The sequence below is a fragment of the Paenibacillus sp. J31R122 genome (assembly GCF_056269185.1).
The window spans coordinates 1-115,343 of the sequence record NZ_JBWDNM010000005.1 but is presented as its reverse complement, the minus strand read 5'-3'; the positions used below and the strand labels follow the sequence as shown (position 1 = coordinate 115,343).

The window sequence follows — 115,343 nt, the reverse complement described above, 5'->3', positions numbered from 1 at the left end:
CTTATTTCCATGTATGATATCAACAATGTCCTTACCGCTCTGGATGACACCATTCATAATTTTACTATCTTCTCCAAAAGCATCCTCGATTGTCAAAATATCATTCTCATCAACCCAAACACCATGAATGACATAGATCGGATCTTTACCATCCTTCTCTTGCGCTTGATTAAAATCATATAAAGCATTATAAAATTGTGGGCGAAGCGTTGTGTAAACCCTGATGGTGTTGGCATTCATCTCAGATATGTAAGTGAACCATCTGTAATACTCATCATACGTAATCGCAAGCTCTCCAGGAAAAGCACCAGGTTTACCTGCGCCAATATTAACGCCTTTGATAAACATTTTTTCCCAGTCTTTACCATTGTGAACGTAAATTGAGTCTTGACTTGTCTTACTAATATAAGTAACACCGCTTTCCTCATGAAGAGGAGTAGCAATCTCCACACTATCACTTTTTAAAGGTAAAATTAAATAAATAACTATAAATATACTTACCATTAATACTATTAGTCCTACGCTAATTATTATTCTTTTTGTCATTTTCATAGCCTCCGCTCATTGTCATATTATAGTTATATCGAACTACATGTCAACAAAATTAGATAAACCAATCAAAAATGTAAAAAATAATATTAAAAACAATAAAATGGCGTGAAATATAATCAAATAAAAAGCACGTACCAATAAAGAATCGGTACGTGCTGACTGCATTACTATCTTGTTTTATAGCTTTGGATTGATTATTTCATATCCATCCAACTGTCATAATAATGAATAGCAATTCCGTTAAATGCTGAATCATCTTTGTAGTGATCATATACAAGATCCAACTGTCTATACATATAATCTGAACTCTCTTCATAAAAAGTTACAAATTTATATTCGTCAGTAAGACGTCCAGTCTCTATGATACGGCTCACCAAAACATCTATTGAGCGAAATCGAAGGCACCCTCTCGGATGCCTTCTCTACATAGTTGAATATGATGTTCCTGCATGTTATGAAGTAATATCGTCAAAATTTTGTAAAAGACGCTGCTCCAGCCCTTTTTCGTTTGCTTTTAATTCCTGCATGATCGGAATACTCATATCTGTATTTGGATTGTATTTAAGGCCCCAGTGCATAATGGAAAATACGACCGGAAACAGATCAAGTGCCTTTTGAGTTGGTCGGTACATCGTTTGCGCCCGGTTTGGATCGCCTTTGATTTTAACGAGCAGGCCTGTTTCGACGAGTGATTGGAGCCGTGCGCTCAAAATATTGGTTGAGATGTGCTCGCGTGAGGCAAGAAACTCGCGGTAATGCCGCTTGTTATGGATTAGGACGTCACGAAGGATGATTAAGCTCCATGGATCACCCCATATGTCGAGCGAATATACGATTGGACAAACGGTGGATTCTCGCTTTTTCATAAGCATGATTATACCCTCAGTGCCTGCATTCCGCAAGTATTCAGGGCATGGTTACATCATTCGTACTTGTATTTTGCAAGTACGTATTGTATACTCAGTGTGCCAGGAAAAAAATAGAAAAAGGAGATGACTTACATTAATCAAAATTACAGTACTTCTTTTACGGTAGACCACCCCCCCGAAGAAGTCTTTGCCGCTATCAATAACGTTCGCGGATGGTGGTCAGGAGATATTGTGGGCAAGACCGACGAACTCGGTGAATTTAGGTATCGATACCAAGACATTCACCGCTGTACTATCAGAATCACCGAACTTGTTCCAGGTAAGATGGTTAGCTGGCACATTGTTGACAACTACTTTAACTTCGAAAGAGACAAGAGCGAGTGGACGGGTACGGACATTGTCTTTGAAATCACTAGAAAGGAAGACAAAACGGAAATTCACTTTACACATGTAGGCCTCAGCCCCGCATTCGAATGCTATCAGATCTGCTCAGATTCATGGGGCACCTACATAAACAGCAGTCTGCGCAAGTTGATTGCCGAGGGGAAGGGGCAGCCTAACCCAAGCGCGTAAATGGTAACAAACCCGGCATGAACAGCATGGCATGACATAAGGAGGTCAATCTCAAACTGAAAGGAAGTTTATTAATGAGCGGTCATCATTTCAGCGTTGTGGAAGCAGGTCCTTATAACCATCTTTTGAGTATGTCGAAAGACCCCATCCCAGGTAAGTACTTTCTGAAGGACAGACTTGGACTAACCGGCATGGAAGTTTCACTGAACCAACTTCCGGAGGGAAGCTCTGTCCCGTTCTATCATACCCATCGCGAGAATGAGGAGCTATACCTTTTCATTGGCGGTCAAGGCCAGTTTCAGGTGGATAGACAGATTTTTGATGTAAAGGAAGGATCAGCTATTCGCGTTTCACCTGAAGGCGAACGCACGCTTCGCAATAACGGTACTGGCGATTTGCATTTCATCGTCATTCAAGCCCAAGCGAACAGTCTTCGTCAATGGGTGGAGACGGATGGCGTCATACTCGATAAACCAGTGGACTGGAAGGAATAGAAGTCCTCACCTGGTAGCCTTTAGCAAGACCAGCTGAACGAAAGGACAATGGCGTCATGATGCCCTTCTTTTCAAAGACACTCTCAGCATTGAATTCGAAGCTTGGTTTGCGGAGCAAGCAAACAGATAAGCCTCTATTCCGCCATTCAGAATAGAGGCTTATCTGTTTCACACTTAGTAGGATCGGTAAAGAGCGCCAGCCAAATGCGTTAAGGCCTGACCCCAGCATGGATGACACAGACCACAATGACTGGATTCCTCCACTTGCGCTTTTGCTTACTTTAATATTGTCCTTTAATTACAAAAAACGAGCCCCGAATTGTTCCAGCTAGTTTAGACTTCTGCCTAGCAAACTTAAACTTCCCTTCCAACTCCTTTGGTACCTCCATCCCCTCAGAAAGCTTAAAACCAACGGCCCGCTTCTTAGAGTCATCAACCGTATACATGACATTGATCCCAAGACCATCCTCATAAAAAACGTAGGTAAATTGGATATTTTCCACTTGAAAACGCGACGTTTCTAAAGGTTTGGCCGCAAACTCGATATCACGTTCTTCTTTCAAAATTCGGTTCACATAATCAAGGCTTTCCTGACTTTCGCTAGCTGGTACAACCGTAAATTCATGTTTGTATTTGTTCATAAAGTAACGGGCTTCATTAGCACGTAAACCAGCAAGCGCTTCTGCTACAGGTGAAGACTCTAAACCAACCGTAGATACATTTTTGAAATCAACGATATAGGACATTCTCATCACTCCAATGATCTCGTTTATTTCCTAACAACGGGAATCCATACTTCACCATAGACGAGGCCGTCTCGCTGCCCCATCTCAACCGTTGCATTGGGTCCGCCAACATAGGCAAAAATTTGGGCTTCTGGCAAGACTTGACCAAAGGCAATGCCGGTAAGCTTATTGCTCATCTCTTCGGCCGTATTCCCTTCGCCTTTAACGACGAGGTATTGCCCCTTCGGGAATTGAATAACTCTGTGTTCTTCCGGTATCGATGCTTCTGTCATGACACCAGCATAATACATCATCTTGTGATTTACAGCTTCGTTCACCGCAAAAATGTAGTCATTCGTGGCAAGGGTCTTTAAAGCGTCAAGCCTTCCATCCTGCTCCACTGCCCGCCAAAAGTTTTCCTTCTCCTTGTTCATACCGGCATAATCTGTGTAATCACTCTTCAGTTCCGTGCCAATACCTAGAACGATAAAGCTGTCTTTTTCCTCAAGGGTATACATTGCCATGATCAACACTCCTTTTTTTGAATGGATCAAATGATTTGTTTTTTCACTTGATACGTTTATAATAACTATAAATCATGTCAAAATATGATACTGTTTAGAGGGCCCCATGAAAAAAGTTGAACGGATTAACATCATCATGCGGTACATCAACAACCGCGCCCACTTCACCATTTCTGAAATCATGCGAGAATTCAACATCTCTCGTTCGACGGCGATTAGAGATGTCAGAGAAATTGAGGCGATGGGAATGCCGCTTGTCGCCGAAGTCGGGAGGGACGGGGGTTATTTTGTCATGAACAACTCTGTCCTACCCACTGTCCGCTTTACCGATAATGAGATTAAAGCTCTTTTTATTGCCTTTATGGCCACAAGAAATCAACAACTCCCCTATCTCAAGAGTCGCCAATCTTTAGCGGAAAAATTACTCGGTCTCATCTCGGAAAACCAGCAGGATGATCTTGTTCTGTTAAATCAAATTTTGCTGTTCGAAGGAACCAACCCCCACAATCCCGACCTGCTTGATCTGTCAGATCTGCCCCATCCTATGTTAGAACAACTCATCCAAATCCTTCTTATGGACAGCTATTTAGTGGTTTCCGTCGAAGAAGAAAGGGAAATAAAGTCTTATCCCATTTACCTAATGCATCTATATCGTGAAAAAAGCTCATGGCAAATTGAAGGCTTTGACTTAGAGGAGGAAAAGAGGCGGATAATTCCTGTCGACAATCTCACCGATGTCAAACCATACCCTGAGAAAAAAAGAATAAGCAAGAAGAAGATTGTCGAACAACTAAGCAAGCAGGAAGAAGCCATCAACCTAGTCCTCGAACTCGGTCCAAAGGCGATTGCCCAGTATAAAAAATACTATCCATTAAATATTTCCATTTCATACACGAATCCTTATCAAACTACAGCTGTTCTAAAAACATTCATCAATGTTCATCATGCGGAGGAATTGGCTGAAATAACAAATTGGCTGCTTTTCCTAGGTAGAGACATCAAGGTTAGGGAGGTACCGAAAGAGGTTTTGGAGGGTTTGCAGGAGAGAGTGGATGTTTTAGGGAACAGTTGAAAGCCAGAATAAAGCCTCTTATACTGCTGTCGGAAACAGGAGGTTGAGTGCAAAAATAGGTTGCCCTCACGATCCTAGCTGAGAGTAACAACTTTTCGCGCCTAGCCAGACTAGAGCGCTAACCTCATCCGAATGAGCGGTTATATAATATATAGCCGTTAATTTCGCCCTACTTATGATAAGGTTCAGCTTAACGGGTCTATCGGCGAAAAATGCTAAAGGAGCTGCCGCGGCGCATGATTTCCAGCCTTTTACCCGATCCATGGGCTATGATTCAAACTTACATAAAATGCACAGAAAGCCGTCGAAGTACTCGGCGGCTTGGAAGTAGGTAATTCAACTATCGTACCCGTTAGCGTAATAATCGATTCAATCAGTTACTCTTAAGAACCATCTTTGAAATGAAAATGTTCGTGATTAATCGCACCCATCCCCATCAAATCACCGCTCTTTTATGATAGTGCGCAAAGTAATTATTCAATGGCACTCGCATGCCTATATCCTTTAGCCGCTGCCGAAGATTAATGCCCTTCTGCTGTTTACGTTTAGATGAAAGGAACCCCTAGACCTTACAACCGACAGCGTCAGCCCTCTTTCTCTACAAAATGCCGCCCCACGGAGTAATATTCATCCTTATTCACGGCATCGTCCAGCCACTTCATCAGCTTCACCCCGTCCTGTTCGGCTTTGTAGAAATGATTTAATGGGGAGAGTGTATGTGGTGTCCTGCCCGTCTTCTCGTTAAGACCGTAATCAGTGATGTAATAATAGTAGCCTGGCAATACTTCAGTTAGCTCTCCGGCAGATTGCAGCATGCGGGTCGACCAGTGATACACATATTCGCCATCATCCGAAACGTCACCATTTAGATCCTTTTCAAAGTCGAACAGCAGCTCATCATAAAGCGTATTGGACTGCAAAAGTACCGCATTGTCCGGGAGCAGCTTGCGGTTCGCCGCGAATACGGACGAAATCAAATCGCCGTGGACTTCATAACCAAAGGTTGCTGTAAAGTTGGCCTTCCATTCGTTATCGATAATATCCGGCCATCGGTCGGCATTTAAGTAGGAGCCGTCCGAATATTGATAAATGCGGGCATCCGGGTAGCGTTCCGCAATCTCAGGCGCCCAGAAAGCAGCTCCGAATCCTCCGGCGCTTTCTCCCGCAATGAGGATCTTTTCCGGCGCAGCGAAATGGTTTGCAATCCATTCCAATGCTGCGCGCGTATTGGCTTGACCGTTGTAACGCATTGTAAACGGCTTGCCTTTGGCGTCCGTATATTCCTTGGATGTATTCCCGATATGCAGATCACCAGTAGAATAAGGGATATATACAATATTCCAATCCTTGAACGGATTGTCAGGGTTATTATTTTTCAACAGGCCGCCAAGCGTACTTACTTTAAAGAATGGAATGTTCGGAAAGTAATATTTGATCTCACCGTTCTTCATTACATTACTCAGACTGATCGGCTGCGCCGCAGTCACCGCATCCCAGGCCACACCGCCCCCAGAAAAATAAATGATCAATTTATCTTCAGCAGCTGCTCCCTTATTGGCAAGTAAATAGTATTCTGAACCGTCGGCAGAAATTACTTGTGCATCCTGGTCAAACTTGATTTTATTCCAGACATAGCGCTCCGCAGCAGCCCATTTATCCGGTTCAGCAGGCTTTTCAAGTATGAAGAAATAAACATAACCCACCAAAATACCCGAGATAAGTACAATTCCGCCTATCGCAGTCAGGAGAATCTTGTAGATTCTTTTCACTATTTTCTTTTTTGCCACACAAAGACCGTCCTTTCAACCATAAAGTAGTCCACAAGTTTTTCAAATAAAAACAGACGGTATTCACTGCTTTCCGAGTCACCTACAGAAACACAAAAAACACTTTTGCAAACGTCAATCAAGCAGTTACATGTCAAAAACGGACGCAAAGTCGAATACTTATAATACGGTTCAGCTTAACGGGTTTATCAGCGAATAATACTAAAGGAGCTGCCGCGGCATGCTCCTTCATTGATGTTCTTATGGATAATAGTTATTTAATCCTCATTCTGTAACAAGACGAAATTAGAACTTAACTGCAATGCTTCTGACCACTTGAGTTCTTCCTCTAACGCATAATTTCCATTCCCTCTACCCTTAACGATGTTATGATTGACTAGGAACGTAATCATATCCTGATCCTGCCCAACTTGGCCATATAGATATTGATACAGGTTATATATAAGCTGGAAGGCATCCTTTCTCACTAAAGGCTGATCAAGATTTAATGACATTGAGCTTGTCAGCAATGTATGGATATCTGTTACTCCAAATTGTTTTATGATCATATCGCTAAATTCGGTTACGGTAAGATTGTTCTCTAATTGCTTGGTTCTTTCTAGATCAATGACGCCTTGATTGTACATATTGATCGCCGTATCTCTATACCATTTATTCGCAATGGCTTTGAACTTATCTTTTTGTTCAGCTGGTTTCGGAGTCATCTTCAAAGCCTTGCCAATGTTAAGTCTGCCATGGCCATATAAAGCTTCATCCCCTAAATTTTCAGCAGAATTGAGCAAAATATTTCTGACTTCGTCATTCGATAACTCCGGATTTTTAGATAATATAAGAGCTGCAGCGCCGGACACGATTGGTGCAGCCATGGACGTGCCGGAAATGGTTTTATAAGTGCCATCAATTCCGAGCGACAGCACATCTTCCCCAGGAGCTACAATATCAGCACCTTTGTTGGAATCCTCCCACAATTCATCGTTTCCATTAATACCGCCGACAGCAATAACCTCTTTATATCTTGCGGGATAGTCCGGTTTATCCAACCCGAAGTTCGATGCTGAAGCCACAAGTACTACATTATGGTCGTAGGCATATTTGATCGCATCATATACGATTGGCGAATCCCCCTCCTGTTCAGGAGCAAAACCATTGGAACCAAAGCTCATCGAAATAACTCTAGCGCCATGGTCGACCGCATATCTGATCGCGTCAGCCGTTGACTGCTCTGTGCGATCTTTGCCAATAGAATCCCAAGCATTAATGGGCATTAACGTAATATTGGGCGCTATACCGATTACTCCGACACCATTGCCCGCTTTCGCTGCGATAATTCCAGACGTATGATTGCCGTGGTCAATCTTCACATTGCCAAACTCACTCACTTCTCTTACATCTTTCACCTTGAAAGAATTGCTCTTTATTTCGGGATTGTCCGTATCAATGCCTTGATCGATAACTGCTACAATGATTTCCCGCTCTCCCATCGTCTCTTTCCATGCCTCGAACGCATTGACTTGCGAAATATGGTACTGGAATTTTAACATAGGGTCGTTATAGCGGGAATCGTCCGCAGCAAAATGCTTCAGCCAGTGTTGATACCATTCTCCATTTTGCTTCAACACCTCATCGTGTTGCGAAATATAGTTGTAAACATCGTTCTCGGATACTTGAGACTCTTGTATAGGCGAAAGCTTTTTAATCTGCACTTCTTTGGATTCTTGCGGCAATTTGTACTGGTCCACGATCATTAAACTATATGGCTTATTGACGGTGCTTGGAGTCTGATCGCTATATATTTTGAGATAATAGTGTCCAGGATCCAAAGATACGTTCATTTGTTGTTTTTCGAAGTATGGATACTGATACAACACCTCAGACTTTTGTATAGGCTTCATGTCCTGATCATAAATTTCCAGACGCAGATTGCCGACTACCTCATCATCCAGCGACTGTAACGCAAAACTTATTTTTTGTGATTCTTGAAGGTTCAATGAATAAAAGTCCTTATCCGTAGGCAATTTATCGATATGACCTGTGATATTCGAATACCTCTGTACTGGAGTCGCTTGTTTGTAGCCGTTTCCGAGTTCATTTTCATAAATAAATTCAACACTTTTTCTAGGGCCCGACCCTTTTTCTGCTGCAAACATAGATATCGGTGCCATAAGACTTGCAGTTAATGAAGCAGTTAAAAAAAACGGTATAATCTTTTTCATAACAATCCTCCCTACTTATATATCGCATGTTTAGACTAAACTATTAATAAATAAATATAGTATAACATATACAATTTTTTAATAGGATCAGTGCGTATGATCCCCATCCTTGGTACGATGTGTTGCGGCTCGAATCATTAACGCAGCTACAAAAAGGATTACTGTCACAGTTGCAAGGGCAACAACAAATGACTTATCAAAAGCGGATTGTGCAGATTCAATAAGAGTCGATCCAACTGTTCCGGGAAGGTTTTCTGCGACCGTAAGAGCTTCATCAAGGCTGTCACGAACTACCGGCGAGACGGATAGTCCTTCAGGAAGAACTATTGAAGCTCTATAAACGAACGAAGTAAGACTACCCAGCAGCGTAATGCTTAGGGCACTACCGAGCTCGAACGAGACTTCCTCAATGGATGCAGCCATCCCTGCCTTTTCGACTGGGACATTAAGCATGATTGAATTTGAAGCGGTTGTCATTGCTCCGCCAAGACCTGCGCCCAGAATCATTAAGGATACGATCTGTAAGATTATATTTCCGTTATGGAAGAGCAGAAAAGCACCCATCCCGAAGCCTGAGACCAACAGACATATCCATTGTACTTTCATCTTGTCAACACGATGCAATACTAACCCGATGAGTACACCCGAGACGAAGGAAGCTATTGAAACACATACAATATACAAGCCTGCCTCTAGGGGGGAATACCCAAGAACTAGCTGGAGTCGCTGGGTCACGATGAATTCCATTCCAATAAGTGCGAAGCAAGATAGTAAAGCTGTCACCACTCCTGCAGTAAACTGTGAATCTTTAAATAAGCCAAAATCGATCAATGGATCGAGGCTTTTACGTTGATGTCGTATAAATAGGATAATAGCTACAACCCCTATTACGGCTGAAATCAAAGCGATTGTATATGAACCTTCACGTCTGCTGATCTCTTTAATTGCATATACAAGGCCAACGAGGCCAATCATAATCTGGACGGAACCAATAAAATCCCACTTTTTGTGAACATTCCCTTTACGATTTGGAATGAGTAAGACGGCCAAGATCAGTGCGAGAATAACTATAGGAATATTGATGAGGAAAACGGATCCCCACCAGAAATGTTCTAGTAATAAGCCGCCAACGAGTGGACCCATACCCGCTCCGACAGATGAGACGGATGCCCAAATACCAACAGCTAGTGAGCGCTCACGTTCATCCGAAAAGGTAGTACGAATGATCGAGAGTGTTGCAGGCATCATCATAGCTGCTCCAATAGCAAGCAGGGTCCGCGCGGCAATAAGTACGTACGGTACTGGCGCGTAGGCCGCAATCAGTGAAGCGATCCCGAAGATAACAAGACCGATAACGAAGAGTCTTTTATGGCCAAGACGATCACCTAGTGTACCTAGACCGGGCAATAGTCCGGCCATCACGAGTGGATAAATGTTAACTATCCAAAGTTTTTCTGAAGCTGAAGCAGCAAGATCATGCGTTAACTGTGGCAGAACCGTGTAAAGTACCGTCATGTCGATGACGATCAGAAACAGTGCGCTGGACACAATCGCCAGCACTATCCAGCGTTGAAGCTTGGACAGTTGTAATGTAGACATTTGTAAACCTCCATAGATGTGACTATCAATAGTATTTGTTTTGTCGTAGCGAATGATGCGCCTTGACAGGGTAGTGCTGTTCCGTTAAAGTATTCTGAACTATAGGGTAACCCGATAGTCAAGAGGAGCGAATTTAAATGTCTACGGATTACGATCAATACTTTACGACGAGTGAATTCGCCAAGGTATGCGGAGTAACGAAGCATACGTTGTTTCATTACGATGACATTGGTATATTAAAACCGGAGATCGTTAAAGAAAACGGTTATCGTTATTATTCTTTCAAGCAGTTTTATACCTTCGATATCATTGCAGTTCTGAAAGGGACTGGAACGTCGTTGAATGAGATAAAGGAATATATAAAGAATCAAAACACATCGCATTTTTTGACATTACTTGAGCAAAAGCAGCAGCAGTTGATTGAAGAGCAAAGAAAGTTAGAGCGAATGCAGAGGCTTTTACATGGAGCCGTTAATAATACTCACCGTGCGCTTCGTGTTAATTGTAGAGAGCCTTGGATTGAGGAATGTGAGGAAGAGTATTTCATTGCGGTTAGACTTTCGAAGGATGGTGGTGAAAAGGATCATGTCCGAAAAATATATGAGATCTTTGATTATTGCGATGAACATCTTATCGAATATGACCTTCCTATCGGTTCGATCATTTGCAAAAGCAAGATAGAGGAGGGTGTCTACGACCCCGATTATTATTACAACAAAATCAGCTATAAACATAAAGGTGAACTACTTCATACCAAGCCAAAGGGTAAATATGTAATCATGAACCATAAGGGATCTTACGAAAGTTTACCCGTTTCCTATGAGAAACTAAAGATGTATATTGACGCTAATAATCTGACCATTACGGGCAACGCATACGAATATGATTTGCTTAGTTATATAGCTGTTGGGGATCCAGATAAGTATGTCATTCAAATCGCGATCCAAATATAAAAGAACATTTTCACTACTGCATTAAAAAATTTCGCCCTGCTTGGGCTGTTTTGACAAAACGAATTGACAGGTATGTTATAGACCTAAAAAGAAAAGTGGTTGAACAGAAGTTTTCCCTGTTCAGCCACTTTTATCACTAGAATCACTTTTACTCCTAAGAGCTGCTCCCCCATCAAACATGAAGCTGCTCTTCCATCCGCTGACTGTAGTCCTGCATATCAATAACCTGCTTGGTCAACCGAGATTCTTCCGCAGCATAGTAATATCTATTCCTTAACAGAACCAAGCATAATTCCATGTATGAAGTATTTCTGCAAGAACGGATACACAAGCAGGATTGGTACCATTGAGACGACGATTTTGGCTGCATTAAGCGTTTTATTGGACATTTTGGCCAACATATCCAGCTTATTCGGATCGTTCGCTAGCTGGTCTACGTTCAATTGCACGACCAACTGCTGAATGTATGTCTGCAGAGGATACCGATCAGTGCTTCTCATGAAGATCATTCCGTCGAAGAAGGCATTCCAATGGCCAACGAAGCTGAATAGTGTAACGGTTGCGAGCGCAGGCAGAGATAGCGGTAGGAACACACGGAACAGCATGTACCAAGGCCCCGCCCCATCCATGTAACCGGCTTCGTTCAATTCTTTGGGAATACTTCGAAAGAAGTTCATCAGAAGAATGATGTTGAATACCGGAACGGCTCCCGGAAGCACGAGCGCCCAAATCGAATTGAACAAGCTAAGTTCCTTGATCATGATGTAGAGTGGGATGATGCCGCCACTAAACAGCATCGTAAAGACGAGAAGCCACATATATGCGTTTCGAAGGCGAAATTCCTTCAGTTCACGCGACAGAGGATAGGCCATCAGAATGGTTAATAGAAAATTTATTCCTCCACCAAGCAATACACGCTTTACTGATGTAAGGAAGGCACCAATAAATGCCGGCTCTTCTAGTATTTTTTTGTAAGAATACAAATTGAAATCGACCGGCCAAAATGTCACAAACCCTCCAGCAGCCGATGCTTTATCGCTGAATGAAATGGCGACGGTGTGCCATATGGGGGCCAACGTTGTCAATGAGATGACAATAAGTATAAATACAAGTGCGACTTCCCAAAGCCTTGTTCCCCAAGTAGAAGATTGTATCATATAATCACCCGTTGTCAGAATATTCTATAATTTGCGAACTTACTGGCAAGCCCATATGAGGCGATAATCAGAACGAAACCTATGACCGACTTCATCAATCCAACCGCCGTAGCGAGTCCGTATTGTGCCTGCAAAATACCCGTTCGGTACACGTACGTATCGATAATGTCTCCTGACTCGTACACTAGCGGATTGTACAAGTTTAAAATCTGATCGAAGTTGGCGTTCAGTATATTGCCGATGCTCAGTGTCGCCAACAGGATGATCGTCGGCGATATCGACGGCAGCGTAATAAAACGAAGCTGCTGCATTTTGGAAGCGCCGTCGATCGCAGCTGCTTCATACAATACAGGGCTGATGCCTGCGAGTGCCGCCAAATAGATGATTGCACTAAACCCAAACTCTTTCCAAACATCGCTTAAAATGACCACGAATGGAAACCAGCCGTTATCCGAAAGAAACATGATTGGTTCGAAACCGAACGCCGTAATCGCTCTATTTATTATTCCTTCGAGCATGAGTAGGTCAACAACAATACCAGCCAAGATGACCCAAGACAAAAAATGGGGCAAATAAACGACAGTTTGTATCCATCTTTTAAGCAACCGCTGGCGCAGTTCATTCAGCATCAATGCAAAAGTGAGCGGGACAACAAGATTGGCTACGATTTTGCAGCCAGCAAGGAAGATTGTGTTGAAAAATACTCGCTTGCTATCCGGCAACTCGAACAGATATTGAAAGTTTTCGAACCCTGCCCACGGCGAGCGAGTGATGCCAAGACCAATTTTAAAATCCTGAAATGCCATGAGAACGCCGAACATCGGGATGATACTGAAGATGACAAGCAGCACGACGCCGGGCAACAGCATGACATGATAATGCTTCTGAAATGATTTGTATTTCATGAAGTCCCCGCCTTCTATTAAATTGAAAATGGCGTTACAGTCGCGTCTGAGTGTAACGCCATTCGATTGTGTTATATGTTATTTTTGAAGCTCTGCTTCGATTTCCTTCGCAATTTCATCTCCGCCCTGCCCGTTCCAGTCCGTGACGAACTTGTCGAATGCGTCAAGAGGTAGATCGCCGAGCACGATTTTGTAAAACGTTTCCGTTTCAAGCTTTTGCAGGTTGGCCCAACGTTTTTCCATCGTCTTGGTCGTGGAGGTGAAAATCGGCGATACTTCGTTGATTGTTTTTCCCGTCAACGCCCCCGCACCGAACAAGTACGCATAAGGCGCTGACCAGTCGCCCGGGTTCGCCCCGTGGTTCTGCAGATCGCGCTGCCATCGTTCATAGTGGCCCAGCATCTCAGGCGAAAGTCCACTCGTGTCTTTGCTTTCTACCGCTTGTTTAAGAGAACTGTGTTTTCGAGAAACGGTATCCGAATAGTCTATCGCACTGTTCAGCGGGATCATTCCGACATACGTCTGATCGAGTTTCTTGTCTTCCTCACTAGGTGTCCGTAAGAAGCGCGTATTGAAATTCAAGTTGACGACAATTGCCTCCGGATGCTTGAATCCTTTCTTGACAACATTGAAACTGCTGCTGATGGGAATAACCGTTGCATTATAATTCCCTTGCGAATCAGTCAACATATATGGCATCCAAACCGCATTCGGATTCGTTTTTATCGCATCTCCCAGCGGGGACCAAGGAGACCACCACGGTCCAAAGAAAATACCGGCTCTGCCGCTTACAACAAGCTCGTCGGGGTTTTTGCGCAGTGCGAATTCCTTATCGATGAGCCCCGCCTCGTACCATTCGCGGATTTTGGCCAGCGCCTGCTTCGTTTCAGCAGTGGTAGAACCATAAACGACATTGCCGGAGCCGTCTTTATGCCATATAGCGGGATGAGCGCCGAAAGAGTTAAATATCCCTTTGAAATCATGGCCATAAGCATAGGTTCCATTAGAGAGCGCTGTGCCGTTGCCCGTTATTCCGATCGTATCGGCCTTGTTGTTTCCATCAGGATCTTTCTCAATAAACGCCTTCGCAATCGTCGCAAGATCGTCAACTGTCTTCGGCGGCTGTAAGCCAAGCTTATCCAACCAATCTTGACGTACCCAAGCGAGCGAATAAGCATCTGCTTTTGGCACGATATTAGGCAGAGCCATCAGCTTGCCGCCGATTGTCGCCTTCTCAAGCGCCTTGCCGTCAGTCGAATTGTAGTATTCTTTGAGTTGAGGGGAAGCGTATTGTTCATACGCACTCGACAAATCCTCAAGCTGATCGCCTTCCACCAATGAACGAAAAGTTTTTTCATCTACGATCAACGAGTCGGGGAGATCGTTACTGGCGATGGCCAGTTGGTATTTTTGTGAATAATCCTGGCCTGAAGCGTACCACAATATCTTGAATTTCACGTTCGTCTGCTCCTGCCAATACCGGGAGAACAAATTGTTCTCAACCGTGTCGCCACTTGGCAACTTCAAATCGGGACTGACCGAAGCGATGATGGACACCTCAGTCGTTTCAGGTAGCCGGAATGGATCGACGTTTTTATCCACGGTCTGCCCCTTATCCGCAGCTGTCGTTTCAGAAGGATTATTGCTGTCATTTGTTTGGCTCGTACTACAAGCCGGTATTATTAACGACAGTGCTAATACCCCCGCAAGAAAGATGCTTTTTTTCATACCTTACCCCTCGCTTTGTCGATATATTATGGTTGTTACACTTCTATATTATTTGAAATTGAAAGGGAGAAGGTCAGGGTTTGTATCCGCTTTCTTACACAATAGTCTTGAAAATAGATCTAACTACTTTCAAGATTAGATATAATTGTACCCGTAGAAGACGATTTGTGACTTCATACTGGATTCTTCATTTTTATTTAATTTTAGTATTCGATGTACTCTTTACCCCGTCATGTTCCAGTTTTTTGCGAAACTCGCTCGGCTGAATTCCTGTCGTCTCACGGAATACCTTGCAAAAATATTTTTCGTTCGGATATCCTGATTGGGCGGCGATCCAGGCGATAGATTTGTTTGTTTTCTTCAGCAATCCCTTTGCATGTTCAATTCTTAACTTTCGAACAAAGTCATTAAACGTACACCCTGCAATATCCTTAAAGCAACGGCTAAAATAACTACGACTCATGCCAACTTCCCGTGCGATATCAGGAAGGTGCAGCTCGAGTTGGAAATCACGCCGGATTTGAGCGATGGCCCGCCATACGCAGCTTTTCACTTCCTCAGAGTAAGGCAACTGCGGCGCCGATTGTCGCACAGCCACTCGTAGACTACGAACAGACTCTTCCCAATTTTCCGGGATCGATGCTAGCGATGCTATAAATTTCGAAAGCGCCTCGGGCTGCACGATCTGCCAATAATCCACAGCCGTTGAGAACATCCGGTGAAGTACATCTGCGCCAAGCCCAAGATTGTTTGTCTCTGTACATAGCCAATCAAACCGTCCCTCGTCAGTTATGCAATCAATCTCCGACCACATCGCAGTAAGCTTATCAAGCCCTTGTTTATCCGGTACCCGATTGCGTTCCTTCATCCGTATCGCAATCCGCTCAAGCATTTCACCCATCCGATCTTCTTCGAGTTCGACCTTGACGATATAGTCCAGCGCACCGAGACGAAGCGCCTCTTGAATCAACTCGAAATCTTGATGGAAGGTCAATACGACCATCGCCGTCTTCGGATAATACTCACTTACTTGCTTCATCAGTTCAATTCCTGACATAAGCGGCATCGCCAGATCGGTAATCAACAGATCGACCGGCTGCTCCTGAAGAAAGACAAGTGCTTTTTTCCCGGTATTCGCTTCTCCAGCTACCCGAAAGCCATACTTTTCCCAAGGCAACGCCCCGATGAATCCTTTACGCACCACGTGATCGTCGTCTACTACGAGCACATTATACATGTTCATTCTCCTTCCATCGATGTCAGAGGCAGACTCAACGTTACTATTGTTCCTTGCCCTCGTTCACTTACAATATCCAGCCCGGCTGTCACTCCAAAATGAAACTGCAGCATCCTGATCACATAATTCAGTCCGATGCCAAGCCCTGCCTTTGCTGGCTCGTCCCTCGTTAGCTGTGCGATCTCCTCTTGCGTCATACCGCTTCCACTGTCTTTTACTTGGATGATCAAGTGACCATCCTGCCCCTTCATCAAGACAACCTCAATCTTACCGCTATCGTCCTCTATCCCATGGTAGATCGCATTTTCGACAAGCGGTTGCAAAATAAACTTCGGAACCGATAGATCAAGCACCTCTTCATCGGCTCGAATACGGATGTCAAATTCGAACTGATATCGAATCCCTTGCAGCATCACATACTGTTTAAGTGCCTCCAGCTCATCTCTTATTGTTGCTTTGACACTTTTCGCAAGATTATAATGTAGCAGCTTGTTCAGAGACGATATAAGCCGGTCAATCTCAGTGTGCCCTTCGGTTCTCGCGATCCAGCGAACCGTATCGAGCGTATTGTACAGAAAATGCGGATTGATCTGGTTCAGCAGCTTTTCAATCTCAATTTCAGCACGTCGCTTCTCCTTCTGTCCGACTTCGTCGATCAACTCGCTGATCCGCTGCCTCATATGGTCGAATTCTCCATGTATCAGATCGAATTCGAGATTGTCCGCCCTTCTACGTGGAGCTTGCAGCTTGTTATTTTTCACATCTCGTATATCCTGGCTTAAATTGCGAAGAGGCCGGTACAACGTCCGCCAAATGACCCAAGCGAAAAACCATCCCGCAGCAAGGGAAAGAGCTGTAAAAATTGTGAACTCCTTGATCCAGCGGTTGACTTCGTATTTGTATTTATATTGTGGAATAACGCTGACGACCTTCCATCCCTGATTGCTTGCTTCCTCGAACACATAATAGTTATTGTACAGCTTGACGTTTGCATCGATCACGGGGAAAACGCTGCCCATCGGAAACACATTAGGTTCTTCACTGAATGTAACTTGGCCATGACTGTTGACGATAAGATGCGAGATACTCGAATTAGATATATCGTTGTTCAGAATGGAATCCGCCAGTTTGAAGTTCGTTTCGATATACAGATACACATCATCCCGCTCCGGCAGCTCAACCTTCCGCACTGCAGACAGCACCCTGGTGCCATCCCACTCGTTGAACGATTTATGCGGACCGTAATAAACAATTTTGTTTGCTTGTGTTAACATCTGCAGACCGTCCGTACGAAACTCTTTTTGAACACGATAATTTTCGAACATCGTCTGACCTGTCCCCTCGATGTAGTAAAAAGTTAGTCCCAGCGTCGGATTGGTAAAATTGATCAAACTAAGCTCCTTGACCAATTCATCGGAAAGTGATTTTTTCTGGTAAGCATCCGCTAATAAATACTGCTCTAAATTTTTGCCGACTCTGCCGTCAAATGCGAGCTGCTGCGATACGTGGTTCAGTTGAGACAACGCATTTTCAAGAGACAACCTGACCTGATGCAAATGCCCTCTAACTCCAGTTTCCGCTTTGTTGTTCAGGATCGATTGCATTGAAACATAAGATATACTTCCAATTAACACTAGTGGGGTAAGCGCTGTCATAATGAGGATAATTACCAAACGGTATTTCAAGGAATACGGCCATGCGAGCTGTTTGAGCTTACGAAGGCATTTTGTGCGCTTCACCGGTTCACCCCCCATGTTTTGTAAATATCTATTATATAGGCAGATCGTGGATTTTCATTTGTATTTGTTTTATAGATTGTGCTCCAGAATAATTATGTATCTCGAGTAGATAACAGAATGAATAATCATCCCATACTTTTACTGGTCAGTTTAACGCACTTTTATTATGGAGGCAATATACCAGATGGTTAAGTTTATGGGCTACTTATGATACGGTTCAACTTATCATCTATATAGAGAAATAAAAAGGTGAACTCTATAGCTAGAGGTCACCTTTTTATTTCGATTATCGCATACAGATCATCAAATTAGTCGTTCAGCTTATAGAACAATGTAAACACGATAACGGCTATCGTGATCACGATCAGCGGAATGCACGTCATCAGGAACACGATACCGTCCAGCGTATGTTGGGGTTGAACAACATTGGGCGCGAATCCGATGAAAGCGAGCGTCAACCCGACGATCAATACCTTCTGGTGGCAGCAATGATAGCGATCAGCGGCAATACAGCACCAACAGTCGTAAAATCACCCAGCACTCCGCCGATCGCTGGAATGATGGAAAGTTTGCGCCTTTCTTCTACATTGCGCGTTAAAGTCGGGAACACTGAACCCAAAGCCGTACCGAATATAGTACTGAATAAGCCCCACATCACGTACTCGATCGTTACGTAAACTAACAGCTTGGGTCCAGTAAATCCTGTGTTCGTGAACAATAGAACGGTGATCAGCGGCATCATTAGCGTGCCGACCAGTAACCAAGGTTTTATTTTTCCCCAGCGACAAGAGCAAGACCTCCATATGCTCAGTCAGAAGTCTGCCCGCCATCAATTAAACACTCTGCTGCCTGATCCTTGTTGTCATGTCGTTACTTCGATGTTTCCTCCGCGGTCTGTTTATACTCCTTCGTTACATACAATATTTTTGAGCTTTTCAGTAATTTAGACCCTTTTTTTACTCCTGAGAGTATATTAGCAGCGACTTGCGGGCCCGAAATGCCTGTCCAGTCGCGGCTATCTACATCCCATAGAATGACTCTGTAGCCAAGGTCCTTGCATTGTTTCATTACTTGCTTATTGATCTTACCGTAGGGGGGACGAAATAAGCGCGGCTTCTTTCCGATGATTTGATAAATGATATTTGAAGTATAAAAAAAGCAGCCTGTCATCGACAGAACTGCTTCTAGTTATTACAACTATTTCGACCGCCATATGCACACTAATACTCACTGTACTTCCCCATACATTGTTTTTCGCCGTCACATATAATCAACTGCCTTGAGAGTAACCCTTCCATTTACAACATCAATCATCAGATTAGATAGCAGCGTTCTGATCCGGGTTCGGGTTCTGGTCCGGATTCGGGCTCTGATCCGGGTTCGGGCTTTGGTCCGGATTCGGATTCTGGTCCGGGCTCGGTGTCGGTGTCGGTGTCGGTGTCGGTGTCGGTGTCGGCGTTGGTGTTGGTGTTGGTGTTGGTGTTGGTGTTGGTGTTGGTGTTGGTGTTGGTGTTGGTGTTGGTGTTGGTGTCGGCGTCGGTGTCGGTGTCGGCGGTGTAGTTGGCTCAGGTTTGGTGACTAGAGATTCGTCCGCTGTAACCGGGATCGGTTTATCCCCATCATTTTTCACCGAGTTGCCAAATAGTGTCGACAGGTGGTCGGTTATATCGATCAACGGCATCTTGTCCGGATCGAATGGTAAAGCGTTATGCAGTCTGATAATAATTGACTTCTTGTCCTCGGACAGCTCGAAGCTGTCTAGCTTCGGATCAAGCGGCACACCGTTGATTTTAATCTTAGACAGATCGATGGACTTTGGATCAATCATAGCCGTAAACTTCAGATGCAAAATGTCTCCTGTTTCAAAGTATGCTCCTGACGGATGCACAGGCTTGGTCTCTTCGACCTTTTTAGCGGATTGGAAGGATCCAAAAACTAGCTCATCTCTATCTGCTGGCCTATTTCCGCCGAACGTGCCTCCTGTTGCGCTACTTAGTAAATTATTCTTGAGTGCAAACGCTACGTATTCTTGAGCCCAATTGGAAACGGTCGGATCGCCAACAGCTGGGCCTGAGGCTGCCTTTGCTTCCTCAACCTTGCCTAATCCTTTAACTAGAATTGTGGCTATTTGCTCTTTGGTCACTTTGCCCGCTGGGTTATATGTACCATCACCATAGCCTTCCGCTATTCCTGCAGCCTTTAGCGCTTCGATATAAGGCAGCAAATCACCGATTCCGGCAAAATCGGACTTAACGTCTGTGAAGGATGATTTCTTGAGATCCTTGTCAACTTTTAGGCCAAAAATTAGCGCTGCTACCTTCGCGAATTGGGCGCGATTCATCTCTTCTTGCACTTGGAAACTGTTATCGGTTTCACCATCGAAGATTCCTGCTGAGATCAATGCATCGAGCTTGGCCTTCGTCGCTGCATCCAAATCATCCTTATGATTGCTGACAACGTCCGCTGGCTCCGCTAAAACCATGCTGCCGCCAACCGGTACGGCAGTAGTCAAACTAATAGCTAATGCGATAGTCCTAATAAGAGACTTTTTCTTCATGATCGTTACTCTACCTGCCTTCTTATTTTATTTTTTGGTAATTTAACACATTTGTTTACTATCATATCATTTATTTACTCTTACAATCTTAATGAATTCTTAATGACATTTCGTTTGTCCTAGATTATAACTAGCAACCATTACGCCGGGGAGCGGTGAGTCAGGCCGATCAGACAACAAAACGGGGTCAGCCCCTGGTAACTTAATGGGCTGGCCCCGTTTATAACTTCTTATTTGATCATCTGCTGCTCTTCATCAGTAATAAAGTATGCATGAATGTCGTAGTGCGGAACTTCGAAACCTTCGTGCCCCACCTTTTGGAACTCAACATCCATTTGCACGACAGCGGGAGAAGGGACCCCCTTCATACCAGCCACGTTGATATGGTTAACTCCTTTAATAAAATCCTCCTGAGCAATCATATATTCAAGGAACACTAGTTTTCCATCGATACGCCGTAGATCGGTCCAGTTGGGAGGTCTCCTGCTTGTGGATTCGACCAATGTTCGCCCATGGCAGGTACGCTCTCCGATATTTTGACCGTTCCTTCGGGAAGCACCAGCACATACACTTCCTGTTTACCGTCCCAGCTTACTTGCTGAGCGTGGACCGCATCGGCCAGATCCCTGACCCAAGCCGTCGGTTCATCTTGGTTCATGCGTATATCCGAAATCGTTTTTCCGTTAAAAACCACTTCTTTGTTCTCATCGCTCAAGGTATATGTACGATCGAACAACTCCGTGAAAGCTTGAACGGACACATACGTTTTACCACCTTTTATATGATTCGCTGTGGACTTCACTTCAACTCCATTCACCAATACAGTCAATCCATCTTTTTTCTTCTCACTCGCCGTTATTCCGTGGGCCGATACGCTGCCGGATATTTCATTCCCCTATTTTCTCCTTTCTGTATTACTTTGGTTTTGTTTCATTAACAATACTATGTTGCTTTCACGCATCCTATTATCCGAACGTAGCAAAATAGTCAAAATCAGGTATACTTTTATTCTCCTCACAGACAAGAAAAAGCAGACAAGCTCCCTCCTAAGAGAGAACTTGTCTGCTTAATATCAAACTGGATAATTTCCACCTACACGTTTACTTTTGAGAATCAAGAATAAACATAGATGCATCCAGTCCCATAAATATTTTACTCCCATTATAGAAAGTTTTGGATTGAATATTCCTGTACCCTATCTTAGTCATCATGTCAGTTAGCTCATCTTGATTAAATCCGTTATGAACGATATCGGAAACTACTTTTTCATTTTTATTAAAATCTACGATCAGTAAATGTCCTCCTTCATTTAGAACATCGAATAATCTTGATAAAACAAATTCAACATCATGAATATGGAGTAGAACCTGAACCATAAAAATATAGTCAGCATGTAAATCCGATAAGCCTTCCTTTTCAAAGTCAAAGCATAATGTATCTACATTCTGAATATTAAAATCAGAAATCTTTTGATTGATTTGATTAATCATGTTTTGTGACGTATCTAGAAAAAGCATGGAATTAAAATCATTTAACAAGTTCATTCCGACAAGGCCCGTCCCACACCCAAAATCAATGGCATGCTTACGGTTAGCATCAACCAAATATTCACGAATGGCATCAGATGCTACCTTTGCAGTGTGAATTCTTTCAGTATTGTCATATGTACTAGCTATCATTTCAAACTTATCGGTATTTCCCATTATTACCACTCCAATCTGCCTTAATAAAAAGATTTTTCTTGATCAATAATCCCTATCCTGCTACTATGAAGAAGTATGATTTTTGGAAAGCTAATATTTGAAATATCTAGGATCTTTCCAAGCAGATAATCTTTGACCACTTCCATCAAGAAGTTAAGGCCATACGGACAGCCAGGTCAAATGCCGATTGGCAACTTTAGTTGCCTTATTGATTGAGTTAGAAGCTCAACTTTTATAAGTTGGTTACTTTACAACCTGTGCCTATGCACACAACTTGTGAAACGGTCAATAAGAGTGGTAAAAGTAATTATTTGCTATATAGACTCTGATCCTAACATGATATATTTGAATATGAAAGGCCTTTCCATGAAACTATGAGTTTATGGCTGTATGACAAGCACGCAAGAGGTTTGTCCAGTCATACTAATCGGGCCGTCTTATTATTTGATTATATCAGAGCAAGTTTGATGCGCATGGTGCGTGTTTCGCTTGCTTTTTTTGTTGCCGTTTTTACATTTTTTCAAAAAAATTTACTCGGGATAGGAGATCGACATATGGGAAAAGCACTAGTCATTGGCGCCGGAGGCGTAGCATCAGTAGCCATTCATAAATGCGTTCAAAACAGCGAGGTTTTCGAGGAAATCTGCATCGCCAGCCGCACGAAATCCAAATGCGATGATCTGAAAGCAAAATTGGACGGCGGTAAAACCAAAATTACGACTGCACAGGTCGATGCGGACAACGTAGATGAGCTGATCGCTCTGATTAATGAAGTCAAACCAGATATCGTCATGAACCTGGCTCTGCCTTACCAGGATTTAACGATCATGGATGCTTGCCTAGCCACCAAAACGAACTATATGGATACGGCAAACTATGAGCCGGAAGATACGGCGAAATTCGAATACAAATGGCAGTGGGATTACCGCGAACGCTTTGAAAAGGCCGGGATCACAGCTCTTTTGGGCAGCGGCTTCGACCCGGGCGTAACCGGCGTATTCTCTGCTTATGCGCTGAAACACTATTTTGACGAAATCGAATATATCGACATTCTGGATTGCAACGGTGGGGATCACGGCTATCCATTCGCAACTAACTTCAACCCGGAAATCAACATACGTGAAGTATCCGCTAACGGACGCTACTGGGAAAACGGGGAATGGATCGAAACGAAACCGATGGAAATCAAACGCAGTTATAACTTCGCTGAAGTCGGCGAAAAGGATATGTATCTGCTTTACCATGAAGAGCTCGAATCCCTTGCGCAGAACATGCCTGGACTGAAACGCATCCGTTTCTTCATGACTTTCGGCCCAAGCTATCTCATGCACTTAAAGGCGCTTGAAAACGTAGGAATGACTTCCATTGAACCAATCGAATACGAAGGAAAACAAATCATTCCGCTTCAATTCCTAAAGGCCGTACTCCCGGACCCAGCTTCCCTTGGACCACGTACGGTGGGCAAGACGAATATCGGCTGCATTTTCAAAGGGAAAAAAGACGGCCAAGACAAGACTTACTATGTCTACAATATTTGCGACCACCAAGAGTGCTATAAGGAAGTGGGCTCGCAGGCCATCTCCTATACAACTGGCGTTCCTGCCATGATCGGCGCGGCGATGGTCATGACTGGAAAATGGAATAAACCGGGCGTATTCAATGTCGAAGAGTTCGATCCAGATCCGTTCATGGAAGAGCTGAACAAGTGGGGCCTCCCATGGGTAGAAGACTTTAATCCGGTGCTTGTTGACGCATTGCCTGAGGAAGCTAAAAAGCCGGAGCTCGTTCGATAGTATGAAGTTCGAGGAGTTGCCGACACCCTGTTTCGTAGTTGATGAAGCACTTATTGAAAAAAACCTGAATATTCTGAGCGGCGTTATGCAGCGCACGGGAGCCAAGATCGTGCTGGCGCAAAAAGCTTTTTCCATGACCGCTATGTATCCCCTCATCGGGAAATACTTAAGCGGCACTACCGCGAGCGGTATATTCGAAGCGCGACTGGCTCACGAAGAAATGGGCAAAGAAAATCACGTCTTTGCCCCTGCCTATCGTGAAGATGAAATCGACGAAATTGTATCCTTATGCGACCATATTATCTTCAATTCCTTCTCCCAGCTGGAAAAGTATAAATCGAAAGCTCTTGCAGCCGGCAGGAAAGTGGGCCTTCGCATCAATCCGGAATGCTCAACGCAAGAGGGACATGAAATGTATGATCCCTGTTCGCCGGGTTCAAGATTCGGCGTAAAGCGTGAGGACTTCCGCCCGGAGCTGCTTGAAGGCGTATCGGGGCTTCACTTCCATACCCTTTGCCAGCAGAACTCGGACGCTTTGGAGACAACGCTGAATGCAGTGGAAGAAAAGTTCGGGCCTTGGCTGCCGCAAATGGAATGGATCAATTTTGGCGGTGGTCACCACATCACGAGAGAAGATTATGATATTCCGAGACTGGAAGCTTGCATTAGGCGAATGCAGGATAAATATGACTTGGAGGTTTACCTTGAACCCGGAGAAGCCATCGCGCTCAATGCGGGCTATATGGTCACCTCCGTACTGGATATCGTTAGGAACGGCATCGAGATTGCTATCGTGGACACCTCGGCTACATGTCATATGCCGGATGTTCTGGAAATGCCATATCGTCCGCCGCTATACGGTTCAGGCGAAGCCGACGAGAAGCCATTCACCTATAGGCTTGGCGGCCCAACCTGCCTTACGGGCGATGTTATCGGAGATTATTCCTTCGATAAGCCCTTAGAGAACGGTGACAAATTAGTGTTTGGAGATATGGCGATCTACTCCATGGTCAAAACCAACACCTTCAACGGTATGCCGCTGCCGGCCATCGCCGTGCAGGAGAAAGACGGAAATTGCCGCGTCGTTCGTGAGTTCGGCTATCAGGATTTTAAGATGAGACTAGCTTAATGAATAACCAAAGAAAGCCTCAACTCTGCTTCACATGAAGGGTTAAGGCTTTCTTTGATTACTTTAATATTCCCCCTAAATTTCAAAAAACGAACCCCGAATTGTTCCAGCTAGTGTTTAGACTTCTGCCTTTTTCTTAATGGATTCTTAATGAATAGCATTACATATGTATTTCTCTATTTATTATTGTTATGATTTGAACGTGATCATGATTGTCTTCATGTCACTTATGAAGGAGGAATGATTAATCATCAATAAAATTTTAATTATAGATAATGAACCCGAAATTCGTCAGTTAATTCGAATGCACTTAGAACAAGCTGAGTTCCAAGTCATAGAAGCCTGTTCAGGACGACAAGCTATTCAATACTTGCAGGAATATACTGTAGAATTATTGATACTGGATCTCATGATGGAGGATGGCAACGGATTTGAAGTACTGCATTATTTACAAGAAGCAAATGCTGGACCATTAGTTATTGCCCTTAGCGCAAGACGGGGAGTGCAGGATAAAATTTTAACACTTGGATTAGGTGCAGATGATTACGTCACTAAGCCTTTTAGTCCAGTGGAATTGGTTGCTCGTGTGCAAGCACAATTAAGAAGACATCGCCCTCATTCTACATATCATGCTAAGGTTGTTCGTTTAAACAAATTTGTGCTGGATATCGACAATTATGTTTTAAAAAATGATGGAAAGTCATTTCCTGTAACCCCTGTAGAATGCAGACTTTTAGAATTGTTTATGCAAAATCCAGACCGTGTTTTAACCAAAAGAGAAATTTACAAGCAGGTGTGGAATCATGAAAACTTTGATGATAACAATTTAAGTGTGTATATGAGCAAACTGCGAAGTATTCTTGAACCTACGGAGGGCTCGCCTCATTACTTTCACACCATACGTGGAATCGGTTACAAATTCTCAGGAGATGGACAATGAAAATTCGAACAAAGCTTTGGCTGCTTATGCTCATTAGTGCAATCATCAGTATTGTTCTATTTATTCCGCTTAGTGTCGTTATGGGTAAGATAGGAGATCAGGGTTATGATCTGAACAGCCTGAACGCTATCTCACAAGAAGTCCTTGATAAGATTGTAAAGCAACAGGCTTTTCATGCCGCAGACATAACGCCAATACTGGACGATGCTCATAAAAACCATCCTAATATTCGTTTTGAATGGCTTACAGCAGATGGATCAACCATTTATGATACCCTCGGGGAAAAGAATAGCTATGATTTTGGGCGACTTGCAGATCGTATGCTTTACATGCCTCACAATCTATGGGGGGTCGATGAGCCAGTAACGCTTACTTTCTCCGTTAGCCAAGAGGATCAACCCTATTATCTACTGATGGGTTTGTCCAGTGACGCTATGAAACAAGGGCAAATTTATTTCTTCATGCGCACCTTTAAAGTGATGTCTCTTTTTATGTTACCGTTAATTGTTGCGTTCTTAATTCCTTACCTACTATCTCTATGGTTTTTCTCTTCCATGAACAAACGCATTAATAAGCTCAATCATGCCATAGGGCAGCTTAATCTCCAAAGTAAAATCACAGTACTAGAGGATACCAAAAAGGATGAGATCGGCCAGCTTACTTCGCATTATAACGCCATGGCTCACCGTATTCAAAATCAAAGCGAACAAATCAAGCAGTTTGACACCAGACGAAATCTGTTGCTATCTAATCTCTCCCATGATCTGCGCACCCCACTAACAATGATTTTAGGCTACGCAGAAACGATTCGCGCTGGATTGTATAAAGATGAGAAAGAGCTGCAAGCGAGTGCCAAAGTTTTGCTGCAGCGCTCTCGTTATATCGATAAGCTATTAGATCAATTGTTAGATATTACTCGGCAGGACGAGGGAAATTTAGAGCTCCACGTTGAATTGCATAATGTATCTGAAATGATGCGAAAAATGGCTGCGGATTACCTAATGTTTCTTGAGGGGCAAAACTTCACTGTTGATGTAAATATCCCTGAAGAGGATATCAAGGGCTGGATTGATGCCTCCTTAATCGAACGCGCGCTGCGTAACCTGTTGGACAACGCGATCCGTTACGGATCTGAAGGCCATTATCTTGAGATCGGACTTATGGAAAAGGATAAATCCCTATTCATAACGGTTATTGATAAAGGTCCCGGCATTCCTTTACAAGATCAAGAACATGTATTTAAACGGTTCTACCGTGTCGATAGCAGCCGAAAAGGCGAAGGGCTCGGCATTGGACTATCCATTGTCCAAGAAATCATTGCTCTCCATGATGGATCAATTACCTTGACGAGTGTCCCTTTTGAAAGGACAGTATTCGAGATCCAGCTGCCAAGCCATTAGCGCGAACAGTAGCGCTAACTCTTTCCTCGTCCAACTAATGTGCCATAATAGCCCACCCGTATGGGCCCAAACGCTACTGAATGTTTCAGAGTAACAAAAGACTAGCCCAGTATGTCATTAAGTTGACATACTGGGCTAGCCTGTATCAATGTTCTATCGTGTTAGACAGAAGTTAGGATGAATGTGGAGCGTCCCTTTTCTGTCGGTTGACGATCACAATGCCTGAACCAACCAAACCCAGCGCCGCAAGTACTATTAGATGCACAACCTCATCTAACATCAACGCTGACAACACCACACCGAAAACCGGCGTCAAGAACAAATACATCGAGACACTTCCGACCTTGTTGTATTTCATAATATTATTCCAAAGCACAAAGCCTGTGGCAGACAGAAACGCCAAATAGAACAACATCAGCATCGTATTCCAAGTGAACGCAAACGGAAAAGGCCCTGCAAACGACGCACCGACAGCTAACAATGCACTTCCGCCAAGCAGCATCTGCCAGCCCGTCATGTATAGGACATCCAGCTCCTTCGCTTCATTTTTGGAAAGAACATTACCAAACGCACCGAAAAACATGCCAAGCAGCAAGCAGATCTCCCCAACGCCCATATGAAGGGACATCTCTCCTTTGGTCATGTTAGCCAAAATTATTCCCCCAAAACCTAGTGCTATACCAATGATTTTTCTCAAATTAAAACGGTCGTTCCTATACATAAAATGGGCAATCAATATCTGAAAAAACGAGGTCGTCCCCGCGATAATCGAACCTTGGATACCTGTGATCATACTCAAGCCGTAATAAAAAAGGGCATACTGAAGAAAGGTTTGAAAAAGCCCGATTTTGCTGACCTTGAGCAACGTCCCTCGCTGATACCCAGCCTTCCTGCGGATTAATTTCATGAACAAAAGGATGAGCAGCGCGGCAAGGACGAAGCGGTAGCCTGCAAACAAAAGCTGCTCAGGCCAATCTTCTTTGCCAATCGCCAATTCGTCATAGCTAAGTTTAATAAACGGAAAAGCGCTCCCCCACAGCAGTGACGCTAATGTTGCAGTAAACATAACACCCAAAGGATGCTTGAACAATTTCTCTGAAGTCATTCCGACAGACACCTCGATGATTATTAATCGTATTCATGATTGCTTATAGTACAAGAATATAACTCTTTTCAATAAAAAGACAAACGACCGATCCCCTGTTAAATTCAGGGAAGCGATCGTCGCTGGGACATAAGGACATATTTCTGCGAACATATTACTACGGTGCTTGTACCCCGGCAAAAGGCACAACGGCTCTGTGGTATTTCATAAGACCGATACAAATATCACGAACAAGGCGTTCTTTATGCTCGCCGTGATCAGGATATCGTATCAAATCGCCACCGGTATGCACGAGGACTTTCCCGCCACTTCCATCTATTGAAGGATACTGCCATATATAATCGGCCGAATATTTTGCGTGTTCAGCCCCTATGGATGTAAGACCTAAAGCATGTTCAGGCAATGGAGTAAATCCTCTTGCATACGTTCCAAGTATCCCTTCCCAGCCATCAAAGTCTTCCGGCATATTCTTAAAAAATTCAAACGGATCCTTCTCTACTCTTACCTTGAGATTCGTATAGGGAACAGGCGGTACCAATTGGGAAGGTTTTAAAAATGGAAGCACGCTCACAGCAACCTCTATATTTAATATGACTTGTCCGCCATTTTTAACATAATCCATTATTCGATCCGAATATTGTTGCATATATATTTGGTCGCAATGCCCAGGGATATAGATGATATCACAGTCCCAAACCTCATCTGGAATAGGATGAATACCATAGTATTCGATTTGTCCGCTTGTACCTTCAAACGTCTTCGATAAATGCGGGGGAGTGTCCACAGAATCTATCGCTGTTGTTTGTAAATAAGCCATTTTAAACGGTTGTATCTGATTTCGATCAACTCCAAGCTCGTTATTAAGCCATGGATAAAACCCATGAAGAAATTTAGTTGTTGTTGGCATAAATCGTTGACCGTTATGACTATGAGGGTCAAGTGTTGTGATAAAAACTCTACCCCCGCCTTCTAAATCCTTAAAATCAATGACAACAGACTCATGAGTATCTTCTATCGCAAGCAATGTAGTCCCGTTATGATTTCCTTTGTATGCACCATGCCAGTGCCAATATAAATGCTCAGGCTTCACATATTCAAAAAAGGAGTGGTTTCCATGATCGGGAACATATAGTTCTATTTTACGTTCTGGTTTCGTCCACCATAGCCAATCCTTAGTGTTACACTCAACCCACTCTATATCTACAACGTCTAATAGCTGATCAGCTTTATCAAGTGCAAAAATGAGTAGAAATCCGCCATTTCTAACATAATCATTAAGCTGTTTTTTATGAAGCAGAATGCGGTCACTGTGGCTATGACAAGAAATAATGACTGCACCAAACTCCTCCAAGTTAAAGTTAGGCAGGTCCTCCGCATATATGAATTGATCCATGTGATGAGCAAAATCCCAATAGCTTATTAACTGGGCGCTTGTTCCTGTTGTAACATAAGCGATTTTCTTCACCTTAGCCTCCTAATAATTTCATTCGTTAACTTGCACCCCAGCAAAAGGCACAACTGCTCTGCGATATTTCATAAGACCTACACAAATATCACGAACAAGGCATTCTTTATGCTCACCGTGATCAGGATATCGCACCATATTATCACCGTTATGCACGAATACCTTTCCGCCACTTCCATCTAATGTAGGATACTGCCATATATAATCTGATGCATATTTTCCATTTTTGTCCCCTATGAATGTGAGGCCTATAGCATTTTCAGGTAATTGCGTAAATCCTCTTGCATACTGCCCTATTATGCCGTCCCACGCATCAAAGTCATCGGGCATATTTTTAAAAAATTCAAATGGATCATTTTCTACTCTTACCTTGAGATTCGTATAGGGAGTTGGCGGCACCGTTTGGAATGGCTTTAAAAATGGCAGCCAGCATAAAGCTACTTCTATATTTAATATGAGCTGTCCACCATTCTTAACATATTCCATCATTCGATCCGAGTATCGCTGCATATAGATATTGTCACCAAGACCAGGGTAATAGACGATATCACAGTCCCAAACCTCATCCGGAATAGGACGAACGCCATAGTATTCGATTCGTCCGCCTGTGCCCTCAAAGGTTTGCGCTAAATATGAAGGCTTATTCTCAGAGTCAAACGATGTCGTTTGCAAATAAGCCACTTTAAACGGATTGATCTTTTTTTCATAAGCGATTTTTTTCATATTTACCTCTTAATATTGATGTAGATCGATTGGTAAAATGGTTGAATAGGATTTCTCTGCTTGCTCAAACGATAGTATTTCAGAATTAATTCCAAAATAATTTCGTAGATTCGTAGTGTTAACGACATTTTCAGTTTTATCGAAAATAAACTTATCTTTTCCTAGGAGCAACGTTGACTGTGCTATACGAAAGGCATGCTGAGGGAAATGAGTGTTAATAATAATCGAATATTCCCCTTGTGCATTTAACTCTTCGACAACATTCAATACCTTTAGTTGATTTTTCAAATCAAGATGAGATTCAGGCTCGTCCATGATAAGTATTTTTGGATTTTTGATCAGAGCTCGTGCAATTAAAACCATTTGCAGCTCGCCGCCGCTCATTTTGTTGCAATTTCTTTCACTTAGATATTCAATACCTAGCTTTCTTAATTGCTCATAGGCTTTCTCGTAATCCTCTTTTTTAGGAAGCCTGCCCATTTTTACATGAGGAGATAAGCCCATAACGGTCATTTCAAGCCCCGTAAATCCAAACGCCATTCTTTTGGATTGTGGAACATAGGCGACAAGTTTCCAATATTTATTAGCAGGCATTTGTTTAACGGATTCGTCATTGATGAGAATATTCCCTGATTTATATTCTAAAAAACCTAATAAACACTTTAAAAATGTTGTCTTTCCAATCCCGTTTGGCCCTAATATGGCTAATGTTTCACCCTTATTTACTTGAAAGGATAAATCTTTAAATATCTGTCTATCCGAATTGGGATATTGAAAATTAAGGTTCTCCACTCTAATCATCCCATACTCCTCCTGTTTTTCTAAGAAGATAGATAAAGAATGGCACACCAAGAAGCGAGCTTATAATAGATAATGGAATTTCCGCTGCTGTTAGGGATCTTGCGAGTGTATCTGTAATTAGCATAAATATAGCGCCCATAATCATAGCTGCTGGCACTAAATGCTTATTGTCTGTTCCGACGATCATCCGGGTAAAATGCGGTACAATTAGCCCAACAAAACTAATAACACCAGCAATAGATACAATCGCTGCAACAATGACTGTTGTGAAAAAAATAATAATAATACGTGCTTTTTTCACATTTATGCCCAGCGAAGTCGCTTCCTCCTCATCTAGAGAAAGAAGATTTAGTTGCCATCTGTATTTATAGAGGACAATTAAAGAAATCAAAATACTGGGCATTGTTCTAATAATGGTTTCCTTCGAAGGTCCAGCAAGTGAGCCCATAAGCCAAAAGGTTATAGCAGGAAGTTCATTTTTGGAATCGGCCAAATACTGTAGTATGGAGACGCCAGAGTTGAATAATGCGCTAGTAATAATTCCCGAAAGAACGAGCATAAGCACAGTGAGACGCCCACGTCTTTTTGCGATGCTATAGGTGAGGTACATCCCTGCAAATGCAAAGAGTACGGCCAAAAACTGCGTGCCAAGCGTTGTTCCAATTGTTATTATGCCAAGAGCTGCACCAAAGCTGGCTCCTGAGGATACGCCCAAAATATGCTCACTTACGAGAGGATTACCAAAAGTAGCCTGCAAAGCAGCCCCAGAAACAGCAATGCCAGCTCCTACAACCACCGCTAATAGTACGCGGGGTATTCTAATATCGTGTACGACTACTGAAAGATTCGGGTCTGAAAATGAATTTGGGTTAATGATTGAACGGAAAACATCTAGCGGGGCGATTGTGTAGTTTCCGATACAAATCGCCGCCACCATTAAAATAAACAAGGAAAGAGAGGATAATACGTAAAAGTTCCTTAGACGCCTGTGTCTAGCTGCTACCATCAAAACCTCTCCTTATTGCATAAACATTTCGAAGTATTTGCTATTTTTGTTCTCTTCAACATTTAGAATTTGATCAATATCTTCATCGGTTACATCGATATTGTATAACAGTTTATAATCTTCACGGACCTGTTCGCGCATACTAAAATCCTTGAACTTCTCCGGAGTCGCTAAGAAAGCATAGAAATACCAGGTAATTCCTGGATTGTCGAGTTGAGATGCTGCTGGGGCTTTGTACACTCGTTTTTCTTTTACAGCTGTCAGGTTTTTAAGGACAGGATGGTTAAAGAAATATTCGGGAGTTATATCTTTTAGGAAATCGCCAATAACGATCATATCAGGATCCCATTGTAGCAAGGTTTCTACATTGATCTCAGCATCTGGTGTATCAAATTTACCAACTGTATAGGTGAGGTTTTCTACCTTATGGACAGCAGTGTGAGGGAGTTCTGTTCCCCATGCAGTGATTTTATTTCCAGCCACATTGCCTATAAAAACATGATTTTGTCGCTCATCTTCTGTTAGGCTTTCGGTTACTTTAAGAACGGCTTGTTTAGATTTCTCATGGTGTGCAAAAACCTCATCTACACGATCCTGTTTTCCTAGAGCTTTACCGTACAATGTATATCTTTCAATATCGTCAGCATATTTACCCCAGTTTACAGCTACAACATCAATGCCAGCATCTTCTAGGGGTTTAATTCCTTCTTCTCCAAAATTCCATTGATAAACAACATCAGGGGCTAACTTTAAAATACTTTCAACATTTGGCTTTGACCAGTCACCCTGCATGATGTCAGAGTTCACATCTAGAATTTCTGGATATTTTTTTGCAACGACACCGCCTGCAATATTATTATCTTGATCAGCTTTTACCATGCCTAAGTATGGTTCAGCGGATTGTGTAATAGAAAGCATTTCAGATCCCTCGGCTGGAAACAGCACGAATGATTTTGCATATCCATTCTCAAGAACAACCTCTTTGCCTCTACCGTCAACGATCTTTACCGGTGCACTGCTCTCGTTTGTACTTCCGTTATTCTTAGGGCTGTTATCCGTGCTTTGGCAACCTACAGAAGTTAATACCACAGTACCTATTAAACTAGTCAATAATAATTTTTTCATATTTTTTTCCCCTTTGTATGTTGTACCTCTGATACATGGTGTAGAAATGCTCTTTAGCTCAGGTCGACTGAAACTGTTTATCGAAACCTCTTCGGCTATTCGTCCAGAGGACCGTTCAATTGAACATCGGGATCAGGGGCTTGTACTTATAACATTCTCATTCCTGTTTAACCTAGGAAACATAGTAGCATTTATTGATAATGATTGTCAATATCAATTGTAACTTCTTTTTCTAAATAAAGTTTATAAATCAACAATTTGTAAATTGGGCAAACTAAAACAGGGAAGAACCCCTGTTTATTGGGCTCTTCCCTGTTTTAGTTTGCGTCATTTGTGATACGGTTCAGCATATCATCTCTAAGGCGAAATTTACTTGTGGTATTTTTCATCGTAACGGATCTAACAGTGAAATATTTGGTTGCCGCGGTACAACTGAATTAGCTCTATGGAGCGCAAAATTAGGTCAGCACATAAGCGCAAAATAGCCCACGCCTATTCATCAGGCTGTGGACTATCTTACGCTTAGTAAATTAGTAATAAAAGAAAATAAGGACACTTTTTCTCCCCATATTAATCGATAACCAAAAACCCCCTCAGAATAGCTTCAGGAAATTGAAACTTTTTTTCTGATTTTCCGAATAAAACTACCACTTGTTCCCTGTCAATGGCAATAACCTCACCTTTGCCAAAAGCTTTATGAGTCAATAGTGATCCTACTTTTACACCTGTGCAATCAATTTGAGGGGCTTCTTTTTCAGCGATCTTAGGAGAATCGACATGGCCAGCAGAAAGAGGCATGTACTGCTTCGGTGAAACTTCGGCAACCATCTGAGGCTGATGCATCTTTTTCCATTCAACTTTCCCCTGTTTTTCTGAGACCCCTTTTGCTGGCTTTTTGTAAATATAGTCCCCATCCGAATCTTCGGTGCCAACATCGTGAGCTGTATTCGGCAGATCTCGCGACACACTATCCGGAGCCGTCATAGATGTTTGCTGCAATGTATACATATAGTCATAGTTACTAATAACAGTATCAAACAAGCCGATGTCTTCACCCGCGTGTTTATTAATCCCAGAATAACTTAAACTTGAGTCCTCATAACGCTTAAACTTGTAAATTGCATCATTCATAAGAGGTCCGTTGAAAACCCCTAAAGAAATAAGAAGTTCAAAATCCTTGACATCAAGACCAGTAACTTTCATAAAAAGTCCCGGTTCCAGTTGTGTAATGACATCCTTCAGCGAACGCTCGCGATAATCAGTTAGATACATAAAAACCGGCACACGGGTTGCGAACTTAATAAGTTTTTCTTGAATTTGCTTCCTTTTCGATTTAAATTCTTTCTCTTCATCAGATAGTTCTTTTTTCTCGTTTGGCGTAAGATTATCTCCGCCTTCTTTTTTAGCCTTTTTCACAGCTTCGGATTTGTTAATAATGGTTTCGATATCTGAATTCAAGCTTCTAAAGCCCTCAATTTTCATAAGGGCATCCATAGCTGCTTGATTTGCCATAAGTCGTCCAAGTGTATCATTATCTACATTAACAAGTAGCGCTGATTCCCAGCGGCGTGCAAGCAGTGTTGCTGAGGTCCCTGCCATTGCAATATCCAGGACATCTGCTGCGCTAATTTGCGTCATTGCACTTCCGTCATAAGCTAAAACGGGTAGAAAACTGATAAATTCTTCAACCTTCTTTTCAGGATTGCTTTCATTTATATTTAAACGACAGCTGTAATCAGCAATCTGCTTCAGCGCTCTGTCAAGAGCAAAGTCAAAGACATAGCATTCATGCTTCATTATTTCCTTAGGTCCAGTGCCTGTTTCAATTTCCCATGGGCTTTGCACGCGGAAAGCAGCCTGAAAATAAGTTTCTGGGCTGGACAAATTACGTAGCATAAAAATGCCTGTCCACGGTTTTACCGTTACACCGGTGGTAAGTTTCCCACAGGTGAGCGTAATGGTCTTGCTCTCGAGTGGATTTTCCATGGATTCAAGAACAGGCTTCACTGCACTAACACCAATACCAGCTCCCGGGCCAGCGCAAACATTGATTTTATAATCATGATAAAACGCATTCTGCCTCTGCCTCAGGAGATTCCTCATTGCATAGCAAGATGCAACATTGGGCAAAAACCAAAGGGTGTGTGAAAGAATGTTTAGAAGGCGAGTATCGTTGTATGGCATGACTGGCTTTTTAGCGCCAAGCTTTAAATCGTCTACCGTTGTTTCAAGGTAGGAACCACGGATTAAATCCAGCCACTTCTGCACCTCATTTTCGTAAACAAACCTTGCCTCATCGCCCTTGTCTTTGGCGGAGAAAAACACATTTAGATCAAACTCGTTAAATTCGCCTTGCATGGCAATCTGCCGTATGCTGTCCGGGATTTTGTAGGTCATCATGACCATTCTCGGCAAAGCGGCATAAGGGTTGGTTGCACCACCCCAGTTTTCCTTAGCACGCTGTTCATCGGAATAAATCCAGTTAAAAACCTGTTCCTCAATAAACTCACCCGAATTAATAGCACGGAATGGTGTTCCGGAAAGAAACAAGTAATGGGCCGTTGTAATCGGAAGGAAGGTCTCATTATATGCATTCGGTTCTTCTTCTTTTTTGTATTTTTCTATATCCAAAGTATCGTATTCGTCTTCGTCTTCCGCCTCAAACAGTTTTTTTGCATTTTCTCTCCAAGCACCAAAATGATATTCGTCAAAAATAACAATGTCCCAGTTGGTAGTATGTACCCACTCATTTTTGGCCTTGATACCGCCGGTTTCTTTATTTACACCTAAATAATCCTGAAAAGAACCAAAACATACAATCGGCTTTGTATTGTCGGATTCTTCATATGAGATGCCACCACGGCTGATAAACTGCCACCCTTCCAAATCTACATGGGTCATCAGATCTTCGTTCCAAGCATTTTCTACGGCAGGCTTAAAGGTCAGAATCAGCACCTTTGTCATCCCCATTCGCTTTGCAAGCTGATAGGACGCAAAGGTTTTTCCAAAGCGCATTTTAGCGTTCCATAAGAACTTTGGTGCGCGGTTTGGACTTTCAGCACGAGCGGACTTAAAGTATTCAATAGTTTTCTTAACAGCCTCTTCCTGCTCGGGACGCATACCAAAATTACGGGTACGATTTTCTTCATTGGGGATACCGTCCTTAACAGCAATATATCCCGCCCGCAACTGGTCTACCGTGCACTGAAACCACTCGCCATCCGGGTTTTTATATCCCCTTTTACGCAGATAACGATGTATATTATGGTCGGAAAAAGTGGAACCATCGGGATGCATAGCAGATTCAGCAAATACAATACGGTAAGGCTTTTCCCCAGGGCGCACAGTAGGGTATTGCTGCGCCACACGCTTTTCCACATCAATAGCAGTATAGCCGACTTTTAGTAACCCTTTATATATTGGGTTACTATCCTCATAGGCATAAATCATTGGATTTGAATTGGGCCGTAATGGAAAAAACTCTTTATTAGCCATTATTATCACCGTTTATTGATGAAATTTTTAAATCAATAAAGTCCCACTCATCATCAGTAATGTCCCATTTTTCTCTAAGCATTTCATCAGTATAGCCACCTTCGTATTCACCAAGATCTGGGACAAAGCAAAAATTTTTCTTGGTAACATCTTGAGATACAACTGTCTGAAGAATTAAAAATCTTACTATTTTTGTAAAAATATAAGATTTAAAAGAAAACACCTCTTGCTCTGTTGTAAAGGCTCCTGCAACTATCCAAGATTCAGTGCAACATTCCCCTGGTTTTGCAATCCTTACATTACCATCATAGTAAAATCCAACAGGTTTTGAAAAGTCAGTTTGACCAGCAATAGGGGCCTTTGGAACCAATAATTTCCATTTGTTTAAGAGATTTTTTTGATCTGTCACATCTGATTTTGTGGCATATCTCAATCCAATTCTTTGGATAAACCAACATGGGACTCCTTTATCTTTTGATGGATAATTTGTGGGAAGTCCAAATGGTTTTCTTGCTGAAACCACATCATTTAGGAACTTGCCACTGCCATTATATTCTATAACTTTACGGACAATTGGTATGGCACGGCTACTTCTTATAAAAGTATCAAATTCGTTTAGAGGTCTTTCTGATACTATGGATTGCCCATCATAATAATTAGTTACTTCGCATAAGCCCGTAGAATCCCTTTCCCAAAGGAAGTAGCATATCCCACCTGCAACATCAACCCCTGGAAAAACCTCTGCACTGTTTTCAAAATCCACTATTTTGCGAATACTTTTGTCATTTAGCATGCTTTCTCTGAAACTATCTAAACCTTTACCTCCAGCAAACCATCTTGCCGGAATAATCATGGTTAGGTATCTTGGATTAAGCTTTTTTGCTTGGTTAACGAAATGTTGGTATATAGGTTTAGCGCTCGTACCGTTTCCACCATCACTAAGCTGATACGGCGGATTACCTATAATAACATCAAATTTCATATTAAAAATCTCCTCTGGTTTAACTGTGTGTATAAACTCATACGCGTGGGTTTCAAGCTCATCAGCCCGGCTATATTCACTTTGAGAAGCACCGCAGTAAGCGCATTTTCCGTTTATCCACCTATGTGGCATCCTTTTGAATCGAATATTTCCACTGGCATCATCGAAGCGTGAAATTGAATAGATACTGTTTGGGTACTTTGAGCAGTACACACTTCTGCGCGACAGTAGCGATGTAAGCTCGGTAATAGCAATACCATAGAGCTGTTTTTGAAAAATGTGATCAATACGTTGCTGCATATCAGGGATTTCTTCTTTTAAACCGTCAAGTAGTCTCTTGGCTATTTCACGCAGAAAAACGCCCGACTTACATGCAGGGTCAAGAAACTTTGCATATTTATCGCTCCATAGCTCTTTTGGTAACAAGTCAAGCATATCGTTTACAATTTCTGGTGGCGTGAAAACTTCATCATTGGACAGATTGGCAATGCACGATAGTACATCTGGATTATACGAATTTTCATATAAGCTGTTATTCATACTGCTGTACTCTCCTATAATGAGTTAATGGAAATTCCATAATCGGTGTTGGAATAAAAGCATGAATGTCATCGTCATAGACCATATTTGTGCTAATTATTGAGATAAAATCAGAAACGTCCCCCATCAATTGATCCAGACGGAAGTCACGACGCTTTATCATTGTGCCTGTAACTAATGACCATTCAGAAAAGATAATTGGTTCCCCGTTAGACGCTTTAAGTGTCAAGGCATCACCACACAGGATATTGCGCTTTAAGAGGAACCATACCGCCTTACGACACTCATCATTTGCTTCCTTTTTACAATTGGCATTGTACTCGCTATTAAAAATATCGAACAATCTTTTGCGGCAATCGTCTACATTGTCCTGCAAGATATCTACACCATAGATACTCGTAATAGCTACTACAGCATATTTTTCATAGTCAGCGGGGCTTTTGCGGTATCGATCTTTAACCACCTTAAGTTTGCGATTTAGTATTCCGGCAAGAAAATTTCCGTCTCCGCAAGCAGGCTCCAAAAATCGGCTATCAATCCGCTCAGACTCTTGCTTTACCAGATCTAGCATAGCTTTTACTTCGCGGTCGGAAGTGAAAACCTCGCCGTGATCGACAACCCGTTGCTTGGATTTAATCTGTCTACTGCTCACTAATTTTCCTCCAATATAGATCAAAACTGTTTGTAAAATCTTATTCTTACGGTTTATTCCTTTATAAGTAGTCAAAAAAACGGAAAACTACTCTGCTTTCCTGTCCCTTTCATGCTTAACTTCCTTAAACCGAGCATCATTTGGTTTTAGCGTATCGGGAGGGAGTATCCACGTTTTCCCTACCTTAACAGCGCCATTTATTCGCCCTTGCTCACAAAGTACTGCTATCCTTCTTGCTGTAATTCCCCATAGTTCAGAAGCTTGTTTAGTTGTTAAGAACTCCATTTAAATTCCACCTTCGGATAAAACTCAACAAGATCATTATATTCCTTTAACTGAATAATGCAAAGGCTTGGTTAGAAAACAGATTCCATTAGGTATATCATCAGCTACTTATACGAATGGACGTAGGTCAGAACTGTCAATATTTCAACACTAGACCGAATCTTCATTTTATGCCAGTTAAATCATTTATCTCGGTTGAAAGCGAACGTACCACTCTATCCTCATCAGCGCTTAGCATAAATACTATAACCATTCCGCTCTTCGTAACTGAACCCACCACTTCAGACTTGAACGTATCCTGAATCCGTGAGGCAAGAAGCCGCTAATAGCCCTCATCGCATTTAACGCAAAAGAAAGAAACCGGATAATGGCTCTCAGCATTTGCTAAAAGATATTGAGGTTTATCGCGTCTGCGTATTACTGGACTATGATTGGCTCGCTCAGTATTTTATTCAAGCTTACGACTTGGATAAGCCTACTAATCATTGGCTAAGAGTGCATTGTAAGACCGGGGGTGACCAGAAGTGAGCAATAAACCTTCAAAGCGAATCAAATTGGTTTCACTTCGCATGGTCCGAGAGAAGACATCCATTCTCTATCCTGACCGAGTTATCCGTAAACCCGAGGACGCTGCTGATCTGTTTCGACAGTTCATCGGAGATGATTTTGATCGGGAGTCGTTCTGTATCATTTGTTTAAACACGAAAAATGAACCGACCGCCCTACATCAAGTTTCTTGCGGCACTCTAAACGCTTCTCTTGTACATCCTAGAGAAACATTCAAGCTGGCCATACTTTCAAATTCTGCATCAATAATTGCTGCCCATAACCATCCATCTGGAGAACCTACGCCAAGTACTGAAGATGTGGAGCTAACCGAAAGACTTAGAGACAGCGGTACGCTACTTGGGATTGAGTTGCTGGACCACATCATACTAGGCGATGGCAAGTTCGTAAGCATGAAGGAACGGGGGTTGATGTAGATGTTTTCCAAGCATTCACGGTACGTGACAAAAGGCGTAAATGATTCGATTGGCTCTGACATCCAGAATGCCCTTTGGTCCATCATCGACCGGGACCAGAACGATGGTAAGTCACTGAACTACCTGCAGGTGTTCTCACTTACGATTGTCCATGCCGATGACCAAGTGTACCAATGCATCCGACAGAAACAAGAACAACCTAAACGCAAGCATAAGTACAATATATCCGGCATTAGAGAACCACTTTCGGGTGTCACTGTCTGGATTATCGACAACGGCAATTATTGCACGATGCTTCTGCCGGACGAATACTGAGGTGGATCACATGAAAAAAGCCATTGTCGCATTAGTCATCGCAGCTACACAGCTCGTTATTGAAATCATCGAGCATCAAAAAAAGAAAAAGTAAAAGGAGCTTTTCAATGGACATCGCCACTACAAATAACACTAAGCTAATGCTTGCATTCGACATTCTTGCCGATATGATTTTATCTTTTATCGGCAAGAAAGAAAGCCAATCAGTACCGCCGGAAGTTCGCGAATCTGTCTTTGCCATCATGGACTACGAGTCCGAAGATCAATTGGACGATGAGATGACCACCGAACTACTAGGAACTATAGATTACAGGCTAATCGCATGATGCCTCTAAAAGGCACCCGCGCTGCTCTTTACGCACGGGTCAGCCTAGAAGAACAAGCGGAGCAAGGTTACAGCATTGATGGACAGCTTGAGGCTCTTCGAAGCTATTGCAAGGTGAACCAACTCGACGTTTACGATGTTTATATTGACGCCGGGGTATCAGGTAAATCGACAAGTGGCCGACTAGATCTTAAACGTATGCTGGAGGACGGAAAAGCACGCCGTTACGACATTATTGTCATTTGGCGAATTAGTCGGTTATCTCGCAACCTTCCGGACCTGCTAGAGATGGTTCAGCTGTTCAAGCAGCATGACATTTCTCTACGAAGCTTTACTGAGCAGTTCGATACGGACACCAATCTTGGTAAGTTTGTTCTACAAATGATGGGTGCCGCCGCGCAGCTAGAGAGAGTCAACATAGCCGAAAACGTAAGGCTCAGCTCCCAAGAGCGAAGCAGGCAAGGCAAGTGGAATTGCGGCAACAACGTGCTAGGCTACCGCTGAATTCGAAGCCCTGAAGCTAGAACAGGCAGAGTGGAAATTGTCCCGGAAGAAGCTGAACTGGTTCGCCGCATTTTCACACTTTACGCATCAGGCCAATACGGACTGAAAGCTATCACCAACCGATTAAACAAAGAAGACTATAAAACCAAAACAGGAAGGCCTTTTAACATTCAATCCGTAAAGGGAATTCTGCAAAACCAGAATTACCTCGGCATGATCCGCTTTAATGTAACTGAAAACCGGCGTTCAAAGGGTTCTGTTCCTATTGAGTGGGTTACAGGGGAACAAGAGTCCCTCATAACCACTGAGCTATGGAAGCAGGTTCACGACATCTATGGTAAACGTTCCAAAGCGATCACATGCTCAATTAATAGAAAGTTCCCGCTGACAGGTTTGCTAAAATGCCCCCAATGCGGAAAAAGCATGGTACCTAGACATAACAAAAGTACTCGTAAAGACGGTACCTTTCGTGTGAACTACTTCTACTTCTGCTGTAGCTTCAATTCCGGTGGGTCAGCGGTCTGCCGCGCAAATCATATTAATGCGGACCAAATAGAAAAATGGTTCTTCAAGCAACTTCAAATACTGCTTAATGCTTCAACTGCCATCGAGAGAATAACCGAAGTGGCTACCGCAAAGCAGGATAAATCTAGAAAGCCGCTTCTGGATAACCTTCAGCGGTTTAGCCTGGAGTTATCTCAGTTGGAAAATCACCAGAAACAAGCCTTTCAGGCATTCGAGGACAATAGCTTGTCTCACGAAGGACTATTGGAAACGTTGAACGCCATAAAGAGCCGTCAAGTGGAACTTCACCATCAAAAGGATACGACAGAAAGTGAACTAGCAGGACAGCCTGGTCAGACATTCCCTGTAGAAAAGATCAGGGACGCGTTACAAGAGTTACGTCTGGTACTGGATTCCACCATAGAAGATCGTCAAAAAGAGTTGCTACGTCTACTTGTCAACCAAATTGTAGTCCCGCCTAATAGGGACTTGAGTTACGCAACAATTTTCGAAACCGCTGAACTCTTGAACATTAAAATCAACCAACAATCGGAGGAATTTTAAATGTCACCTATTCCAGAAAAACTAACTCAATCAAGAGTCGCCATTTACGTCAGGGTCAGCACTGAAGAACAAGCCAAACACGGTTTCTCCATTGATGCCCAACTCCATCAGTTAAGAAGCTATTGTGACCTTTACAAGAAGACCATCTCTAAGGAGTATGTAGAACGTGGCGTAAGTGGGAATAATATCACCAACCGTTTCGAATTACAAAAAATGCTGCACGATGCTGAAAATGGGCTCTTCAATGAGGTTCTAGTTCTTCGGTTTAATCGTCTCGCTCGTTCCAACATTGACCTTCTCCGGATTGTCGAGCATCTCCGAAAACATGACATCGCTTTCCGATCCTTTTCTGAAAACTTCGAGACGGAAACGTCGATGGGTAAATTAGCACTTTCAATGATGGGCGCGGTAGGTGAATTAGAACGCGATACCATTCTTGCTAACTCTAAGATGGGCTCACAGCAACGTGCCAGCTCAGGTGGACACATCGCTAATGCACCGATTGGATATAAAGTCGTGGTACTTTCACTCCATGGACGTAAGAGGGAAACACGCATTGATGTCATACCCGAAGAAGCAGTCATCGTGAGGCGAATATTTGAGAAATACGCCTCAGGGCGTGGTCTTAGGTCCATTGCCAATGAGTTAAATCATGATGGGCACCTTACCAAAAGAGGAAATTCATTTTCGACCTGCACTATTAAGGATATTATTGAGAATCCATTCTATGTAGGTAAGGTGCGTTACTGCCGTCATCTCAATTGGAGTGAAAAAGGAGAAAGGGCAAAAACCCTTCTCCGATGGTCACCGAAGGTATCCATCCAGCCATCATCTCAGAGGAGCTTTGGGATAAGGTTCAATTCCTTAGGAATAAAAAAGGCATCAAAGAGGTGCTATTAAAGCCTCAGATCCTGCGACCAATTGTAAAAACCATCAACGATCGAAAGATCAACCGTATTAAACCGCTTCAGGATGAGCTTAATGCAGTACGCGTTCTATTAGATGATATCCAAGGCAAGAAGCTTAAGTACCTGGAATTGTATGAGCTGGACCTGTTCGAGCGCAAGCTCTTTTCGGTACGGCTTAGTGAGCTTGAAAAGGAGCCTGATCTGCTTCATGCTCGAAGATCTGAGTTAGAGTTAGAGTTGGACGGAGATCATTCACAGTCAATCTCTTACGAAGCTGTTAGATCATTAATTTCGCGTTTCGATTACTTGTTGAATGAATCTTCCTTCGACCAACGGAAGACACTTTTGCACCCGATTATCAACAAAGTCACTGTCTCAAGCGACAAAAAGATTGACAAGATCGAAATGATCTTCGACGAAATGACGGACACCATTTTTTAAGAGCAGCCCCTACTGCCGCAACAGCGGTGGAAGGGGCTTTCCCTTTGTCAGGGAAAGCTCTAAAGCTCAGGCATAAGCTCTTGGTTGTCATCTAAGTTATTAATATTGATTTAACAAACCCCGTGCCTTCGCCCTAACTTCTTTGCTGACTCCGGGATGATTGGATTCAATGGAGGCTTTAAGCATGTCCTTCTCCCACTTGTTCGAGAAGATTGCTACAGTGTAATTAATTCTTGTGTACTGCCCAGTAATTGACTTCGCTTTTGGATTCGAATCTAGTAACTTCTGCGCAAGCCGCTTCTTATCCTCCTTAAGTGACGTCGATTGTTGCTTAAAGTATTGTCGATAGTCCTCGTAAAACTCAACAAAATTTGATAGCCCCACAGATGCCCTCGCACGATCAAAAGTAATCACAGTCAATCATCCTCTCGTCTCATTTGTAATACCAGTACCACAAAAAAGCACAGCTAGATTAAACATTTTCACAGCTAAACATGATGTTTTTACCGCGGTCAATTAATCATGGCTAGAAATATTTTTATGGTATAATTATACAAATAAAAACATGAGTGGCGTTCAAAATGACAAATAAAAATCGAGTTATCTCTGCATTATCGAACGCAGAGTTGTGTGATGATTGCTTATCTGTTTCCTCTGGCGTAGTACCTAGACAAGCAGTTAATATCATTTGTCGTGCACTCTCAGAGACTTCTATGATAAACTGGCATCATGGTGTATGCGAACACTGCCATAAGATAAAAATAACCAATCATATACTCGAAATGAATACAGTAAAAGTCGAATCTTTGTTGATACCCTCTCTTCCGAAACATTGATTAGACCTTGGTATTGGGAAGGCAATGTGCAGAGCCAGGTTGTAAAGTATCTTGCTCTCAACAATTACACGATTCGTAGCGTCGCGGATACGTCTTCTCGTACCTCCGGAAAAGACATAATAGCTATTGATGCAAAAAACAATGAGTTATGGATTAGCGTGAAGGGATACCCTGATAAGAGTTCTAACACTCAAGCTCGCCACCGGTTTTCTGAAGCCATTTTTGATCTCGTTCTGTACCATGGCGAAAACCCTAACGCGAATCTCGGAATAGCTCTGCCCGATGGTTTCATCACGTATACCAATTTGTTTCCTCGTATCACATGGCTTAAAGAGTCCATGCCTTTTCAAATCTATTGGGTTAGTGAAACCGGATCTGTCAGAATGGAGTAATTGTTCTCAAAAGTACAATTGGGGAGGAATAAACATGCCGAATAAAAGTTGGGCTGTTCTTAATTCATTGCAACTGGGGCGCTACGCTGAATATTTTGCAAAGATGGAGTTCGCATCCTACGGGTTGGAAGTATTTTCATCAGAAGTCGATGATCGTGGCATTGATTTTATTGTAAAAGATAAGCAAGGCCGATTTTCAGAAATTCAAGTTAAATCCTTAAGGGGCACTGGATATGTATTTGCTCAAAAAAGCAAATTTAATATAAACAATAGAAACCTGTTCATGGCTCTTTTAATTTTCAAAGAAGGACAACTGCCTGATTTCTTTTTAATTCCTTCTGAATCGTGGGAAGTACCAAACGAAGTGTTTGTTGATCGAGACTATGATAAGCCCGGACTAAAGAGTAAACCTGAGTACGGGATTAACATTTCAAATAAAAACTATGACATCCTAAAAATATTCGAATTTGAAGAGTCCATCAAAGACTTTTTGCTGATACCTTCAGAGTCTGGTGGCGTTGAGGCACCCTTGTCCTAGGCAAGCCGAATCCGCTCGTAGGGGGCCACCTAGAGCCAAAGCTGCCCCATAGGTTGCCTCACCCCCACCCAGCACCTTGGGGCAGCTTTCCGCACCCAGCAAGGAATTAATACAAAAAACTTCGGGTCATTTATGATACGGTTCCCCCCGGTTTATCTTCACCGCCCGATAAACCTGCTCCACCAGCACCAGCCGCATAAGCTGGTGCGGCAGCGTCATGCGCCCGAAGCTGAGCTTCTGCTGCGCGCGCTTCAAGACCGCGGGAGCCAGACCCGTGCTCCCGCCAATAACAAAAGCCACGTGGCTTCGCCCATACGTGGCTAATTTATCGAGCTGGGTCGCGAGATCCTCGCTTGACCAGAGCTCGCCATCAAGTGCAAGCGCGACTACGTGCGCTTCAGGCTTCAGCTGCGCCAGAAGCCTCTCGCCCTCTCTCTCGCGCACAATTGCTTCCTCCGCCGGACTCATCGTCTCCGGCGCTTTCTCATCGGCCACTTCCGTGAGCGTGAGCTTCACGTAAGGGCCTAAACGCTTGGCATATTCCGCTATGCCAAGCACCAAATATTTTTCCTTCAGCTTCCCTACGGCCGCTATCTGTATATGCATGCGCTATACCACCAAAAACGTGGCTGGCTCTTCGCACAAATCGCATTTGCGCGGTGGATCCCAGTCAGCAAATTGTGTTTCCTTCAAATCCACTACATCCGGCGCGTCTTCATATTCATCTACAAATCGGTCCAATGCCCGCTCAATATGCTCTTTACATACACAATACATCGTTTTTTCGCTTCCTATCCCTAGTTGATGGTTGTCCTTAAAGTCTACACCTAGCATATCAGAAAAAGCCTCCTAATGTGAAGGACACAATTCCTTCCGAAAACCGATCTAACTATTTAACACCTCTTCGACTATCCAACCAAATCAAATCAGTCTTCCTGAGCTAACGGGATAGTGGATCAAAGAACATAAAACCCATACCCTTACTTCTATCCTTAGTTCTCCCCTCCTCCCCCCACACAAAAAAACGCCGCAGCACACAAACGGTCTCCCATTCGCATACTGCAGCGTTCCTCAATCCAAAATCCAAACCCCACTTACTCTGGTTCCTTATCAGCAAGCTTAAACTTCGTAACCTTCAGTTCACCATCGCGGTAAAAGGTTACTTCAATCTCGTCGCCAATTTTCTTCTTGCCGTACAAATATTTGCGCAGCTCCATCGTGCTGCCAATCGCTTGCTTATCGAGCTGAACGATAACGTCATTGAACTTAAGCCCCGCATCTGCGGCTGGTCCTGTAGCCTCAAGTACGATAACCCCATCATAGACTTCATCAGGCAGCTTAAGCCCTGCAGCAGCATCACCGTCTGCACCTTTATCCGAAGTATCGTCTGATTCTTCATCAGGTACTGCTTCTTCGCCTTCACCCATACCTCCGAGTGAGTCCTCTAGATCCTGTTGGCCCCAATATTGCTCCAAATCCATCGTGTAGACGCCTAAATAAGGACGTGGCACGTATCCGTATTTAATGATCTTCTCAACGATCGGCATCGCATTATTAATCGGAATAGCAAAGCCTATGCTCTCGACTCCATAGTCCGATATTTTCATACTGTTAATACCGACAACGCGACCGTTCAAATCGATGAGCGGGCCCCCGCTATTGCCTTGGTTAATAGCCGCATCAACGCGAATAACCTCTTGCTCCCAGTCGAATACGCCATTCTGGTTTAAGGATACCGGCACAATTTCCTGAGTTCTGCTCACAACGCCCATTGTAGTCGACTCTCCAAGACCCAAAGGATTTCCGATCGCCATAACGAACTCAGCTGCGCGAAGTGCTGACGAGTCACCGATTTCAGCAACAATCTCAATACCCTTCGCATCTATTTCAAGCACAGCAAGATCGGTTATTTGATCCGACCCGACGACACGCGCCTCCCGCTTCTCGCCATTTATAAGTATGGCTTTCACCGATTCTGCTTCAGCTACAACGTGATAATTGGTTATGATGATTGCTTTACCGTCCTTCTTAGCGATAATGACACCTGAGCCCGCGCCCGCTTCACGCAGAACGCCTTCTTCTTCAGCAGTATCCGCTTCACCGTCATTAATACCAAATGAGAACAGCTGCTCATTAATAATGCTAACGACAGCCGGCCTTACTTTGGCTGAGGCCATGATGGTCCGCTCCGACGGATCTAAATTCTGAACGGTACCTGCCACCGGAACGGAACCTTTCGAACCTCTACCACCATCACCGATACCGCCAAAAAACACACCGAACAGCAGTGTTGCAATGATCGCACTAGAAAATGAAGATACAAAAGCAATGCGGACATTAGACCATTTACGTCCACCGCTTTTATAAGAAGAAGAAAAGTCATCCCGTCGTTTTTGCTTAGCAGCGCGCCGAGATACCTTTGTCGAATAAAAATCATCATCGAATAAGCTCATCACTATCACCCCTCTCCATATAAAGGACATTAACACTATTTTATCAATCTAGGAATGTTTTCGGAATATATGACTAAAATAATAATAGATTCAATTGCTAAACAATAAAAATATTTTTCACCAAAGGAGAAATGTCATTATGAAGACCAAAACACCTGTTTCTTGGGAGCATGTGCAGCTCGCTGCAAAGCTCGCTGATTTAAAGGATGATCACTATCGCACCGTTCTGACATTAAGCGCTATGCTAGAGTTGTTCATAGACAAAGGGTTAATGACCCGAGAAGAATTAAGTGCAAAATCCGACGCACTCGACGCACAGCTAGAATCCTTTATTTCCGCTTCACTTCATCCCATGACGTAGGTTTGTCATGATAAGTTGCACGAAGCGGATTTTCGTCCTTCTTAAAGAAGATTCCGTTATCCTCTAGTATACTATTCACAGTCATCATTGCTAAGTCCATCATGTTATGATCAAGGCTCAAATGAGCCAAATATACACGTTTGGTTCGATCTGTCATTAGCTCAAGCAGCGCTTCACCAGCCGCAACATTAGATAAATGGCCTACATCACTCAGGATACGTCGCTTAGTATTCCAAGGGTATCGACCCATTCGCAGCATCTCGGTATCGTGATTCGATTCGAGCACCAGCACATCCGAGTCAATAATGTGACGCTTAACCTTTTCACTTACATAGCCAAGGTCTGTTGCCAGACTCAGCTTCTCACCATTTTCCTCAAAACAATAACCTACCGGCTCTGCCGCATCATGTGAGATCGGATACGATTGTACCTGCATCGATCCAAATGACAGCTCTTCTCCGGTCTCCATATACACCCGCTTCTCTGCAGGTATTTTTCCGACATGCCTCTCCATTGCGTCCCAGGTGGATGCATTCGCAAATATCGACAGCTCATACTTGCGGGCGAAAGCGCCTAAACCTTTAATATGATCGGAATGCTCATGGGTGACGAGCAGAGCGTCCAATTCATGGCCCGCAACTCCCCGCTCACGCATAAGCTCATCCAGCCTCTTCATGCTCATTCCCGCATCTACAAGCACCGTCTTATCGTTGCCCTGTACAATTGTCGCATTACCCGTCGATCCACTTCCCAGTACCGTAAATCGCAGTCCCATAGCTACTTTTTCCTATCCCTTCTCCTGCTCCCGTTTACGTAAAACGTTCGCCGCTGCTTCCCCTTGCTCTTTCTCTTCATCTGTTGTTACTTCTCCGCTAATTGCATGCACATAGTACATTTTGCCGTCCTCCAGCATCACACGCCAAGAGGGAGTCGCCACCTGCTTCTCTGAGTCAAATATTTGGCCATGATAGCCTAATTGAATATTGCTTATGACCGATCCATCCGGCAAATACGTTTCAATTAAGCTAGTAACGATTTTCGCCGCTGGCAAAACCTGCTTTGCCTCACCCGTTCCTAACACTTCAATTCGGTCCTGCTTGAACGCTGTTATTTTCTGATTGCTATTGTAAAGCTCCAGTTTCACATGCTTCACATCAAACATCGGATGACCTTCGACCATCTGATACAAGACGAACACACCATTACGATCCAAAAGCAAATCGTATGCATATTGATCAAGCCCGGGTATTTCATTACCCAGCGTCTTCAATAGCTCTGATTTAGAAAATATAATCGCACTATCGACCGGCTGTTTTAGCTTAACAGGCTCTTTATCCGGTCCGTTGCTCGAGCGGAGCACGTACGTAATGTCACCAAGCTTTGGCGTTTCAAGCGGTAGATTGGCTGTAAGTGAAATACGCTTTTTCTTCATCAGCTGCAGCTTATCCTGCGGCAGCTCCGCTGAATTCACATTGACGTTAAGCTGCTCTCTTATATCCAGCCATAGCTGGTACCCAAGCAATATGTTAAGCAGCAGGAACGATATTATAAGCACACTCTTCGCTCTTCCCCAATCCACACGCTCTCACCCCCGTCCTTGTCCTACTCACTACCCGATATTGTGTCTTTATCAAAACGCAGCTGGCTCACTCCACCAGACATAATTGTCTCTTATTCATTCACAGCATCTACATGCTCTTGCCTCATCTGCAAGCTGCCCACGACAGCCTCATCCGAATCCGGCTTAGCTGCCGTATTACCTGCCGAGCCTTCTCCTTCATCATTAGAGCCGGTGACATGGTTTGCATCCAATTCCTTCGGCGGCTCATATCCACTATGATACGCTTCGACAAGCACATCTTCGGTTCCGTCCTCTAACCTTACAGCCCATACAGGTATGAACCGGATTTTATTGCCTTCAATAGGCTGAGGCTGAAGCGCGGGGAACAATGCCACTACTTCACTGCGTCTATTATAGCTTTCAAGCTGCTTTTGCAACGTTTCTCCACCAGATAACCATCTGACCGAGCGTGACTCTGTTTTTTCTCCAAGCGTTATAAGCGACCTTTCGTACTCTGTAACGACACCCTGTTGAAGAGTTAATCGCATGTATCCGTACTTGAATGGTGAATTCTCTATGATCGGAAACTGCTCAATATACTGCTTGAAACGGATGTATTTACTTTGGTCAACCGGCAGCGGATTGACGAATCGATGAACGCCATCCCATCCGCCATGCTCATTAATAAAATCAACCGAGGTATAGACGTTATCACTAAGACTGTTTTCGGTTTTCTTCGACGCGGCCGAATCAGTGTAGCTGATCCACATTCCTTTCTGCTCCACCTGCAGTCCCCGCTTGCCATCCGTAAAGATCTGCGAACCGCTGCGATCCTCAAATCCTTTTGTCGTACTGGGGTCGAAGAACAAGCTGCGCTGCATCATATCCGGTGTATAAACCTCGTAAGGAAACACCATCTCCGTAGCCTGTATAGGTGTGGTCGGCAAGTATAATTCGTCTGACGTCATTGTGTATTGCGGCTGGTACTGTCCGAAACCTACATAATCCTGCACATCTCGCACCGTTAAATCTGCCCTAACAGACTCATATACCATCTGACCATCGGCACTGAAAAAGAACGTACGAATTTCCTCAGTTCCTGTCGTCTTGAATATCCAAATTCGATCAATAGTCTCGTTTAAAAATACGAGATCTCCTTCTAGCTTAAGCAGCTTCTGCAACAGCTCTACTGGAATACCGTTGTTAAATCGAAGCTCAATTCCAATATCATTTTTACGAACCTTTTCCCAGTCCAGCAGATCAGAAGGATTGCGCTGAAACCCTTTGAACTCCCTGCCCTGAATACGCTGATTCAAAATCATCTCGTAAAACTGCGTATTCGGATAAAGAACGGTATGTTTGTTGTTCCCTAGGTGAATAATTAACTCCTCGGGAAAAATAACACTTTCTACACTCGCTGGCCTACCAATTGCCTCAGAATTCACATAATCCTGATCACTTCTTACCGTAACGCCGAGTCCCGGCATGCTGTAAGCGAGCAAATAGCTTTGAAGGAGGCTTAATACGACAAGTATAATAAGCGCTGATGTCTTTGCCTTTTCCATCATGCCGACTCACTCCCTTCTTGCAATAGAGGGAGTGTGAACGTTACTGTCGTACCCTCATTCAGCTCTGATTGAAGTGAAATCGTACCGCCATGCGCCTTCACAATTTCCCGGGCAATGGATAGGCCGAGTCCCGTTCCGCCCATATTTCGCGAGCGAGCCTTGTCGACACGATAGAAACGGTCGAAAATACGCGACAAATCCCTCTTAGGAATACCGATACCCGTATCCTTGACGCTAATCGCAGCCAATGCCGAATCCCCCTGCTTCTTTGCTTCTAATTCTATCGATCCGCCATCGAGCGTATATTTAATCGCATTGGAATATAAATTATCAAGCACCTGATCAATTTGATCACGGTCGAGCCACGCATACTCCAGCCCCTGCTCCACATGTACCACTGCCTTAATTGACTTCTGTCTAAGCTGGAAGGAAAAACGGTCTGCTACCTCATCCAGCATCTCATGTATATTCGTTTGTCGTCTTCTAAGCGGTGCTTGATTCGAATCAAGCCGCGATAGATGAAGTAGATCGGTAACCAGCCTAATCATCCGCTCTGTTTCATTGCGAATAACACCAACAAACCGCTCAGACAGCTCTCGCTCCTCAAGCGCGCCATCATTGAGCGCTTCCGCATAGCTCTTGATTGTCGTCAGCGGTGTCCGAAGCTCATGGGATACGTTCGCTACGAATTGACGACGCGACTGCTCCAGCTTTTCTTGCTCGGTCGCATCCTGAAGCACCGCGATTGTGCCGGTAATGCCTTTGTCCCGCCGATGAATCGGAGTGAACGTCACCTTCAGAATGCCCTCGTCATTGTCACCAGACTCACCTTCGTCGGATGGGCGCGACAGCAGAAGCGTCTGACCGCGACCCTGCTGCTGCAGCTCAAGCAGCTGCTGCTTAGGCAATCCGAGCAGCTCAGACAAGTCACAGCCATCGCATTTTGCCACGTCGAGCAGCTCTAGAGCCCTGCTGTTCCAAACGATGATTTGTCCATGCTCGTCCGCCGCGACAACCCCGTCACTCATGTTCGATAAAATGGAAGCGAGCTTCTCGTTCTCTTCCTCATTCACCGACAGCGCATCCTTTAGACGAATCGTCATATCATTGAAGGCCATGCTTAGCCTGCCAATCTCATCATCGCCGAGTACGGGAACATGGAAGTCGAACTTACCCTCTGCTACAGCCTCGGCCTGTCTCGTTAAGCCTTGAATCGGACTTGTAATGGTATGGGCAAGCAATACGCCTAGTACGCCGGTTAAGCCCAGCGCGATCAGCGTTCCTGAGAAAAATATTTGGTTGACCCGATTGACCGTCTCATACAAATCATTCATCGATGCCACTACATAAACAGCCCCGACTACCTTTTCGTTGAGGGTTACCGGCTGGGCAATCATCTTTTTCCTAATGTTATCCTCATCGATAATTTCTTCTTCATTATCGGGTATATTTTGCAGCGCGCGGCTAACCGCCAGTGATTTATTTTTCTTCCCGATATTCGACTGCTGCCCTGGCAGAGAGGTCGCCACAAGCTTGCCATTAGAATCAAGCACCTGTACCTCGGCACCGCTTATGCTGAACAGATTCCGGACAACCTGATTCAAAGTCTCCGTAGTGCTTTCCGAGGAATCCCCTTCGGTTTCTGGCTTAGCTGCCAAGCTTGGCGCCGCGAATTTGGATAAAGTATCGGCCTGCTCCATTAGATTTTTTGTAAAGCTATCTATTAAGGAGTTTTTGACCGTACTAATGAAATAAACGCCGATCAGCTGCATCGCTACCAATATGAGCAGTAAATAAATGATGACTAGCTTGACTTGAATCGTACGAAAGAAGCTTTTGCCTTTCATCCTTAACCGAAGCCTCCGGACTTAGCATTACGCATCATATAGCCGAGTCCCCGCCGAGTCATAATATATTCGGGACGACTTGGATCATCCTCTATTTTCTCGCGCAGTCTCCTAATTGTCACATCGACCGTCCGTACGTCGCCAAAATATTCAAAGCCCCACACCGCTTGCAGTAAATGCTCGCGCGTCATCACTTTGCCGCTATTGCGGGCCATATAATAAACCAGCTCATATTCACGATGAGTCAGATCAAGCGGCTCACCGCTTTTGTATACGACATACATATCTGTATCTATAAACAAGTTAAATAGCTTAAAGCCTTGCGGCTCTGTCGTTGCATCCGCGTTTAGCGCTCCGTCATCGTCTCTACTAGCCTCAGACTTCTGCTGCCGACGCAAATGCGCCTTAACTCTCGCTAGCAGCTCACGCGTACTGAAAGGCTTCGTTACATAATCATCCGCACCCAGCTCTAATCCCAACACTTTATCAATTTCTGTGTCTTTGGCTGTCAGCATAATAATCGGCATATGAAGCTTTGTACGCACCTCTCGGCACACGTCCATACCATCCTTCACCGGCAACATCAAATCTAGCAAGATAAGGTCCGGCTTTTCTTCGAAGGCTAGTCTAACCGCTTCCGCGCCGTCGAAGGCACATATAACCTGATGGCCTTCCTTCTCCAAATTAAACTTAAGTATATCTGCTATCGGCTGTTCGTCATCGACCACTAATATTTTACCGTGCATCGCTACACCCGCCCGTCGCTTGTCCTTTGTAATGCTTCTATTTTAACACACGTTAACCTCTACTTCACAATGAAACTTCCTTCATGAGAGCAAGGATTTACCTTTATTTTTCAGCCAATGCCCAAACAAGTGTAAACGGACTTCTCTACTTTGCTACTTTTCTTATATTTCAAAAAAAAAGAGCACCTCTCAGCCGCAGCATAAGAGGTACTCTTGTTCCTATATAGGTATAATTATAAATATTTCAATGGATTTTGTAGAACGCCATTTTTGTGAATTTCAAAATGTAAATGAGTGCCTGTTGAGTTCCCTGTATTACCCATAATTGCGATTTTATCGCCCTTTTCTACGATATCCCCTTCGCTTACATTGTAGGAGCTAAGGTGGCCATAGACGGTTGTGTATCCATTCTTATGATTAATAATGATCGTCTTGCCTAGACCAGACTTCGTACCGACAAATTCTACTACGCCAGTATCTGATGCCATAATGCCTTTGTTGCCGACAAGATCGACACCATTATGCATGCGTCCCCAGCGTTTTCCAAACTTACTTGTAAGTCTAGAACCGGATACCGGCATTGCGAAGCGGCCTGAGCCTTCGCCTAAAACGACTTTAGTACCCTTCATTACGATCGACGGAACAGCTTCCTTAATAACTTCCTTGGATACCAGCTCTTCGTTAACAACATAACCGTTTTGCTTAGTAATTTTGTAGGTCATTTTTTGGGAGCCTTTCGTCCCTTCCTTAATAACCTTCGATTCGCCAAGGCGCATATCAGAATTTTTCTGCACTTCAACCTGCGGCTCAATATCAATCACTTCAACTAAGTTCTCAACCGTCTTTACGGTAAGCACCGGCTGCAGAACCGTCAGATCAAGTACATCGCCAATTGTAATTTTATCATCTTTAATCCATTTATTATTCTCGTAAATAACTTGAGGAGAAATATCGAACTTTTCCGCGATGCAGCCTACGCAATCTCCTTCTTGAACCGTATACTTGGTTGGTTGTATACTGCCTTGAACGAGCGTCTTATAGATATCTTCCGCTTTCATAATCTTCGTTGGATCCGTGTCTACAACGTCCGTTGCTACCTTTTCCACAAAGCCTACATTGGTAACTTCACGTCCTGGTGCATTTTTCGTCGACTTCTCTTTCGAAGCCGCCTCGTCACTGCTTGATGAAAACGAAAGTGATCTAACCTCTTTCGCTTCCTTCTGTGCTGCTACAAGCTCAGGTGCAAATTTGCTTTGTACACGTTGCAAAATAGCATCTGCCGTCTGCTGATCCTTCACGATTCCAACCAGCTTGCCTTCTACTTTCAGCTCAACACCAACAGCGTGTGACGTAAACATGCTCTCTAGCTTGTCTAATGTAGCATCCGTCTCAGGTACTGCTTTGTAAGCACTATCCAATTCGTATGTAATGGTGCCTGTATCAAGTATCATGTTGATATTGGGATTCGCTTTCTGGACTTCCTCGTTTTCAAGCAGAACAAGCTGTTCTACTTTCTCTGGATCGTTTACGGTTCCAACGGCTGTTCCATTCATATATACGTTATAAAATTCGACTGTGTTTGCTTGAACATATTGGATTCCGCTAAAACCGGCTACTGTGAGGAGTACGAGCGCCCCGCCTGTAATTTGTACCGACTTCTTCCGCCAGAACGGCGTAATCGTCTTACTATCTACAGGTTGTTGCTGTGTCTTGCCATTCAAGTGTTGCGATCGGTCTTTGCGAAAGTACTGAACCGTTTGATTCCATACCTTCTGTATCCGACCTTTGTCCCTGAAAACGGTCATGATTGTCTCCTTTTCGCGCTAATGCTGCAGTTTTTCCTCTTTCCTTCATGAAAAAAGGCGAATGATCCTGTCGGATCACTCGCCTAATACTTTAACATACCCCCAATAAATGGGGCAACCTTTACAGAACCTTCAAATCATTAATATTTTTTCAGAATCTCCATCATTTGCTCATATTCTTCCTTGTCGAGATGCTGTGCCATAATCTGTTGAACAGCTGTAAGCTCCTGCGCAGTTAGTCCATTTTCTACATATTGAGATATCGTTTGCCAGGATTCCTGAGGCAGCTTGTTCATTAATAATGCGAACAATTGCTCTTTATCCTCGTCACTCATTTGGTTTTTCACGTCTGTTAAATCGTCCGTTGTAATCGCCGTTTCCGTACCGTCAATACCTGCTGTTCCCTCCTGAACATTTCCTTCATTTGGCGCACCACTGCTATTGGCCTGTGTTCCTCCGCCTACTCCAATATCGGTGAGCGGCGGCACATCTACCTCACCAAACGCATCGACTGCCAATGGGCCTTCTCCATGATCATCGGTTATCGTAGTTGACTGATCGGCATCGTCCTTTGAACTTTCACTGCCATTTTCTGATGATGAATCTTCTTTCTTCTTATTTCCAGAAGCTTTTGTATTATCCTTTGCTGCTGTATCTGTTGTCAGTAACGGGTCTGCTCCCCATAGCTTCCCCCATACTCCCGACATAGCCATCGGCGGAACCTCAACTGGCAGATTGAATTGCTTGAGAAGCGTTTCCACATAGCTTGTTACAATATATCCCGTCGTCCAAATCGACAAAAAGCTTAATATAAGACCTGACGCTATTAGCTTTGCAAGCCACCCAATCTTTCTCATCATACGAATATCAACCCTTTCATCCCGCTGCTGATGTCAGTCACTATTTCATATAAGCAGCGTTTTCCATAATCTGTTATCTATCATTATGGTCAACTATTCGGGAGGACATTCTCTCAAATGAAAAAAAGGATGACCAAATGGCCACCCTTTAATCTGCTTCTATATGTTCTATTCGTATATTGGACGAACTGGATTCGTCTGATCACGATTACGGCCTACCGAGAATATAGCAATCGGAATACCTGTAAGCTCGGAAATGCGGTTCAAGTAGTTCAGTGTATTCACAGGCAAATCCTCTAGCGTTTTCGCGCCGGAAATGTCCTCTGTCCAGCCTGGATACTCCTCGTAGATCGCTTCGCACTCAGAAACCATTTTCAGGCTTGCCGGGTAAGTATCGATTACTTCACCGCGCAGCTTGTAGCCTGTGCAAATTTTAACTGTTTCAATACCAGTAAGAACATCAAGTGAGTTAAGTGACAAGCCAGTAATACCGCTCACACGGCGTGCATGTCGTACAACAACCGTATCGAACCAGCCAACACGGCGAGGACGACCAGTTACCGTTCCGTACTCATGACCTTTATCGCGGATCAATTGACCAATTTCGTTATCTTGCTCTGTAGGGAACGGGCCGTCGCCTACACGAGTTGTGTAAGCTTTCGCAACACCGATAACCTGTTGAATTTTCGAAGGACCAACGCCAGAACCGATACATACACCGCCAGCCGATGGGTTGGAAGATGTAACAAACGGATAAGTACCTTGATCGATATCAAGCATAACGCCTTGAGCGCCCTCGAACAAAACCTTCTGTCCGGCGTCAATCGCGTTATTTAGTACAACGGACGTATCTGTCACATATGGACGAAGTATTTCAGCAAAAGCAAGGTACTCGCCAATAATTTGATCAGCATCTAGCGGCTCGCTGCCATAAACCTGCTCAATCAATTGGTTTTTTTCCAGCATAACGCTGCGAACTCTTGCTTCAAACTCTTCCGCGTCCATCAGATCGGCAATACGGATACCATTACGCGCAGCTTTGTCCATGTAGCACGGACCGATACCTTTGCGTGTTGTTCCGATTTTGTTGTCGCCTTTGCGATCTTCTTCAAGCCCGTCCAGCACAAGATGGTATGGCATGATCACATGCGCGCGATCGCTAATTTTTAAGTTATCAGTCGAGAAGCCATTTTCATGAATATAATTAATTTCCTCAATTAGAGCCTCTGGATTAATAACCATTCCGTTTCCGATTACACAAGTTTTATTATGATTAAAAATGCCTGAAGGAATCATGGTCAATTTATACTTTTTATTGTCAATGAGAATGGTGTGCCCGGCATTGTTACCTCCTTGGTAACGAGCGACGACGTCGGCTCCCTCTGCCAAGTAATCAGTGATTTTGCCTTTACCTTCGTCTCCCCACTGCGTACCAACAACAACTACCGTAGACATAATCATACCCCCGTCCGGTGTTTATAAACACCGAAAATTACTGACGTTAACTTAGCAACTTGATTTGGCCTTCATTGAAGGCTTTCACCGCTAGTCAAAAGACAGCATTATCATTTTAGCAGTCCAACTTACAGAAGTCAAACTAAAAACGAACAATTACACGGTTACCCATGCAATTGTTCGGGTATTTACGATGCATGTGACGGTTCATGGTGAGCTCGGTCAATGCTTACGAATTTATTGTACTGCTTAAGGAAAACCAGCTCTACTGTACCAACAGGTCCATTCCGCTGTTTAGCAATAATGATTTCGATAATATTTTTCTTCTCGGACTCTTTATCGTAGTAATCATCCCGATAAAGGAAAGAAACGATATCTGCATCTTGCTCAATCGATCCGGATTCCCGAAGGTCAGACATCATCGGACGTTTATCCTGCCGCTGCTCAACACCCCGGCTAAGCTGCGACAGCGCGATTACTGGCACTTCCAGCTCACGCGCAATATGCTTCAATGTACGTGAAATTTCAGATACCTCCTGCTGCCGATTTTCGCCCGCTTTGCCGCGACCGGAGATCAACTGCAAGTAATCGATCAGAATCATTCCTAATCCGCGTTCCTTCTTCAGACGACGGCATTTCGCGCGAATCTCCGCAACGGTAATACCTGGCGTATCATCGATAAAGATTTGAGCTTCTGACAAGGAGCCTATCGCCATTGTAAGCTTCTCCCAGTCATCACCCTCTAGATGCCCTGTCCGCATCCGCTGCGCGTCAACGTTAGCCTCCGCACAGATCATCCGTTGAACCAGCTGTGCAGCTGACATCTCCAGACTGAAGATAGCAACTGTTTCGCGTGCTCGCACGCCGACATTTTGAGCAATATTAAGGGCAAACGCCGTTTTACCTACAGATGGCCGTGCTGCAACAATAATCAGATCACTTCGCTGGAAGCCAGCGGTCATTTTGTCCAGATCCGTAAAGCCTGACGGAATGCCCGTCGTTCCGCCTCTATTGGAATAAAGTTGTTCAACCTTCTCGAATACTTCCATCAACACGTCTCGGATAGAGACGAAGCCACCGCCCGCGCGGCGATTCGATATTTCAAGAATTTTTTTCTCCGCGTCACTTAACAAAACGCTGACTTCATCAGAATTCGCATAGCCGTCGGAGACGATGTTCGTTGCTGTCCGGATTAGACGTCTCAGCATCGATTTTTCTTCTACAATTTGCGAGTAATAGTCCACATTTGCTGCTGTAGGAACCGCATTTGCCAGTCTGGATAAATAACTGACGCCTCCAATTTCTTCAAGCAGCTGCTGATCCTGCAAATGAGCGGTCAATGTAACGAGGTCAACCGGTTGGTTGCTCTCAGCCAGCTCAACCATTGCTTCATATATACGTTGGTGAGAGCTGCTGTAAAAGTCTTCGCTACGCAACCGCTCCATAGCTGTAATTAATGCCTCAGCTTGCAGCAGCACCGCCCCGATGACGGCTTGTTCGGCTTCCATGTTTTGTGGCGGAACACGGTCAAATGTTTGTTCAGTAGTCATGGTTCCCTCCCCAAATTTTGCGCAGCAAAACTACTTTATTAAATTATAAGCCTTTATAAGTTTCACACTTATAATAGGCTTATAATTCACCGCGAAACTTTGCTTTGCCGCCAAGGACGACGACAGCCGTTTACGCTTGGCCGCTCTTATTGAATTATTCCTCTGTCGCCTGAACGCTAAGCTTAGCCTTCACCTCTGGGTGCAGCTTCACTACTACCTGTGTTACCCCCAGCGTGCGAATCGGATCATCCAGTTCAATTTTGCGTTTATCGATCTTAATGCCTTGCCCAGCTAGCGCTTCGGCAATTTGTTTGCTTGTAATAGCGCCGAACAGTCGTCCGCCCTCGCCAGCCTTCGTCTTCAAGACGACAGTTAGCTCCTCAAGACGTTTGCCGAGCGCCTGCGCGTCTTCCTTCTCTTTTTCCTTACGCTTTTGCTCGGAAGCTGCTTGCAGCTCCAATGTTTTTAAGTTGCCATCAGATGCTAGTTTCGCCAGTCCTTGCGGCAGCAAAAAGTTGCGTACATATCCTTCGGAAAGATCCTTTACTTGCCCCTTCTTCCCTTGACCCTTAACATCCTGCAAAAATATTACCTTCATTCAAATAACCCCTCTTCCGATTCAATTTCGTCCAAAACCTTTTTTAGACGTTCCGCTACCTGAGCTACGTTTCCTTCTAACTGAGCCGCAGCATTCGTCAAATGCCCGCCGCCGCCCATTCTTTCCATAACCACTTGTACATTCATATGACCAAGCGAACGGGCGCTAATGCCGATTAAACCGTCTTGCCGCTCGCCAATGACGAATGAGGCTAAAATATCTGTCATATTGAGCAGCGTATCAGCCGATTGCGCTATAAGCAGCTGTGAATACTTTCGACCGCTCTCCGTTACCGCAATAGCTACATGCTCATAGAGCACTTCGGCATGCTTAATAATTTCTGCTTTGCGAATAAACTCCTCCAGATCCTCCTTCAGCAAGCGCTGAATCATCATAGAATCAGCTCCATTGCGTCTGAGGAAGGATGCAGCCTCAAATGTACGGGCACCTGTGCGCAGCGAGAAGTTTTTCGTATCTACTGTAATGCCTGCGAGCAGTGATGTGGATTCTCTCACATCAAGCACGACACGATCATGGATGTACTGCAGCAGCTCGGTTACAAGCTCGCAGGTAGATGAAGCGTACGGCTCCATATATACCAAAATAGCATTCGCAATGAATTCCTCGCTGCGTCGGTGATGATCAATAACAACTATACGTTCAGTCTGTGTAAGCAGCTTAGGCTCTTTCACCATAGACGCTTTATGCGTATCCACAACAACCGCAAGTGTTTGCGGTGTTATAAGCGCAAACGCCTGTTCAGGAGACACAAATCGTTTTGTAAGCTTTTCATCCTCTTTCAGCAGCTCCATCATTTTCTGAATAGCCGGATTTACACCCTCAATTACGATATATGCTTCTTTTCCGAACATTTGGGCGGCCTTCATAACACCTATTGCCGCTCCGATCGCGTCCATGTCCGGCATTTTGTGACCCATAATAACAACATTGTGACTCTCGCGTATTAAATCACGCAGCGCATGAGCAACAACTCTGGCTCTTACGCGAGTTCGCTTCTCTACTGCATTGGATTTGCCGCCATAGAAGGTTTGGCGGCTGCCAGCCTTCACGGCCGCTTGATCGCCGCCTCGTCCAAGCGCGATGTCCAAGCTCACATGTGCCCATTGTCCAAGCTCAATAACATGCTCGGCACCGGCTGCAAATCCAATACTAAGCGTAGCCGGAATTTTATGATCTCCCGTAATTTCCCTTACTTCATCAAGTACTACGAATCGCGAGTGCTCCAGCTGCTTGAGTGTCTTCTGATCGGTCAAAAGCAAGAAACGATCGGATGTTAATCTCTTAATATAAATCTGGTATTTTTGAGCCCAACCCGTAATTTCATCCGTAACCTTCGCCAGCATGGAGCTCCGTTGGTGGTCGTCGAGACCTTGCGTAACTTCCTCCAGATTGTCGATCATTACGACGCCAAGAACTAGCTTCTCGTCCTCGTACTTCCTGCCCAATTGCCAGAACTCTGTAATATTTTTTACATATAAAATCCGTTCTTTTTGTTTGAATATAAGCTGGTACACGTTGGAGCCTACAGTTGCCTCAACAGTCGCCTCCCGTTCCTTTACTTGCTGCAAGGTTGGGAATAGATCGGTCAGCAGTAAACCTACAACGGAATCACGATCCAACATGGCTGCTATATATGGATTATGCCATTCCACCGTTTTATCTTCATTATATAAAATAATTCCAAATGGCAGTTCACTAATTACATCATTGCCAGCCTTCTTCACACGATAGGAAAGCGTGCCTAAATATGACTTTAAATCCTTGCGGAACGCCCGCTCAGCCATCACGGTATAAACGCCTACTCCACATGTAAGCAGCAGCCCGAGCAGCCCGAGCAGCCACTCATACCAAGCGAGAGCCGCTGTCATCAGTACCATTAATACGAAGGCCCAAATTTGGTGCATTCCATGCCACCGTGTAACTAAAAACTTCGGCATTTCAGATTCGCTCCTGTGCTATGATTTCGTAAACGATTTTCGGATTGGAAAGGCAGTATCCAGCACGCCGATTAAACTTAGCGGCGGGAATACCAATACCGGTATTGCAATAATTACCGGAATCGCTTTGTTCCACCCTCGTTGATGAGCAAGGAAGAAGAAAAATCCTACAGCCTGAATGGCAAAGACATAGCTAAGCAGCGGCACCAAATTCAGTAACGCGACCGCAAAGAAAGATTCATTCGTAACGGACGTGAACATTTGCATTACATAGGCGATCAAATAATAGACAACAAGCACGCGTGGCAGCTTCCAATTTCTAGCCAAAGTGAAGCTCGGCACTTCCAAGCCGCTTTTATTAACGATTCTACGTGCCAGATACTGCGTAGTGACAGTGAAAAAGAATGCTATCACAATAAATGTAACTGGGATCGAATTCGTTATTGTACGAATCGCTATCTCTGTTAAATCCGCATTCCAACCGTTCGGCAGCAAGCCCTGCGCATTTAAATCATTAAATGTGGTTCTGACAAGCGAGCCTATTTCTTTGGTCAACGAAATGTCCAATACGAACTCAAATAGAAGCAGCTCAAGCATCATAATTGCCAAAAATACGATACTTACATTTCGAATTACTTTAGAGATCGGCGCCTGCTTACGATATAAGTGGCCCATCACAATTGAAGGTATTAGAAAAAATAATCCGATAATGAGCGTTGCTGGTCCTCCGATCACATACGCGAGCACCCACACAGGTATCAAATGTGCCACAAACCATTTGGGCGGCAGCATTGCATACAGAACAACATAAGGCACCATCATAAGCAAAATGGCAAACAAGTTAATCAGGGGTACTACAAGCGACAATAATAAAAGGAGTGCTGCACAGCTCCACAGCACAGGTTTCAAGCCGGTTCTCAAACCGTTCACCTCTTGCATATTAAATTGTGTTTCTTATAAAACTTTTACAACTTATTATAGCATAAAGCGGAATATAACACGTACAAGGGAGTCATATCGATACCGAACCAAACAAAAAGACGGAACCACTTCCTCATTCCGTCTTGTTTCTTTTTTTATTTTGCCCTAACGGCCATGCAATTAGTACATAACGCGCAAGCGCATCTATGCGTGCGGCTTTACAAATCCTGCAGTACAGATTGTTGGTCCATAATAAGTTTCTGACAATAATCAATAATTTCACTTCTACGCACAATTCCAATAAAACGGTTCATATCATCTACGACCGGAACGAAGTTCTGCACCTTAGCAAGGGAAATCAAATCGTCCATGTTTGCATCTATTCGTACGGTCTTATTGGTCAGCCTCAGCGGGATGTCACTCAGCTTCACTTTATTAGCCAGCTCAAATGTAAGATCTGATCGACTCTTCATAAACCACAATAGATCGCCTTCCGTAACTGTACCCGCATAACCGCCGTCATCATTTATAATTGGTACTGCTGTATATCGATGATATTCCATTCGTTCAAGCGTCTGCCTAAGCGTCGTATCTTGCGACAAGCACACGACCTCTTGCTTTGGCAGCAAAAAAAAAGCAATATTCATTACGCAAATCACTCCGTTCCGTTTGCTCTTTCCATTCCATCATTATGAAGGCAGCAGACGGTTCAGAACATCCGCCTTTATTTGTCCGTTGTTTCTCCATCGCTGCTAGATAACGGACCTACCTCTTTCTTTGCCTGCTCCGTATATTTATCAGGAAGAATCAAGCTGGCCGCAGGAGTCTTCGCATCTAGCCAGTTGTCAATCATCGTCTGCACCTTCAATAAGTCCTCTTCATCGGCAAAATAATACCATGCCCCGCCGCTTACCTTTCGGTGTCCGTCACCAAGAAGTGAATGGCTGTATATATTTCTTTGTTTGGCTTGCAGCATGCTTTGTGTAAAATCGACAAGCTGCTGTGGTCGCATATCCGTGCTAAAGTTATCACCCATAATATTAATTAGTTCAGGTATCTTCGTCCATTGATTTAATTGCGTCGCTTTATCCATCAATTCATTCAAGAAAATTTGATGACGCTCCGTACGATTCATATCGCCGCCGGCATCCTCGCGATAGCGGACATAATTCAAAGTATCCTGTCCGTTATAGCTTTCCTGGCCTGCTTTTATAACAAACTTCTCATGATCATAATCATCATTGACCATATCCTCTTCAATAGGAAGAGAGAGTCCGCCAATCTTATCAATGACTTGGCGGAAGCCTTCAAAGTTAATTGATGCGTAATAGTCGATCGGCGCGTCAAATAACTTCTCAACTGTATTCATCGCCATACCGGCACCGCCAAAAGCATACGCGTGGGTAATCTTATCCTCTCGATCTTTACCCACTATTTCTACATACGTATCACGCGGAATAGAAACCATAAGAAGATCACCATCGGAAGGGCGAACAACCGTATAGATCATTGTATCCGAACGGCCAATCTCATTGTCGCGTTGATCAACACCGAGCAGCAATACAGAAAAGGGATCCTGCTGCTTCTTTACTGTACTGACTGTGACCGGCATGCGGCCTTCCGCAGGCTTATAGGTTTGCTCTAATTGTTTCTCTACCTGCCCTTGCAGCAGCCAATCGAATCCGAGCGCAGCAAGCATGCCACGGTTAAAGTACCCCGCAATCATTATAACAACTATCGCTGCCGCTGTCGTGTAAATCCATTTACGTTTATTTTTCATAATATGCCAATTTCTCCTATCCGAACCTAGCTTATATAATACATCCTCTCATTTTAGACGATCTATTGTCGAAACAAGTTACAAAAGTTTTACAAAAAAATCCTTCCAATATTTGATTGTACAATTAGCAAAAAAAAGGTCTTTTGCTAATCATTAGCGAATACAATCATTGCATGTATATGATTTTTAGAAAGGGTGAAATCTCACTATGCAACAACCGCCAATCATGCAGCCTGATCAATCATCGACGGGCTTAGATCCTAAGGTAGCCAGCTTGCTTTGTTACTTAGGAGGATTTGTTACTGGCATTATATTTCTAATTTTGGAGAAGCAAAGTCGTTTTGTGAAATTGCATGCCGTACAATCCATTGTTGTATCTGCTTCAATTATCATTTTGAGTATTTTGTTTAGCGTAATACCAATAATAGGCTGGCTTCTTGGCCTTCTCCTTGCTCCAGTCAGCTTTATTTTATGGATCGGACTTATGCTCCTCGCACTCCAAGGCAAGCTGTATAAGCTTCCTATTATCGGGGACTGGTGTGAGCAGCAAGCAAGCAGATTTTAAAGCTTAGATAACTCCATTCGCGCTGACTTAGTAAGGCTGGCAACTACGAGCTCATAGGAATGATCGATCATCGCTTGCAGTTCTATTTCGGACAAGGTGCTATCTATAGTTATCGTATTCCAGTGCTTCTTGTTCATATGATAGCCAGGTTGAATCGACGCGTGCTGTTCACGCAGGTTCTGGGCAATGATAGGATCACATTTTAATGATATGGATTGGGATGAGAATAAGGCAAACATTTTACCCGCGACCTTCATGACAAGCGGTTCGGGTCCAAATGGGTATTCCCGCTGGGCTCCCTGCTTCCGCTCACAATAATTGATAAGCTGCTGCAATCTATTACCTCCTTGAATCAATTTTCAACCATATTCATTATAACGGAACAGTTACCCTCTTCACATCATCCAAATAATAAAAAAAGACAGCAGGCTGCTGTCTTTTTTTATCCTATATGCAACACGTATTTATCTCTCTCGGCTTAACTGAAACTTGCGACCATATTCACCGTGATCATGCAATGCGGCATTCTCAACTTGAATCGTAGAGTGGTGAATGCCGTATTTTCTTTTCAGCAGCTCACTCATCGCCAAAGTGACACAATAAGGCTGAACATCACCTCGAACAAATACATGAGCCGTGAGCGAGTAATGCTCGGTTGTCACTGCCCACAAATGCATTTCGTGGACATCCTCAACACCTTCTACGGAAGCAATATCGCTGCGTATATTCTCCAGGTCGAAACGTTCTGGAACAGACTCCATGAGAATCAAATACGCTTCACGTATTATTTTTGCGCCGCCTGTACATATAATTGCCCCTATAACCATGCTGATCAGCGGGTCGAAGATCGTCCAGCCAGTATAGTAGATAAGTACGGCTGACACAATGACACCTACCGAGCTAAGCAAATCACCGATAAAATGCCATAGCGCACTCTTCACATTTAAGTTGTTTTCCTCTTTCATGCTTCTGCTGAGAACAAAGGTTAATATTGCATTAACTAGTAGTCCAATTGAAGCGATGATGAGCATCAGCTTCAGATTGACATCCTCAGGATGAATTAATCTTCCAATGCCTTCGACTACAATCCAAATCGCGATGACGATTAGAGCCAGACCGTTTAGAAAGGATGCAATGATCTCAAAACGAAGAAACCCGAAGGTGAATCTTTGATTCGGCCTTCGAGTCGCCATGTAGATGGCAAGCATACTAAGACCTAATGCGAATACATCGGATACCATATGCGCAGAATCCGATAATAGGGCGAGAGAATGGGATAATACCCCTCCAATTAACTCAACAAAAGTAAAAAACAAGGTCAGACCTAATGTGATCCACAATGTTTTTCTCGACTTTTGCTGTTCCTTGACGTGATCAAGATGGTGAAAATCAGACTTATCCATATCTATCGACCCCCTTATTTATAATTATTCTAATCTAACGGATACGCTCATTATATGCCGACGGGGTCAATCGTGCAAATGAACGTTTTATGGATAATATAAGTAATAATCATTGTCAGGAGTAAAGCTTTGTGCGCAGCTTAAACCACTCAAATACATGAGTTACAAAAACCTTCAGAACCGCATATCCTGGAACCGCTAGTATAATACCGACAAATCCAAATAAATTACCTGCCGTCAAAATAACGAAAATAATCGTAATGGGATGAATTTGCAAGCTCTTACCCATGATCTGCGGCGATATGAATTTTCCTTCAATTAACTGTACGATTGTCCAGATCACTATCATTTTTAATAGCATAACCGGTGATGTAACAAGCGCTACAATTAATGCGGGAGTGATCGCAATTGCCGGGCCTAGATAAGGGATAATCGCGGTACATGCAGCAATTAATGCGAGCACAAGCGAATACTCCAGCCCAATTATAAGATAACCAATGTAGAGCAAGCCGCCTATACAAAAGCTCACGATAATCTGCCCGCGTATATAGCTGCTTATTTGGCTGTTCATTTCGCCCATTACATGAAGGGTTGGCGATCTCATTTTATCCGGAAGGAAGCTGACGATATGGCCAGGGAGACGCTTGCCATCCTTTAATAAATAGAACAATATAAACGGGAGCGTTACGATCGCTAGCAATACTTCAGTCAATGCGCCTACAAATGAGCCGATGCTCGATACTGTACCATTTACGATCGAAGTCATTTTCTCTGTCAGCTGACTGGTTACATTTGTTGCGTTCACATTAAACCATTCCTGCAATTGGCCCGATAAGGCACTTCCCATAAATATATCAAATTCGTCATCCAGCTTCTCTATATACTGAGGGAGGCTATTGACCAAACCAGTAATCTGATCTGAGATAAGCGGAATTACAACAATTAATAAGATTGTTATTAACGTTGCAATGATAATGTACAGCAGCAATATCCCATAGATACGTTTTACTTTTCTACTTTCCAGTAGATCGACTACCGGATTAAGTAAATAATAAGCGACACCAGCGAGTATGATAGGCAACAAAACCGTTTTAAGTAATACAGTCAGCGGTGTGAAAATAAACGATATTTTGTTAAACACAAAAATGTTCAGCCCAATAAGGAGCAATACAAGCAGAAATATAACAAACTTATTGTTTAAAACAAACTTTTTAAATCCCCCTGAGCTCGTCTTCAATTGTTCCATCCGCAACTCTCCTGCTTCTGCATATGTTTGTATAAAGAAAACCCGTTGAGTATGACCTCAACGGGTTTTCAGGGCAGAGTAATACTACTCTGTAGTGTAAGGAAGCAATGCGATTTGACGTGAACGTTTAATTGCAACTGTAAGCAAGCGTTGGTATTTCGCACTTGTACCCGTTACACGACGTGGCAAGATTTTGCCGCGCTCGCTGATAAACTTTTTCAGCAAATCTGTATCTTTATAATCAATTTTCGTGATTTTATTTACAGTGAAGAAACAAACTTTACGACGTTTGTTACGGCCGCCTTTGCGTCCGCCGAATTTGCGTTCTGGACGCTCATCTTGACCGGCATCTCTTTGTGGTTTAAAAGCCATGTTAGTATCCTCCTTATCGTTGAAAATAACACAGTTACATAACGCTCGTACATAAGTAGAAGGTTATGCAGCTGATTCCTGAGACAACGCAATGCTTATGCAGCATATGCTAGAGTCTCAAAATGGCAAATCATCTTCTGATATATCAATCGGGCGTCCGTCATCCTGAAATGGATCACGGCTGTCGTTACGTGAGTTATTACCAGATGATCGGTTACCGCCACCTTGGGAAGCATTGCCTCCGTAGGATCCGCCGCCGCCGCTTGTACTACCACCGGAACTGCCAGCACCACCGCTGTTGCCTCCGCCTTCTTCACGCGCTCCACCTTCACGATTGGACTCTAAGAATCGTACGTTATCAGCAATAACTTCCGTCACATAGACGCGCTTGCCTTCGTTATTCTCATAGTTCCGCACTTGAATGCGTCCTTCAACCGCTGTTAAGCGGCCTTTGCGTAAATAGTTAGCGCAAGTTTCAGCCAGCTGCCGCCAAGTTACGATCGGAATAAAATCCGCTTCACGCTCGCCTTGACCACTCGAATACGAGCGATCTACTGCAATCGTGAACTGAGTAACCGCAACGCCTGCAGGCGTATAGCGAAGCTCTGGGTCTCTCGTCAATCTGCCAATTAGTATAACACGATTCAACATCGTTTCTGACCTCCCAATCGAACAATCCAGCAGGATTAAGCGACGTCTCTGACGATCAATGAACGGATAACTTCATCCGTAATCTTCATGATGCGGTCAAGTTCATTCACAACTTCAGTAGTTGCGTTGAAATGTACCAGTACAAAGTAACCATCACGTAGCTTATTGATCTCATACGCAAGACGACGTTTTCCGCTCACGTCTTGCTTAGTGACCTCTCCGCCATTGGAGATGATGCCATGGAATTTGTCAACGATAGCTTGAAGAGCTTCTTGCTCAACGTCTGGACGAATAATGTACATCACTTCATATTTGCGCATATTGTTTCACCTCCCCTTGGACTAACGGCCCCATAAATGGAGCAAGGAGCGAGCTTTTTGCTCGCATACTTGAATACTATATCAAATTAACCAGCCCATTACAAGTAAAGCCCTCATATAACCGTAATCTTCTAGCTATGCTTTTCACTTAAATGCAAATACTGAAGGCAAGGACATTACAGCACTCTGTCCTTTTTATAAATACACGGGAGGTGAACGGAATGGGTGAAGGAACGATCTTCTCGCCTGGTGACAAAGCTCCAAATGATGGCACTTATATTGAAGACGGCGTTAACTCCTTTCACATGGGTATTTCAAACCCAAAGAAGGTTCAATTAAAAAGAGGTGAACGTTTCCCGGATACAACAAACCATGAACGAAAATGGAAGCGAATGGGTCATTAAAAATGCAATGAAACTTGAATATTTATAATGCTCCAAAGCCATTCTAATGATTGACGGTGTGAAGAGAGGTGTGGTTCCGTTGAACCATTTGGCCAGCGTAAACGATCAATACCGCCTTCTGGCGGTCTAACTATCGTAGCCTAAAGAGGATTTAGTTTACTTCGAATAATAGTGGTATATCAAGGACTTCTGTCTGAGACACACCTGCATTCGAGCAATCATCTTGCATTGTGAATAGATCGACTCAACCATCAAACACCGTCATGAAGAGAGCTCTCGCGAGCTCTCTTCTTTTTGTTAGCCTACCTAAACCAGCCGATATTTGTTATCATCATTGAAAGCGATATCAAATAAAACATATAGTAACTAAGACGCCAGGGAGAGGTACTCATGATCAAAGAAAGACGTGGAAGTGTTAAGGTTTGGATTCATTTTTTCATTCCTTACGCGATATTGCTGGTAGGATTTTTAGCCGTAGGCTTGTACGCTTACGATAAAACATCCTCATTGGTCGAAAACCATTCAAAGGAAACCGCTTTTGCCATCATGGCTCAGACGAAGGAAATTATGGACCGTCGCTTCGAGGAGCTTGAGACTATAGCCGAACAAGTTGGGAGCAGCACGAAAGTGCTGTCATTTCAGTATGTAAATAAGCCTTTCTATGGGACTAACCCTATTCGTATCATAGAATTGAAGAAGGACCTCTTTGATTATTCCCTCTTCAACCATTTCATATTGGACTATTACGTTATCTATCCACAAAGTGAAGTGATCGTATCTCCGCGCACTTCCCATTCTCTAAGGCAATTTTACGATTTAGAGTTTCATTATAATGGCCAATCCTACGAGGAATGGCTATCCCAACTGACGAATCGGGCAAACGCTAAAACCTTTATTCCTGGACAATCCGCAATCTACAAAGGGAAGCACCAATCCGTCGTGTCCTATTTACGGACTTTCGGTACGCAGGACCGCTCGGGAATCGTACTTATTCTCATCGACAATACTCAAATTCAAAGCCTGCTGCGCAAACAAGATTCAAGTAACGGAGGCTTCGCATTTATCACGGACGGCAAAGGGGAAATCATCAGCCATACTGGCACTCAAACCGATATCGATTGGGCTGCGAATCTGAAAGACGGATTTACACCACTTTCTATCGACGGACATCGTATGCTGGTGACGAAAACAACTTCCGACTATAACGGCTGGACCTACTTGTCCGCGCAGCCGGAAGCTTACGTGCTGGAGAAAGTCCAATATTTCAAAAAGCTTATCCTGTCTATTATTGTACTTAGCTTGATCATAGGAATATTGGCGGCACTTCTCTTCTCCTATCGCAACAGCCGCCCGCTATGGATGATTCTTCGAGTTCTTCCGTCTCAGCGTCCGGGCTTGAATGCCTGGGATCAAGTGCGTTCTTCTGTGACACATCTTGTTCATAACAACGACTTTCTAGCGGAGAAAATGGAGCAGCAGGTTCCTCTTATCCAGAGCGGATTTTATGATCGACTTCTCCGCGGTCACTATCTCTCTAATAAAGATATCGCGGTCGCGATGGAGCATTCCCGCCAAACCTGGGAAGGAGAATACTTCGCAGTTGGGATTTTAGTTATCGTCGGTTATGACGGCACGTACAATGAAGCCATGTTAACCGAGTTAGAATTTCGCAAAATCGCCATTCGTGACGTCATTAAGAAGGCCTACGATAGAACGATTACAACCCATGATCTCGGTGAAAACCAAATTGGGCTGCTCATCAACAGCGATTCTGAATCGACCTCTGTCTTCCTGGAGGAGATCCGCCTTATGCTTAAGGAGATTCACGATCGGTTGACTAACTCGCTGAACGTCCAAACTTATATGCCCGTAGGCGGTTGTTATGGCGAAATGACGGAAATTAGCCGTTCCTACGAGGAAGCTCGCTTGCTGCTGCAGCGGGAAAGCTGGTGTGAGGACCGTCCGATTATTTGCCATGACGACGAGAGCTCCGCACTTCCCGTCTATTATTATCCGCCCGACATCGAGCTTCGGCTTATTAATTTAGTTAAATCCGGTAATTTACCGGAAACGGAAGCCTTACTTCAGCAGTTGAGGGAGAACAATCTTGATCAACGAAATCTCCCTATCGCCGTCGGCAAAATTCTCGTGAACGAAATGACAGGCACTCTTCTGAAGTGCTGCGAGCAGGCTGGCGCGGACTCCGATCGCCAAAGCGAGGAAGTCCATACAGCTTTACTTGCTTCCGAGTCTGGGCGTTCGCCTAAGTTGGCTTTCGAGCAGCTCTCGACCGCTTTCCTTCAATTGTGCAGTAAACAGAACGATCGCAAGAAAAGCCATAATAATCAATTGAAAAACGATTTAATCCGGCATCTCGAAGACAATTACATGCATACAGAACTGAGCCTAACGACGCTTGCCGATCGCTTTAACAGCTCAGAGGCTTATATTTCCTATTTTTTCAAAGAACAGACTGGAGTTAATTTCTCTGATTATCTAGAAACTGTCCGTATGACTCATGCGAAAAGGATGCTCGCCGAGAGTGAAATGCCAGTTAATGAGATATCTGCGTGGGTGGGCTATTATTCACTAAACTCGTTTAGCCGCGCCTTCAAAAGGGTAAATGGCCTTAGTGCTACTGAGTTTCGCAAGAGCTCTAACAAATGATTCTAAACAATTGAATAGTGCCTGAATACGGAATAATAGCGCTTTCAGAACGTTTCTAAAAAAAAGCATAACGCAAGAATCTGACTGATTTACGAAATCGTTTACATCTCCTATACTTCGAATCACCGGCCGGAAACACTAGATCAGCATCTGAGGGGTGATACTAACTGAAAGCTTTAATCGATGTAAGGAAAGGATGGCAGTTGTATGCGCTGTTCGCGCTACCGCTTCTATACATCATCCTATTCAAGTATGTACCGATGTTCGGAAGTATTATCGCGTTCAAGCAATTCAATGTTACAAAAGGAATATTCGGAAGCCCTTGGGTAGGGCTCGCGCACTTCGAGCGTTTCTTCAACTCTTATGAGTTCTGGCGATTGCTTAAAAACACTTTATCCATCAGCTTCTACACATTGATTGCCAGCTTTCCTTTTCCAATCCTGCTAGCGCTAGGGTTGAATTACGTCAAGAATGAGCGATTCAAGAAGACAGTGCAGATGGTTACCTACGCGCCATATTTCATCTCATTGGTCGTCGTAGTCGGACTGCTGTTCCAGTTCCTTGACCCTCGGACTGGCATAGTCGCAGCCATATTAGGATGGTTCGGTGTCGACCCCATTAATTTCATGGGTGAGGCTTCAATGTTTCAATCGATTTACGTATGGTCCCATGTATGGCAGAATGTCGGCTTTGCATGCATTATCTATTTGGCAGCGCTCGCAGGTATAGATCCTTCCCTGCATGAAGCAGCGGTCATAGACGGCGCGAATAAAATTCAGCGTATGCGCCATATCGATATTCCTGGGATTATGCCGATCGCAGTGATCCTCTTGATCCTGAATACCGGTCAAATCATGGAGACTGGATTCGAGAAAATCCTGCTTATGCAGAATCCGCTTAACCTGCGGACATCCGAAGTCATCGACACTTATGTCTATAAGGTTGGTTTGGTTTCCCAGGCGCTAAATTTCTCGTACGCGACTGCAATCGGTCTTTTCAAAGCCGCCATCGGATTTATTCTGCTCATCATCGTGAATCAAACCGCTAAGAAGGTCGGGCAGGAGAGCCTATGGTAGGAGGAAAAAAAACTATGAAACGGTCCATTATTCGGGAGTCGGGCAGTGACCGCGTGTTTACGATCGTCAATTATGTAGTTCTTTCGACCGTACTCATTTTAGTACTGTACCCGCTCATCTTTGTTGTTAGCGCTTCCTTCAGTTCCAGCCATGCTGTGCTTTCTGGCAAGGTGTGGCTATGGCCGGTAGAGCCATCCCTTGATGGTTACAAAGCCGTATTCAAAAATAAAAACATTGTTACTGGTTTTCAGAATACTGTCTTCTATACTGCAGCGGGAACCTTCATCAATGTCATTATGACGGTTTTAGCCGCTTACCCTACATCCCGAAGAGATTTCCGAGGACGGAATTTCTTCATGCTGCTCTTTGTCTTCACCATGATGTTCAGCGGGGGACTTATTCCGACTTACTTCGTCGTGAAGGACTTGCATATGATCGACACTGTCTGGGCGATGCTGATCCCAACCGCGCTTTCCGTGTGGAATGTCATTATTATGAGAACCTACTTCCAAATTACGATTCCGAGTGAGTTGTTAGAAGCTTCTCAGCTTGACGGCTGTAACGATTTCCGCTTTCTGCTGAAGATCGTCATCCCTTTATCGGGACCGATCATCGCTGTTATCGCGCTCTTCTATGCCGTCGGACATTGGAACCAGTATTTTAACGCTATGATTTATCTGAAAGACCCGCAGCTCTATCCAATGCAGCTCATCCTTAGGGATATTCTTGTTCAGAACGAAGTGAGAATCGATATGCTGGGTGATCTAAAGTCAGCCGCTGCCCGTCAGGGGCTTCGCGAGTTGTTGAAATACTCCCTCATCGTCGTTTCATCCGTACCTTTGCTGTTAATTTATCCGTTCGTTCAGAAATTTTTCGTTAAAGGCGTCATGATTGGATCGATTAAAGGTTAATATTCTTTCACTTAGCAATCATTATTGGAGGGTCTATATGAAAAAATCATTGTTTGTCCTCATCGCGACTATACTCATGCTTTCTGCGGTACTATCCGCTTGTTCCAGCTCGAACAACGGCAACAAGCCGTCTTCCAGTGACGCTCCGGCAAGCAGCGCAGGCGCAGACGTACTTACCGAGCCAGGTACTTATCCTATTACAAAAGAGAAAGTTACACTTAAAGTCATGGTTCGCGGTAACACGCTCGTCGAGGATTTCTCGACTAACGAATTCACCAAATGGTATGAAGAAAAAACAAACGTCCATATCGAATGGGAAGTCGTTCCCGAGCAAAGCATGCAAGAGAAGCTCAACCTAGTACTTGCCAGCGAAGATTATCCAGATGTGATTTTTGGAATGAACGTGTCCCCTGCCCAAGAAATGATCTACGGCTCCCAAGGCGTATTCCTGCCCCTGAATGATCTGATCGAGAAACAGGGCACGCAAACGAAGAAGCTGTTCGCCGATCGTCCAGAGATCAAAACGGCGATTACGGCACCGGGCGGCAACATCTACTCCCTCCCGGAAATCAACGAATGCTACCATTGCACGATGAGTCAGAAAATGTGGATTTACGAGCCTTGGCTCGAGAAGTTGAACTTGAAAATGCCAACGACGACCGAGGAACTATACAACGTGCTAAAGGCCTTTAAGACGCAAGACCCTAACGGCAACAAGAAAGCGGACGAAATTCCATTGTCCATATCTCCCAAGTCTTGGAGATCGTCCATCGACTCATTTCTCATGAATTCTTTCGTCTATAATCCAATGTACGGTACGACCAAACGCTTATACGTCCAAGACGGAAAGCTTGACGTTTCCTTCACGAATCCGGAATGGAAAGAAGGCCTAAAGTACATGAACAAATTGTACTCTGAAGGTCTGATCTCACCTGAATCTTTCACGCAAGATGATAACCAACTTATCCAAATGGGCGAAAATCCAGATACCATTATTCTTGGAGCTTCCACCGGCGGACACCAAGGGGTATTCACCCAATTGCTCGGAGAGAGCGGACGTTGGAACGAGTACTCGACAGTTCCCGCATTGAAAGGTCCTTCCGGTAAGCAATACGCTCCAAATGACGCAACCAGTATGACGACCGGCTCGTTCCTCATCACAAATAAAGCGAAAAATCCTGAACTCGCGCTTCGTTGGGTGGATGGATTGTACGAATACGAGCACACGCTTCGCAGCAACTACGGCCGTCCAGGCGAAGAATGGCGCGAGGCAACTGAAGGAGAAATCGGCATTAACGGCCAAGCAGCGAAATGGTCTGAGCTGAAATCCTACGGAGAAGTACAGAACGTTAACTGGGCGCAAACAGGCCCATCCCTTCGTTCCAACGATTTCCGCCTAAGCGCGGTCAGCAAAGGCGAAGATGATCTGGAAGTAATCCTATACAACGAAACGAAAAACAACTACGAGCCATACAAAGCAACTGACCTCTTAACCGTCCCTCCATTGTTCATGACGAACGAACAAGCGACGGAAGTAGCTGATCTTTCGAAAACCGTCAATGATTACGTAGACGAGATGCTAGCTCGCTTCGTTATCGGCGACGCAGATATCGACAAGGAATGGGATACGTATTTAAAGACGCTTGAAAACATGAACCTGAAGCGATTAATTGAAGTGTACCAAGAAGCTTACGATGCACAAACCAAATAATAAGATATAAGACTAGCTCGTAGAGGATCCGTCCTATGGACGGGTCCTTCCTCAATAAACCCGCCTGTACACCCTGGCTCCTGTAGCCGTGCGTAGAGCGGTTCACTGATCACCAAGCACATAACACATAGGAGGCAATTATATATGAGTACACGCGAAGAGAGAACCCGATTATTTCTGCAAAATCGATATGGCATGTTCATTCACTGGGGATTATATTCGATTCCAGCCCGAGGGGAATGGCTGCGAGGCAACGAGAAGATGAGCATTGAACAATATCAAACTTATTTCGAAGAATTTGACGCATCTAGGTATGACCCTCGTGCTTGGGCGCGTGCGGCTAAGGCGGCTGGTCAGAAGTATGCCGTCCTTACGACAAAGCATCATGATGGTTTCTGCTTGTTCGATAGCAAGCTAACGGAATACAAGGCAACGAATACACCTGCTGGACGTGATCTCATTCGTGAATACGTCGATGCCTTCCGCGAAGAAGGAATTTCCGTCGGCCTCTATTATTCCATCATCGACTGGTACCACCCCGATTATCCGGGCTACGGCGACCGGATTCATCCGGACCGGGACAACGAAGCGATTAAAGATAAGCCGATTGATTTCGATCGTTACCTCGATTATATGCACGGCCAAGTCAAAGAGCTGCTGACGAACTACGGCAAAATCGACATTATGTGGTTTGACTTTTCCTACGACAACATGACCGGGGAGAAATGGAAAGCAACCGAACTGATTCGCATGATCCGTTCTATCCAACCTGATATTATCATTGACAACCGTCTGGGTGGAGATATCCGTGCGGCTGAGCCGGATGAATATGCAGGCGACTTCTATTCGCCAGAGCAGATCATTCCTCCAGGCGGAATTGTCGACGTGAACGGAGCTTCTATTCCATGGGAAGCTTGTATCACCTTGAATGACAACTGGGGCTACCATTCTGGAGATAATGCCTATAAATCCCCGAAACAAGTCATTCGCACGCTGGTCGAATGCGTGAGCAAGAACGGAAACCTGCTGCTTAACGTCGGTCCGGATGCCAAGGGCGAAATGACACGCGACTCGCTCGACGTCTTAGAAGAGGTAGGCGAATGGCTTCGGTTGAACGGTGATAGCATCTACGGCTGTGGCGCTTCCGAGCTGGCGAAGCCGGAGTGGGGCCGTTATACGCAGAATGGCAACAAGTTATATGCGCACGTGTTCGATCGTGGAATTGGACCTATTTATTTTGCAGGTTTAAAAGGTAAAATTAAGAAAGCACGTCTACTTCGGGATGGCTCGGAGCTTAAAGTAGAGCTGCCTTGGATGGCAGAGCAATACTCAGACATCGATAGCGGCGCGTTCATTAACTTGAAAGGCGCTATGCTTCCGGACGAGCGAAATACGGTTATTGAATTGGAGTTGATCAATTAATGGAGGATTCAGCGATTCAGGGGAAGCTAGACGAACTAACAGGAGGCGCAGAGCCTCTCGTTCTTGAATATCGGGGGGGTCAATTGGAAAATGTCCATTACGGACATGTCTGCGGCGTCAACGACACGGGTCAAATCGCTTACCGCGCGGGCAATCCCGAATGGGTGACATTCATGCGTTCGGCAGCGAAACCGATTCAGGCGATTCCGTTCTTCTTGGAAAACTTCGACGATAAGTTCGGTTTCACCGAAGTGGAGAAGGCGATCATGATGGCTTCGCATCGTGCGCTCCCTTATCACGTAGACGCACTGGAGGGCATGCTTCGCAAACTGGAGCTAAACGAACAAACACTCGTCTGTAAGCCTACCTATCCTTTGGATGCGGCTGCAAGAGACGCCCTCGTTGCGGATCATAAGCCACAGCGGAAAATCTACCACAACTGCTCGGGCAAGCATTTGGGCGTTCTTGCCTATTCAATCGGGATGGGCTTCTCTCTTGATAATTATTATGCGGCAGATCATCCTGCTCAGAAGCATATTCTACGAATTGCGGCGGAGCTGTCCGAATGTCCGGTTGAGAACATCCGCATAGGAACCGATGGTTGCGGTTTTCCAGTATTCGGGATGCCTCTAAAAAACATGGCGACATCGTTCCTGAAGCTGGCTTGTCCCGATCTGATTAGCGATGAGCATTTGCGCCAGGCCGTCGTTAAGGTTACGTCTCTAATGAATACTCATCCTCTGATGATTTCAGCGGATTATCTCATCTGTCCGAACCTGCTTATGGATGACAATATCGTCGCCAAGGGCGGAGCGAAAGGGATTTACTGCTTCGCGCTCAAGAAGGAGCGTCTTGCATTTGCCTTGAAGGTTACCGACGGCTCCGAGGATGAATGGGCAATCGCTGTTGCATCCATCCTCGAGCAGATTGGCTATAGCAATAAGGAGACGATCGCCCGTATGTATCGGATTGGATCCCCTGAAATTCTGAATGATAACGGATTGGTCATCGGTGAGAATCGCAGCGTATTTAAGCTGCGTCAGGAGTAAATACGATGAGGAATATCGACTGGAGCAACGAAGCTCAGCGTCGGCAAGAAGCGCTACTGCGCGACTTGTCGTCGCTTCTTGCTATACCTAGCGTTAAAGACCCAGATACGGCAGCGCCCGGAATGCCTCAAGGGCTTGCATCAACGCAAGCGCTATCATATGTTCTGGAACTGGCGGAACGGGAAGGACTTCGTACGTCCACCATTGATGGAATTGTCGGATATGCCGAACTTGAGGGCAATGGCATCTCTGGAGACGATTACATCGCAGTTCTGTCACACGTGGATGTCGTACCCGCAACCGGGGAATGGACTACCCCTCCCTTCCAGCCGACGATACGCGACGGAAGGCTTTACGCTCGCGGTGCTATCGACGACAAAGGTCCGACAATAGCGGCGTTGTATGGGCTGCTCATCGTGAAGGAGCTCGGATTACCGCTTCGCCACCGGGTTCGCTTAATTGTCGGAACGGACGAAGAAACCGGAATGAACTGTATGGAAGCCTACAATCGGCACGAGCTTCCGCCAGTAGCGGGTTTCACTCCAGATGCGGACTTTCCGATCGTGCACGCGGAGAAAGGACAGGTCAACTCTCGAATGACGTTGCGATTGTCGGATTTTCAACCTGATGAATTTTGCACTGGCGAGTTTCAGCTTCGTTCATTTATCTCGGGAATGGCTGCCAATATGGTACCGGATTCCGCAGAAGCAGTTATATATGGAGCTAAGGTTTGGCTCGAAAAGCTGATGCAGGATTTCAGGGAATACTGCCAGAGCAAGGGATTATCCGGAGATGCCACATCTAGCTCGCTTCCCTCAAGCGAGAGTGTAATTCTGCGGATGAGAGGTCAATCCGCCCACGGAGCGGTACCCGAATCTGGCAATAACGCGGGGTTTCGCCTGTTGGAATTTTTGTATTATCATCCATTCCATGGCGAGGGTCAGCGCTTTATACATGGCGCGGTCGAGTTGCTCGCGGGAGACACGTATGGCGAAGCGCTTGGGATTGCTTGTCGTGACGAGGTGACCGGTCCCTTAACCGTCAATATCGGATTGCTGCGTTTCGACCATCTTTCCCGTGACGCGTTCTTCCATCTGAACATCCGCTTCCCTGCATGCGGAGTTGGAGAATCCATCGTCGCGACGATCGAATCACGGATTGCGGATTATGGATTCGTGCTAACCCCTCCGACTATCAAACCTCCGCATGAGGTGCCTGCGGATCATCCTATGATTGTCGCGCTGCAAAATATATACGAAGAAGAAACCGGTCTGGAAGCCTCTCTCCGATCAACTGGCGGCGGCACTTATGCAAGTAAACTTAAAGGCTGCGTCGCGTTTGGACCGTTGTTCCCCGGAGAGCCGGACACCGCCCATCAGTTGGACGAATCGATTGCTATCGATAGCTTAATGAAAGCTACCGTTCTATATGCTAGGGCGATCTATGAGCTAGCAAACCTGGATTACCCTCCGGGGAAAGAGAGATGACACTTCCTATGGATATTACTTGGATGAAAAAAATCGATAACCACATCGCAGCAGATGTGGTTATCTACCTCACCTTTGAAGAGGACGACAGACTGCTTCCGGAGCTCGAATTCGATCTAAAGCCCTCTATGGCTTCCGCGGGAAAAGTGACAATGCTATACGGACCTCGAGGCAGCCACTCTTCCGCGCTAGTCGGACTTGGAGCCCCGGACCGTCTAGATGCAGAGCGAATTCGGCGCGCCGCAGGTAACGCTGCCCGCGCTATCGGGCGGGAAGACTTCCGCTTCGCAGCCGTAAATTTGGTTCTGGCCACTGATCGCCTAACTTTAGAAGAGATCGTAAAAGCTTGGGTGGAGGGGTGGCTTCTGGGCGGTTACGCTTTCGATAAATACAAGCAGCATCCGCAGAAAAAAACCGTCGAACAACTCCTTCTCATTTTAGGGAACAATAGCAGCGATAGTAAGCTAACGGAGGTCATCGCAAATTCACGCCTCCGCGCAGAGAGCACGATGCTTGCCAGAGACTTGTGCAACGAGCCTGCGAACATCATGACTCCAGAGTACCTTGTCGAACAAACCCGGCATCTATTCTCCGATCGTAATGTCGATCTGACAATTTATCAAGGCGATGAATTAGAACAGTACGACATGAACGGTCTATTGGCTGTTAGCCAGGGAAGCCGACAAAAGCCCGCCCTAATTGAAATTAAATATGTTTCGGATCCGTCACAGCCATTGCTCGCATTGGCAGGCAAGGGCATGACGTTCGATATGGGCGGAATGAATGTCAAGACCGGGCGGGATTTAAGCGAAGCCCGCTTCGATATGGGCGGAGCTTGTGCTATTATCGGAGCGATGGATTTCTTGATTCGCAGTGAAGCTCCCGCTAATGTCGTGGCTATCATTGCCATCGCAGATAACGTTCCTGGGTCAGGGGCGCTGCTTCCCTCCTCCATCATTCGTTATCCGAACGGCATGACCGTGCAAGTCGGTAACACCGATGCGGAAGGAAGGCTGATTCTAGCGGATGCCCTGCTGCACGCAGAACGATTAGGTGCGACAGAAATTATTGATATCGCAACGTTAACAGGCAGCGTCGGTCATGCGCTCGGGCTTAGGGTAGCCGGCGTGTGGGGCGATCGAAGCAGCTCCGAGAAATTGCGCGATCTTGGCGAATACAACGGTGAACGGGTATGGCCCATGCCGCTTGTCGACGATGATGAGGAACTGCTTTCGAGTACTTACGCGGATTTAAACAATATTAGCTCAAGCCCCTATGGAGGAGCGAGCGCTGCTGCATTATTCCTTCGAAGGTTTGTCGGAAGCGGTATCCGCTGGTGCCATATCGATATGGCGAACACCGTTCAATCCCCAGCCGACCGAGGATATGAAGTGGTAGGCGCGACGGGATTCGGCGCGCGCTTGCTCTCCGATTATGTATTACAAGCAAACAAGCTTGAAGCTGCTGACGCCTAACGTAGGTCCTGATCGAGGCCGCCGTTGACGCATTTGCGAATTTTCACCGGTCATGGGCTGTCCTCGGACACATTGGCCGATCTCCTCCGAGAGAACGGCGTACCTGAAGTTCATTTCGGTTCCACCATACGCGAGGACGGATATATAGATAATCGTTATATAATGAACTGCAACTTCTAGTGTAGCCCTTTCATTAAAGGTATGATCTCCTTTTGGGTATTGGAACCTTAGGATATCATACAATTGATGAAGGGTTATTTTTTATGAAACCTTTTGACCAGATTTATAGTTAATTACATAATCGTCAATCTTCCGTTGCTTTAAATTATTAGCTTTTTTTCATTTATAACTCGCTATTTTTGCTTCATTCAATGATAAGGTCTATTTTAGCGCTTCCTTTGTCATTGTACGAGTTGTTATTTACTTTTTACCTGCTCGCCTTTCCATTTTCCCTTTGTCCATAACAAAAAACCTCCCACATGGTTTCATGTAGAAGGTTGATTAGTTAGGTATCAGCAATCATCTAGGTATGTACCTACAACGATTTATTATAATAGCTTGTCCCAAACCCTTATGAAATAAGGAGTTTGTTTATGGCGGAGAAGGTGGGATTCGAACCCACGCACGGTTTGACCCGCCTAGCTGATTTCGAGTCAGCTCCCAGCACATATTTTTTATAGTGGTCGGATGACTATTACAATCCTTTCTGTTTTTACGTTATTTCTTTAATTCAATAATAATGTCTTCAAGTACGATTTCCTCATTACCAGTTCCGTCTCTTTCGGATATGGAACTTTCTTTTTCATCTCCATCTCTCGTCATTTCTACTGAACCATGATTCTCAGAAGTGTATATATATAAGTTCAGACGAGGCGTTATAATAAGCTTCGTTGCATTCTGGTCTACCTTTTCGAAAGTTTTACTCCAATTCATGTTATATCCTTCTCTATCACCTGATCCTCCATTCCCTTTACCTGAGTAACTATGTCCTAAGTCATCTTTAATTTCTAAATCAATATCTACCATATCCCATTTTTTTCTTACCTTCTCAGGAACCACTTGATTGTAATAAACGATAAAAGACATTGGTGTGAAAGAAATTTTTTCTAAATTCATGATTACTCCATCATGCTCTGCACTAAGGTTAACCAATTGTGTATTGCTTTCAGTTGCCTTTAACGCAAGAGCAAAATTCCAATTTCCTGTTATTTTTTCTTTGCTGTCCTGATTAGTTATACTTTCCAGATTCCATTTTAGATTTACTGTGTCTTTTTCCTTACTATTAAAGCCAGTAGAAATCTTTAAGCCCACATAATGATTTTCATCAACTTTTGAAATTTGATTACTACCTGCACTACCATCTGATCCTTTAATATCTAATAAACCAAATAGATAAGGGGCATCACCTAAATCCTGATTGCTTTCTAAAGAGTATGCTATTGTTACTGTTTCTCCGTCATAAATCGCATCATTTATCGTGATTTTAATGCCATTACTTACTTCTGTCGTGTTTATCAAAGTGGAATAATTCTTATACGCATCATAAAGCCCTGTTCTTCCTATTTCCAACAATCTAAAAATATCTACGATCAAAGGAGTGCTGTTAGCATAAGCAGGGAACTTTACTCCAAACATTGTAACCGATAGACCGACTATAATGACGGCTGCGACAACACTCTTTTTCCAGATTTTTTTCTTGGGATTAATTGATTCTTTTAATGTTCTTTTTACTTTTGCCTTCTCCAATTCATTGACTTCTATTTCTTCAAATTCATTATCAGCTATATCCATATCGTTTAATAACTCATAAATATCCTTCATAATGCATGACCTCCCGTATTACAATTCATAGCTTTGTTATAAAGCTTCTTTTTGCCCCTATAAATTCGATTATCTACCGAAGCATTGGTCAAACCGAGTTTTGCAGATATAACCTCCGTTTTAAGACCGAGAAAGAACTTCATCATAAAAATATCTCGATCCACAGGTTCTAATAGATTGATTAACTTGATGAGTTCCTTTTTATCTTCCATAATTATTAGTTCATCTTCTGCCGATTTTTCATGATTTAAATCCATAACTTCTGTGGCAAATTCTACTTTCTTACCACTCTTTCTGTAGTAATCGATAGATTTATACTTAGCAATAGCACAAATCCATTTTTTGAAGTCAGTCGAGTCTCCATGGAATTTCTTCGAATTGTTCCATATTGAAAGTAATATATCGTTAATACATTCATCTATTAATCCACCATCCTCAAGAGGGGAGAGAACTTTATAAGTTACTCCTTTTATTAATGGCAAATATCTATCAACTATAAAATCTAATGCATCTTCTTTTTGTCGCTTCAATCGATGTATAAAATTATTATCATTAGTTCTCATGTATGACCCTCCTTTTTTTGTAAAATCATTCACACTTTATATAACGTATTGAAAAACATTTTCTCTCACTTATCCTTCTACTTTATCATTATTTATCGCCTGCATAATTCTTTCTTCACCTTAATAGTGAGCCAGAACCCATATGTGGTCCATGAATTGGAACTACTATCATCGTATCGCTAAGTTTCACGCATGGGTCGCTGGCTGGATGTATGGGTGTTTTCGTAAATCACAATCATGATATGGATTTTAACTATCCCCCTACCCGCTCCAAGAACAACAAAAAGCCACCTAATCTGGTGGCTAATCTTTGAATATATTATCTACTGCTTTCTGCCTGTCTTCATCAGATGGCATACTATACTTTAAAATCATATCCGCACTTGAATAACCACTAAGACTCTGTATCACGCTAATGTCTTCTCCTGCACGTACAAGACCAGTAATGAAACTGTGGCGTGTCTTATGGGCGTTGTGTCCATTCTTCTCCATTAGATGCTGAACGCTTCTTATGCTAATACTCTCTTCTCTGTTACTTATAAATAAGACTGGGTGGCTATCTGTTCGTTCTTCAAGATACTTTTCAATTGCCCTTCTTGCTTCCACGTTGAGTGGAAGTATACGCTCCTTGTTCCCCTTGCCCAACCTAACTACCTATGATCCTTTTCGGTCGCTTACATCAACGTCTGAGCGGTCTAAAGCCACTAATTCAGACACCCTGATACCAGTCATAAGCAACGTCATCAGAATTGCATTGGTATTCCAATCCTTACGTTTATTGACGATGCTGATAACCCCTTACGTCCTGCCCCATAGTCTTGCTTAAAAGGATGACCCCCGTAGTAATCCTTTTCGTTAAAACACCAAAGCACGTATTCACGTAATAAAGACGAGGTAATCTTTCTAACAGATATTTGCCCATATCTCTCTATAGTCCACTCAATATAATACTGTATGTTAACTAAATAATCTTTCACGGTACGTTCTTTCAAATTCTTTGCACGTTTCAAGATAATAACATACTGCACTGCTTCGCCAAAAGTAAACGAAGGCAATCCAGCTTCTTTTACTTCTTTTCGCTTAACTACTTGCTTTCGTCCTCTACGTTTATCCTTTATCAAACCATTCTCCACAACAAAAAACCTCCCACAATTTGTAGGAGGTTTGAATTAGCTAGGGTATTTGAAATCATCTAGGTACTTCATGTTCATTCTAAGTAATTAACTTATGTAGCAAGAGAAATCTTATGGCGGAGAAGGTGGGATTCGAACCCACGCACGGTTTGACCCGCCTAGCTGATTTCGAGTCAGCCCCCTTGGGCCTCTTGGGTACCTCTCCGCATGTAAACGTGACACAAAAATTATTGTATCACAGCAGTTGTGCGGATGCAAGAGCTCAGCTTTAATTTGTTCCTTCCCGACCTAACTAATGACATCCTCCTCATATACACAATTTGCCGCCGATTTATCTGATTTGCTCTTCATTTTTTATATGATTTTTTACACATCCATCAACATTTTGTTTATATTGGATATAGTGCTTCTAATAATAGTTTTCAAGAAAATAGAATACTTCTTCTATACGGAGGATTACCATATGTACACTGAATTCCAAAGTCGAAGCTTTATTGGTACAAGGGACGGTGATTGGCAGGATCCTGGATTACACCACCACTCTACCTTTGAGATCAGCATTCTATTGGAAGGCCGTGGAGTCTTCGAATGTTGTGAGGGAAAACAATTTTTGGAGTCTGGCCATGTTGTACTTATTCCCCCTCATATTCCCCATTTCTTTGAAGGCCGCGGTAAAAACCGTTATGGAGTTATTCATTTAGAAGGAATACCTCCCGTAATCAATGATTTGTTAAACATGCAGATAAACGATGGTAAGCCTACTGTCTTTGCTTTATCACGTCTAGATAAGGATCGATTTGAACGTTTGTTGCGTGAGTGGCTTCGTATTAAATCTTCCCAATTAAAAGAACAAACAAGAAACTATATCGCTTGGACCGAAGTGTTAGTCCTATTTCTTCTTGAGCATTCGCAAAAAAATCAACAGGCGCTTACTATCACTAAAGCCGCGGATTACATTCGTGAAAATTTACAGCAGGGTGTGCAAATTTCTGGGATGGCCGCGCTTGCTGGTTTTTCCGAAGCTGGGTTTCGACGACTGTTCGAACAGGTTTATCATATGAGCCCTAAGAAATATCATCAGCAGTGCCGGATGACAGAAGCCAAATGGCTCTTGAGCACTTCCGATAAAGAAATAATGGAAATCGCTCATCAAATCGGATTTTCTCGGCTTCATTCTTTTTCCCAATGGTTCAAGCAGGCAGAAGGCGTCTCTCCTACAGAATGGCGCAAGAATCAGCAGCTTGGCTGATGGCCTAATGGTTGTGATGGCGATTTACGTAAATTGTTTATCGATTTTGATAAATACATACCTACCTGAATCGATTATTCTGTGTCTGTAGATCAAAAGTTAGCAGCTCGTAGTGAAATAGATTCGGGAGGGAATTCGATTATGACAGTAAGAGTCGGATTTATCGGTGTTGGCGGCATGGCTGAACATCACATTAATACGCTGAAAAAGATCGAGCATGCTCAAATTACCGCCGTATATGATATTAATCAAACCAGATCTCAAGAGGTTGCAGCAACCTATGGCGCTACGTCCTACGAAAGCAGCGATCAATTAATGGACTCAGGTGAAATCGATGCCTTGTTCATTTGCACCCCTCCTTTCGCTCGGGACGGGATTGAGGAGGCTGCGGCGCGCAGAGGCATCCATTTGCTATCTGAAAAGCCTGTCGGTTTACATATGGACGAGGTTCGCAATAAAGAGAAGCTTATTCGCGAATCAGGCATTATTCATTCTTCTGGGTATTGTCTCCGTTATCAGGATATCGTCGCCAAAGCAAAAGATTACCTGTCTAATAAACAAATCGACCTCGTTCTTTCATATCGTCTTGGCGGCATGCCGGGTGTACGCTGGTGGAGAATGCAGGAGCAATCGGGCGGTCAATTGGTTGAACAATCCACGCATCAGTTGGATTTGATTCGTTATTTAGCTGGAAACTTCAAGCAAATCCAAGCCATCCATGAACAACGTTATATTCAAAATATCGACCCTGAAGCAACCACGTATGACGTTGGTACAGTATCATTTGTTCTGAACTCAGGAGCGATTGGCAATATTACAAGCAGCTGCTTAGCAAATTATGGCGGTCGCAGCGGTGTTGAGTTCTACGGGCATGACTTCTTCCTCTCTATCGATGGTATGACGCTGCGAATCATCGATGACACTCAAAATATTACCGAAGTGTCGGAAGTTGACTTCTATTATGAGCAAGACAAAGCATTCATAGATGCTATTAGAACCAATCAACCTAGCTTAGTGTTAGCCGACTTCACCGAGGCCGCAGATACATTGGCCGTGTGCTTGGCCGCCAACGATTCTGCTGCAAGCGGAAAGCCAATTACTTTCACATAGCGAAAGGAGTGAGTGCATTGATCAAGTCTATCAATCAATGGTGCTTTAAAGATGACACGCCTATCGAACAGGTTTTAGCCATAAGTAGTGACGCGGGATATGGCGCAGTAGAACTTAATCTCTATGAACCAGGTGGTATCGGCCTTACACTAGATACTACTGCGGCAGAGGCCGAGAAAATCGGTAATCTTGCTCGTCAATATGGTCTTCAACTGCGCAGTCTGTCAACGGGACTGTTGTGGCAGTCCCCTCTCTCTTCCCCCGATGCTTCGGTACGCGAGCGCGGTCGTCGAATTGTTACGAAACAGTTGGAGCTTGCTGAGCTTCTCGGGATGGATACGGTATTAGTCGTCCCAGGGTCCGTAAACCCCGATACTCCATATGATCAATGCTACGAACGCAGCTTTCATGAATTGCAGACTCTATCTATAGAAGCAGAGAAACGCAAAACTCGAATTGGGGTCGAGAATGTGTGGAACAAATTTCTGCTTTCACCGCTGGAAATGGCACGATATGTGGATGATATTAACTCCCCATACGTCGGCGTTTACTTTGATGTAGGTAATATTTTGCTGTATGGATATCCTGAGCAATGGATTCGTATACTCGGACCCCGTATATTCAAAATTCATGTTAAAGATTTTCTAACTGGCGTTGGAAATGGTAACGGCTTTGTTTCCCTTCTTGCTGGCAACGTGAATTGGAAATCAGTCCGAGAAGCACTCCAGGACATTAAGTATACGGATACTGTGACGGCAGAGCTTGGCATATACGCAGCCAATCCCCTACAGTTGGTCTATGACACTTCTCGTCATCTCGATATCATCTTCGGTGGCGAAGCGAAATAGTAGCTCCTCCCTTAGTCATGGTTATAACTAATAAACAGCGGCATGCTCCTAACCAAGCGGTAGAAGAGCATGCCTTTCTTTATCCTAACCAGTAGATAGCACCTAACCACTTCGTGATCGACAACCTCCTCTCCCTCAAAACCCATGTGAGCTTATAGGTAATGAACCTCACTTATGCCTACTTCATGCGACAAAACAGTATAGTTCGCCTCTCCAGAGCCCCCAAATGCCTCACTCTGCCTTTTTATCATCACTCTTATCTAGATCTTCTCCATAACAATAAAACCTCCTACAAATGAATGTAGAAGGTCTAGTTAGTCAGGCAAGCCGATATTTCAATTAATACTTACCAATTGGTCGCTGTTAACATGCGTATTTATGTAATTTAACTTCAATGATGTTGTATTGCCTTATAGCCCTTCTTCTGTTGGCTTCGAACGTAGTACCTTCTTCATATTCTTCTCGAACTTAGCTCTAGGAATAAGTACACTATGCTTACAGCCCACACATTTAATTCGGATATCCATCCCCATTCTGATAACCTCCATCTCATTGGAGCCGCATGGATGCTGCTTTTTCATTTGTACAACATCGCCAAGATCAAACTGTTTTCGTTCCATCCTTCATGCCTCCCTTTTCATTGCGTTGATAGGTTACCATCCTTGGATAAGGAGCTTCAATCTCATTCAAATCTAACGCTTTTTTTATTTCTATATTCAATTTACGCGCGATAATTGCATGCGTATTCGGCCGACACTCCGCGATAACCCGCAGCATAACCCCCGTTGAAGCTATTGCTTGTACGCCAAGCACCTCTGGCGAATTTATGAGATTCTCATCCTCTATATTTAGCATCGTGTAACGAATTACTTCTAATGCACGCTCTACATCCTCTTCCAATGCAATGGAAATATCCACTACAGCCAGCGTATTATTAACGGAGAAGTTTGTTACCTCATTAATCATGCCATTCGGAATAATGTGTATTTCTCCTGTCCAGCTCTGTATTCGGGTCGTTCGCAGGCCAATCATTTCTACTGTGCCTTTAAACTGCCCGGTTTGAATAACATCCCCTACACCAAACAGATCTTCGAATACGATAAAAAAACCAGAAATAATGTCCTTAACTAAGCTTTGCGCCCCAAATCCAATTGCAAGCCCAAGCACTCCAGCCCCCGCTAGCAACGGTCCTAAGTTGATTCCAAACTCAGACAACACAAGCATAACAGCAATAAAATAGATCACGTAGGATACTACGTTTTTCAGCAGTTTTCCTACTGTTGTCATTCGTCTGGCGTGGTTAATTAATCTTTTGTCTTCACTATCTATAACAACCCGATCGATGGTTTTATGAACTATCCATACTATGACTCGAGCTATGATCAGGATCAAGAAGACGCGTATTACACCTTCTCCAAAACCTTTCCACAGGCTCTCTTCTGAAAGCCAATCAACGACTTTATTGAACTTTTCCTTGATTGACACTGGTATTCCTCCTTCATCCTATACCTATACCTATACCTATACCTATACCTATCCCTATCTCATTCTATATCTCTATGGGTTCATAACCTGCTTGAACGGGCTTGAATATCCCTCGTATCTCAACTAGCTCCTGCTGGATTACTTCCTTCACCGTTAACAGGTCTTCCTCTGGAAAATGAATCGATAGCGCACAACCCGCTGTAATCTCTTTTGGAGTTGGACAAATATCAATTTCTACTTCGGCATATTCAAGCAGCATCTCTGCCCGCAACGCTTGCTGTGTGGAGTCAAACGCGATTAACATACGTACCTCCTAAAGTTTGTGTAACAAACTTACTTCGTAAGCATAATCCTAAAGTTTGTGTAACAAATTGTTCGTAAGCTCATCGCTCAAAGTTTGTGTAACAATACTACTTTTTAAGCATACCTCTATACAAATATGAAGTTCAAAGCTATCGGACGTATAAAATGGTTGTCTCATCCATATACTAGTAACATATTATAGCACTCTATCGGAGGGATTCTATGAAGCTTCCATTTGCTAAGGAAACACCATTAAAGGTACCCTATACAACTGCTAACGTTATTGGTATGCTGGTCAATCGCTTGTCTTCTATACTAGAAGAAGTCTCTGATACTCGCCCTATCGTTATTGTATGTGTTGGAACAGATCGTTCAACAGGAGATTCACTGGGTCCACTCATTGGAACATCATTGTCCAAATATAAAAGCCCGCATTTCTCTTTATTCGGCACGCTAGAGGATCCTGTCCATGCTATGAATTTAGATGATACGTTAATAGAAATAAATCAACGCTTCCACAAGCCATTTGTTATCGGCATTGATGCTTGCCTAGGTCAAGTATCCAGCGTTGGTTGTATTCAAGTTGGTATGGGACCTGTTCGTCCTGGTGCTGGAGTAAATAAGGATTTACCACCTGTAGGCGATATTCATATTACCGGCATTGTTAATGTTGGCGGCTTCATGGAATATTTCGTATTGCAAAACACTCGCCTTCACCTTGTTATGAAGATGGCTGATATTATTTCGTTAAGCCTATTTACTGCTGTTGCGAATCATGTACATCAATCCACTCAAGCTAGGGAGCAAACTGCTGCCTCGGACCATATCTAATAAGATCGCTTCTTAGAATAAATTACTTAGCATCTGCAATAGCCTTATATTCTTCAGGCGTTAATGAATACGTGGATTGACCCTTCTCCACCGGTTTTGCATATACGTACGTATTATCTCTACCATGTATACCGGAGAAAACTGCTCCATCCTTCGCTTCATTTACAATTGCAATGGAGAAGCTAAGATCACTTCCTGTATCAGAAAATGCATTATAACGATGAATGCCTATTTTACTTTTTTGTTGCAATAAAGATGATTGAACTTGAGTAAGCTGCCCTTGCATTTGGCTTACAGCTTGCTGGTGGATAGTAAGGTCTTCCTTCAGTTTAACAATGACATCTTCTACGTTTGTAACACCTGTGTTCCCCATGACCGCTGTATATTGTTTTCTTAGCTTTTTCAGCCGCCCGCCAATAACGCCCATCCATATGAATAAAATAACAACAAGTATAGCTAATACTGCTGTCACTGCATTCATCGGATTTGTTGTCCATTCTTCCATCGTCCTTGTTCCGCCTCCAGTATTTATCTACACCCGATATTGCTGAGTTATTTCCTTTATTGCTTCTGTCAACGCATCTACTTCTTGATCTGATGTATATATACCAACACTCGCGCGTATGGCTCCAGTCGCTGATGTTCCAGCACTTTCATGAGCTAGCGGAGTACAATGAAAACCTGCTCGTACAGCAATATGATAATGTTGATCAAGAATGAATGATAATTCCGACGGGTCAATACCCTCCACATTAAAAGCTACAATTCCTGTTCGTTGTTCACCTGGGGCAGGGCCGTGCAACTGCACCCCTTGTATCGGCTGCAAGCCAGTTATCAGTCTTTGAACAAGCGCCCACTCCTTGGCATGAATACTTTCCACCGTCTCACTTAGGACATGCTGTACGCCCATTTTAAGACCAGCAAGACCAGGAGTATTCTGAGTTCCAGCTTCATAGCGATCAGGCCTTACATAAGGCTGCTCACGCGCCTCAGATTGACTCCCGGTTCCTCCGTGCAGCATTGGCACCAGTTCTATATCCGGAGCGATATAAAGGCCGCCTGTGCCCTGTGGGCCGAGCAATCCCTTGTGCCCAGGGAAAGCGAGCATATCAATCCCCATTGCTCTCACATCGATCGGTAAAATACCGGCACTTTGAGCAGCATCAACTAGCAGTTTAATATGATGTTTTCTGGTTAACTCCGCAATTTCTGCTATTGGCATTATTGTGCCCAACAAGTTTGAGCTATGGTTGACGACAGCAAGCGTAGTATTGGGTTGTATAGCTTTCGCTACATCAACCACTTTTATGTTTCCATATCGATCTGCCTCTACATAAGTCACTTCAATCCCTATCGTTTGTTCCAAGAAATACAAAGGTCGTCTCACCGAGTTATGTTCTACCGATGTTGCAATAACATGATCTCCCGGTTTTAACCACCCTTTAATCGCCATATTAAGAGCCATCGTTGTATTCGACGTAAAAGCGATGTCGTTAGGATTTTTAATGTTAAACAACTTACTTAATTGCTTTCTTGTATCAAACAATATGCGACTAGCTCTAACTGCCATCGCATGGCTTCCTCTTCCAGGGTTTGCCGCATCACTGCGCATCGCCTGAATCACTGCATCTGTAACTGTTGGAGGCTTGGGCCATGAGGTTGCTGCATGGTCCAAATAAATAACTGATTGTTCACTGTTCCCCATACCCTTCACACCTTCTCTATCAGTGTTTGCACAACAATGGCATACCTTAGTTTAATCTTTCAAAAGGAAGATTACAACTTAGGTATGCCATTGTTTTTTCATGTTCAAGCCAAATCTTGGAGTAATTCCAACAATCTCTCTAGATCCTGCTTGCTATAGTATTGCAGTTCAATTTTCCCTTTATCTTTTTGCTGTTTAATTCTAACTGTTGTCTTGAATCGATCACGTAGTGACTCTTCCAAATGTTCAATGTACGGATCACGTTTTTTTTGGGTCGGCTTTGACTTATCCTCTGGTTGCTTGGAATCCAACTTTTGGATAGCCTCTTCAAGCTCACGAACGCTCCATTCCATCGAGACTGTAAGATCAGCTAATTCCTTCTGAACCGCTTCGTTTTTTATACCTACTAACGCTCTAGCATGCCCCATCGAAATTGTTCCACGTGAAACATTATCCTTGATTTCTGAAGGTAAGCTAAGCAATCTAACAAAGTTAGCAATATGTGATCGAGATTTCCCAACCTTCATTGAGAGCTCTTCTTGCGTTAATTTGAATTTATCAATTAATGCTTGATAAGCAATCGCAACCTCAATAGCATTCAAGTCTTCACGCTGAAGGTTTTCAATTAGCGCTATCTCCATTACTTGCTGATCACTGAATGAACGTACGACTGCAGGTATTGTAGCATTACCGCAATGTTGAGAAGCACGGAAGCGTCTCTCTCCTGCTATAATCTCATATCCTTTTAGTACGGTCCGAACAATAATCGGTTGAATAACACCATGCTGCTTAATCGATTCCGCAAGTTCTTTAATAGAGTCTTCATCAAACGTTTTACGCGGTTGATATGGATTAGGTCTCAGCTGGGATAATGTAATTTCAATGATCTTATCATCGTCATTCACAGAAAGCGATGGAATAAGCGCATCAAGCCCTCTACCTAGCCGCTTGCTCATACGTTATCACTTCCTTCGCGAGTTCAAGATAAACTTCTGCTCCTTTAGAACGAGGATCATAAGTTATAATTGCCTGTCCGTGAGAAGGCGCCTCACTCAAACGAACGTTCCGTGGGATAATCGTTTGATAAACCTTTTGTTGAAAATACTTCTTAACCTCTTCAATAACTTGAATGCCGAGATTCGTCCTTGCATCTAACATTGTCAATAATACACCTTCAATTTGAAGGGATGTGTTCAAATGCTTCTGCACAAGTCTTACTGTGTTCAATAATTGACTTAAACCTTCAAGGGCATAATATTCACACTGTATTGGAATCAGTACAGAATCAGCAGCTGTTAAGGAGTTGATCGTCAAAATACCAAGTGATGGCGGACAATCAATGAGCACATAATCAAATTGATCCTTTACCAAGTGTAGAGCCTTCTTCAAGCGAAGCTCACGAGATATAGTAGGAACCAATTCAATTTCCGCACCTGCGAGTTGAATCGTTGCTGGAATGATTTTCAGATCGGGTATGCTTGTTTCAAGCATCGCATCCTTAGGATGTACCTCATTAATCAACACATCATAAACACAATTATTAACATCACCCTTGTTGACTCCCAATCCGCTTGTTGTATTCCCTTGCGGATCTATATCGACTAAAAGTACTTTCTTCCCTAGCGTTGCTAAACAAGCGGCTAAATTAACAGACGTTGTCGTTTTGCCGACCCCGCCCTTCTGATTTGCTATAGCAATAATTTTCGACAAAACCTGCTCACCTCTAAGTGTAAAACTTGAATATGATGCACTTACATGATGCTTTAATGGTATACTACTGTTGCTGAAAATGGCATCGCCGCCCTCAAAGAGGACGGCATAAAAGTTAGAACAGAGCACATACAACACTCTATGTTCTAGTATCATTTCATCTTTTATAAGATACTAGTTTAGTATATTCTTTTACAACTGAAAATTAAATAAAAAACTCACAAAAAAACGATTATCGTTTAGGTATTTTAATGACGATTTCATAATGGTCTTCATGGTCTTTTTCATTCGTCTTAATTTGCAACCCAGATCCAGAAACCATTTCAATAGACTGCCTAATTGTATTAAGCGCTAACCGAACGTCTTTCGTAAACGAGATACGTTTGGCTTTCTTTAGTTTTGTTGACTCCTTCAAGAAGGCAATTCGCACTTCAGTCTGCTTTACATTTAAATCCTTAGCTAATATTTCTTCCAACACTTTTATCTGTAACTCTTCTGTATCCAGTGACAATAAAGCACGCGCATGCCGTTCTGTAATTTTCCGTTCCATTAAAGCCATCTTAATGGTATCACCTAACATCAATAATCTCAACTTATTAGCGATTGTAGATTGGCTTTTACCCAATCTTTGAGCCAAGCTTTCCTGAGTTAATTGATGGAGCTCAATAAGCTTTTGATAAGCAATTGCTTCCTCAATAGCAGACAAGCCTTCCCTTTGAAGATTTTCAATTAGAGCAATAGAAGCCGTCTGGGAGTCATTAAATTCACGAACAATACCTGGTATGGTGTCATAACCAAGCTTCGTAACTGCTCTCCATCGTCTTTCACCTGCAATAATTTCATATCTTCCATTTCGCATACGTACAACGATTGGCTGAATAACGCCATGTGTCTTGATCGTTTGACAAAGCTCATCAATGCGATCATCGTCAAAAATCGTTCGTGGTTGAAAAGGGCTAGGATCAATATCATTAATTGGAATTTGCCGAACTTCTTCTTGCGCTATACGCTGCTCGGATAAACCGAACAAACGAGAAAATTGTTCTTTCATATCGATAATTACCACCCGATCATGAGATAAACCTTTAAGAAAGTCACTCCTACTTTCTAGCAACTAAAAGGCTTGTGCAATAAACTCGCTTCAGCAGCAAGGTTGGTTATTCGCCAATCACATTTTCATTGCTTGGTTGAACCTGAAACATCAGTATTCCTCTGCTGCAGAGCGAACATCTCTAACAAATATCATTAGGTATTGATAGGAGTGGAAACGTATACCATATGGCATCTTCCATCTGCTTCATCTATCTTTTATAATTCGACTACTGTTAAACGATCTCCTGCTTGACACGACTACAGTTCACATAAATGTTCAACATTAATATAGATGGTTAAATACAACCAACCTATATCAATGTTTCACGTGGAACAAAACTAGATGAGGGGTTCCTTTAGAGGAGTACCCGCTTTTCTTGGATACTTACGAGGAGTAGCATCTGTTTTCTCAATTAATACAATATGTCTCTCAGACTTCTCATTAGGCAGCACCATTTGGTGTTGGGATTTAATTTTACCTTTTAACTCACGCAAACTGAATGACGCTTCTTTTACTTCTTCATCCGATTTTGATCCTTTCATCGCGGCGAACAATCCGCCCTTTCTAACGAAAGGTAAACAAAATTCATTTAAAACATTTAATCGAGCAACAGCTCTAGCCGTAACCAAATCGTAGCGGTCTCGGTGCTCTGACTTCTGGGCAACATCTTCTGCACGACCATGCAAACAAACCACATCATTAAATCCTAATTGTTCATTTAAATGCGACAGAAACTGAATCCTTTTATTTAATGAATCAACAATCATAACCTTTAGATGAGGGAAACAAATTTTAAGAGGAATACTTGGAAACCCAGCTCCAGACCCAATATCAGCAAGCTTATGTACATTGCTCATATTAGTAAAAAAAGAAAGTGAAACGGAATCATAAAAGTGTTTTTCATACACAGCATCTCTATCTGTTATTCCTGTTAAATTCATTCGTTCGTTCCAATCAACTAAAACACGGTAATACGTTTCAAATTGATCAAGCTGAACAGAAGAGAGCGAGATTCCGCCCTCATCCATTCGTTTAGAAAACCATTGTATTGTATCATCCATAAAATTAACCTCTCGCCGCAATAACGCGATTATAATGTTCTAAATAAACGAGCAAGACTGAAATATCAGCGGGAGTAACACCAGCAATACGCGATGCTTGACCGATGGATAATGGTCTGATTAAAGCTAACTTCTGTTTAGCCTCAGAGGCTAATCCACGTACATCGCTATAATCGATATCGTTTGGAATCAGCTTCTTCTCCATCTTATTCAGTCTAGCTACTTGAATAAGCTGCTTTTCGATATAACCAGCATATTTAATTTGAATTTCCACTTGCTCCTTCATCTCTTCTGTCATTTCAGGTACAGAAGGAACGACGGTTTCGAGTAATGCGTAAGTGATCTCAGGACGACGCAATAATGACAAAGCATCTACACCATTTACAATCGGTGTCGAATCAGCAGACTCTAACATAGCCCTCACATCATCCGGTTTTACTTTTGTAGCCTGCAAACGTTCGATATCCATTTCGACTAATTCTTTCTTTCGCAGAAACTTGTTGTAGCGCTCATCTGAAATAAGCCCAATCTCATGGCCAGTAGGAGTTAGTCGTAAATCAGCATTGTCATGACGGAGCAATAGCCGATATTCCGCACGCGAAGTCAACAACCGGTAGGGATCATTTGTACCTTTTGTAACTAGATCATCGATCATAACTCCAATGTAGCCTTCCGATCGACCAATGATTACAGGCTCTTTTCCTTGAACTTTTCGCGCAGCATTTATCCCTGCCATAACTCCCTGTCCTGCTGCTTCTTCATATCCGGAAGTTCCGTTGATTTGTCCAGCTGTGAATAAGCCGTCAATCACTTTCGTTTCCAATGAAGGCCATAGCTGAGTTGGAACGACCGCATCGTACTCAATGGCATAACCAGTACGCATCATCTCAACCTTTTCCAAGCCTGGAATGGATCGCAAAATGCCTAATTGAACATCCTCTGGCATACTTGTCGAAAGACCTTGTACATAATATTCTGAAGTATCTTTTCCTTCAGGCTCTAGAAAAATTTGATGCTTCGGCTTATCAGAGAAACGCGTTACCTTGTCTTCTATAGAAGGACAATAACGCGGACCCGTACCTTCAATCGCTCCTGAGAACATCGGTGCACGGTGCAGATTGTCATTGATAATTTTGTGAGTTGCTTCAGAAGTGTAAGTTAGCCAGCATGGCAGTTGCTCATTCGTAGAGGACTCTGTCTCGTGTGAGAAGAACTTCGGTTGCTCATCACCTGGTTGAATTTCTGTTTTAGAAAAATCAATACTATCTTTATGCACACGCGGTGGTGTACCTGTTTTGAAGCGTACGAGTTCTAGCCCATGCTCTTTCAAGTTGGCTGCGAGTCGTATAGAAGGCTGCTGATTATTAGGTCCACTCTCGTACATTAACTCACCCATAATAATCTTACCGCGTAAATAGGTACCTGTAGTAACGACGACTGCTCGTGCACGATATTCTGCACCTGACTTTGTTACGATACCAACGCATTTGCCATCCTCAACAATAAGCTCCTCTGCCATACCTTGGCGAAGGGTTAGCTTTGGTGTTTCCTCAATCGTCTTCTTCATTACATTTTGATATGAAACCTTATCCGCTTGCGCGCGCAATGCATGCACAGCTGGTCCCTTACCCGTATTAAGCATCCTCATTTGAATAAAGGTTTTATCAATATTACGACCCATCTCGCCGCCTAAAGCATCAATCTCACGCACAACATGGCCTTTAGCCGGACCGCCAATAGATGGATTACAAGGCATAAACGCAACCATATCCAAGTTTATTGTTAGCAATAATGTTTCACAGCCCATACGAGCCGCTGCGAGTGCTGACTCACACCCCGCATGACCTGCGCCAATGACGATAACGTCAAATTCACCAGCTAGATATTTCATTTTTATTCCCCTCCTAAAGGTTTGCTGTAGCAAACCAACTTCGTAAGCATTAGCTTAGGATTGCGAAGCAATCCACTTCGTAAGCATTATCTTAGGTTTGCTTAAGCAAACCTACTTCCTAAGCATATTCTTAGGTTTGTTTAGCAAACCACTACGTCAACATTTACTTGCCCAAACAAAACTGTGAAAAAATTTGATCAATTAAAGAATCGCCTGCTTCATCGCCAAGTATTTCACCAAGCGATTCCCAAGCAGAACGCGCGTCAATTTGTATCACATCAATAGGAATACCCATATTGGATGCATCGATCGCATCCACTAGCGACTGTCGTGCTCGCTTCAATAAAGCAATATGCCTAACATTACTTACATAAGTCAGATCATTTGCTTCAAGCTCACCCTCGAAGAACATTTCACTAATCGTTCTTTCAAGCTGATCTAATCCTTCCTCTTCAATCACTGACATTCGTACGATGGAATCAGATGGTATTATACGCTCTATCTCACCCAGATCCAACTGTCCTGGCAAGTCGGTTTTATTCACAATCGCAATAACCGGCCGACCTTTTACCAGTTCAAGGAGCTCACGATCTTCAGTCTGTAGAGCTTCATTATAGTTTAATACAAATAAGATTAAATCCGCTTCTTCAAGCGCGTTTCTTGAACGTTCTACACCAATACGTTCGACGACATCATTCGTTTCCCGAATACCAGCTGTATCAAGCAGCCTTAGTGGAATTCCGTTCAATGCGACAAATTGTTCTATGACATCACGCGTCGTTCCAGGAATGTCAGTAACGATCGCCTTATTTTCCTGTGTTAGGACATTCATCAATGATGATTTGCCTACGTTAGGGCGCCCGACAATTGCCGTTACAATGCCTTCACGTAATATTTTGCCTTCATTCGCCGTTTTTAACAAACGATCTATTTCTGCTATAGCTGATCCGCATTGTTCACCAATATATGCACTGGTCATGGCTTCAACATCATGCTCTGGATAATCTATATTCACTTCAATATGGGCAAGCAATTCAATAACCGTTTGACGCAAGGCTTTAATTCTTTTTGATAAAACACCCTCCGCTTGCTTTCGAGCAACCGTAAAAGCACGATCTGACTTCGAACGAATAAGGTCGATAACCGCCTCAGCCTGCATCAAGTCGATCCGCCCATTTAAAAAAGCACGCTTTGTAAATTCACCCGGCTCCGCTGTTCGGAAACCTTCCTGCTGCAATACAATATCAAGCACCTTCTTAACAGCAATAACACCGCCATGCGCATTAATCTCAACAACATCCTCAGCAGTGAAAGACCGCGGACCACGCATCAATGTTACAAGCACCTCTTCAACTTGTTCCGCATCAACTGGATCAATAATGTGCCCATAATGCAATGTGTGCGTTTCTGCATCTTTCAAATCGATCTTCGAACGAAAAATACGGGAAATCCCTTCAATTGCATCGGGACCGCTTATTCGTATAATAGCTATGCCGCCTTCTCCGACTGCCGTCGAAATAGCTGCAATCGTATCGTATATCATCGGCTTTCAGCACCTCTCAAATGGAAAAACAGCAATGACCATTAATAGCCATTGCTGCATATATAGTATCTTCAATATCATATGCTTTAAGGGCCCTCTTTACTGCCTGAGAGCAATAACAACTCTTCGGTTTGGCTCATCGCCCTTACTGAAGGTTTTCACTTTAGGGTGGTTCTGTAACTGCGAGTGAATGACTTTACGTTCATGTGGAGACATCGGCTCAAGGACAACCTCTTTCCTTGTCCGAATAACTCGACCTGCCAAACGTTCGGATAAATCCTCCAACGTCTTACGGCGACGCTCACGAAAATCCTCTGCATCAAGAACGATTCGCAAATGACTGTCCGAATAGCGATTAGCCACAATATTAACTAAGTACTGTAGTGCATCCAACGTTTGTCCGCGACGTCCAATAAGCATACCAAGATCTCCACTGCCCGATACGGCCAGATGAGTACCTTCTCTTGTTTGCTTTCGATCGATGTTCACTTGCAATCCCATTGCACCAGCTACTTCAAAGAGGAAGTTCTCAGCCTCCGCAGTTGGGTCGGGAATAAGCTCAAGCTCTACCTTCGCTTCCTTCGTGCCAAACAACCCGAACAGTCCCTTTGAGGGCTGCTCCAGCACAACCATTTTAACGCGGTCCTCAGTCACTTGCCATTTTGCTAATCCATTCTGTACAGCCGCTTCTATCGTCTTTCCAGATGCGACGATTTTCTTCATTTCGCAGTGACCTCCTTGCCCTTACCCTTGCTTTTGTCGCCATTACGAACGTACAAAAAGTAGTTTTGAACAATTGTGTAGATGTTACTGTATACCCAGTACAGCGGAAGTGCTGATGGGAATGAAATTGCCATTACGAAAATGAGCACTGGGAAAATAGTCAGCATCATTCCCATGCCTGGCATAGTTTGTGTTTGTTGCTTTTGCATCATTTTAGACTGGATAAATGTTGTTGCCGCAGCTAGGAGTGGAAGGAAATAATAGGTCCAGCCTCCCTCATTGGCACTTTTCCCGAGCTCAAACCATAAGAAGGTATGCTCACGAATATCAGGGTTTTTGTAAATCGAATTGTAAAGAGCGATAAAAACCGGCATCTGTACAATTAGAGGCAAACATCCCGCCATCGGATTTACTTTGTTGGTTTGAAACAGCTTCATTGTTTCTTCTTGCTGTTTCTTCGGGTCATCCTTATGCTTCTTCTTGATTTCAGCCATTTGCGGTTGTAATGCCTGCATTGCCTTCGAACTGCGATACTGTTTCAATGTTAGAGGCAGAATCAAAGTTCTAACAATAATCGTCAATAGCAATATGGCAAGTCCGTACGAATCGCCAAACCATTTAGCGAATGTATCGAGCGTAATTGCGAAATAATAGACGACGTTTTTCTCCCAGAAGTTACCGTGAAGTAAATCGGCGGTTTCTGTCGTTTGGTTAGTAGGAGCACCACAGCCCGCAAGCAGGCCCATTAACAGAACAATCCCCACTACTAAAAGCCATTTCTTGTTTTTAATTCGAAACAACATTAAAACTCCTCTCTAAGAGCGATCACACCAAGCGTAAAACGGCTGTCGCCGCCCTTGCGGTAAAAGCGTTCGTTTCGCGGTGAAATATAGGCTCAGTATAAAAGTGAAACTTATACTTTCCTAATATTTCAAGCATAAACGGCTGAAACCGTCCTCTTGCTGCATAGCAAATATATCTTGTTAAAATATAAAAAATGCAATTAGCTTCTACTCTATACACTCCTATATTTTCACTCTAGACTATACCATATTTTATGGGACAAAGAAACAACGAGCCTTTGTTTGCATCCGCTTTCTTAAACCGTAATAAATAGATCATTTTAGACACACAAAACAAGCAGACAGAATTCCCTTAATCTGCTTGCTTTTGGCTGGTATGACTTTTATTTTTCAATAAACCGGCTTTCTTCAAAACATGAAGAACGCTCTTCTCCATCTCCTTCATATTCATCGCCGTTGCAGGCTTTCTTACTATAAGAATGAAGTCGGTGTTTGGAACGATCTTTTTCTCTTGAAGGCGAACAATTTCTTTAATCATACGACGCATACGGTTGCGGACAACCGCATTCCCTATTTTTTTGCTTGCCGAAACACCTAGCCGGAAAGGATCCGCTGCAGGCTGCTTCGACCAATAGACGACGAATTGACCGTTCGCAAATGATTTACCGCCACGATATATCCGGCTAAAGTCTTCACGATTGCGAAGACGCAATTTTCTTTGCACGACTGATGGCCACCGTTCCCTCATTCAACTTCTATTAAGTATTGCCAGTAAAAACACAGTCTAAGCAGCTTTCGCTAACGCACTCCTTCTGTAGAACAAAAAAAAAAGACCACCGAACGTGGTCTTCTGCTTATGCGCTCAATACTTTTCTTCCTCTTTGACGACGCGCTGCTAAGACTTTACGGCCGTTCTTCGAACTCATCCGTTTGCGGAATCCATGCACTTTCGCGCGTTTGCTTACGTTAGGTCTAAATGTAGGTCTCATCGTTCTGCACCTCCTATACTGCGTGTTTCCAAACAAGTGTAAACGACTGTCGCCGTGTTCTGGCAGTGCAATACGTCTCACTGTGAAATATAAGCAGCCATATAAGTATGCCACTTATAAACCCTTATATTAAAAAAAACGCTTTTTTTATTAAACCACGTTGACTGTCAAAAGTCAATGTATCACCTCTTCACCAAATGAGTTGAATGAATAAAACAGAATTCCGCCTGTGGATAAATGTATGAATCATTATCCCGATTCAAAAACTAATAACATGTGCATAGATATGACAGGCCGAAAACGAACTTTGTCGAAATGGTAACAAGATATTAACAATATGTAGTGGTGTAGATAACTTTTATGCACAAGCTATTGAGAATGTGGATAAAATATGCGATTTCGTTGAAATATAAGGTATCTTTTGCTATGATTATTATGTTTTCATTGTGGATTAGAACGAAAACACCATACGTTTATCAACAGCCTGTGGATAACATTGTGAACAAACTCATCCCCTATTTATAACTCATACGCTATACATGCGTCAGAATGTGGATGCTTTCGTTATAAATCCCTGCTTTTCGACAATTTTCAGCGTAACAGCGCCCATGATGGCGATTTGGATAAGGAGTGACAGTCTGTGGACAGCCATACCTATGATTTATGGCAGCAAGTGTTGTCGATCATTCAGACGAAACTAAGCAAACCTAGCTTTGACACCTGGTTCAAAGCGACGAAAGCTTCTTTTGTCGATGATTCCATGCTTGAAGTAACTGCGCCGACAACATTTGCGGCCGAATGGCTGGAGGGCCGCTATACGAAGCTGATCCGTACAACTCTGTTTGAATTTTTGGGCAGACAAGTTGACGTACGCTTCTCTATTGAAGAACCAAAAGGGGCAGAACCGGCATTCGCATTCCCACCGAGAGTTACTCTTTCTCCCGTTTTGAATGAAGAATCAACGCCTACCCATATGCTTAATCCAAAATATACGTTTGATACATTCGTCATTGGAGCTAACAACCGATTTGCACACGCTGCGTCGCTTGCTGTTGCCGAGGCGCCTGCTAAAGCGTATAACCCACTATTTTTATATGGTGGAGTTGGGCTTGGAAAAACCCACTTAATGCATGCAATCGGCCATTACATCATGGATCACAACCCAAATACGAAGGTTTTATATATCTCGTCCGAGAAATTTACGAACGAATTTATTAATGCCATCCGTGATAACCGTGGTGAAAGCTTCCGTACGAAATACCGCAATATCGACGTGCTTCTGATCGATGATATTCAATTTCTTGCTGGCAAAGAGCAAACGCAAGAGGAGTTCTTCCATACCTTTAATGCACTGCATGAGGAAAGAAAACAAATTGTCATTTCGAGTGACCGTCCGCCAAAGGAAATTCCAACACTTGAGGATCGCCTTAGATCGCGTTTCGAATGGGGATTAATTACGGACATTCAGCCTCCGGATCTTGAAACTCGTATCGCGATTTTGCGTAAGAAGGCCCGCGCAGAAAACCTAGACATCCCTAATGAAGCGATGATCTACATCGCTAACCAAATTGATACAAATATTCGTGAGCTCGAAGGTGCTCTCATCCGAGTTGTTGCCTACTCTTCCTTGATTAATGCCGACATTACGTCGCATTTAGCGGCAGAAGCGCTCAAGGATATAATTCCATCAAGTCGTCCGCGAATGATAACAATTCAAGATATACAAATTAAGGTCGGCGAGTTCTATGGACTTCGGCTAGAGGAGTTCAAAGCGCGGAAGCGTACCAAAGCTATTGCCTATCCGAGGCAAATTGCTATGTATTTATCCAGGGAGCTAACTGACTTCTCCCTTCCGAAGATCGGTGAAGCATTTGGCGGTCGAGATCATACAACTGTCATCCATGCGCACGAGAAAATTTCATCGCAGCTTAAGATTGATCAGGATCTCTACAAGATCATCCAAAACCTGACCGAAAAAGTTAAAAATCATATGTGAACAACTAAGCAAGCCTATGCACAAGCTATGCACATGTGGATAGGCTTGCTTTATCAGTATTCCAAGGGGTTATCCACATATTCAGTGCCCCTACTACGACTACTACTAAAATTATTATAAAAAACATCATCAAAATAGGCAGAACTGGCTGTCGCCATTTTGCAAATCACAAATTCGTTTCACAAACAAAACACGTGGAATGAATCTATATGAAACCTAGGAGTGGAAGCATGAAATTAACAATCTCAAAAAATGAACTGAACGATGCCATCCAACAGGTATCGAAAGCTGCCTCATCAAGACCTACTATTCCAATTCTCGGCGGTATCAAAATTGAAGTTACCCACTTGGGGGTAACTCTTACGGCAAGTGATACCGATATATCTATTCAAAGTTTTATCCCTGTAGAGAGAGATCAATTCGTTATTGCACATGTGGATAAACCGGGAAGCGTCGTTTTGCCGGCTAAGTTTTTTGTAGAAATCGTTAAGAAGCTTCCATCCGAGCAAGTCAGCATAGAAGTAAGCGGCAGCTATCAAACAATCATTCGTTCAGGTTCAACTGAAATTCAAATGGTTGGACTCGATCCTGAGGAATTTCCAATTCTTCCTTCAATCGAAAAAAATGAACTGTTACAAATACCAGGCGATTTATTAAAAACAATGATCCGTCAGACAGTGCTTGCTGCATCGACAAGCGAGCAAACTCCTATTTTGACTGGCGTATTGTGGAATTTGCTCGAAGGCGAGCTTAAATTTGTAGCAACAGATCGTCATCGACTAGCTAGCAGAACCGCTCAAGTTAATACCGATGAGCTATTAAAATTCAGCAATGTAGTTATTTCAGCAAAGACGCTTATTGAACTATCTAAGCTTGTACCTGAACAAAATATGCTAGTGGATATTGTCGTCGCGGATAATCAAGTATTATTCAAAATAGGCCATGTCTTGTTTTATACGCGTATTTTGGATGGCACATATCCGGATACCTCTAAGATTATTCCGCAGTTGTTCAAAACAGAACTCGTTGTGGACACAAAAAATATGATGGATGCAATTGACCGTGCGTATTTAATGTCCCGTGAAGAGAAAACAAACATCGTGCGTTTGATAACGCTAGAGGATGGAAACATTGAAATATCATCAAGCTCAACAGAGCTTGGACGTGTAACTGAGCAGCTTGACGCCAAGCAATTTAACGGGGATCCACTCCGAATTGCATTCAACTCTAAATATATGCTTGATGTGCTGAAAGTAATTGACAGTGAACAATTGTTTATCGGATTTACTGGAGCGATGAGCCCGATCGTTATTCGCCCGATTGATCATGCTTACAGTATGTATGTCATTTTGCCTTATAGGACTACAGGATAATAAGATCAGGCTAACGAAAAGAAAGGTGGGTCGCTTCGATGAAAGAGATTGTGATTAACACGGAATATATAACGCTTGGACAGTTTTTGAAGCTATCGGATTGCATATCTACCGGAGGTCATGCTAAATTTTTTTTACAGGAAAATGAAATTCTTATAAACGGTGAAGCGGATAACCGCCGAGGCAGGAAGCTGTATGTTAATGATCGTGTTGAGGTTGAAGGCTGCGGCGTCTTTACGGTAGGTAAAGCGTAACGCACAATCGGACCGGGAGGTCAAAAGGTGTTTCTAACGAGCGTACAGCTAGAAAATTATCGCAACTACTCTCAGCTTGATCTGCAAACTCCTAATAAGGTGAATGTTTTTCTAGGGCCAAATGCACAGGGCAAAACCAATTTGCTTGAAGCTATCTACGTGTTGGCTCTTTCTAAATCACATCGTACCTCCAAGGATAAGGAGCTCATTGGCTGGAATGCCGATTCAGCTCGGGTTGCAGGAGAGGTAAATAAGAAGTACGGAACTGTAAAGCTAGATTTAATGTTTTCAGCTCAAGGAAAGAGAGCTAAGATAAACGGACTTGAGCAGCGGAAGCTAAGCAATTTTATCGGATCGGTCAATGTGGTCATGTTTGCGCCAGAGGATCTTGAGATCGTCAAAGGGACGCCAGGAATTCGAAGAAGATTTCTAGATATGGAAATTGGTCAGGTACAGCCTAGTTATTTATATACGCTGCAGCAATACGGTAAAGTTCTTCAACAGCGGAATAACTTTCTTAAAGCGGCCGGTCCAGGCAGTGCCAATCAAACTATGCTCGATGTATGGAATATGCAGCTGGTAGAGCATGGTGTTAAAATTATGAGAAAACGGGAATACTTTATACAAAAGCTACAAACGTTCGCGGAACACATCCATGCAGGCATAACGAATGGGAATGAGAAGCTTACAATCGAATACCGCCCTTCGTTCGATACCGATGCCTCGCAAGATGAATCTGTTTTATTTGAGCAGTTTATGATAAAGTTAACACAGGTGAAAGATCAGGAGATTCGCAGAGGCGTAACACTGGTAGGACCGCATCGTGATGATTTAGCGTTTTTTATAAACGGTAAGGAAGCACAAATATACGGTTCACAAGGCCAGCAGCGAACAACGGCCCTATCTTTAAAATTAGCAGAAATAGAGCTCATACACGAGGAAATCGGAGAATATCCGATTTTGCTGCTTGATGATGTGCTGTCAGAGCTTGATCAGAATAGGCAAACGCACCTAATCGAGACGTTTCAGAGCAAGGTACAAACCTTTATAACAACGACCGGACTTGAGAGCGTCAATGTAAGCAAGCTTCAAGATGCCGGCATTTACTATGTGCAGGACGGCCGAGTTACACGTTAAAGGCGCGAATAGGAAAGGTGGACCAGGGGATATGTACATCCATTTAGGCGGCGAGAAAATTATTCGGGCTGCGGAGCTGGTGGCCATTTTTGATATTTCTATCGAGCAGTCCTCAAAGCTATCTAAGCAATTCGTAGCGGGGGCACGTAAGCGTAAAGACGTTGAGACGATAGGCGAAGAAGATCCAAAGTCAATCGTTGTGACGAAGCAAAAAATATATTATTCGCCTATTTCATCTTCCACACTTAAGAAACGCGCACATCATTTTGCGGCTAATGGATAGAGTGAAAGCGAATTGGAAGAGCAGTTGAGAGGAGCAGTGAACTTGCATGTCTTTGGAACAGCATTCATATGACGAGAGTCAAATACAGGTCCTAGAAGGCTTAGAAGCGGTACGCAAACGGCCGGGGATGTACATTGGCTCCACTAGTGGCAAAGGTCTTCACCATCTTGTATGGGAGGTTGTCGATAACAGTATTGACGAGGCTTTGGCTGGTTACTGCTCAAAAATCGTTATTGTCGTCCATAAGGATAACAGTATAAGCGTTACAGATAACGGACGCGGTATACCTGTTGGCGAGAATACGAAGCTGAAAAAATCAACGCTAGAAGTTGTTATGACTGTTTTGCATGCGGGTGGTAAGTTCGGCGGCGAAGGCTATAAGGTATCCGGCGGTCTTCATGGAGTTGGTGTATCTGTAGTTAACGCATTGTCCGAGCTCGTGATCGTTCAAGTTAAACTTCATGGTCATATCTATCAGCAAGAGTACCGCAAAGGTGTTCCGCAATATGATGTTAAGATTGTTGGAGATTCCGAAGAAACGGGAACAAAGGTTACTTTCACCCCGGACAAAGAAATTTTCACGGAAACAACTGAATATGACTATGAGACGCTGCAGGCACGTGTTCGTGAGCTGGCGTTTTTGAATAAAGGAATTGAAATTGTTCTTGAAGATGAACGTACAGGAGTATCTAATACGTTTATGTACGAGGGCGGAATTATCGAGTACGTGAAGTATTTGAACCGTAACCGCGAGGCTTTGCATGAGCATCCGATCTATGTAGAAGGATTGAAGGATCATATAAATGTTGAGGTCGCGTTGCAATATAACGATAGCTATACCGAGCATATTTATTCGTTCGCGAATAACATTAATACCCATGAAGGCGGTACCCATGAATCAGGCTTCAAGAGCGGATTAACAAGAATCATTAACGAATATGCTCGCAAGATGAATTTGATTAAAGACAGTGATTCCAACTTCTCTGGTGACGATGTGCGTGAAGGATTGACGGCCATTATTTCCGTTAAAATTCCGGAGCCTCAATTCGAAGGCCAAACAAAGACCAAGCTAGGAAATAGTGAGGTTCGCGGTATAGTTGAGTCCTTCTTTGCGGAGAAGCTGACTGAATTTCTAAACGAGAATCCAGCGGTATCACGTAAAATTATCGAAAAAGGCCTGCAGGCTGCTAGAGCCCGTGAAGCTGCACGGAAAGCGCGTGAACTTACTCGTCGTAAGAGCGCGCTAGAGGTTGGATCACTGCCAGGTAAGCTTGCTGACTGTTCATCTAAGGACGCTTCAATCAGCGAATTGTATATTGTTGAGGGAGACTCCGCTGGCGGCTCTGCCAAGCAAGGACGTGATCGTCACTTCCAAGCGATTTTGCCATTGCGTGGTAAAATTTTGAACGTTGAGAAGGCTCGCTTGGATCGGATACTTGGAAATGCTGAGATTCGGGCAATTATAACAGCGCTTGGAACAGGAATCAGTGATGAATTTGATCTGGTCAAAGCTCGTTATCACAAAATTATTATTATGACGGATGCTGATGTCGATGGTGCACATATACGTACACTAATGCTGACATTTTTCTACCGGTATATGCGTCAAATTATCGAAGCAGGCTATATTTACATTGCACAACCGCCACTCTTCAAGATTGAGCGCAACAAAGTTATTCGCTACGCTCAAACAGAGAAGGAACGCGATGCAATTATTGCTGAGTACGGTGAAGGTGTGAAGGTCAATGTTCAGCGTTATAAAGGTCTTGGAGAGATGAATGCTACTCAGCTTTGGGAAACAACGATGGATCCTGAAAGCCGCTCTATGCTTCAAGTAACCATTGATGATGCGATTGAGGCTGACGTTATCTTCGATACACTGATGGGTGATAATGTTGAACCGCGCCGTGAATTCATTCAGAAGTATTCGAGATATGTAACGAACCTTGATGTTTAATTGCATAGAATAATGAATCAACCAAGCCGTCCTCTGTGGACGGCTTTTTTGATCAAGGAGTCAGCTATGCTTCATGCTAATGAAGCATAGCTAGAGCTGACGGTCATGCACTTTTGGATTTACGTTTGGGTAGATTTCGTCGTTTGTGTTTGAATTTCCCATATGCTGCGGCATACCTGTAAATCCTATTGAAAATTTTCTTGTTAGGGAGATGACGGAAGATGTAGGGGTCGGGAGCTGAATTGACTTCTAATATCCAGGGGTGCAGCTCATTGTCTAATGCAAAATCTACCCCTAATTCTTTGAGATTCGGATACGTACCTTGCAATTGAGAGGCAACGATAAGGCCGATTTTTCGTAAACGATTTGTTAATGTGATAAGCCGGGACGGTGACAGGTGATCCGACATAAGTAGTTCAATAGGCATAGGGGTTCCGCCGCTGTGATAGTTGGTTACGATTTTTGAGGGATGTGCCAGTCGCCCTATAATTCCGGTAACTTCCCATTCATTTTTCAAATTTTTTTGAAGCATTAGCCGTATGTCAAAACGACGGTTTTGATGGCGAAGTAGATGAATCCCCTTTTGAACAATGCAGCGCCGTTTATTATTTTGTCGCTTAAGGCTTCGATAGAGCTGATCATAGGTAGGAAAGAATCGTTTCGTTGTTTCTAATTGGCAGAGATACCCGGAATAAGGAGTACTGGTTCTTTCCACGCGAAGCACGCCTTTTCCGCCCGTGCCATTAATTGGCTTGATATATACCATGCCATACTCATTCAGCATAGATAACACTGAGGTATGGCTAAACAGCTTCGTCGAAGGAATGAATTGACGTAAATTTTCCGATTTCAGCAGCAGCTTCGTTTTCGTCCACTTACTCATAACACGCTGTATAGTCATTAATGTTACTCCCTTCCTAAAGGAACTTGGATAATGATATCTATCTACTCAAGCAGGAGACAGACTTTCGTTTGAGTGGTATAATAAAAGTTGGATCTGTTCATTTTATGGCAAATTTCCGTGTTTGGAGAGACGTAATTCACCTATTTTTGGTGATCATATACGAGAAAGCCTGGAAATTGTAAAAGTATGAGCTATAAGGGTTTACAAGCTCCCTGTTTGTGAAAGTAATATAATGGTAATAGTAATTCAGGAGTGGCGATAGATAACGTCAGGGAGGTAAATCATGGCGGAAGAACAACGTATATCTATAAAAGATCGGGATATCGGAACGGAGATGCGTGATTCATTTATGGATTACGCAATGAGCATTATCGTAAGTCGTGCTCTACCCGATGTAAGAGATGGTTTGAAGCCGGTCCATCGTCGTATTTTGTATGCGATGTCTGAGCTAGGCATGTCACCAGATAAGCCTCATAAGAAATCAGCAAGAATCGTAGGGGAAGTTATTGGTAAGTATCATCCACATGGTGATTCAGCTGTTTATGAATCAATGGTACGGATGGCACAGGATTTCTCCATGCGTTATATGCTCGTAGACGGTCATGGAAACTTTGGTTCCATTGACGGAGATATGGCAGCTGCAATGCGTTATACGGAAGCACGTATCTCGAAGATCGGTATGGAATTACTGCGCGATATAAACAAAGATACGATTGATTTTGTACCAAACTATGACGGTGAAGAGAGAGAGCCAGTTGTATTACCTGCTCGTTATCCGAATCTGCTCGTAAATGGTGTAACAGGTATTGCTGTTGGTATGGCTACGAATATTCCTCCGCATAACTTAAACGAAGTTATTGATGGAACATTAGCATTGATTCGTAATCCTGATATTACACCATTGGAATTAATGGAGTTTATTAAAGGGCCGGATTTCCCGACAGCTGGTTTTGTTATGGGTCGTCAAGGTATTCGCAATGCTTATTTGACTGGCCGCGGTTCCGTAACAATGCGTGCACGGGCGACAATTGAAGAAAACAACGGCAAAGCCCGTATTCTTATACATGAATTGCCGTATCAGGTTATTAAGGCGCGTCTTGTTGAGAAAATAGCAGAGCTTGTCCGTGAGAAGAAAATAGAAGGCATAACCGATTTGCGAGATGAATCAGACCGTAACGGTATGCGAGTTGTTATAGAGCTTCGCCGCGATGTAAATCCGAGCGTCGTATTGAACAATTTGTACAAACAAACGCAAATGCAATCGAACTTTGGTATCAACATGCTGGCACTAGTTAATGGCGAGCCAAAAACACTTAATTTGCGTGAGATGCTTTACCATTACTTGCAGCATCAAATCGTTGTCATTCGCCGTCGTACGGAATATGAGCTCAAGAAAGCAGAAGCCCGTGCTCATATTTTAGAAGGATTACGTATTGCTCTTGACCACCTCGATGAGGTTATTAAATTAATTCGTGCGTCTCAAACGGCTGATATAGCTCGTGAAGGATTAATTTCAAGATTCTCTCTCAGTCATGAACAGGCACAGGCGATTCTAGATATGCGTCTGCAACGTCTTACAGGACTAGAAAGAGACAAGATCGAAGCAGAATATGAAGAGCTCATGCGTAAAATAGCTGAATTTAAAGCAATTCTTGCTGATGAGCAGCTAGTTCTTGATATTATTGCGACTGAACTAACTGAAGTGAAGGAAAGATTCGGTGATGAGCGTCGTACTGAGCTTATGGCTAGTGACGAAGAGATCTTGGATGAGGATCTAATTCCTCGTGAAGATGTTATTATCTCGATAACGCATACGGGATATATTAAACGTCTACCAGTATCGACTTATCGCAGTCAAAAGCGCGGCGGTAAAGGTGTAATAGGTATGGATACGAAAGAGCATGATTTTGTTGAGCATCTATTCGTTTCTAATACGCATCATTACTTGCTGTTCTTTACGAACAAGGGCAAGGTTTATAAGCTCAAAGCCTATGAGATTCCAGATCTAAGCCGTACTGCGCGCGGAACGCCTATCATTAATCTGATTCAGATTGAGCAAGGTGAAACGATTAATGCGGTTATTCCAGTTCAGGAATTCGATTCCGAGCATTACTTGTTCTTTGGTACAAGACAAGGGGTAGTGAAGAAGACTCCGCTTGATGATTATATTAACATTCGTAAAGTTGGACTGATCGCAATCTCGCTTCGCGAGGATGATGATTTAATTCGTGTCAAGCTAACTGACGGAAACCAAGAGATCATAATGGGAACAGCCGAAGGCATGTCAATTCGATTCTCAGAGCAGGATGTTCGTTCTATGGGACGTTCGGCGACTGGAGTTAAAGGTATTCAACTTGATGCAGAAGATACTGTAATCGATATGGACGTTGTCGTACCGGATAAGGATGTTCTAATCGTTACATCCAAAGGTTATGGCAAGCGGACTCCAGTAAGTGAATATCGCATTCAAAATCGTGGCGGTAAAGGTATTAAAACCTTAAACGTTACAGAGAAAAATGGTCCAATCGTATCACTTAACATAGTTGAGAATGACGAGGATCTGATGATTATTACTGCTTTAGGTACACTAATCCGTCAGAGCATGGAAGGTATCTCGACAATGGGTCGTAATACGCAGGGCGTCAAGCTGATCAATACGCGCGATGATGATACGGTAGCTACGGTTACCCGAGTAGCGCGAAATGAAGAAAGCGAAGAGCTGGAAGACGGCGAAGACCAAGATAATAATGAAACGGTCATAGAATAATTATTCAACTATTTATGAAGTAGTAGAATAGATATAGGGCGGGGGACACGCATGGCACTGGTAGCATTAACACAACTAAAGCCAGGTGACAAGATCGGAGAAGATGTCCTCACCTCACTTGGCGGTGTCTTATTCCAAAAGGGTAAAGTAATAACTTCAAAAGAGTTAGATATTTTACATGCATTCCTTATCTCCAGTGTCGTAATTGATACGAGCATTCATGCTTTGAAGGGCAGAGAAGAAACGGAAGTAGTCGTGGAGACAAATAGTACTGTCGTTCCTTCTCTCCTTCATGATGAGTATGAAAAAATGCTAGAGGTGTTGCGGAAAGTATTTAATTCTTTCGTGACTGGACACGGGATACCTATTATGGATATTAGAAAGCAGCTTGAGAAGCTGCTGCTTCAGAGTAAGAGCTATAATTTATTGACGTTTACGCCTCGTCAGTTCAATAAACGCGATTATTTGTTGCACAACAGTGTAACATCAGCATTAACTTCGTATATGCTGGCTCAGTGGATTGGACTTCCACAAAAGGAATGGATGCAAATTGCCCTCTCCGGCTTATTGCATGATATAGGCAACATTCGCATCGATAAAGCTATTTTAACGAAGCCAAACGCTTTGACAGACGAAGAGAAAGAAGAAATGAAGCGACATCCGGTTCTTGGATACCAATTACTCAAAAATGTAGCAGCTCTTAATGAGGGTGTTAGGATGGCCGCTCTTCAGCATCATGAGAAGGTAGATGGAACGGGCTATCCGCTTGGCATAGAGGCAAGTAAAATACATCCATATGCCAAAATCGTTGCTATTGCTGATATTTTTCATGCGATGACATTCAATAAAACCTATCGTAATGCGACATCGCCTTATCTGGTTCTGGAACAAATCAAAAGAGAAGCATTTGGTAAGTTGGATCCAGGTTACGTTCAGACGTTTGTAGAGAAGGCAACCCAATTCCAAAATGGAAATGTGGTAAAGCTTAGCGATGACCGGATCGGAGAGATTATATTCTCAGATCGCGCCCATCCGACAAGACCATGGGTATCAATTAACGGAACGATCGTTAATCTGACTGTGGAACCGCAGCTTCATATAAAAGAAGTAATCAAATAAGTGGTTTAAAAAGCGAGATAATCATTAATACGGTGAGGTAAGCTTCATCGCAATTAAGATTGTCTCGCTATTTATTTGTTGTTACTCCTGATCAAATCGTAGATTGCTATGTACTAAAACGACTGTTTTAATATCTTTTTAAAAAATAATGAAAAAACACTTGCATTGTTCTAGGCTGATATGATATATTATCTAAGTCGTCAACAGCACATGCGGTTGATACGAAAGAAAAGATTGCTCTTTGAAAACTGAACAACGAGTATTAAACTGCCCTAACGATCCTAACGGATCATTAGAAAAAGCGATAAAAAGTAATGAGCAAGTCAAACACC

Annotated in this window: 112 protein-coding genes, 1 tRNA gene and 2 pseudogenes (1 of these 115 running past the window's edge); 42 read left to right on the top strand and 73 right to left on the bottom strand. The window is 43.5% G+C overall.

What is annotated here, in order from left to right:
• Positions 1–546 carry the start of a family 2 glycosyl transferase gene (locus tag AC0YN7_RS10280; RefSeq protein WP_475809891.1) on the bottom strand. The gene continues 1,650 nt to the left of window position 1, outside the view, so only the first 546 of its 2,196 coding nucleotides appear in the window; the start codon lies at positions 544–546; the stop codon falls past the left edge of the window.
• Positions 547–1,004: 458 nt separating this feature from the next.
• Positions 1,005–1,424 carry a winged helix-turn-helix transcriptional regulator gene (locus AC0YN7_RS10275; RefSeq protein ID WP_475809890.1) on the bottom strand — a complete coding sequence of 140 codons (420 nt, stop codon included), beginning with the start codon at positions 1,422–1,424 and terminating at the stop codon, positions 1,005–1,007.
• Between the two features lie 120 nt (positions 1,425–1,544).
• On the opposite strand from AC0YN7_RS10275, the gene AC0YN7_RS10270 reads away from it, so the two are divergent.
• Both AC0YN7_RS10270 and AC0YN7_RS10265 read left to right on the top strand, forming a co-directional pair.
• Positions 1,545–1,994: an SRPBCC family protein gene (locus tag AC0YN7_RS10270; RefSeq protein WP_475809889.1), complete on the top strand. Its 450-nt coding sequence runs from the start codon at positions 1,545–1,547 to the stop codon at positions 1,992–1,994.
• Positions 1,995–2,068: 74 nt separating this feature from the next.
• Positions 2,069–2,488, top strand: coding sequence for a cupin domain-containing protein (locus AC0YN7_RS10265; protein WP_475809888.1), 420 nt, complete (start codon positions 2,069–2,071; stop codon positions 2,486–2,488).
• 281 nt (positions 2,489–2,769) lie between these two features.
• Here the strand turns inward: AC0YN7_RS10265 and AC0YN7_RS10260 are convergent, their stop codons facing one another.
• The gene (locus AC0YN7_RS10260) at positions 2,770–3,234 is read right to left on the bottom strand and encodes a phage tail protein (protein WP_475809887.1); all 465 of its coding nucleotides are present in this window, start codon (positions 3,232–3,234) and stop codon (positions 2,770–2,772) included.
• Between the two features lie 23 nt (positions 3,235–3,257).
• Complete coding sequence (locus AC0YN7_RS10255) at positions 3,258–3,737, bottom strand: GyrI-like domain-containing protein (RefSeq protein WP_475809886.1); 480 nt, start codon at positions 3,735–3,737, stop codon at positions 3,258–3,260.
• 106 nt (positions 3,738–3,843) lie between these two features.
• On the opposite strand from AC0YN7_RS10255, the gene AC0YN7_RS10250 reads away from it, so the two are divergent.
• The gene (locus tag AC0YN7_RS10250; RefSeq protein WP_475809885.1) at positions 3,844–4,809 is read left to right on the top strand and encodes a helix-turn-helix transcriptional regulator; all 966 of its coding nucleotides are present in this window, start codon (positions 3,844–3,846) and stop codon (positions 4,807–4,809) included.
• A 584-nt stretch (positions 4,810–5,393) separates the two neighbouring features.
• Here AC0YN7_RS10250 and AC0YN7_RS10245 read toward each other — a convergent pair.
• The 3 genes from AC0YN7_RS10245 to AC0YN7_RS10235 form a co-directional block, all read right to left on the bottom strand.
• A complete protein-coding gene (locus tag AC0YN7_RS10245) occupies positions 5,394–6,596 on the bottom strand; it encodes a pectin acetylesterase-family hydrolase (RefSeq protein ID WP_475809884.1) in 1,203 nt (400 codons plus the stop codon).
• A gap of 257 nt (positions 6,597–6,853) precedes the next feature.
• Positions 6,854–8,809, bottom strand: coding sequence for a S8 family peptidase (locus tag AC0YN7_RS10240; RefSeq protein WP_475809883.1), 1,956 nt, complete (start codon positions 8,807–8,809; stop codon positions 6,854–6,856).
• 87 nt (positions 8,810–8,896) lie between these two features.
• The gene (locus tag AC0YN7_RS10235; protein ID WP_475809882.1) at positions 8,897–10,408 is read right to left on the bottom strand and encodes an MFS transporter; all 1,512 of its coding nucleotides are present in this window, start codon (positions 10,406–10,408) and stop codon (positions 8,897–8,899) included.
• A gap of 137 nt (positions 10,409–10,545) precedes the next feature.
• Here AC0YN7_RS10235 and AC0YN7_RS10230 point away from each other — a divergent pair, with 137 nt between their 5' ends.
• Positions 10,546–11,361 (top strand): MerR family transcriptional regulator, encoded by an 816-nt coding sequence (locus tag AC0YN7_RS10230; RefSeq protein WP_475809881.1) that lies wholly within the window; start codon positions 10,546–10,548, stop codon positions 11,359–11,361.
• Positions 11,362–11,627: 266 nt separating this feature from the next.
• Here the strand turns inward: AC0YN7_RS10230 and AC0YN7_RS10225 are convergent, their stop codons facing one another.
• From AC0YN7_RS10225 to AC0YN7_RS10175, 11 genes are all read right to left on the bottom strand, one after another.
• Complete coding sequence (locus AC0YN7_RS10225) at positions 11,628–12,518, bottom strand: carbohydrate ABC transporter permease (protein ID WP_475809880.1); 891 nt, start codon at positions 12,516–12,518, stop codon at positions 11,628–11,630.
• 14 nt (positions 12,519–12,532) lie between these two features.
• A complete protein-coding gene (locus AC0YN7_RS10220; RefSeq protein ID WP_475809879.1) occupies positions 12,533–13,423 on the bottom strand; it encodes an ABC transporter permease in 891 nt (296 codons plus the stop codon).
• 78 nt (positions 13,424–13,501) lie between these two features.
• Complete coding sequence (locus tag AC0YN7_RS10215) at positions 13,502–15,151, bottom strand: extracellular solute-binding protein (RefSeq protein ID WP_475809878.1); 1,650 nt, start codon at positions 15,149–15,151, stop codon at positions 13,502–13,504.
• Positions 15,152–15,344: 193 nt separating this feature from the next.
• Entirely contained in the window at positions 15,345–16,388 is a 1,044-nt protein-coding gene (locus tag AC0YN7_RS10210) for a response regulator transcription factor (RefSeq protein ID WP_475809877.1), read from the bottom strand.
• 2 nt (positions 16,389–16,390) lie between these two features.
• Positions 16,391–18,127, bottom strand: coding sequence for a sensor histidine kinase (locus AC0YN7_RS10205; protein WP_475809876.1), 1,737 nt, complete (start codon positions 18,125–18,127; stop codon positions 16,391–16,393).
• A 466-nt stretch (positions 18,128–18,593) separates the two neighbouring features.
• Positions 18,594–18,932 carry an MFS transporter gene (locus AC0YN7_RS10200; RefSeq protein ID WP_475810125.1) on the bottom strand — a complete coding sequence of 113 codons (339 nt, stop codon included), beginning with the start codon at positions 18,930–18,932 and terminating at the stop codon, positions 18,594–18,596.
• Between the two features lie 65 nt (positions 18,933–18,997).
• Positions 18,998–19,297 carry a polysaccharide deacetylase family protein gene (locus AC0YN7_RS10195; protein WP_475809875.1) on the bottom strand — a complete coding sequence of 100 codons (300 nt, stop codon included), beginning with the start codon at positions 19,295–19,297 and terminating at the stop codon, positions 18,998–19,000.
• A gap of 148 nt (positions 19,298–19,445) precedes the next feature.
• Entirely contained in the window at positions 19,446–20,684 is a 1,239-nt protein-coding gene (locus AC0YN7_RS10190) for an S-layer homology domain-containing protein (RefSeq protein ID WP_475809874.1), read from the bottom strand.
• 230 nt (positions 20,685–20,914) lie between these two features.
• Positions 20,915–21,121 carry a hypothetical protein gene (locus tag AC0YN7_RS10185; protein WP_475809873.1) on the bottom strand — a complete coding sequence of 69 codons (207 nt, stop codon included), beginning with the start codon at positions 21,119–21,121 and terminating at the stop codon, positions 20,915–20,917.
• Positions 21,121–21,513: a hypothetical protein gene (locus AC0YN7_RS10180; protein ID WP_475809872.1), complete on the bottom strand. Its 393-nt coding sequence runs from the start codon at positions 21,511–21,513 to the stop codon at positions 21,121–21,123. The genes AC0YN7_RS10185 and AC0YN7_RS10180 overlap by 1 nt, the downstream gene beginning before the upstream one ends.
• Before the next feature lie 271 nt (positions 21,514–21,784).
• Positions 21,785–22,387: a class I SAM-dependent methyltransferase gene (locus AC0YN7_RS10175; protein ID WP_475809871.1), complete on the bottom strand. Its 603-nt coding sequence runs from the start codon at positions 22,385–22,387 to the stop codon at positions 21,785–21,787.
• Positions 22,388–22,941: 554 nt separating this feature from the next.
• On the opposite strand from AC0YN7_RS10175, the gene AC0YN7_RS10170 reads away from it, so the two are divergent.
• From AC0YN7_RS10170 to AC0YN7_RS10145, 6 genes and pseudogenes are all read left to right on the top strand, one after another.
• Positions 22,942–24,180, top strand: a complete 1,239-nt coding sequence (locus AC0YN7_RS10170; RefSeq protein WP_475809870.1) for a saccharopine dehydrogenase family protein — start codon at positions 22,942–22,944, stop codon at positions 24,178–24,180.
• A gap of 1 nt (position 24,181) precedes the next feature.
• Positions 24,182–25,309, top strand: coding sequence for a carboxynorspermidine decarboxylase (gene nspC / locus AC0YN7_RS10165; RefSeq protein WP_475809869.1), 1,128 nt, complete (start codon positions 24,182–24,184; stop codon positions 25,307–25,309).
• 304 nt (positions 25,310–25,613) lie between these two features.
• A pseudogene (locus AC0YN7_RS10160) lies at positions 25,614–25,841 on the top strand (response regulator); the annotation flags it as partial.
• Positions 25,815–25,923: pseudogene (locus AC0YN7_RS10155) on the top strand (DNA-binding response regulator); the annotation flags it as partial. The pseudogenes AC0YN7_RS10160 and AC0YN7_RS10155, both read left to right, overlap by 27 nt.
• Positions 25,896–26,249 carry a winged helix-turn-helix domain-containing protein gene (locus tag AC0YN7_RS10150; RefSeq protein ID WP_475810124.1) on the top strand — a complete coding sequence of 118 codons (354 nt, stop codon included), beginning with the start codon at positions 25,896–25,898 and terminating at the stop codon, positions 26,247–26,249. The pseudogene AC0YN7_RS10155 and the gene AC0YN7_RS10150, both read left to right, overlap by 28 nt.
• Positions 26,246–27,649, top strand: a complete 1,404-nt coding sequence (locus AC0YN7_RS10145; protein ID WP_475809868.1) for a HAMP domain-containing sensor histidine kinase — start codon at positions 26,246–26,248, stop codon at positions 27,647–27,649. The genes AC0YN7_RS10150 and AC0YN7_RS10145 overlap by 4 nt, the downstream gene beginning before the upstream one ends.
• 172 nt (positions 27,650–27,821) lie before the next feature.
• On the opposite strand, the gene AC0YN7_RS10140 is transcribed toward AC0YN7_RS10145, so the two are convergent.
• The 10 genes from AC0YN7_RS10140 to AC0YN7_RS10095 form a co-directional block, all read right to left on the bottom strand.
• On the bottom strand, positions 27,822–28,754 hold the full coding sequence (locus AC0YN7_RS10140; RefSeq protein WP_475809867.1) for a DMT family transporter: 933 nt from the start codon (positions 28,752–28,754) through the stop codon (positions 27,822–27,824).
• A 157-nt stretch (positions 28,755–28,911) separates the two neighbouring features.
• Positions 28,912–30,219, bottom strand: coding sequence for a hypothetical protein (locus AC0YN7_RS10135; RefSeq protein WP_475809866.1), 1,308 nt, complete (start codon positions 30,217–30,219; stop codon positions 28,912–28,914).
• An 18-nt stretch (positions 30,220–30,237) separates the two neighbouring features.
• Positions 30,238–30,942, bottom strand: a complete 705-nt coding sequence (locus tag AC0YN7_RS10130; protein WP_475809865.1) for a hypothetical protein — start codon at positions 30,940–30,942, stop codon at positions 30,238–30,240.
• Positions 30,943–30,951: 9 nt separating this feature from the next.
• A complete protein-coding gene (locus AC0YN7_RS10125) occupies positions 30,952–31,743 on the bottom strand; it encodes an ABC transporter ATP-binding protein (RefSeq protein ID WP_475809864.1) in 792 nt (263 codons plus the stop codon).
• Entirely contained in the window at positions 31,736–32,749 is a 1,014-nt protein-coding gene (locus AC0YN7_RS10120) for a FecCD family ABC transporter permease (RefSeq protein WP_475809863.1), read from the bottom strand. Before AC0YN7_RS10120 ends, AC0YN7_RS10125 begins: the two co-directional genes overlap by 8 nt.
• Before the next feature lie 12 nt (positions 32,750–32,761).
• The gene (locus AC0YN7_RS10115; RefSeq protein WP_475809862.1) at positions 32,762–33,874 is read right to left on the bottom strand and encodes an ABC transporter substrate-binding protein; all 1,113 of its coding nucleotides are present in this window, start codon (positions 33,872–33,874) and stop codon (positions 32,762–32,764) included.
• 570 nt (positions 33,875–34,444) lie between these two features.
• On the bottom strand, positions 34,445–37,369 hold the full coding sequence (locus tag AC0YN7_RS10110) for a GIY-YIG nuclease family protein (RefSeq protein WP_475809861.1): 2,925 nt from the start codon (positions 37,367–37,369) through the stop codon (positions 34,445–34,447).
• Complete coding sequence (locus tag AC0YN7_RS10105) at positions 37,362–38,891, bottom strand: Eco57I restriction-modification methylase domain-containing protein (protein WP_475809860.1); 1,530 nt, start codon at positions 38,889–38,891, stop codon at positions 37,362–37,364. Before AC0YN7_RS10105 ends, AC0YN7_RS10110 begins: the two co-directional genes overlap by 8 nt.
• Positions 38,884–39,543, bottom strand: coding sequence for a hypothetical protein (locus AC0YN7_RS10100; protein WP_475809859.1), 660 nt, complete (start codon positions 39,541–39,543; stop codon positions 38,884–38,886). The genes AC0YN7_RS10105 and AC0YN7_RS10100 overlap by 8 nt, the downstream gene beginning before the upstream one ends.
• Before the next feature lie 87 nt (positions 39,544–39,630).
• Entirely contained in the window at positions 39,631–39,828 is a 198-nt protein-coding gene (locus AC0YN7_RS10095; protein ID WP_475809858.1) for a DNA-binding protein, read from the bottom strand.
• 569 nt (positions 39,829–40,397) lie between these two features.
• On the opposite strand from AC0YN7_RS10095, the gene AC0YN7_RS10090 reads away from it, so the two are divergent.
• From AC0YN7_RS10090 to AC0YN7_RS10060, 7 genes are all read left to right on the top strand, one after another.
• Positions 40,398–40,811, top strand: coding sequence for a JAB domain-containing protein (locus AC0YN7_RS10090; protein WP_475810123.1), 414 nt, complete (start codon positions 40,398–40,400; stop codon positions 40,809–40,811).
• Entirely contained in the window at positions 40,812–41,126 is a 315-nt protein-coding gene (locus tag AC0YN7_RS10085; RefSeq protein WP_475809857.1) for a DUF960 family protein, read from the top strand.
• A gap of 107 nt (positions 41,127–41,233) precedes the next feature.
• A complete protein-coding gene (locus AC0YN7_RS10080) occupies positions 41,234–41,452 on the top strand; it encodes a hypothetical protein (protein ID WP_475809856.1) in 219 nt (72 codons plus the stop codon).
• A complete protein-coding gene (locus AC0YN7_RS10075; protein ID WP_475809855.1) occupies positions 41,449–41,955 on the top strand; it encodes a recombinase family protein in 507 nt (168 codons plus the stop codon). The genes AC0YN7_RS10080 and AC0YN7_RS10075 overlap by 4 nt, the downstream gene beginning before the upstream one ends.
• 30 nt (positions 41,956–41,985) lie before the next feature.
• On the top strand, positions 41,986–43,023 hold the full coding sequence (locus tag AC0YN7_RS10070) for a recombinase family protein (RefSeq protein ID WP_475809854.1): 1,038 nt from the start codon (positions 41,986–41,988) through the stop codon (positions 43,021–43,023).
• The gene (locus tag AC0YN7_RS10065) at positions 43,024–43,923 is read left to right on the top strand and encodes a recombinase family protein (RefSeq protein ID WP_475809853.1); all 900 of its coding nucleotides are present in this window, start codon (positions 43,024–43,026) and stop codon (positions 43,921–43,923) included.
• On the top strand, positions 43,914–44,372 hold the full coding sequence (locus tag AC0YN7_RS10060; RefSeq protein ID WP_475809852.1) for a hypothetical protein: 459 nt from the start codon (positions 43,914–43,916) through the stop codon (positions 44,370–44,372). Before AC0YN7_RS10065 ends, AC0YN7_RS10060 begins: the two co-directional genes overlap by 10 nt.
• A 99-nt stretch (positions 44,373–44,471) precedes the next feature.
• On the opposite strand, the gene AC0YN7_RS10055 is transcribed toward AC0YN7_RS10060, so the two are convergent.
• Complete coding sequence (locus AC0YN7_RS10055) at positions 44,472–44,786, bottom strand: hypothetical protein (protein WP_475809851.1); 315 nt, start codon at positions 44,784–44,786, stop codon at positions 44,472–44,474.
• Between the two features lie 448 nt (positions 44,787–45,234).
• Here AC0YN7_RS10055 and AC0YN7_RS10050 point away from each other — a divergent pair, with 448 nt between their 5' ends.
• Both AC0YN7_RS10050 and AC0YN7_RS10045 read left to right on the top strand, forming a co-directional pair.
• Positions 45,235–45,600 carry a hypothetical protein gene (locus tag AC0YN7_RS10050; protein ID WP_475809850.1) on the top strand — a complete coding sequence of 122 codons (366 nt, stop codon included), beginning with the start codon at positions 45,235–45,237 and terminating at the stop codon, positions 45,598–45,600.
• Positions 45,601–45,634: 34 nt separating this feature from the next.
• Positions 45,635–46,138 carry a DUF4365 domain-containing protein gene (locus tag AC0YN7_RS10045; protein WP_475809849.1) on the top strand — a complete coding sequence of 168 codons (504 nt, stop codon included), beginning with the start codon at positions 45,635–45,637 and terminating at the stop codon, positions 46,136–46,138.
• Positions 46,139–46,264: 126 nt separating this feature from the next.
• Here AC0YN7_RS10045 and rlmH read toward each other — a convergent pair whose 3' ends face one another.
• From rlmH to AC0YN7_RS10030, 3 genes are all read right to left on the bottom strand, one after another.
• On the bottom strand, positions 46,265–46,744 hold the full coding sequence (gene rlmH, locus AC0YN7_RS10040) for a 23S rRNA (pseudouridine(1915)-N(3))-methyltransferase RlmH (RefSeq protein ID WP_475809848.1): 480 nt from the start codon (positions 46,742–46,744) through the stop codon (positions 46,265–46,267).
• 3 nt (positions 46,745–46,747) lie between these two features.
• Positions 46,748–46,915 carry a CxxH/CxxC protein gene (locus AC0YN7_RS10035; RefSeq protein ID WP_475810122.1) on the bottom strand — a complete coding sequence of 56 codons (168 nt, stop codon included), beginning with the start codon at positions 46,913–46,915 and terminating at the stop codon, positions 46,748–46,750.
• 317 nt (positions 46,916–47,232) lie between these two features.
• Positions 47,233–48,591, bottom strand: coding sequence for a S1C family serine protease (locus AC0YN7_RS10030; protein ID WP_475809847.1), 1,359 nt, complete (start codon positions 48,589–48,591; stop codon positions 47,233–47,235).
• Positions 48,592–48,730: 139 nt separating this feature from the next.
• On the opposite strand from AC0YN7_RS10030, the gene AC0YN7_RS10025 reads away from it, so the two are divergent.
• Positions 48,731–48,952, top strand: a complete 222-nt coding sequence (locus AC0YN7_RS10025) for a hypothetical protein (protein WP_475809846.1) — start codon at positions 48,731–48,733, stop codon at positions 48,950–48,952.
• On the opposite strand, the gene AC0YN7_RS10020 is transcribed toward AC0YN7_RS10025, so the two are convergent.
• The 14 genes from AC0YN7_RS10020 to AC0YN7_RS09955 form a co-directional block, all read right to left on the bottom strand.
• Positions 48,921–49,727, bottom strand: a complete 807-nt coding sequence (locus AC0YN7_RS10020; protein ID WP_475809845.1) for an MBL fold metallo-hydrolase — start codon at positions 49,725–49,727, stop codon at positions 48,921–48,923. The two genes, AC0YN7_RS10025 and AC0YN7_RS10020, sit on opposite strands and share 32 nt — an antisense overlap.
• Before the next feature lie 12 nt (positions 49,728–49,739).
• Positions 49,740–50,531 carry a two-component system regulatory protein YycI gene (yycI, locus tag AC0YN7_RS10015; protein ID WP_475809844.1) on the bottom strand — a complete coding sequence of 264 codons (792 nt, stop codon included), beginning with the start codon at positions 50,529–50,531 and terminating at the stop codon, positions 49,740–49,742.
• A 92-nt stretch (positions 50,532–50,623) separates the two neighbouring features.
• The gene (gene yycH / locus AC0YN7_RS10010) at positions 50,624–52,081 is read right to left on the bottom strand and encodes a two-component system activity regulator YycH (RefSeq protein ID WP_475809843.1); all 1,458 of its coding nucleotides are present in this window, start codon (positions 52,079–52,081) and stop codon (positions 50,624–50,626) included.
• Complete coding sequence (walK, locus tag AC0YN7_RS10005) at positions 52,078–53,928, bottom strand: cell wall metabolism sensor histidine kinase WalK (RefSeq protein WP_475809842.1); 1,851 nt, start codon at positions 53,926–53,928, stop codon at positions 52,078–52,080. The genes yycH and walK overlap by 4 nt, the downstream gene beginning before the upstream one ends.
• Positions 53,929–53,930: 2 nt before the next feature.
• Positions 53,931–54,674, bottom strand: coding sequence for a response regulator YycF (gene yycF / locus AC0YN7_RS10000; protein WP_475809841.1), 744 nt, complete (start codon positions 54,672–54,674; stop codon positions 53,931–53,933).
• 233 nt (positions 54,675–54,907) lie between these two features.
• A complete protein-coding gene (locus AC0YN7_RS09995) occupies positions 54,908–56,479 on the bottom strand; it encodes a peptidoglycan DD-metalloendopeptidase family protein (protein ID WP_475809840.1) in 1,572 nt (523 codons plus the stop codon).
• Between the two features lie 140 nt (positions 56,480–56,619).
• A complete protein-coding gene (locus AC0YN7_RS09990; RefSeq protein WP_475809839.1) occupies positions 56,620–57,339 on the bottom strand; it encodes a hypothetical protein in 720 nt (239 codons plus the stop codon).
• A gap of 168 nt (positions 57,340–57,507) precedes the next feature.
• Complete coding sequence (locus AC0YN7_RS09985) at positions 57,508–58,794, bottom strand: adenylosuccinate synthase (protein ID WP_475809838.1); 1,287 nt, start codon at positions 58,792–58,794, stop codon at positions 57,508–57,510.
• Positions 58,795–58,982: 188 nt separating this feature from the next.
• A complete protein-coding gene (gene dnaB / locus AC0YN7_RS09980) occupies positions 58,983–60,344 on the bottom strand; it encodes a replicative DNA helicase (RefSeq protein WP_475809837.1) in 1,362 nt (453 codons plus the stop codon).
• 154 nt (positions 60,345–60,498) lie between these two features.
• The gene (rplI, locus tag AC0YN7_RS09975) at positions 60,499–60,942 is read right to left on the bottom strand and encodes a 50S ribosomal protein L9 (RefSeq protein WP_475809836.1); all 444 of its coding nucleotides are present in this window, start codon (positions 60,940–60,942) and stop codon (positions 60,499–60,501) included.
• Positions 60,939–62,900: a DHH family phosphoesterase gene (locus AC0YN7_RS09970; protein ID WP_475809835.1), complete on the bottom strand. Its 1,962-nt coding sequence runs from the start codon at positions 62,898–62,900 to the stop codon at positions 60,939–60,941. Before AC0YN7_RS09970 ends, rplI begins: the two co-directional genes overlap by 4 nt.
• A gap of 18 nt (positions 62,901–62,918) precedes the next feature.
• Entirely contained in the window at positions 62,919–63,821 is a 903-nt protein-coding gene (locus tag AC0YN7_RS09965; protein ID WP_475809834.1) for a DUF2232 domain-containing protein, read from the bottom strand.
• Positions 63,822–64,039: 218 nt separating this feature from the next.
• Positions 64,040–64,468, bottom strand: coding sequence for a CBS domain-containing protein (locus AC0YN7_RS09960; RefSeq protein WP_475809833.1), 429 nt, complete (start codon positions 64,466–64,468; stop codon positions 64,040–64,042).
• Positions 64,469–64,545: 77 nt separating this feature from the next.
• On the bottom strand, positions 64,546–65,601 hold the full coding sequence (locus tag AC0YN7_RS09955; RefSeq protein ID WP_475809832.1) for an LCP family protein: 1,056 nt from the start codon (positions 65,599–65,601) through the stop codon (positions 64,546–64,548).
• A gap of 208 nt (positions 65,602–65,809) precedes the next feature.
• Between AC0YN7_RS09955 and AC0YN7_RS09950 the strand changes: the two genes are divergently transcribed.
• Positions 65,810–66,166 carry a DUF4870 domain-containing protein gene (locus AC0YN7_RS09950; RefSeq protein WP_475809831.1) on the top strand — a complete coding sequence of 119 codons (357 nt, stop codon included), beginning with the start codon at positions 65,810–65,812 and terminating at the stop codon, positions 66,164–66,166.
• On the opposite strand, the gene AC0YN7_RS09945 is transcribed toward AC0YN7_RS09950, so the two are convergent.
• The 6 genes from AC0YN7_RS09945 to rpsF form a co-directional block, all read right to left on the bottom strand.
• Positions 66,163–66,501 carry an MmcQ/YjbR family DNA-binding protein gene (locus AC0YN7_RS09945; protein WP_475809830.1) on the bottom strand — a complete coding sequence of 113 codons (339 nt, stop codon included), beginning with the start codon at positions 66,499–66,501 and terminating at the stop codon, positions 66,163–66,165. The genes AC0YN7_RS09950 and AC0YN7_RS09945 overlap by 4 nt on opposite strands.
• 129 nt (positions 66,502–66,630) lie before the next feature.
• Positions 66,631–67,569 (bottom strand): cation diffusion facilitator family transporter, encoded by a 939-nt coding sequence (locus AC0YN7_RS09940; protein ID WP_475809829.1) that lies wholly within the window; start codon positions 67,567–67,569, stop codon positions 66,631–66,633.
• Positions 67,570–67,684: 115 nt separating this feature from the next.
• Positions 67,685–68,815 carry an AI-2E family transporter gene (locus tag AC0YN7_RS09935; RefSeq protein WP_475809828.1) on the bottom strand — a complete coding sequence of 377 codons (1,131 nt, stop codon included), beginning with the start codon at positions 68,813–68,815 and terminating at the stop codon, positions 67,685–67,687.
• An 84-nt stretch (positions 68,816–68,899) separates the two neighbouring features.
• Positions 68,900–69,187: a 30S ribosomal protein S18 gene (rpsR, locus tag AC0YN7_RS09930; protein ID WP_475809827.1), complete on the bottom strand. Its 288-nt coding sequence runs from the start codon at positions 69,185–69,187 to the stop codon at positions 68,900–68,902.
• Positions 69,188–69,304: 117 nt separating this feature from the next.
• The gene (gene ssb / locus AC0YN7_RS09925) at positions 69,305–69,838 is read right to left on the bottom strand and encodes a single-stranded DNA-binding protein (RefSeq protein WP_475809826.1); all 534 of its coding nucleotides are present in this window, start codon (positions 69,836–69,838) and stop codon (positions 69,305–69,307) included.
• A gap of 35 nt (positions 69,839–69,873) precedes the next feature.
• Positions 69,874–70,158 carry a 30S ribosomal protein S6 gene (gene rpsF / locus AC0YN7_RS09920; protein WP_475809825.1) on the bottom strand — a complete coding sequence of 95 codons (285 nt, stop codon included), beginning with the start codon at positions 70,156–70,158 and terminating at the stop codon, positions 69,874–69,876.
• 221 nt (positions 70,159–70,379) lie between these two features.
• Here rpsF and AC0YN7_RS09915 point away from each other — a divergent pair, with 221 nt between their 5' ends.
• From AC0YN7_RS09915 to AC0YN7_RS09875, 9 genes are all read left to right on the top strand, one after another.
• Positions 70,380–70,562, top strand: coding sequence for a YjzC family protein (locus AC0YN7_RS09915; RefSeq protein WP_475809824.1), 183 nt, complete (start codon positions 70,380–70,382; stop codon positions 70,560–70,562).
• A gap of 390 nt (positions 70,563–70,952) precedes the next feature.
• Positions 70,953–73,229, top strand: coding sequence for an AraC family transcriptional regulator (locus AC0YN7_RS09910; RefSeq protein WP_475809823.1), 2,277 nt, complete (start codon positions 70,953–70,955; stop codon positions 73,227–73,229).
• Between the two features lie 203 nt (positions 73,230–73,432).
• Positions 73,433–74,305 (top strand): ABC transporter permease, encoded by an 873-nt coding sequence (locus AC0YN7_RS09905; RefSeq protein ID WP_475809822.1) that lies wholly within the window; start codon positions 73,433–73,435, stop codon positions 74,303–74,305.
• A gap of 14 nt (positions 74,306–74,319) precedes the next feature.
• Positions 74,320–75,216, top strand: coding sequence for a carbohydrate ABC transporter permease (locus AC0YN7_RS09900; protein WP_475809821.1), 897 nt, complete (start codon positions 74,320–74,322; stop codon positions 75,214–75,216).
• Between the two features lie 37 nt (positions 75,217–75,253).
• Positions 75,254–76,927, top strand: coding sequence for an ABC transporter substrate-binding protein (locus AC0YN7_RS09895; protein WP_475809820.1), 1,674 nt, complete (start codon positions 75,254–75,256; stop codon positions 76,925–76,927).
• Positions 76,928–77,071: 144 nt separating this feature from the next.
• Complete coding sequence (locus tag AC0YN7_RS09890) at positions 77,072–78,349, top strand: alpha-L-fucosidase (protein ID WP_475809819.1); 1,278 nt, start codon at positions 77,072–77,074, stop codon at positions 78,347–78,349.
• Positions 78,349–79,398 (top strand): asparaginase, encoded by a 1,050-nt coding sequence (locus AC0YN7_RS09885; protein WP_475809818.1) that lies wholly within the window; start codon positions 78,349–78,351, stop codon positions 79,396–79,398. The genes AC0YN7_RS09890 and AC0YN7_RS09885 overlap by 1 nt, the downstream gene beginning before the upstream one ends.
• Before the next feature lie 5 nt (positions 79,399–79,403).
• On the top strand, positions 79,404–80,885 hold the full coding sequence (gene pepV / locus AC0YN7_RS09880) for a dipeptidase PepV (RefSeq protein WP_475809817.1): 1,482 nt from the start codon (positions 79,404–79,406) through the stop codon (positions 80,883–80,885).
• Positions 80,882–82,360: a leucyl aminopeptidase family protein gene (locus AC0YN7_RS09875; protein ID WP_475809816.1), complete on the top strand. Its 1,479-nt coding sequence runs from the start codon at positions 80,882–80,884 to the stop codon at positions 82,358–82,360. The genes pepV and AC0YN7_RS09875 overlap by 4 nt, the downstream gene beginning before the upstream one ends.
• Before the next feature lie 717 nt (positions 82,361–83,077).
• On the opposite strand, the gene AC0YN7_RS09870 is transcribed toward AC0YN7_RS09875, so the two are convergent.
• The 5 genes from AC0YN7_RS09870 to AC0YN7_RS09850 form a co-directional block, all read right to left on the bottom strand.
• On the bottom strand, positions 83,078–84,181 hold the full coding sequence (locus AC0YN7_RS09870) for a DUF4179 domain-containing protein (protein ID WP_475809815.1): 1,104 nt from the start codon (positions 84,179–84,181) through the stop codon (positions 83,078–83,080).
• A complete protein-coding gene (locus AC0YN7_RS09865) occupies positions 84,178–84,744 on the bottom strand; it encodes a sigma-70 family RNA polymerase sigma factor (RefSeq protein ID WP_475809814.1) in 567 nt (188 codons plus the stop codon). Before AC0YN7_RS09865 ends, AC0YN7_RS09870 begins: the two co-directional genes overlap by 4 nt.
• A gap of 303 nt (positions 84,745–85,047) precedes the next feature.
• Complete coding sequence (locus AC0YN7_RS09860) at positions 85,048–85,389, bottom strand: tyrosine-type recombinase/integrase (protein WP_475809813.1); 342 nt, start codon at positions 85,387–85,389, stop codon at positions 85,048–85,050.
• 98 nt (positions 85,390–85,487) lie between these two features.
• Complete coding sequence (locus tag AC0YN7_RS09855) at positions 85,488–85,877, bottom strand: hypothetical protein (RefSeq protein WP_475809812.1); 390 nt, start codon at positions 85,875–85,877, stop codon at positions 85,488–85,490.
• 114 nt (positions 85,878–85,991) lie between these two features.
• Positions 85,992–86,082: transfer RNA gene (locus AC0YN7_RS09850), tRNA-Ser, on the bottom strand.
• A gap of 258 nt (positions 86,083–86,340) precedes the next feature.
• Here AC0YN7_RS09850 and AC0YN7_RS09845 point away from each other — a divergent pair.
• The 3 genes from AC0YN7_RS09845 (at position 86,341) to AC0YN7_RS09835 (ending at position 89,084) form a co-directional block, all read left to right on the top strand.
• On the top strand, positions 86,341–87,126 hold the full coding sequence (locus AC0YN7_RS09845; RefSeq protein ID WP_475809811.1) for a helix-turn-helix domain-containing protein: 786 nt from the start codon (positions 86,341–86,343) through the stop codon (positions 87,124–87,126).
• 141 nt (positions 87,127–87,267) lie between these two features.
• Positions 87,268–88,236: a Gfo/Idh/MocA family protein gene (locus AC0YN7_RS09840; RefSeq protein WP_475809810.1), complete on the top strand. Its 969-nt coding sequence runs from the start codon at positions 87,268–87,270 to the stop codon at positions 88,234–88,236.
• A gap of 8 nt (positions 88,237–88,244) precedes the next feature.
• A complete protein-coding gene (locus AC0YN7_RS09835) occupies positions 88,245–89,084 on the top strand; it encodes a sugar phosphate isomerase/epimerase family protein (RefSeq protein ID WP_475809809.1) in 840 nt (279 codons plus the stop codon).
• Between the two features lie 410 nt (positions 89,085–89,494).
• Here the strand turns inward: AC0YN7_RS09835 and AC0YN7_RS09830 are convergent, their stop codons facing one another.
• The 3 genes from AC0YN7_RS09830 to AC0YN7_RS09820 form a co-directional block, all read right to left on the bottom strand.
• Positions 89,495–89,704, bottom strand: coding sequence for a DUF951 domain-containing protein (locus AC0YN7_RS09830; RefSeq protein WP_475809808.1), 210 nt, complete (start codon positions 89,702–89,704; stop codon positions 89,495–89,497).
• Positions 89,685–90,569: a mechanosensitive ion channel family protein gene (locus AC0YN7_RS09825; RefSeq protein WP_475809807.1), complete on the bottom strand. Its 885-nt coding sequence runs from the start codon at positions 90,567–90,569 to the stop codon at positions 89,685–89,687. Before AC0YN7_RS09825 ends, AC0YN7_RS09830 begins: the two co-directional genes overlap by 20 nt.
• A 64-nt stretch (positions 90,570–90,633) precedes the next feature.
• Positions 90,634–90,873, bottom strand: a complete 240-nt coding sequence (locus tag AC0YN7_RS09820) for a putative Se/S carrier protein (RefSeq protein WP_475809806.1) — start codon at positions 90,871–90,873, stop codon at positions 90,634–90,636.
• 221 nt (positions 90,874–91,094) lie between these two features.
• On the opposite strand from AC0YN7_RS09820, the gene yyaC reads away from it, so the two are divergent.
• Complete coding sequence (yyaC, locus tag AC0YN7_RS09815; RefSeq protein WP_475809805.1) at positions 91,095–91,703, top strand: spore protease YyaC; 609 nt, start codon at positions 91,095–91,097, stop codon at positions 91,701–91,703.
• Between the two features lie 22 nt (positions 91,704–91,725).
• Here yyaC and AC0YN7_RS09810 read toward each other — a convergent pair whose 3' ends face one another.
• From AC0YN7_RS09810 to rpmH, 12 genes are all read right to left on the bottom strand, one after another.
• Positions 91,726–92,208 (bottom strand): DUF4446 family protein, encoded by a 483-nt coding sequence (locus AC0YN7_RS09810; protein ID WP_475809804.1) that lies wholly within the window; start codon positions 92,206–92,208, stop codon positions 91,726–91,728.
• A gap of 27 nt (positions 92,209–92,235) precedes the next feature.
• Positions 92,236–93,408, bottom strand: a complete 1,173-nt coding sequence (locus tag AC0YN7_RS09805) for an aminotransferase class V-fold PLP-dependent enzyme (protein WP_475809803.1) — start codon at positions 93,406–93,408, stop codon at positions 92,236–92,238.
• Between the two features lie 104 nt (positions 93,409–93,512).
• Positions 93,513–94,364 (bottom strand): ParB/RepB/Spo0J family partition protein, encoded by an 852-nt coding sequence (locus AC0YN7_RS09800; protein ID WP_475809802.1) that lies wholly within the window; start codon positions 94,362–94,364, stop codon positions 93,513–93,515.
• Complete coding sequence (locus AC0YN7_RS09795; protein WP_475809801.1) at positions 94,345–95,118, bottom strand: ParA family protein; 774 nt, start codon at positions 95,116–95,118, stop codon at positions 94,345–94,347. Before AC0YN7_RS09795 ends, AC0YN7_RS09800 begins: the two co-directional genes overlap by 20 nt.
• A gap of 232 nt (positions 95,119–95,350) precedes the next feature.
• Complete coding sequence (gene noc / locus AC0YN7_RS09790; RefSeq protein WP_475809800.1) at positions 95,351–96,169, bottom strand: nucleoid occlusion protein; 819 nt, start codon at positions 96,167–96,169, stop codon at positions 95,351–95,353.
• Between the two features lie 380 nt (positions 96,170–96,549).
• Positions 96,550–97,272, bottom strand: a complete 723-nt coding sequence (gene rsmG / locus AC0YN7_RS09785; RefSeq protein ID WP_475809799.1) for a 16S rRNA (guanine(527)-N(7))-methyltransferase RsmG — start codon at positions 97,270–97,272, stop codon at positions 96,550–96,552.
• Positions 97,273–97,276: 4 nt separating this feature from the next.
• A complete protein-coding gene (gene mnmG / locus AC0YN7_RS09780) occupies positions 97,277–99,163 on the bottom strand; it encodes a tRNA uridine-5-carboxymethylaminomethyl(34) synthesis enzyme MnmG (RefSeq protein WP_475809798.1) in 1,887 nt (628 codons plus the stop codon).
• Between the two features lie 163 nt (positions 99,164–99,326).
• Positions 99,327–100,706, bottom strand: coding sequence for a tRNA uridine-5-carboxymethylaminomethyl(34) synthesis GTPase MnmE (gene mnmE, locus AC0YN7_RS09775; protein WP_475809797.1), 1,380 nt, complete (start codon positions 100,704–100,706; stop codon positions 99,327–99,329).
• A 99-nt stretch (positions 100,707–100,805) separates the two neighbouring features.
• Positions 100,806–101,429 (bottom strand): RNA-binding cell elongation regulator Jag/EloR, encoded by a 624-nt coding sequence (jag, locus tag AC0YN7_RS09770; RefSeq protein ID WP_475809796.1) that lies wholly within the window; start codon positions 101,427–101,429, stop codon positions 100,806–100,808.
• Complete coding sequence (locus AC0YN7_RS09765; RefSeq protein ID WP_475809795.1) at positions 101,426–102,232, bottom strand: YidC/Oxa1 family membrane protein insertase; 807 nt, start codon at positions 102,230–102,232, stop codon at positions 101,426–101,428. The genes jag and AC0YN7_RS09765 overlap by 4 nt, the downstream gene beginning before the upstream one ends.
• Positions 102,233–102,584: 352 nt before the next feature.
• Positions 102,585–102,956: a ribonuclease P protein component gene (rnpA, locus tag AC0YN7_RS09760; protein WP_475809794.1), complete on the bottom strand. Its 372-nt coding sequence runs from the start codon at positions 102,954–102,956 to the stop codon at positions 102,585–102,587.
• 130 nt (positions 102,957–103,086) lie between these two features.
• The gene (rpmH, locus tag AC0YN7_RS09755; protein ID WP_308997689.1) at positions 103,087–103,221 is read right to left on the bottom strand and encodes a 50S ribosomal protein L34; all 135 of its coding nucleotides are present in this window, start codon (positions 103,219–103,221) and stop codon (positions 103,087–103,089) included.
• Positions 103,222–103,861: 640 nt separating this feature from the next.
• Between rpmH and dnaA the strand changes: the two genes are divergently transcribed.
• The 6 genes from dnaA to gyrB all read left to right on the top strand — a co-directional run bounded on the left by dnaA (position 103,862) and on the right by gyrB (position 110,221).
• Positions 103,862–105,217 (top strand): chromosomal replication initiator protein DnaA, encoded by a 1,356-nt coding sequence (gene dnaA / locus AC0YN7_RS09750; RefSeq protein WP_475809793.1) that lies wholly within the window; start codon positions 103,862–103,864, stop codon positions 105,215–105,217.
• Positions 105,218–105,447: 230 nt separating this feature from the next.
• Positions 105,448–106,590, top strand: coding sequence for a DNA polymerase III subunit beta (dnaN, locus tag AC0YN7_RS09745; protein WP_475809792.1), 1,143 nt, complete (start codon positions 105,448–105,450; stop codon positions 106,588–106,590).
• Between the two features lie 38 nt (positions 106,591–106,628).
• The gene (gene yaaA, locus AC0YN7_RS09740; protein ID WP_475809791.1) at positions 106,629–106,844 is read left to right on the top strand and encodes a S4 domain-containing protein YaaA; all 216 of its coding nucleotides are present in this window, start codon (positions 106,629–106,631) and stop codon (positions 106,842–106,844) included.
• 27 nt (positions 106,845–106,871) lie between these two features.
• The gene (recF, locus tag AC0YN7_RS09735; RefSeq protein ID WP_475809790.1) at positions 106,872–107,981 is read left to right on the top strand and encodes a DNA replication/repair protein RecF; all 1,110 of its coding nucleotides are present in this window, start codon (positions 106,872–106,874) and stop codon (positions 107,979–107,981) included.
• Positions 107,982–108,012: 31 nt separating this feature from the next.
• Entirely contained in the window at positions 108,013–108,264 is a 252-nt protein-coding gene (remB, locus tag AC0YN7_RS09730; RefSeq protein WP_056637846.1) for an extracellular matrix regulator RemB, read from the top strand.
• 46 nt (positions 108,265–108,310) lie between these two features.
• Positions 108,311–110,221 (top strand): DNA topoisomerase (ATP-hydrolyzing) subunit B, encoded by a 1,911-nt coding sequence (gene gyrB, locus AC0YN7_RS09725; protein WP_475809789.1) that lies wholly within the window; start codon positions 108,311–108,313, stop codon positions 110,219–110,221.
• Positions 110,222–110,324: 103 nt separating this feature from the next.
• On the opposite strand, the gene AC0YN7_RS09720 is transcribed toward gyrB, so the two are convergent.
• A complete protein-coding gene (locus AC0YN7_RS09720; RefSeq protein ID WP_475809788.1) occupies positions 110,325–111,122 on the bottom strand; it encodes a YheC/YheD family protein in 798 nt (265 codons plus the stop codon).
• Positions 111,123–111,408: 286 nt separating this feature from the next.
• Between AC0YN7_RS09720 and gyrA the strand changes: the two genes are divergently transcribed.
• Entirely contained in the window at positions 111,409–113,892 is a 2,484-nt protein-coding gene (gene gyrA, locus AC0YN7_RS09715; protein WP_475809787.1) for a DNA gyrase subunit A, read from the top strand.
• Positions 113,893–113,943: 51 nt separating this feature from the next.
• Positions 113,944–115,011, top strand: coding sequence for an HD-GYP domain-containing protein (locus AC0YN7_RS09710; RefSeq protein WP_475809786.1), 1,068 nt, complete (start codon positions 113,944–113,946; stop codon positions 115,009–115,011).
• Positions 115,012–115,343: the final 332 nt, after the last annotated feature.

What these genes read in the sequence shown, in the direction of transcription:
- AC0YN7_RS10275 (WP_475809890.1), bottom strand. Translation starts at nt 1,424, where the DNA reads ATGCTTATGAAAAAGCGAGAATCCACCGTTTGTCCAATCGTATATTCG.
- AC0YN7_RS10270 (WP_475809889.1), top strand. Translation starts at nt 1,545, where the DNA reads ATGACTTACATTAATCAAAATTACAGTACTTCTTTTACGGTAGACCAC.
- AC0YN7_RS10265 (WP_475809888.1), top strand. Translation starts at nt 2,069, where the DNA reads ATGAGCGGTCATCATTTCAGCGTTGTGGAAGCAGGTCCTTATAACCAT.
- AC0YN7_RS10260 (WP_475809887.1), bottom strand. Translation starts at nt 3,234, where the DNA reads ATGTCCTATATCGTTGATTTCAAAAATGTATCTACGGTTGGTTTAGAG.
- AC0YN7_RS10255 (WP_475809886.1), bottom strand. Translation starts at nt 3,737, where the DNA reads ATGGCAATGTATACCCTTGAGGAAAAAGACAGCTTTATCGTTCTAGGT.
- AC0YN7_RS10250 (WP_475809885.1), top strand. Translation starts at nt 3,844, where the DNA reads ATGAAAAAAGTTGAACGGATTAACATCATCATGCGGTACATCAACAAC.
- AC0YN7_RS10240 (WP_475809883.1), bottom strand. Translation starts at nt 8,809, where the DNA reads ATGAAAAAGATTATACCGTTTTTTTTAACTGCTTCATTAACTGCAAGT.
- AC0YN7_RS10235 (WP_475809882.1), bottom strand. Translation starts at nt 10,408, where the DNA reads ATGTCTACATTACAACTGTCCAAGCTTCAACGCTGGATAGTGCTGGCG.
- AC0YN7_RS10230 (WP_475809881.1), top strand. Translation starts at nt 10,546, where the DNA reads ATGTCTACGGATTACGATCAATACTTTACGACGAGTGAATTCGCCAAG.
- AC0YN7_RS10225 (WP_475809880.1), bottom strand. Translation starts at nt 12,518, where the DNA reads ATGATACAATCTTCTACTTGGGGAACAAGGCTTTGGGAAGTCGCACTT.
- AC0YN7_RS10220 (WP_475809879.1), bottom strand. Translation starts at nt 13,423, where the DNA reads ATGAAATACAAATCATTTCAGAAGCATTATCATGTCATGCTGTTGCCC.
- AC0YN7_RS10215 (WP_475809878.1), bottom strand. Translation starts at nt 15,151, where the DNA reads ATGAAAAAAAGCATCTTTCTTGCGGGGGTATTAGCACTGTCGTTAATA.
- AC0YN7_RS10210 (WP_475809877.1), bottom strand. Translation starts at nt 16,388, where the DNA reads ATGTATAATGTGCTCGTAGTAGACGACGATCACGTGGTGCGTAAAGGA.
- AC0YN7_RS10195 (WP_475809875.1), bottom strand. Translation starts at nt 19,297, where the DNA reads ATGACAGGCTGCTTTTTTTATACTTCAAATATCATTTATCAAATCATC.
- AC0YN7_RS10190 (WP_475809874.1), bottom strand. Translation starts at nt 20,684, where the DNA reads ATGAAGAAAAAGTCTCTTATTAGGACTATCGCATTAGCTATTAGTTTG.
- AC0YN7_RS10175 (WP_475809871.1), bottom strand. Translation starts at nt 22,387, where the DNA reads ATGGGAAATACCGATAAGTTTGAAATGATAGCTAGTACATATGACAAT.
- AC0YN7_RS10170 (WP_475809870.1), top strand. Translation starts at nt 22,942, where the DNA reads ATGGGAAAAGCACTAGTCATTGGCGCCGGAGGCGTAGCATCAGTAGCC.
- nspC (WP_475809869.1), top strand. Translation starts at nt 24,182, where the DNA reads ATGAAGTTCGAGGAGTTGCCGACACCCTGTTTCGTAGTTGATGAAGCA.
- AC0YN7_RS10145 (WP_475809868.1), top strand. Translation starts at nt 26,246, where the DNA reads ATGAAAATTCGAACAAAGCTTTGGCTGCTTATGCTCATTAGTGCAATC.
- AC0YN7_RS10140 (WP_475809867.1), bottom strand. Translation starts at nt 28,754, where the DNA reads ATGACTTCAGAGAAATTGTTCAAGCATCCTTTGGGTGTTATGTTTACT.
- AC0YN7_RS10130 (WP_475809865.1), bottom strand. Translation starts at nt 30,942, where the DNA reads ATGAAAAAAATCGCTTATGAAAAAAAGATCAATCCGTTTAAAGTGGCT.
- AC0YN7_RS10125 (WP_475809864.1), bottom strand. Translation starts at nt 31,743, where the DNA reads ATGATTAGAGTGGAGAACCTTAATTTTCAATATCCCAATTCGGATAGA.
- AC0YN7_RS10120 (WP_475809863.1), bottom strand. Translation starts at nt 32,749, where the DNA reads ATGGTAGCAGCTAGACACAGGCGTCTAAGGAACTTTTACGTATTATCC.
- AC0YN7_RS10115 (WP_475809862.1), bottom strand. Translation starts at nt 33,874, where the DNA reads ATGAAAAAATTATTATTGACTAGTTTAATAGGTACTGTGGTATTAACT.
- AC0YN7_RS10110 (WP_475809861.1), bottom strand. Translation starts at nt 37,369, where the DNA reads ATGGCTAATAAAGAGTTTTTTCCATTACGGCCCAATTCAAATCCAATG.
- AC0YN7_RS10105 (WP_475809860.1), bottom strand. Translation starts at nt 38,891, where the DNA reads ATGAATAACAGCTTATATGAAAATTCGTATAATCCAGATGTACTATCG.
- AC0YN7_RS10095 (WP_475809858.1), bottom strand. Translation starts at nt 39,828, where the DNA reads ATGGAGTTCTTAACAACTAAACAAGCTTCTGAACTATGGGGAATTACA.
- AC0YN7_RS10090 (WP_475810123.1), top strand. Translation starts at nt 40,398, where the DNA reads ATGGTCCGAGAGAAGACATCCATTCTCTATCCTGACCGAGTTATCCGT.
- AC0YN7_RS10085 (WP_475809857.1), top strand. Translation starts at nt 40,812, where the DNA reads ATGTTTTCCAAGCATTCACGGTACGTGACAAAAGGCGTAAATGATTCG.
- AC0YN7_RS10080 (WP_475809856.1), top strand. Translation starts at nt 41,234, where the DNA reads ATGGACATCGCCACTACAAATAACACTAAGCTAATGCTTGCATTCGAC.
- AC0YN7_RS10075 (WP_475809855.1), top strand. Translation starts at nt 41,449, where the DNA reads ATGATGCCTCTAAAAGGCACCCGCGCTGCTCTTTACGCACGGGTCAGC.
- AC0YN7_RS10065 (WP_475809853.1), top strand. Translation starts at nt 43,024, where the DNA reads ATGTCACCTATTCCAGAAAAACTAACTCAATCAAGAGTCGCCATTTAC.
- AC0YN7_RS10045 (WP_475809849.1), top strand. Translation starts at nt 45,635, where the DNA reads ATGCCGAATAAAAGTTGGGCTGTTCTTAATTCATTGCAACTGGGGCGC.
- rlmH (WP_475809848.1), bottom strand. Translation starts at nt 46,744, where the DNA reads ATGCATATACAGATAGCGGCCGTAGGGAAGCTGAAGGAAAAATATTTG.
- AC0YN7_RS10035 (WP_475810122.1), bottom strand. Translation starts at nt 46,915, where the DNA reads ATGTATTGTGTATGTAAAGAGCATATTGAGCGGGCATTGGACCGATTT.
- AC0YN7_RS10030 (WP_475809847.1), bottom strand. Translation starts at nt 48,591, where the DNA reads ATGAGCTTATTCGATGATGATTTTTATTCGACAAAGGTATCTCGGCGC.
- AC0YN7_RS10025 (WP_475809846.1), top strand. Translation starts at nt 48,731, where the DNA reads ATGAAGACCAAAACACCTGTTTCTTGGGAGCATGTGCAGCTCGCTGCA.
- AC0YN7_RS10020 (WP_475809845.1), bottom strand. Translation starts at nt 49,727, where the DNA reads ATGGGACTGCGATTTACGGTACTGGGAAGTGGATCGACGGGTAATGCG.
- yycH (WP_475809843.1), bottom strand. Translation starts at nt 52,081, where the DNA reads ATGATGGAAAAGGCAAAGACATCAGCGCTTATTATACTTGTCGTATTA.
- walK (WP_475809842.1), bottom strand. Translation starts at nt 53,928, where the DNA reads ATGAAAGGCAAAAGCTTCTTTCGTACGATTCAAGTCAAGCTAGTCATC.
- yycF (WP_475809841.1), bottom strand. Translation starts at nt 54,674, where the DNA reads ATGCACGGTAAAATATTAGTGGTCGATGACGAACAGCCGATAGCAGAT.
- AC0YN7_RS09995 (WP_475809840.1), bottom strand. Translation starts at nt 56,479, where the DNA reads ATGACCGTTTTCAGGGACAAAGGTCGGATACAGAAGGTATGGAATCAA.
- AC0YN7_RS09990 (WP_475809839.1), bottom strand. Translation starts at nt 57,339, where the DNA reads ATGATGAGAAAGATTGGGTGGCTTGCAAAGCTAATAGCGTCAGGTCTT.
- AC0YN7_RS09985 (WP_475809838.1), bottom strand. Translation starts at nt 58,794, where the DNA reads ATGTCTACGGTAGTTGTTGTTGGTACGCAGTGGGGAGACGAAGGTAAA.
- dnaB (WP_475809837.1), bottom strand. Translation starts at nt 60,344, where the DNA reads ATGACTACTGAACAAACATTTGACCGTGTTCCGCCACAAAACATGGAA.
- rplI (WP_475809836.1), bottom strand. Translation starts at nt 60,942, where the DNA reads ATGAAGGTAATATTTTTGCAGGATGTTAAGGGTCAAGGGAAGAAGGGG.
- AC0YN7_RS09970 (WP_475809835.1), bottom strand. Translation starts at nt 62,900, where the DNA reads ATGCCGAAGTTTTTAGTTACACGGTGGCATGGAATGCACCAAATTTGG.
- AC0YN7_RS09960 (WP_475809833.1), bottom strand. Translation starts at nt 64,468, where the DNA reads ATGAATATTGCTTTTTTTTTGCTGCCAAAGCAAGAGGTCGTGTGCTTG.
- AC0YN7_RS09955 (WP_475809832.1), bottom strand. Translation starts at nt 65,601, where the DNA reads ATGAAAAATAAACGTAAATGGATTTACACGACAGCGGCAGCGATAGTT.
- AC0YN7_RS09950 (WP_475809831.1), top strand. Translation starts at nt 65,810, where the DNA reads ATGCAACAACCGCCAATCATGCAGCCTGATCAATCATCGACGGGCTTA.
- AC0YN7_RS09940 (WP_475809829.1), bottom strand. Translation starts at nt 67,569, where the DNA reads ATGGATAAGTCTGATTTTCACCATCTTGATCACGTCAAGGAACAGCAA.
- AC0YN7_RS09935 (WP_475809828.1), bottom strand. Translation starts at nt 68,815, where the DNA reads ATGGAACAATTGAAGACGAGCTCAGGGGGATTTAAAAAGTTTGTTTTA.
- rpsR (WP_475809827.1), bottom strand. Translation starts at nt 69,187, where the DNA reads ATGGCTTTTAAACCACAAAGAGATGCCGGTCAAGATGAGCGTCCAGAA.
- ssb (WP_475809826.1), bottom strand. Translation starts at nt 69,838, where the DNA reads ATGTTGAATCGTGTTATACTAATTGGCAGATTGACGAGAGACCCAGAG.
- rpsF (WP_475809825.1), bottom strand. Translation starts at nt 70,158, where the DNA reads ATGCGCAAATATGAAGTGATGTACATTATTCGTCCAGACGTTGAGCAA.
- AC0YN7_RS09915 (WP_475809824.1), top strand. Translation starts at nt 70,380, where the DNA reads ATGGGTGAAGGAACGATCTTCTCGCCTGGTGACAAAGCTCCAAATGAT.
- AC0YN7_RS09910 (WP_475809823.1), top strand. Translation starts at nt 70,953, where the DNA reads ATGATCAAAGAAAGACGTGGAAGTGTTAAGGTTTGGATTCATTTTTTC.
- AC0YN7_RS09900 (WP_475809821.1), top strand. Translation starts at nt 74,320, where the DNA reads ATGAAACGGTCCATTATTCGGGAGTCGGGCAGTGACCGCGTGTTTACG.
- AC0YN7_RS09895 (WP_475809820.1), top strand. Translation starts at nt 75,254, where the DNA reads ATGAAAAAATCATTGTTTGTCCTCATCGCGACTATACTCATGCTTTCT.
- AC0YN7_RS09890 (WP_475809819.1), top strand. Translation starts at nt 77,072, where the DNA reads ATGAGTACACGCGAAGAGAGAACCCGATTATTTCTGCAAAATCGATAT.
- AC0YN7_RS09885 (WP_475809818.1), top strand. Translation starts at nt 78,349, where the DNA reads ATGGAGGATTCAGCGATTCAGGGGAAGCTAGACGAACTAACAGGAGGC.
- pepV (WP_475809817.1), top strand. Translation starts at nt 79,404, where the DNA reads ATGAGGAATATCGACTGGAGCAACGAAGCTCAGCGTCGGCAAGAAGCG.
- AC0YN7_RS09875 (WP_475809816.1), top strand. Translation starts at nt 80,882, where the DNA reads ATGACACTTCCTATGGATATTACTTGGATGAAAAAAATCGATAACCAC.
- AC0YN7_RS09870 (WP_475809815.1), bottom strand. Translation starts at nt 84,181, where the DNA reads ATGAAGGATATTTATGAGTTATTAAACGATATGGATATAGCTGATAAT.
- AC0YN7_RS09865 (WP_475809814.1), bottom strand. Translation starts at nt 84,744, where the DNA reads ATGAGAACTAATGATAATAATTTTATACATCGATTGAAGCGACAAAAA.
- AC0YN7_RS09845 (WP_475809811.1), top strand. Translation starts at nt 86,341, where the DNA reads ATGTACACTGAATTCCAAAGTCGAAGCTTTATTGGTACAAGGGACGGT.
- AC0YN7_RS09840 (WP_475809810.1), top strand. Translation starts at nt 87,268, where the DNA reads ATGACAGTAAGAGTCGGATTTATCGGTGTTGGCGGCATGGCTGAACAT.
- AC0YN7_RS09830 (WP_475809808.1), bottom strand. Translation starts at nt 89,704, where the DNA reads ATGGAACGAAAACAGTTTGATCTTGGCGATGTTGTACAAATGAAAAAG.
- AC0YN7_RS09820 (WP_475809806.1), bottom strand. Translation starts at nt 90,873, where the DNA reads ATGTTAATCGCGTTTGACTCCACACAGCAAGCGTTGCGGGCAGAGATG.
- yyaC (WP_475809805.1), top strand. Translation starts at nt 91,095, where the DNA reads ATGAAGCTTCCATTTGCTAAGGAAACACCATTAAAGGTACCCTATACA.
- AC0YN7_RS09810 (WP_475809804.1), bottom strand. Translation starts at nt 92,208, where the DNA reads ATGGAAGAATGGACAACAAATCCGATGAATGCAGTGACAGCAGTATTA.
- AC0YN7_RS09805 (WP_475809803.1), bottom strand. Translation starts at nt 93,408, where the DNA reads ATGGGGAACAGTGAACAATCAGTTATTTATTTGGACCATGCAGCAACC.
- AC0YN7_RS09800 (WP_475809802.1), bottom strand. Translation starts at nt 94,364, where the DNA reads ATGAGCAAGCGGCTAGGTAGAGGGCTTGATGCGCTTATTCCATCGCTT.
- noc (WP_475809800.1), bottom strand. Translation starts at nt 96,169, where the DNA reads ATGAAAGAACAATTTTCTCGTTTGTTCGGTTTATCCGAGCAGCGTATA.
- rsmG (WP_475809799.1), bottom strand. Translation starts at nt 97,272, where the DNA reads ATGGATGATACAATACAATGGTTTTCTAAACGAATGGATGAGGGCGGA.
- mnmG (WP_475809798.1), bottom strand. Translation starts at nt 99,163, where the DNA reads ATGAAATATCTAGCTGGTGAATTTGACGTTATCGTCATTGGCGCAGGT.
- mnmE (WP_475809797.1), bottom strand. Translation starts at nt 100,706, where the DNA reads ATGATATACGATACGATTGCAGCTATTTCGACGGCAGTCGGAGAAGGC.
- jag (WP_475809796.1), bottom strand. Translation starts at nt 101,429, where the DNA reads ATGAAGAAAATCGTCGCATCTGGAAAGACGATAGAAGCGGCTGTACAG.
- AC0YN7_RS09765 (WP_475809795.1), bottom strand. Translation starts at nt 102,232, where the DNA reads ATGTTGTTTCGAATTAAAAACAAGAAATGGCTTTTAGTAGTGGGGATT.
- rpmH (WP_308997689.1), bottom strand. Translation starts at nt 103,221, where the DNA reads ATGAGACCTACATTTAGACCTAACGTAAGCAAACGCGCGAAAGTGCAT.
- dnaN (WP_475809792.1), top strand. Translation starts at nt 105,448, where the DNA reads ATGAAATTAACAATCTCAAAAAATGAACTGAACGATGCCATCCAACAG.
- yaaA (WP_475809791.1), top strand. Translation starts at nt 106,629, where the DNA reads ATGAAAGAGATTGTGATTAACACGGAATATATAACGCTTGGACAGTTT.
- remB (WP_056637846.1), top strand. Translation starts at nt 108,013, where the DNA reads ATGTACATCCATTTAGGCGGCGAGAAAATTATTCGGGCTGCGGAGCTG.
- gyrB (WP_475809789.1), top strand. Translation starts at nt 108,311, where the DNA reads ATGTCTTTGGAACAGCATTCATATGACGAGAGTCAAATACAGGTCCTA.
- AC0YN7_RS09720 (WP_475809788.1), bottom strand. Translation starts at nt 111,122, where the DNA reads ATGACTATACAGCGTGTTATGAGTAAGTGGACGAAAACGAAGCTGCTG.
- gyrA (WP_475809787.1), top strand. Translation starts at nt 111,409, where the DNA reads ATGGCGGAAGAACAACGTATATCTATAAAAGATCGGGATATCGGAACG.
- AC0YN7_RS09710 (WP_475809786.1), top strand. Translation starts at nt 113,944, where the DNA reads ATGGCACTGGTAGCATTAACACAACTAAAGCCAGGTGACAAGATCGGA.